Raw genomic sequence first — 86,918 nt, 5'->3', positions numbered from 1 at the left:
GTCCAGGGCGACGACCCGGGTCTCCCCCTCCCCGTAGACCTTGTTCAGGCCGGTGGCGCGGGCGGCCGCCAGGCCGGTACGGACGGCGGTTGCGGTCGACGTGGTCACGGGGGTGCTCCTCGGGGGTTCGCGGATTCGTACCTCCATGCTCCGCGACGTGATCATGGTTCGGCGTCGACCCCTCGAACGGTTGGCCCGACCACCGCTGGGCGTACGGGCGGTGCCGGACCCTCCTCCTGGGGTATGACGGGAACCCTGAGGACGGTGCGGTGGCCGGAATCACCGTGCTTCGTGGCCGAATCCCGAACTGTTCGTCAGATGGCAAGGAAACATGACAACTTCCCGGGCTGGGAACATGCGAAAGGGTGAGCCGGGCGACTAGTCTCAGGGGTGGTTCGCAGGACGCCCGGATGGTGGAACGCAGACACGGGCAGCTTAAAACTGCTTGGCCGCGAGGCCGTGCCGGTTCGAGTCCGGCTCCGGGCACCGCAACGACCCGCGGGGGCGCCTCCGGCGTCCCCGCCGGGAGTCGTTCACCGGATCCTCCTCGCGGCGTATCCCGGAATTTTTGCCAAGCCATTACCCTGGTACCTGGGCGGTGCAGTGCCGCCACGGAGGGAATGTGCACATGAGAAGCAGCAACCCGGTCTTCTCGCGGGAGGGTTCTTTCACCCGCGAGCCCGGTTACGCGGGGTTCGGTGGCACCGCGCAGGCCGGGGGCCAGCACGGCAACCCGTACGCGGGCACGCCCTACGCCCAGCCGCAGGGGCAGGGCCCGCTGACGGACGAGCAGCTCTACCAGATGTACAACGGGCCGTCGGCCGGCCCGGCGGCCACCGGGCGGATGACGCTCGACGACGTGGTCGCCCGCACGGCGATGACGCTGCTCACCCTGGTCGCCGCCGGTGCGGTGGCCTGGTTCACGCTGCCGTTCGAGAACTTCGGCTTCGCGATCGGCGCCAGCCTGGTGGCCATGGTCGTCGGCCTGGTGGTCTCGTTCAAGAACAGCGTCAGCCCGCCGCTGATCCTGACCTACGCGGCCCTCCAGGGCTTCGCCATGGGCGCCGTCTCGCACGCCTTCAACACCATGCTGAACGGCATCGTGATCCAGGCGGTGCTGGGCACGGCGGCGGTCTTCGCGGCGATGCTGTTCGCCTACAAGAGCGGCCGGATCCGGGTCACCGCGCGCTACCAGCGGATCGGCCTGGCGATCGCCCTGGGCTTCGTGCTGCTGATGCTGGTCAACGTCATCGCGATGGCCTTCGGCGCCGACATGGGCCTGCGCTCCGGCCCGCTGGGCATCGTGGTCGGCCTGATCGGCATCGGCCTGGGCGCCTTCTTCCTGTCGCTGGACTTCGCGTCGATCGAGGAGGCCATCGCCCAGGGCGCCCCGCAGCGCGAGTCCTGGCGGGCCGCCTTCGGGCTCACCCTGTCGCTGGTCTGGATCTACATGGAGATGCTGCGACTGATCGCGATCCTGCGCGGCGACGACTGACGCACCCCCGGTCCTCGCCACCCACTGCCGCCGGGCCCCGGAGCATTCTCTGCTCCGGGGCCCGGCGGCGTTCAGGCCTGTCTCCCGGGTTCCTGCCGGGGCCGCGACGCCGGGGCACGCACCTCGCCGCGTTGTCGTCAGTCGCCAATGCTCCGCAGTGGCTCCCTCCTCCGCCTTGCGATGCACGCACCCCAACGCCGCGACCTGATCCGACAAAACCCGGGAGACAGGCCTAGGCTCCTCCCCATGCATGACGTACAGCCCCTGGTCGTAGCCGTCGACGGACTGGCGGATCGTTTCCGCTCGCTGCCGCAGAGCAAGTTGCTGGGCGCCGTGCCCGGGCACGCCTCGCGGGCGGCGGCCGTGCTGGCGCTGGCCCGGCGGCTGGCCGCGCTGGCGCTGGCCGTGGAGGGCGGGCCGGAGCGGGAGTTCCCGGACGCCGGGGCCTTCGCGGCGGGGGACCAGCTGGCCGTCGCCGGGCACGACCTGGCGGCCGCGCTCGCGGCGCTGCCGGAGGGGGCCGTGGTGGCGCTGCCGGACGGGCCGGTGGCGGTGGACGAGCTGCTGGCCGGGGCGGTGGCCGCGGTGCGGGAGACGGCCTCGCTCTGCGGCTGAGCTGCCTGGCCCGCCAGGAGCCGGACACGCCGAAGGCCGCCCGGGTCGGTAACCCCGCGACCCGGGCGGCCTTCGGTCCTGCTGCGCGACTGAGGTCCGGTCAGATGCTGGCGACCACCCGGTCGGCGAGCACGTAGACGGCTTCCTCGTCGGTGGAGAAGGTCAGCGAGTAGGAGCCGGAGAACCGCGAGCCGCCGAGCAGTCGGACGTGCTCACCGGCACGGACCGCGTCGATCAGCCGGTAGGCGGCCTCCCGGTCGCCCGGGGCCACGCACAGCGTGGTGCCGTCGGCGAAGGCGTACACGTCCAGGGTGCCGAGCGGGCCCGGGCGGACGTCGGTCAGGGCGACGGCCTCCTCGGCGAGGGCGGCGAGCCGGGTGTCGGTCCACTCCCGGGAGGGCGCCTGGCTCGGTACGAAGTCGGGGTGGGAGGGGTGGCGGCGCGGGTCGGGGGCGGCGACCGGGGCCTCCTCCACGAGCGGCTCGGCGTCCAGCAGCCCGGCCTCCAGGCCGGTGGCCAGCAGGTCGGCCTCGCGGCGGGCGCGGGCGTCCTTGGTGGGCTCGCCGGCCGGGTGGCCGGGGCGCAGCGGGGTGCCGCCCTCGGTGCCCGGCTCGGCCGGGCCGGTGCCGCCCTCGGTGATCAGGTCCTCCAGCGCGGAGCGCAGCGCCTCGCCGAACTCCGGGTCCATCGTCCCGGCGTTGTCGGCGGCGTCCTGCGGGCCGGTGGGGCGGGGGAAGAACAGCGGCCACTCGTCGGTGCCGGCCAGTGCCTCGGTGAAGGGCGCCCCGGCGAAGGGGGAGTCGAACAGCGGGGCGTCCTCGGCCGCGCGGGCCTCCTGCTCGGCCCAGAAGGCCCGGGCCTCGGTGATCTCCCGCTCGCGGTCGGCGGCCAGGGCCTCGGCGACGGCCCGGCGTATCGCGGCCTCGTCCACCGGTGCGGGCCCGGTCTGGGCCGCCGCCTGTGCGTCCAGCCGCCGGGAGATGCCCCGGAGGCGCAGCAGCACGGCGGTCGACACGGTGATCAGGATCAGCAGCAGGGTGGTGTAGACGACGCTCACGGAACGTACTCCTAGCGAGGAGCGGAACGGGGTTACGTGTCCACACTGCCCCATCCGGGGCTGTTACCGCAGTGGCGAATGTCTAATTAGTCCGGGACTTTCGCTCTTGTCCCCAAATTGTTAGGTAACACCGTTCTACGCAGTGGAGTTGATCCGCTCCGCAGTGTCGATCCCGGGACCGGAAACGACCGCGAAGAGGGCCGGATCGACCTCTCGGTGTGATCCGGCCCTCAATTACCCACGGTCACTCCAAACGGGTGGTCCAGACCCTTCGGAGCACGGGGGGAGCGTCAGCTGAGGCGCTCGATGACCATCGCCATGCCCTGGCCGCCGCCGACGCACATGGTCTCCAGACCGAACTGCTTGTCGTGCCACTGCAGGGAGTTGATCAGCGTGGTGGTGATCCGGGCGCCGGTCATGCCGAAGGGGTGGCCGACGGCGATGGCGCCGCCGTTGACGTTCAGCTTGTCCAGGTCGACGCCGAGGTCGCGGTAGGACGGGATGACCTGGGCCGCGAAGGCCTCGTTGATCTCGACCAGGTCGATGTCGTCGATGGTCAGGCCGGCCCGTCGGAGCGCCTGCTTGGAGGCCTCGACCGGGCCGTAGCCCATGATCTCGGGGGAGAGGGCGCTGACGCCGGTGGAGACCACCCGGGCGAGCGGGGTGATGCCGAGCTCGCGGGCCTTGGTGTCGGACATGATGACCAGCGCGGCCGCGCCGTCGTTCAGCGGGCAGCAGTTGCCGGCGGTGACGGTGCCGTCGGGGCGGAAGACCGGCTTGAGGCCGGAGACGCCCTCCAGGGTGACTCCGGCGCGCGGGCCGTCGTCGGTGCTGACCACGGTGCCGTCCGGCAGGGTGACCGGGGTGATCTCGCGCTCCCAGAAGCCGGCCCTGATGGCGGCCTCGGCGAGGTTCTGCGAGCGGACGCCGAACTCGTCCTGGTCGGCGCGGGTGATGCCCTTGAGCGCGGCCAGGTTCTCCGCGGTCTGGCCCATCGCGATGTAGGCGTCCGGCACCAGGCCGTCCGCGCGCGGGTCGTGCCACTCGCCGCCGCCCTCCTCGGCGCGCTTCTTGGTGCGGGCCTGGGCGTCGTCGAAGAGCGGGTTCATGGTGCCCGGCATGCCGTCCGAGGTGCCGTTGACGCTGCGCGACACGGTCTCGACGCCGGCCGAGATGAAGACGTCGCCCTCGCCGGCCTTGATCGCGTGCAGTGCCATCCGCGTGGTCTGCAGGGAGGAGGAGCAGTAGCGGGTGATGGTGGCGCCGGGCAGGTAGTCCATGCCCATCTGCACGGCCACGATGCGGGCCAGGTTGTGGCCCTGCTCGCCGCCCGGGAGGCCGCAGCCGAGCATCAGGTCGTCGATCTCGCGCGGGTCGAGCTGCGGGACCTTGGCCAGGGCGGCCTGGATGACGTGGGCGGTCAGGTCGTCCGGGCGGACGTCCTTGAGGGAGCCCTTGAACGCCCGGCCGATCGGCGAACGGGTGGCGCTGACGATGACGGCTTCGGGCATTGCGGGCTCCTCGCTGGGTGACGGCGGACCTGGCGGTCCGGGAGGAAAGTTACCGCTTGGTAGCTCAGTCGTCACCGGCCCCGGCGTGTGAGCTGGCCGACGTGTTGCCGGGCACCGGGCCGGGCTCCGGGGCCGCGTCCGGGCCGACCCGCAGCCGGTGGCGCAGCAGGGCCCAGCGCCGGCCCGGGCCCCCCGGGTCCACGGCCGCGACCTCGGTGCCCGCCCGGTCGGCCGCGGCCGCGGCGGCCACCGCGACCGGCAGCACCGTCTCGCCCGGCAGCACCGTCTCGCCCGGCAGTGCCGCCCCGCCGGGGCGGGCGGTGCTCGGGCGCTCCTCCTCCGGCCACAGGTCCAGCGCGGCGCAGACCGAGGGCAGCACGGCCATCGCGGCGGTGGCGTAGCCCTGGGCCGAGGGGTGGTAGCGGTCGGCGGCGAACATCTCCGGGCGGGCGGCGAACTCCGGGCCGAGCAGCGAGCCCAGCGAGACGGTGCGCCCGCCCGCCTCCACCACCGCGATGGTCTGCGCGGCGGCCAGCTGGCGGCTCAGCCGCCGGGCCACCCAGCGCAGCGGCGGGCGTACCGGCTTGATCGTCCCGAGGTCCGGGCAGGTGCCCACCACCACCTCGCAGCCGTTGGCGCGCAGCGCGGCGACGGCCTCGCCGAGCTGGCGGACGGCGAGCTGGGCCGGGCTGTGCCGGGTCACGTCGTTGGCCCCGACGATGATCACGGCGACGTCCGGGCGGTGCCGCAGGGCCCGTTCCAGCTGGCCGGAGAGGTCGGCCGAGCGGCCGCCGGAGCGGGCCACGTTGACCAGCCGCACCGGGCGCTCGGCGACCGAGGCCAGACCGGCGGCCAGCAGCGCGCCCGGGGTCTCCCGGCCGCGGGCCACGCCCAGGCCGGCGCCGGTGGAGTCGCCGAGGACGGCCAGCACGAGCGGCGGGCGCGGCGGCGCGGCGCCGTCGGCGAAGGCCTCGCCGTAGACGCCGTCGGCCTTGGGCGGGACGGTCTCCAGGACGCCGATGGCCTGGACGGCGAGTTTGCTCTCGGTCAGCAGCAGGCCCACCAGGCCCACGCCGAGCAGTCCGAGCCCGCCCCCGCCGTACGCCGCCGCGGTGGCGATCCGACGGGCCACCCGGGCCCGCGAGTCCTGTGCCCCTGGCATCCGGTGCCCCCTTCGCGTCCTCGTGCCGCCCCCTCCGGGGACACGGCCATGCCTGCACAGCGCTCTTACCCGCGCGGAGGGCGGGAGTACCGGGGGCGCGGTCGGGGGTGGGCCATTGGGGGAGCGCGGCAGCGGTGGGGGGAGTGCGGGAAGGGAGGGCTGGGGCACGTGGCACGCCCTAGGCTTTGCAGTACCGAATGCACTCGCATGCCCATAGACCGGGAGGACCCCCGTGCGGTACCACAACTCGATCATCGACCTGGTCGGCAACACGCCACTGGTCAAGCTGAACAAGGTCACCGAGGGCATCACCGCGACAGTGCTGGCCAAGGTCGAGTACTTCAACCCCGGTGGCTCGGTGAAGGACCGCATCGCGATGCGCATGATCGAGGCCGCCGAGGCCTCGGGCGCCCTCAAGCCGGGCGGCACGATCGTGGAGCCGACCTCCGGCAACACGGGCGTCGGCCTGGCGATCGTGGCCCAGCAGAAGGGCTACAAGTGCATCTTCGTCTGTCCGGACAAGGTGTCCACCGACAAGATCAACACCCTGCGCGCGTACGGCGCCGAGGTCGTGGTCTGCCCGACCGCCGTCGCCCCGGAGCACCCGGACTCCTACTACAACGTCTCCGACCGCCTGGTCCGCGAGACCCCGAACGCCTGGAAGCCGGACCAGTACTCCAACCCGGACAACCCGGCCTCGCACTACCACTCCACCGGCCCGGAGCTGTGGGAGCAGACCGAGGGGAAGATCACCCACTTCGTGGCGGGCGTCGGCACCGGCGGCACCATCTCCGGCACCGGCAACTACCTCAAGGAGGCGTCCGGCGGCAAGGTCAAGGTCGTCGGCGCGGACCCGGAGGGCTCGGTCTACTCGGGCGGCACCGGCCGTCCGTACCTGGTCGAGGGCGTCGGTGAGGACTTCTGGCCGACCGCCTACGACCGCGGCGTCGCGGACGAGATCGTCGCCGTCTCCGACAAGGACTCGTTCCAGATGACCCGCCGCCTCGCCAAGGAGGAGGGCCTGCTGGTCGGCGGCTCCTGCGGGATGGCCGTGGTGGCCGCGCTGGAGGTCGCCAAGAAGCTCGGGCCGGACGACGTCGTCGTGGTGCTGCTGCCGGACGGCGGCCGCGGCTACCTGTCGAAGATCTTCAACGACGACTGGATGGCCGACTACGGCTTCCTGCCCTCGGCCACCGACGAGGCCCACATCAGCGAGGTGCTGGTCCGCAAGGAGGGCATCGAGCAGGGCGGCGTCCCGCAGTTCGTCCACATGCACCCGAACGAGACGGTCGCCGAGGCGGTCCGGGTGCTGCGCGAGTACGGCGTCTCGCAGATGCCGGTGGTCTCCCCGGGCGCCGGGCACCCGGACATCATGGCCGGCGAGGTGATCGGCTCCGTGGTGGAGAAGCTGCTGCTGGAGGGCATCTTCGCCAAGGAGATCGAGCTGACCGACACGCTGGACAAGGTGATGTCCAAGCCGCTGCCGGTGGTCGGCTCGGGCGAGACCGTCACCAACCTGATGACCGTGCTGGAGAAGGCCGACGCGGCGGTCGTGCTGGTGGAGGGCAAGCCGCAGGGCATCGTCACCCGCCAGGACCTGCTGGGCTACCTGACCACCCGCGGCGCGCACTGACGCCCGCTCACCCCGCCCCGCCCGCGGCCGGATCCGGAGGATTCGTCCACGCGCGAAGTGGTACACCGGCGTCACCTGCCCGCAGCACGTGGTTAACACGGCTCCGGCATCGTGGTGGTCAACGGCAAGACGCCGCGCGAGACGGCAGTGGTCCACCGGGAGCGGCTCCCCGGTGACCGCGGCCGGCTCCGGTCACGTCGGACGGTCCTGACCCGGCCGCCGTGTCCGCCCTCCCCGACCGTTGATTCGGAGGGAGGGGCCCCTCCGTGGGGGCGCCGTCGTCCCGACCCTGCCCGGCTCCGGCCGGTCGACAGGGTGCGGCGGCTCCCACGGGCGATCACCGCGCCGTCACGGCGCGGCTCCGCGGCTCCCGGGTGGGGGAGCCGGTCCGGAGCACGGCGGGGCCGGTCCTGTTCCGAGGGGCCGGCCCCTTCCGTGCACGCCGGGGGGCCCGTGGTCCCGTACGCTCGCTGGCATGACCAGCACTGAAACGACCGACGCCCCGCGCTACGTCAAGCTCAAGATCGAGCTCATCGCGGAGATCACCGACGAGGGCGCGCTCAAGGCCGCGGCCCTGCAGCAGGTCGCCGGGGACGAGTACCTCGACGACGAGGAGCGCGCCCAGTCCGTCGACGCCATCGAGGTGGACCCGTCGGGTTCGCTCGCCCACTTCATCGACCCGGTCGCGCTGCTCGGCGACGTCCCGGGCGTGGAGCTCGCCTCGGCGACCTGGGAGTCGGCGCAGACCGAGTTCGACCCCGAGAACGAGGAGTGGGACGAGTACTCCGTGGAGGAGTCCGCCGAGTAACGGCCGTTCGCGCCGTCACCACCCCTGAACACCCGGTCCGCCCCCGGCGGACCGGGTGTTTTGTCCATGCTCAGCGGGAAGTTGGGTCATCTCATACGATCGCTTACCCTTCGATGGTGGAACCGTGAGCGGCCGGATTGCGTTTCTGTATCCGTAATTGCCCGGGATGATCAGCAGGGAGACGCGACGTGACGGCACGGGACGGTCAGGGGCGGGTGGCCGGAGTCAACTGGAGCCGACGCGGAGTGCTCGCGGGCCTGATCGGCGCGCCGGTCCTGCTGCTCGCGGCCTGCAACGACAACAGCGGCGGCGGCGGTGGTGGCAACGGCGGCTCCGGCAACGGCGGCGGCACCCCGGGTTCCGGCGGCGGCAGCAGCGCGCCGAAGACCTCGACGGCCGTGATCACCGTCACCCCCGCGGACGGCACCACCGGCGCGAGTTTCAGCGAGCCGGTCAAGGTCACCGTCGCGGGCGGCACCCTGACCAACGTCAAGGTCACCGACTCCACCGGCAAGGAGCTGGCCGGCCAGCTCTCCAGCGACAACACCAGCTGGACCTCGGCCGCGGCCCCGGCCAGCGGTACCAAGTACGCCGTGACCGCCAGCGGCGTCGACAAGGACAAGCTGGAGGCGGACGCCAACGCCAGCTTCACCACGGCGACCCCGGCCAACACCTTCGTCGGCTACTTCACCCCCGAGGACGGCTCGACGGTCGGCGTCGGCATGCCGGTCTCGATCAACTTCAGCAAGCCGATCACGGACAAGAAGGCCGTCCAGTCGGCGATCACCGTGATAGCGGAGCCGGGCGTCGAGATCGTCGGGCACTGGTTCTCCAGCACCCGCCTCGACTTCCGGCCGCAGGAGTACTGGGCCAAGGGCACCAAGGTCACCCTCAAGCTCCGGCTCAAGGACGTCGAGGGCGCGAAGGGCGTCTACGGCACCCAGTCCAAGGACGTCGCCTTCACCATCGGCCGGGCCCAGACCAGCGTCGCCGACCTCGCCACCAAGAAGCTCACCGTCACCACGGACGGCCAGGTCAGCGCCGTCTACAAGATCTCCGGCGGCTCCTCCGAGCACACCACCTGGGGCGGCAAGATGGTGATCTCCGAGCAGTTCACCCAGACCCGGATGAACTCGCAGACCGTCAACCTGGGCAGCGAGTACGACATCGCCGACGTGCCGCACGCCCAGCGCCTCACCACCTCGGGCACCTTCATCCACGGCAACTACTGGTCGCCGTCGTCGATCTTCGGCGGGCAGAACACCAGCCACGGCTGCGTCGGCCTCCAGGACGCCAAGGGCGCCCAGGACAGCAGCACGGACGGCTTCAAGTTCTACAAGTCCTCGATGGTCGGCGACGTCGTCGAGGTCCGGAACTCGGGGGACAAGACCGTCGCCCCGGACAACGGCCTGAACGGCTGGAACCTCGGCTGGGCCGACTGGAAGGCCGGCAGCGCGGTCTGACCCGCCCCCGCCCGGACGTTCCCGCCCGGACGTTCCAGCTCAGCACCGCTGCTTCCGCCCGCCCCTCGGCCCGCCCGAGGCGGCGGGCGGCCGCGTTCACCGCTTCGCGTAGTCCGCGAAGCCCTGCCAGTCCACGATCACGCACGGCTCGTCGCCCAGGATCCAGGCGTCGTGGCCGGGCGGGCAGATCATGAAGTCGCCCGGGCCGTAGTCGGCCTGCTCGCCGTCGTCCATGACGATCCGCATCCGGCCGGAGACCACGTACCCCAGGTGCGCCGCCCGGCAGCTGTCCGTCCCCGCGATCGGCTTCACGTGCTTGGACCACTGCCACCCCGGCTGGAACACGGCCCGGCCGACCGGGCCGCCGTCCAGGTTGACCAGCCGCAGCTCCCCCGAGCCGTCCTCGAACGGGCGGACCTCCTCGGGAGCCTCGAAACTCATGCGGACCAGACCGGACATGGCGCACTCCTCTCACGAGGAACGGCCCGGCCGCCAACAGGTGGCCGGGCCGCCCTTGCTGGCCCTTCCAGTCTGCGCCCGCCCCGGGGAACGGTCACCTCGGGTAGCGGGCGCCGGGCCGGGGTGGCGGGCGCCCGGACGGCCCGACGCCGGGCGGTCAGCCCTGGGTGCGGGCCACCCCGATCGGGCAGGAGGCGCCGGTGCCGCCGAGACCGCAGTAGCCGTTGGGGTTCTTGGCGTCCGACAGGTACTGCTGGTGGTACGGCTCGGCCGGGTAGAACGGGCCGGCCTCGGCGATCTCGGTGGTGATCGGGCCGTGACCGAGCGCGGTCAGGGCGGGCTGGAAGGCGTCCCGGGTGGCGGCCGCGGCGGCGGCCTGGGCGGGGGAGTGGGTGTACAGCGCGGAGCGGTACTGGGTGCCCACGTCGTTGCCCTGGCGGTTGCCCTGGGTCGGGTCGTGGGCCTCCCAGAAGGCCTTCAACAGCCGCTCGTAGGACACCACCGCGGGGTCGAACACCACCCGGACCGCCTCGGTGTGCCCGGTCAGCCCGCTGCACACCTCCTCGTACGTCGGGTTCGGCGTGTGGCCGCCCTGGTAGCCGACCAGCGTCGTCCAGACGCCGGGCAGCCGCCAGAACGTGCGCTCGGCGCCCCAGAAGCAGCCCAGCCCGAAGTCGGCCACCTCCAGCCCCTGCGGGTACGGGCCGGTCAGCGGGTGGCCGAGGACGGTGTGCGGCTCGGTCAGGGCGAAGGCCGGGGCCGGGCGGCCGGGCAGCGCCTGGTCGGCGGGGACGAGCGAGGTCTTGTGGCGGTCGAACAGCACGGCCTGCTCCATCGGGGTAGGGAGGGTTGCCCAGGATTCAACGCACCGGACGGCCCGCGGATTCCGGCTCGGGCGGCTCCCGGGATCCGGTCCGGCGGATTCCGGGGATCCGGCCCGGCGGACTCCGGGGGTCCGGTCCGGGAGGTCCGGGCATTCCGGCAGGCGCACGGCGGTACGGCCGTTAGGCTCGGAGCCATGACCGAGCACCAGCTTCCCCAGGGCTTCGAGACCCTCGCCATCCACGCGGGTCAGGAAGCAGACCCCCAGACCGGGGCCGTCGTCACGCCGATCTACCAGGTGTCCACCTACAAGCAGGACGGGGTGGGCGGCCTGCGGGGCGGCTACGAGTACAGCCGCAGCGCCAACCCCACCCGCACCGCGCTGGAGGAGTGCCTCGCGGCCCTCGAAGGCGGCGCCCGCGGCCTCGCCTTCGCCTCCGGCCTGGCGGCCGAGGACACCCTGCTGCGCACCATCCTCAAGCCGGGCGACCACATCGTGATCCCCAACGACGCCTACGGCGGCACCTTCCGGCTGTTCGCCAAGGTGCTGACCCGCTGGGGCGTCGAGTTCTCCGTCGCCAACACCCAGAAGCTGGACGACGTCCGCGCCGCGCTGCGCCCCAACACCCGCGCGGTGTGGGTCGAGACCCCGTCCAACCCGCTGCTCGGCATCACCGACCTGGCCGGGCTGGCCGAGGTCGCGCACGGTGCCGGGGCGCTGCTGGTGGTCGACAACACCTTCGCCAGCCCGTACCTGCAGCAGCCGATCGCGCTCGGTGCGGACGCGGTCGTGCACTCCACCACCAAGTACATGGGCGGCCACTCGGACGTGGTCGGCGGTGCGCTGGTGCTCGCCGAGGCGGGCCTCGGCGAGGAGGTCGCGTACCACCAGAACGCGATGGGCGCCGTCTCCGGGCCGTTCGACGCCTGGCTGGTGCTGCGCGGCATCAAGACCCTGGGCGTCCGGATGGACCGGCACAGCTCCAACGCGGAGAAGGTCGCCGAGCTGCTGGCGGGCCACCCCAAGGTCAGCCAGGTGCTCTACCCGGGCCTGCCCGAGCACCCAGGCCACGACATCGCCGCCAAGCAGATGAAGGCCTTCGGCGGCATGGTCTCGTTCCGGGTCGCCGGCGGCGAGGAGGCGGCCGTCGAGGTCTGCAACCGCGCGCGGCTGTTCACCCTGGGCGAGTCGCTGGGCGGCGTGGAGTCGCTGATCGAGCACCCGGGTCGGATGACCCACGCCTCGGCGGCCGGTTCGCCGCTGGAGGTGCCGGCCGACCTGGTGCGCGTCTCGGTCGGCATCGAGTCGATCGACGACCTGCTGGCCGACCTCACCCAGGCGCTGGGCTAAGGGGGTCAGTGGCCCTGCTGGTCCGCCGTGTACGACTCCATCGCGAGGTTGAAGCGGGCCAGCAGGGCGCAGAACGCCTGTTGCTCCTCGGGCGGCCAGTCGGCCGTCAGGCGGCGGGTCAACTCGGCCCGGCCGTCCCGGACTTCGGCGAGTCGGCCGGTGCCGCAGGCGGTCAGCGCGAGCCGTACCGCGCGGCGGTCGGCCGGGTCCTGCACCCGGCCGACCAGCCCGGCCGCGACCAGCGGGGCGACCTGGCGGGTCACCGTGGAGGAGTCCACGCCGAGCGCGTCGGCCAGCGCCTTGACGTTGGCCGGCCCGTGCCGCTCCAGGCGGTCGAGCAGCAGGTAGGCGGCCCGGTCCAGCACGGCCACGCCGCCGCCGGAGGTCCGGACCTGTTCCATCCGGCGGGCGAACACCGCCAGCTGGTACTGGAGTTGGGTGTGGACGGGCTCGGTTCGGTCGGTGGCCTGGGGCGAGGTCGTCGTCATCGCGGCTCACGATCGTCATGCGGTGAGAGAAGCTCAGAAGCAGCAGCGTACGCGGGCGGAGCGGGCCCGGGAACAGGCCCGACGTCCCGGGTTGGCCCCTAGGCTGGGATCATGCACAACTGGCCGATCACCCTCGACGACGTCCGCGGCGCCCAGAAGATGCTCGCTGGGGTCGCCCGGGTGACCCCGATGGAGGGCAGCCGCCACCTCTCCGGGCTGATCGGCGCGCCGGTCCACCTCAAGTGCGAGAACCTCCAGCGCACCGGCTCCTTCAAGCTGCGCGGGGCGTACGTGCGGATCGCGGGGCTCTCGCCGGTGCAGCGGGCCGGCGGGGTGGTCGCGGCGAGCGCCGGGAACCACGCCCAGGGGGTGGCCCTGGCGGCCTCGCTGCTGGGGGTGCGCTCGACCGTGTTCATGCCGGTCGCGGCGCCGCTGCCGAAGGTCGCCGCCACCCGCGAGTACGGCGCCGAGGTCCGGCTGCACGGCGCCACCGTCGACGAGGCGCTGCAGGCCGCGCAGCGGTACGCGGAGGCGACCGGCGCGGTGTTCATCCACCCCTTCGACCACTGGGACGTGGTCACCGGCCAGGCGACCGTCGGCCTGGAGATCCTGGAGCAGTGCCCCGAGGTGCGCACCATCCTGGTCGGGGTGGGCGGCGGCGGGCTGCTGGCCGGGATCGCGGCGGCGGTCAAGCCGCTGCGGCCGGACGTCCGGGTGGTCGGGGTGCAGGCGGCGGCCGCGGCCGCGTACCCGCCCTCGCTGGCGGCCGGGCGGCCGGTCTCGCTGGAGCAGTTCGCCACGATGGCCGACGGGATCATGGTCGGGCGCCCCGGGGACATCCCGTTCGAGGTGGTCAACACCTTGGCGGACGGTATCCGCACGGTCTCCGAGGACGCGCTGTCCCGGGCCCTGCTGCTCGGCCTGGAGCGGCTCAAGCTGGTGGTCGAACCGGCCGGGGCGGCCCCGATCGCGGCGCTGCTGGAGCAGCCGGACTCGTTCGAGGGCCCGGTGGTGGCGGTGCTCTCCGGCGGCAACATCGACCCGCAGCTGATGCAGCGGGTGCTGCGGCACGGGCTGGCGGCGGCCGGGCGCTACCTGTCGCTGCGGGTGCGGCTGGCGGACAAGCCGGGCTCGCTGGCGGACCTGCTGGGGGTGCTGACCAGGGTGGACGCCAATGTGCTGGACGTCGCGCACGTCCGGATCGACCCCCGGCTGGGGCTCACCGAGGTCGAGGTGGACCTGCACCTGGAGACCAAGGGGCCGGAGCACTGCGCGCTGGTGGTGGGGGAGCTGCGGGACGCGGGGTACGTGGTCTCCGGCTGAGCCCCCGCGGGCGGTTCCCCGAATTCGCTTGACGCGATGTATCGCGAGTTGCCAGGATCGCGATACATCGCGTTCTGTGTCGGTGGCCGAGAACCGAGTCGCCCACGCGCCCGAACGGGGGGCAAAGTGGGACAGATCGCTACATTCGTCCGAGGAGATGAGGCAGGCCATGGCGCCAGCCATCCAAGCCGAGAACCTGGTGAAGACCTTCGGCGACGTACGAGCCCTGGACGGCGTCAGCCTCGACGTCCCCGAGGGCACGGTGCTCGGGCTGCTCGGCCCGAACGGCGCCGGGAAGACCACCACCGTGCGCGTCCTCACCACCCTGCTCCGTCCCGACTCCGGCCACGCGGTGGTCGCCGGGGTCGACGTCCTCAAGCACCCCAACAAGGTCCGCAGCCTGATCGGGCTGTCCGGCCAGTACGCGGCGGTCGACGAGTACCTGACCGGCTTCGAGAACCTCACCATGGTCGGCGAGCTCTACCAGATGAGCACCCGCAGCGCGAAGGCCCGCGCGCTGGAGCTGCTGGAGTGGTTCAACCTCACCGAGGCCAAGGACCGCACCGCCAAGACCTACTCCGGGGGCATGCGCCGCCGCCTCGACCTCGCCGCCGCGCTGGTCGTCCGGCCGCCGGTGATGTTCCTCGACGAGCCGACCACCGGGCTCGACCCGCGCAACCGGCTCGCGCTCTGGGAGGTCATCGAGACCCTGGTCGAGCAGGGCACCACGCTGCTGCTCACCACCCAGTACCTGGAGGAGGCCGACCGGCTCGCCCACGACATCGCGGTGGTCGACCACGGCCGGGTGATCGCCCGCGGCACCGCCGACCAGCTCAAGGCGCAGATCGGCGGCGAGCGGATCGAGGTCGTGGTGCACGACCCGGGCCTGGTCACGGACGCGGTCGCGGCCCTGTCCGGGTACGCGCTGGGCGAGCCCGCGGTGGAGAAGAACACCCGGCGGATCACCGTGCCGGTCAGCGGCGGCGCCCGGGTGCTCGCCGACGTGATCCGCGAACTGGACGGCCGGGGCATCGAGATCGACGACATCGGCCTGCGCCGCCCCACCCTGGACGACGTCTTCCTCACCCTCACCGGCCACATCGCCGAGTCGGCCGAGGAGGACGGCGGCGGTGCGAAGGGCCGCGGCCGGGGCGGTCGCGGCCGCGGCTCCTCGGGCGGCGGCGCGGGCGGCGCGGACGGTGCCGACGGCGGGGGCCAGGGGCCCGACGAGCAGCAGGCCGTCGCGGCCGGAACGGAGCGCTGAGATGAGCACCTCCACCGAGCACGCCATCGGCGCGGCCATGCCGACGCCCCGCCGGGGCCTGTCCGCGACCCTGCACGACTCCTGGGTGGTCGCCAAGCGCAACCTGCGCAGGATGTCCCGGATCCCCGAGATCGTGGTGTTCGGGCTCATGCAGCCGGTCATGTTCGTGCTGCTGTTCTCGTACGTCATGGGCGGGGCGATCAAGATCCCCGGGACGAACTCCAGCTCCCACACGTACATCCAGTTCCTGATGGCCGGCATCTTCGCCCAGACCGTCACCTTCGCCGTCGCCGGCGCCTCGGCCGGCATCGCGGAGGACATGACCAAGGGCCTGGTGGACCGCTTCCGCTCGCTGCCGATGGCCCGCTCCGCGGTGCTGGTCGGCCGCACCCTCGCGGACCTGTGCCAGACCGCCTTCACGCTCGTCGTGCTGGCGCTGGTCGCGCTGCTGGTCGGCTGGCGGATCCACGAGGGGGTGCTCAAGGCGCTCGGCGCCTTCGGGCTGCTGCTCCTGCTCGGCTACGCCTTCTCCTGGATCGGCGCGCTGATCGGCCTCTCGGTGCGCAGCCCCGAGGCGGCCACCTCGGCCGGGCTGATCTGGCTGTTCCCGCTGACCTTCATCTCCAACGCCTTCGTGCCGGTCAGCTCGATGCCGGGGTGGCTGCAGGGCGTCGCCTACTGGAACCCGTTCAGCGCGACCGTGCAGGCCTGCCGGGACCTCTTCGGCAACCAGGTCGGCCCGGTGGACAGCGCCTGGCCGATGCAGCACGCGGCGCTGGTGTCGGTGCTGTGGTCGGTGGTGATCACGGCGGTGTTCTCGTGGCTGTCGGTGCGCAAGTACCGCTCGGCGGCGGGCTGAGCGGCGCGGCCGCGGCTGCGCTTTCGGCCTACGGTCCGGCTCTGACGTCTTCTGCTTCCGTCGGCCGGAGATGCGTGAGGGCGGTTGCGGAGTCCCCTACGGACTCCGCAACCGCCCTCCGGCGGTGCTGCTCGGGGCCGGGTCAGCCGGCGTGCGGCACGACCTTGACGATCTTCACCATGGCGGGCTTGCCGTTCGGCAGCTCGTAGGTGGCCTCGTCACCGATCTTCTTGCCGTCGATCGCGCGGCCCAGCGGCGACTGCGGCGAGTAGACGTCGACGGCGTCGGCGCCCGCGACCTCGCGCGAGGCGAGCAGGAACTCCATCAGGTCGTCCTCGTCACCGTCGAACGCGACCGTGACGACCATGCCCGGGGCCACCACGCCGGAGTCGGCCGGGGCCTCGCCGACCTTGGCGCGCTCCAGCAGCTGGGTCAGCTGGCGGATGCGCAGCTCCTGCTTGCCCTGCTCCTCCTTCGCCGCGTGGTAGCCGGCGTTCTCCTTGAGGTCGCCCTCCTCGCGCGCCGCCTCGATCTTCTGGGCGATCTCGATGCGCCAGGGCCCGGTCAGGTGATCCAGCTCGGCCTTGAGCTGGTCGTAGCCGGCCTGAGTGAGCCAGGTCACGTTCTCGCTGGTCTGGGTCACGGGTGCTCCTCGTAGGTGCTGGGGCTGAGCTGAGGGTGTGAGTCGTCAGCAGGGTCGACGATGATATTGGTCGTAACTACAAAGCAACGCCCGCTCCCGTACCATCCGGTGCGGAAGGGGCGAAACCACGAGCCTAACAAGTCCTGCGGACAAGCGGGAGAGGCGTTGGCGCGGCATTGACGGTGGCGTTGCGCCACGGTGTACGGCAACCGGCTGCGGGACTTCCTACGGATGCCCGTTCCGGCGGGTGAGTATGCGTACCCACTGCGTTCCGGCCGCTTTCCCGCCACGGCCCCGCCACGTCCCCGCTACGTCCCCGCTGCTCCGCCGGGTGGACTCCGCGTGCCGCGCCGTTACTTCGCCGGGGTGCAGCCGAGCAGCTCGGCGGTGGTGCCGCGGGCGGTGGTGCGCAGGGTGACGGTGGCCTCGTAGCTGGACCCGGCCGCGGGGACCGGGAAGTCGGCCACCCCGACCACCCCGTGGTCGTCGCCCTGCGAACGGACCGTGCAGGTGCCGGCCGTCCCGTCGCTCTTGCGCACGCTGAGGTGCAGCTGCACCTCGGAGTCGGAGAGCACCTGGAAGGTCGGCACCGAGCCGTTGATCTTCGACTCGCGCAGCAGGTAGGAGCCGCCCAGCCAGGCGATCAGCCCCAGGCCGAGCACGCCGCAGACCGCGCCGACCACCTTGAGCCGACGGTCCGACTCGCCGTCGCCCCTCCGGCCGTAGCGCCCCTCGGGCAGCTGCGTCGCGGTGCTCTGTGCAGTCATCGGACTCCGTCCTCTCCTCGGGAGGAGCCGCGCGGGTGGTGCGGGGGAATGCGACGGACCTCCATTCCGTCACTATAGGAGGGGCACGCCCGCGGCCGGTCCGGCGGGGGCGGGGCCCGGCCGTGCCGGAGACCTGCCGCAGGCCGGCCCCGCGGCGACGTGGTCCCGAAGTGAGCGGTTCGTACGGTGGGCAGACCGGACTTCGCGGAACGCCCGACGATGTGGAAGGAACGCAAGGCGTTGACTGAGCAGTTGCGACTGATGGCGGTGCACGCCCACCCGGACGACGAGTCCAGCAAGGGCGCGGCCACCATGGCCATGTACGTCGAGCACGGTGTGGACGTGCTCGTGGCCACCTGCACGGGGGGCGAGCGCGGGTCGGTCCTCAACCCCAAGCTGCAGGGGGACCCGTACGTCGAGGAGAACATCCACGAGGTGCGCCGCAAGGAGATGGACGAGGCGCGGGCGATCCTCGGCGTCAAGCAGGCCTGGCTGGGCTTCGTGGACTCCGGCCTGCCGGAGGGCGACCCGCTGCCCCCGCTGCCCGAGGGCTGCTTCGCCCTGGAGGACGTCAAGGAGGCGGCCGAGCCGCTGGTCCGGCTGATCCGTGAGTTCAAGCCGCAGGTCATCACGACCTACGACGAGAACGGCGGCTACCCGCACCCGGACCACATCATGACCCACAAGATCACCATGCTGGCCTTCGACGCCGCCGGCGACCCGGACGCCTACCCCGAGGCCGGCGAGCCCTGGCAGCCGCTCAAGCTCTACTACAACCACGGCTTCCCGATGGGCCGCATCCGCGCCCTGCACCAGTACCTCACCGAGCACGGGCACGACTCCCCGTACGGCGAGTGGATCGCGGGCTGGGAGAAGAGCGGCCGCCAGGAGCGCGAGATCACCACCCGGGTGCGCTGCGACGACTGGTTCGAGACCCGCGACCGCGCGCTGATCGCCCACGCCACCCAGATCGACCCGGACGGCCCGTGGTTCCGCGTCCCGCTCGACGTCCAGCGCGAGGTCTGGCCCACCGAGGACTACGAGCTCGCCCGTACCCTGATCGACGTGGACCTCCCGGAGGACGACCTGTTCGCCGGACTGCGCACCCCCACCCTGGCGGCCGAGGCCGCCGACGCGCGCGACTGACCCACCCCCGACGGCCCGGCTCGGCGTGAGCCGGGCCACCATAGAGATATGAGCGCCCCCGTGAACCTCGTCCACCTCGCCGCTGACCTCGCCGTCGACGACGCCAAGGTCACCCCCGGTCTCCTCGGCTTCGTCGTCTTCGCCGCCCTCGGCGTGGCGACGTGGTTCCTGGCCAAGTCGATGAACCGCCAGTTCAAGAAGGTCAACTTCACGGAGGAGCCGGAAGCCCCCAAGGAGTAGCCCCTCCCGCCCGGGGCCCCACGGCCCCGGGCGAGGGCGCGACGCCCGCCGGCCCGGCCCCGGGGGAAGCCGGCCCGGCGGGGCGGCCTGACGCCTGCGGGGCCCGTCGTGCGGGAGGATGGGGGCCATGCCGAACCGTCTCGCGGACGCGACCTCGCCGTACCTGCTGCAGCACGCCGACAATCCGGTCGACTGGTGGCCCTGGGGGCCGGAGGCCTTCGCGGAGGCCGAGCGGCGGGGGGTGCCGGTGCTGCTCAGCGTCGGCTATGCGGCCTGTCACTGGTGTCATGTGATGGCGCACGAGAGCTTCGAGGACGCGGAGCTCGCCGGGTACCTGAACGAGCGGTTCGTCGCGGTCAAGGTGGACCGGGAGGAGCGGCCGGACGTCGACGCGGTGTACATGGAGGCCGTGCAGGCGGCGACCGGGCAGGGCGGGTGGCCGATGACGGTCTTCCTCACGCCGGGTAAGGAGCCGTTCTACTTCGGCACCTACTTCCCGCCCGCCCCGCGGCACGGGATGCCGTCCTTCCGGCAGGTGCTGGAGGGCGTGGACGCGGCCTGGCGGGACCGGCGGCAGGAGGTCGGCGAGGTCGCCGCGCGGATCCGGGCCGACCTCGCGGAGCGCGCCGCCGTCTACTCGGCCGGCGCCCACCACCCGCCGGCCGACGCCGACCTGCACCAGGCCCTGGTCACCCTCAGCCGGGAGTTCGACCAGGCCCGTGGCGGCTTCGGCGGGGCCCCCAAGTTCCCCCCGGCCATGGTGATCGAGTTCCTGCTCCGCCACCACGCCCGGACCGGCTCCGAGGCCGCCCTGGAGATGGCCGTCCGCACCGCCGAGGCGATGGCCCGCGGCGGCATCCACGACCAGCTCGGCGGCGGCTTCGCCCGCTACGCCGTGGACGCCGACTGGGTGGTGCCGCACTTCGAGAAGATGCTGTACGACAACGCCCTGCTGCTGCGCGCCTACCTGCACCTGTGGCGGGCCACCGGCTCCGCGCTCGCCCGCCGGGTCGCGCTGTCCACGGCCGACTTCCTGCTGCGCGAACTCCGCACGCCCGAAGGCGCGTTCGCGTCCGCGCTGGACGCCGACAGCCTCGACGAGGAGACCGGCGCCTCCGCCGAGGGCGCCTACTACGTGTGGGAGCCCGGCCAGTTGGTCGACCTGCTCGGCCCGGCCGACGCGGCCACCGCCGCCCGGCTGTTCACCGTCACCGCCGACGGCACCTTCGAACACGGCACATCCGTGCTCCAACTCCTCACCGACCCGGTGGACTTCGCCGAGTACGAGGAGATCCGGCAGCGGCTGCTCCAGGCCCGGGCGGCCCGGCCCGCACCCGCCCGCGACGACAAGGTGGTCGCCGCCTGGAACGGCCTCGCCATCGCCGCCCTCGCCGAGACCGGCGCCCTTCTGGAGCGCCCCGACCTCGTCGAGGCCGCCGAACGCGCCGCCGACCTGCTGCTCGCCGTCCACCTCACCCCCGACGGCCGGTTGCTGCGCACCTCCCGGGACGGCCGCCCCGGCACCAACGCCGGTGTCCTGGAGGACTACGCCGACACCGCCGAGGGTTTCCTCGCCCTCTACGCCGTCACCGGCGAGGCGGAATGGCTCCAACTGGCGGGCGGCCTGCTCGACACCGTGCTCAAGCACTTCACCGACGAGGACTCCGGCGCCCTCTACGACACCGCCGACGACGCCGAGGAACTCATCCGCCGCCCCCAGGACCCGACCGACAACGCCACCCCCTCCGGCTGGACCGCCGCCGCCGGCGCCCTCCTCGGCTACGCCGCGTACACCGGCTCCGAGCGGCACCGCACCGCCGCCGAACGCGCCCTCGGCATCGTCGGCGCCCTGGCCGCCCGGGCCCCCCGGTTCATCGGCTGGGGCCTCGCCGTCGCCGAGGCCCTGCTCGACGGGCCGCGCGAGGTCGCCGTCGTCGGCCCGGCCGACCACCCGGCCACCGCGGCGCTGCGCCGGGCCGCGCTGCTCGGGACGGCGCCCGGCGCCGTCGTCGCGGTCGGCGAGCCGGGCGAGGCCGCCGCCGAGGTGCCGCTGCTGGCGGACCGCCCGCTGGTCGGCGGCGCGCCCGCGGCGTACGTCTGCCGGCACTTCGCCTGCGAGGCGCCCACCACCGATCCGGCGGTGCTCGGCGAGCGGCTCGGCGTCGTCGTGGCCGTGGGCGAATAGTCGTGGGCGAATAACCGTTGGCGCACGGGCGTCGAGCGGGGTGAAGATGGTCCATGACCTGGACGCTCAGCACCTCGCTCGACGACTTCCGCCACCACGCGGGCGACTTCCTGGCCACCCGCCCGGCCGAGAACACCGTCCTGCTCACCGTCGCCCACCGGCTCGCCGGAGCCGGCCTCGACGCCTTCGGGGAGCGGCCGCCGGTCTTCGGCTGGTGGCGGGCCGGACCGGGCGGATCGGTCGAGGGCGCCTTCCTGCAGACCCCGCCGTTCGCCCCCCGGCTCTCCGCCATGCCCCCGGCCCTGGCCGCCGAGCTGGCGGTCCGCCTGGCCGAGGCCGGCCCCGGGTTCACCGAGGTCGCCGGAGTCGGCGGCGGGGCCGAGCCGGTCCGCGCCTTCGCCGAGGCCTGGACGGCCGCCACCGGCATCGACCACTCCGTCCGGGTCGAGGAGCGGCTCTACCGGCTCGGCCGGCTCACCGACCCGCCGCGCCCGCCCGCCGGCCGGCCCCGGCTCGCCGGACCGCCCGACCGGGAACTGGCGATCCGCTGGTACGAGGAGTTCCTGCGCGAAGTCGAGATCGCCCCCTCCGACGTGGCCCGGGCGGTGGACGACAAGCTGGCCTCCGGCAGCCTCCACCTCTGGGAGGACGCGGGCACCCCGGTCGCCCTGGCCGGCGCCAGCCCCGTGCTCGCCGGAATGTCCCGCATCGGCCCGGTCTACACCCCCGCCGACCGCCGCGGCCGCGGCTACGCCAGCGCCGTCACCGCGGCGGCCTCCGCCCACGCGCTCGGCCTGGGGGCGCAGGAGGTGCTGCTCTACACCGACCTCGCCAACCCGACCAGCAACTCCATCTACCAGCAGATCGGCTACCGGCCGGTGGAGGACTGCCTGGTGGTGGACTTCCGGACGCCGTAACGGAGTTGCGCGGAACGCGGCAAGGCGTCACGCGTCCCTGGTCAGGTGGACGCCGGCCACCCCGGCCACCTTCGTCTCGAAGGGGTCGTGGGACGCCGCCGCCGGTGGCGGCAGGTGGTCGGCGTTCCGGTGGTCGGTGTTCCGGTAGTCGTGCGCGCAGGTGATCAGATGGCCCCCGGCGGTCTTCATGTCGGTGGCGAGCCCGTCCAGCAAGGTCTTCCACGCACTGCCGCACCCCGTCAGCGCCGCCCCGCTCTGCCACCCGGCCAGGCTCCCGGCGGCCGTGGCGCTCGGCTCCGCGAGCTTCGCCGTCTCCTCGGGGACCTTCCCGGCGACCGTCAGCGCATTGCTCCCGGCAGCGGCCAACTCGCCTGGTTTGACGGTGAATCCCGGGTCCTGTCCCATGCGGTTTCCCCCTGACAGCCGCGTCGGTCGCGGACGCTATGGTAGCTGTGAGTGTCGTGGGGGACACAGGGCACACAGGGGGTGCGGGGATGGACATCGCAAGCCTGAGGAACGCCAGACCGGCGGACCTGTACACGGCCGCAGGGGCGTACGACACCTTGTGCAAGGCCATGGCGCAACACGCCACGGACTGGAAGAGCGGGACCGCCGACCGGGCCCACGGCTCCCAGTGGTCGGGGCCGGCGGCCGACGCCGCGATGCCGGTGCTCGACGGTTTCACCGGCAAGATGCGTGCGGCGGTGACGGAGCTCGGCCTGATCGGCAAGGAGATCCGTGACTGCGCCGATGCCATGACGCTGGCCCAGGGCAGGCTCACCACCGCACTGTCGGATGCGCAGGCGAAGGGCTTCACGGTCAGCGACACCGGTGCCGTGAGCTGGCCCGCGTCGACCAACCCGTACCAGGCGCCGGACTGGGAGGCCAAGCAGAAGACAGCCGCCGACGGGATCAGCAAGCAGATCGCCAAGGCGCTGGCCGACGCGGCGGAGGCCGACGACGCCCTGACCGCCGGGCTCAACAGGTTCGCCGGGCACGCCAAGGACAAGTCGGGCCTGGACGAGAAGACGGCCGGCGCCGATGCGTACATGGAACAGTTCGGCGATGCGTCCAACCCGGAGTGGCGGCGGAACATGCCGCTCAAGGGCGCGCCTGCCACCGAGGTCAACTCCTGGTGGAAGGGGCTCGGCCCGCAGGGCCAGCAGTGGTTCCTCAGCCACCACCCGGAGGTGCTCGGCAATCTGGACGGCATTCCGGCGGAGGTGCGGGACCAGGTGAACCGCAAGCACCTGGAGGCCCTGATGGGTCCCATCAGGGCCAAACTGAGGCTGAGGCAGCCACTGGACGCCGGCGACAAGGCGAACCTCGCCCTCTACGGTCCGATCGGCGAACGCCTCGCCGCGAGCCAGGGCGATCCGCCGATCTACCTGTTGGGTCTCGGTGACGAGGGGCAGGGCCGGGCGGTCCTCTCCTACGGGAATCCGGATACCGCCACCGACGTCTCCGTGTACGTGCCGGGGATCACCACCACGATGGCGAGCCTCGGGACCGGGAAGAACGACGGGACCAACGAGGCGGAGAACGGTCTCAACCTCTATCGCGCCGCGAGCGGCAAGGCCCCGGCCGGTCACTCCGTCGCCTCGGTGGTCTGGCTCGGTTACGACTCGCCGGGAATGGACCTCGGAGCCGCGTCGACCAAGGCAGGCAAGGACGGCGCCCCGGCGTACGCGAACTTCCTGAGCGGGGTGCGGGCGAGCCACGAGGGCACCCAGCCCCCGCACGTCACCGCGGTCGGGCACAGTTACGGGTCGTACCTGGTCGGTCAGGCGACCAGGCTCGCCACCCAGCCGGGGTCGCACTACGTGCCGCCGGACGACGTGGTCTTCATCGGCAGCCCGGGTGTCGGCGTGGACAAGGCCGCCGACCTCAGGATGCCCGCTGGTCACGTCTGGGTCGGTGCCGCCGACAACGACGTCGTGACGCACGCCCCGTCGAAGTTCAGCCTCGACCCGGACGAGCGCTGGTACGGCAGGGATCCGTCCAGCAAGCATTTCGGTGCGAACCGCTTCACCGTCGACGACTGGAGCCGTGGCAACCCCGTCGATGCGCACACCAAGTACCTGAACGGGCGGGGTGGGCCCTCGCTGGACAACATCGCGGCCGTCGTCACGGGCAGCGGGGGCGTCAAACTGCAGGGTCAACGCGGGTGAAGCGGCCGCGACGGATGCTGGGCTGTTCCGTGGCAGCGATGGTCGTCCTGGCCGTCGGGACGGGGCTGTTCTACAACGGGTACGGCCCGATGGCGCTGATGGACCGGGATTCCACCCGGAGCGCGAGTGAGACCAAGGGGCAGCTCGACGACACCCTGAGGGCTGCTTCGGACGCGATCAGTCCGGTGCTGAGCTACTTCGGCGGCGTGTACGTCGTCGAGCGTGCTCCGGATCACGCCGACGGCGAGCCGAGTCTGCGGTCCAGCGTCACGGCCTCGGTCTCCGTCCGGACCAGGGTGGCCCCGGCGAAGATTCAGGTACTGCTGGACCGGCTCGATCAGCTCTGGGGTGGGCATTGTCGATCCGGAGGATCCTCGGAAGCCGGGGCGAAGCGCTACACGGACCTGAACTGTTCCGGGCGCGGAGAAGCCCTGTTCACGCTGTCGGTGGTGAGTTCCACGACCGACTCGACCGTGCAAGTGCTCATGAGCGCAGAGGCGTCCGGAGTGCGCTACCAGCCCGCCGAAGGCTACGGCGAGTCCCCGGTCGGTCCTCGGCTGACCGGGCACGAGCCCGCCCCCGACGTCGACGACCCGTACTGGTCGCACTGACCTCGCCGCCTCACTCCCAGTCCCACCGGATGCCCAGGATGCACGGGCGGATCGCCGTGGCGACCAGGTGGACGCAGTGGTGGCCGTCGAGGGTCAACTCCTCCGTCTCGTACGGGGCTGCGCCGGGGGAGTGGAGGGCGATGCGGTGGCAGCGGACGGGGAGGGCGGCGGGGTGGAAGGTGATCTGGAGGACGTACTGGCCGGCGCCGGAGTTGAAGCCGCGGACGTACTCGCAGCTGGGGGTGGGGGAGGGGGCGTCGTCGAAGCCGTAGCCGAGGAGGTGGGTGTCGCCGGCGCGCAGGCGGCGGTCGAGGAGGAGTTCGGCGGCGAGGAGGTGGTGGGTCTGGTCGCGGCGGATGCGGCCGGGGCGGCAGTTCTCCTCGGCGCGGACGCCGACGAGGGCGGTGTCGCTGCCGGGGTCGCCCTGGTGGAGGGCGAGGTAGCGGTCGATGCCGTCGCGGTGGGCGCGCAGGGCGTGTTGGGAGTCGCGGCGGGTGAGTTGGCGGTCGGGGCCGACGCGGATGCGTTCGATGTGGGTGATGGTGTGCAGGCCGGTGTCGCGGGGGCCGGCGAGGACGGCGAGCAGGCCGTCGACGGCGGTGGGCGGGGAGATCAGGTCGCGGTAGGGGCGGACGGGGGGTCCGGCGGCCGCGGCGGTGCGGCGGGGGCCGAGGAGCCGGGTGAGGGAGTGCTCGGGGAGGTCGAGGACGTCTTCGAGGGCGGCGACGGCGCGTAGTGATTCGGGGCGTTCGGGCCGGCGGCGCCCCTGTTGCCAGTAACTGAGGCTGGTGAGGCCGACGTTGACGCCGCGCAGGGCGAGGTGGCGGCGGATGCGGTGCAGGGCGAGGCCGCGGGTGGCGATGGCGGTGCGCAGGGCGAGGTGGAACGGGCCGGTGCGCAGGGCGGCGGCGAGGTCGGCTGGGTCGCTTCGGTGGATGGCGGCCTCCTGGCGGGCGCGGACCGGGTTCCGGGTTTTGACCGTGAATATTCACATCCGGGCGGCGGTTTGTCACCGGTCCGGGCAGCTCGCGCCGGGGTTTCCCGGCTGCGGTTCACATCCGCGCGGGCCCGTTCACAGCGCGGTCGGGGCCGGTCCGGGGCCGTTGACCGGGCCCGGAGTGCGGCGCGATGCTCGGGGCGCGATCCGGACCGCGCCCCCCACAGCACCTCGCTCCACTCGTGCAAGGAGGCATTCCCCCATGCCAGTTCCACGGATACGGCTGCGCCGCGCGGTCTCGCTGCTGGCCCTGGGCGTGCTGGGCCCGGCGCTGACCGCCGCGGTGAGCACCCCGGCGTCGGCCACCCCCACGGCCGCCCCCGCCCCCGCCCCCGCCCCCGCCCTCCACCGGGCCGCGCACCAGGTCCGCCCGGCGGCGGCGCCCGGCAGCACGGCCGATCTGGCCGGCACGTTCAAGAAGCTCAACATCACCATGCAGCAGCAACAGCAGACCAACTGGTGCTGGGCGGCGAGCGGGAACACCATCGCCACCTGGTTCGGCTACAACTACAGCCAGAACCAGTTCTGCAACGCCGCGTTCGGCCGCTCGGTCGACTCCAGCTGCCCCAACAGCCAGGCCTCGCTGGCCGACGTGCAGAACGGGCTGGACTGGGTCGGCATCAACCCGGGTTCGTACGTCACCGGGTACCTGCGCTACACCACCGTGCAGTCCGAGGTGGACGCCAACCGTCCGATCGAGACGCGCATCCAGTGGAGCTCGGGCGGCGGGCACATGCACGTCCTGTACGGGTACGACACCGGCAACAACTGGGTCTACTGGGGCGACCCGTGGCCGTCCAACTACCGCTACAACTGGGCGGACTACTCGTACTACGTGAACAACAACACGTTCTCCTGGACCCACTCCCTGTACCGGATCGGCGCGTGAGGACGACCATGACCGAGCTCAGTACGGCCCGCCGGGCCGCCGTCACCGTCCTGCTCGCCGCCGGCCTCGCGCTGGCGCTCGCCCCGGCCGCGCAGGCCGACGCACCCGAGGCACCCGCAGCGGGCGCACCGGCACCCGGCGCACCCGTGCCGGTGCCCGCCGCCGACCTGGCCGGGGCCCGCAGCGCCGTCCAGGACCCGGCGGTGCTCGACAAGGTGGGCCACTTCTTCGCCCGCAAGGGCGTCCCGCCGACCCGACAACTGACCATCGGTGCCGCCGAGGAGGCGAAGGCGGCGAGCGACGCGGCGCCCCGCCTGGCCGGGGACACCGTGCCGGTCTACACCCTGGACGCCGGTTTCGTGTCCGGCACCCCGGGCGCACCGGTGGCGAAGGCCGAGTTCACGGCGAGCAAGGTGGTCGCGGCGGACGGGCAGAGCGCCTCGGTCTGGACGGTCCGCCAGGGCGACTCCTGGCGGGTCGTCAACATCGCCTCCGGCGGTGACGAGAGCGACTACGCGGCGAAGGCGGCCGGCAGCGGCGGCGGTACGGCCTTCCGGGAGCCGCAGGTCAACGCCTGGTACGTGCTGCGCGACGGCCGGGTGCTGCCGCTGGACGACGAGGCCCGGCGCTCGGTGGGCGCGGGCGGGGTGTCGCTGGCCGGGTACCAGCAGCTGGTGCACCAGCGGTACGGGGACAAGCTGCCCGGCTCGGCGTACGACCGGGAGGGCAAGGGCGGCGGCTACGAGGTGAACGCCGCGGGGGCGGCCGAGGCTGCCCCGGCCGGGGCGGACGGCGGCTCGGCGCTGCCGGCCGTGACGGCGGCCGCCGCGCTCGGCGCCACCGCGCTGGTGGGCGCCGGCGCGGTACTGCGGCGCAGGCGGGGCAACCGCTGAGACCGCGACGGGGCCCGGCTCTCCACCGAGCCGGGCCCCGTCACGTCACCGTGCGCTCACACCCCGGCGAAGCCGCTCTCCAGCAGCGCGAAGGTGCGGTCGACCAAGTCGGCGATGTCCTCCCGGCCGTCCTGCGCGGCCCACTGGAGCACGGCCTCGGCGGTGGCGGCGCCGATGGCGGCGGCCGTGACCCGCATCTCGTACGTGGGGTGCTCGGCGCCCGCCCGCCGGGTGAGGACGGAGAGGTACAGCTCGTGCGGGCTGTTGCCGGTCCGGAACAGTCCGGCGCGCAGCGCGGGGACCTCGGTGACCAGCCGCATCCGGGTCAGCAGTTCCTGGCGTTCGTGCTGGAGCAGGGCGCGGATCAGGCCGATGAGGGCCTCCCGGCAGGACCGCAGGAAGGGTTCGTCGGCCGGCCGGGCGAGCAGGGCGGCGATCATCGCCGGGTCGTACTCGTCGGTCAGGACGAGGTCCTCCTTGGTGGCGAAGTACCGGAAGAGGGTGGAGGGGGAGACCTCGGCGGCGGCGGCGATCTGCTCGACCGTGGTGTTCTCGTAGCCCTGCTCGGCGAACAGGCGGTAGGCCTCGCGGCGCACGGTCTGCCGGGTCTTCAACTTCTTCCGCTCGCGCAGCGACAGCGGCGCCTCCAGCAGTGCCTGGACCGGGTTGGTCGGGGCGTCCGGGAGGGCCGCGGTCGGCTGCTCGGTCTTCATGGCCCCGATTATCGGTGATCTCCGGCGGTGGCGGGTTCGGGCCGGTCGGCGGGGGTGTCCCGGGTGGGTTCCCCGGCCGGCATCCGGGCCGCGACCAGGACCGCCGAGAACGCCGCGACCAGCCCGGCGACCAGCAGGACCAGCCCCATCCCGTGCACGTACGCCACGTGTGCCGCGGCGGCGAGCGCCGGCCGCCCGCTCTCCCGGGCGACGGCGTCGGCGGCGACCACCGACGCCCCGGCCCGGCGCGCCGCCTCGGCGGGGAGCCCGCCGGTGTCCAGCGCGCCCCGGTAGGACCCGGCCAGCAGGCTGCCGAAGACGGCGATCCCGATCGCGCCGCCGACCTGCCGCAGGGTCTGGAGCAGTCCGGAGCCGACGCCGGCCCGGGCGGGCGGCAGGGTGATCAGGGCGGAGCCCTGGGCGGTGATCAGGGCCAGGCCCATGCCGAGGCCGAGGACGGTGAGCCAGGGCGCGGCCCGCCCGTACCCGTCGGCGCTGCCGGTGCGGCTGCCGAACAGCAGGGCGGCGGCGAGCAGGGCCAGGCCGAGGGTGATCACGGTGCGGGCGCCGAGCCGCGCCACCAGCCGTTCGCTGAGCCGGGCGGCGACGAGCAGGCCGAGCATCATGGGCATCAGCCGCAGTCCGGAGCCGAGGGCGTCGGTGCCGAGCACGCTCTGGAAGTAGAGCGGCAGGACGAAGAAGGCGCCGAACAGGACGAGCGAGATCAGGGTGGCGGCGACCGAGGACCAGCGGAAGGTCGGGTCGGCGAGCAGGGCGAGGTCGAGCATCGGATCGCTCCGGCGGCGGCTGCGCAGCACCAGGGCGGTGAGCAGCACCACCGAGCCGGTCAGGGTGGTGAGCACCAGGAGGTCGGCCCAGCCGCGGTCGGAGCCCTCGATGATGCCGTAGGTGAGCGCGCCGAGGCCGGTGGCGGCGAGGGCGGTCGCGGGCAGGTCGATCCGGGGTGCGGCGGGGTTGCGGGTCTCGGGCAGCAGCAGGAGGCAGGCGACCATGCCGATCACGGTGAGCGGGACGTTGACGGCGAAGACCGAGCCCCACCAGAAGTGCTGGAGCAGCAGGCCGCCGATCAGCGGCCCGAGCGGGGCGCCGCCGGCGATCGCGGCGGAGAGGATCGCGGTGGCCCGGCGGCGCTCGCCGGCCGGGAAGATCCCGGGGATGACCGCCAGCGACATCGGCATGACCAGGGCGGCGGCCAGGCCCATCGCGGCGCGGGCGGCGACCAGGGTGCCGGGCGAGTCGGTGAGCATGCCGACGGCGGAGGCGAGTCCGAACAGGGCGAGGCCGACGGTGAGCGTGCGGCGGCGGCCGATGCGGTCGCCGAGCAGGCCGGCCGGGAGCATCGCGGCGGCGAAGACCACGGTGTAGGCGTCGACGATCCACTGCTGCTGCCCGGTGGTGGCCTGCAACTGCGAGGCCAGGGTGGGCAGGGCGACGTTGAGGATCGTCATGTCGAAGCTGATCACCAGGACGCTCAGGGCGACGGCGACCAGGGCGAGCCAGCGGCGCGGATCGGCGGGCACGGCGACCTCCAGGGACTGCGGTTCGAGAAAGCTTCTGTCAAATGACAGTAACTATCAAAAGAGGCCGACCGTCAATTCAAAATTGGTGCGATGATCTGATCACTCTCCGTGGTGTGTCCTGGAAGTGCTGCTTCCGCACAAGGAATTGACGCAACGTTGATCTGTCGTTCGCCGCCCCGGGGCGGCTCCGGGTGACTGTCGGTAGATACCATGTGGCAATCGGTCAGTGCTGGCCGGACGCGTGCCGAGAGCGGAGAAGGGGTGGGGCGGCAGGAGCCGACCACGAGCCCGGCGCCGGGAAAGGGGAGCCGAAGTGGCCGACAGTGACGACAGGCAGGCGCGTGCCCAGGTGTGGGGCGGGGCCGTGGTGGTGGGTTCCGCGCTGGCCGTGGTCGCGGCCTACCTGATCAACGGGGCGCCCCTGGTGCTCGTGGTCGCCGGGATCGAGACGCTGCTGGTCATGGTGTACGTCGGCCGGCGCTGGCAGGCGACGCACCGGCGGCCGTCCCGGGCCGGGCACCGGCCGCGGCGCGGCATCCCGGACGCCGCGCACTGCGAGCGCTGCCGCCGGGCCCGGGAGGCGCTGGACGAGCGGCAGGCGCGCGGCCGGGTCGGAGCGGCGGCCGGGTCGGTGCTGCCGGAGTCCGCGGCGGCGGTGCGCCCCGGGCGGTCACGGTCGCAGGCACAGCAGGCGCGGGAGACGCAGCAGACGCAGCAGGCGAGGGAGGCGCAGCAGGTCCAAGAGGCGCAGCGGGCACGGTCGCAGCACGCGGTCGGCCCGGAGCCGGATCCGGAGCCGGAGCCGGGCGCCGCCGACCACCCGCCGTACCCGCGCCGCCCGCAGGCCCGCACCGGGTACGAGCGGCCCTGGACGGCCGAACGGGCGGCCACCCGGTCCACGGACCGGACGACCGCCCGTCGGGGTGCGCCGGGTTCAGCCGGCCGCGCTGTACGCCACCAGTGAGACGCCGACGTACTGGACGATGAAGGCTCCGAGGGTGAAGGCGTGGAACACCTCGTGGAAGCCGAACCAGCGCGGTGAGGGGTTGGGCCGCTTGAGCCCGTACACCACGCCGCCGATGCTGTAGAGCACCCCGCCGACGATCATCAGCACCAGGACGGCGACCCCGCCGGTGCGCAGGAAGTCCGGCAGGAAGAAGGCGGCGGCCCAGCCCAGCGCGATGTACACCGGGGTGTACAGCCAGCGCGGCGCGCCGACCCAGAACACCCGGAAGGCGATCCCGGCGAGCGCCCCGCCCCAGGCGACCCAGAGCAGTATCTGCTGGTCGGCGCCGTTGAGCAGCAGGATCGTGAACGGCGTGTAGGTGCCCGCGATGATCAGGAAGATGTTCGCGTGGTCCAGCCGCCGGAGCACGGCGTCCCCGCGCGGGCCCCAGTCGAAGCGGTGGTAGACCGCGCTGACGCCGAACAGCAGCCAGGCGCTGACCGAGTAGACCGCGCAGGCGATCTTGGCCGGTGTGGAGTCGGCCAGGCAGATCAGCACGATCCCGGCGGCGACGGTGGCGGGGAACATCCCGGCGTGCAGCCAGCCGCGCCACTTCGGCTTGTCCTCCCGGCGCTCGGCCGGGTCCTCCCCAGTGCTCTCCGCGAGCGCAGCAGCAGTCATGGGCAGCATGCTACCTGCTACCTACGGCACCGTAGGTTACTGACGCGTAAGGAAGTGGTGCTCATCACTCTTGGACGTTTTGGAGCAATCGGAGTGTGGCGCCGCACACTCCGGCCCGGACGTGAGGGGCGGGCTACTGGCCGGTAATCGTACTTACTGTAGTAAAAGATGCGTCAATTTCGCCGCAGTGCCGCGTTGGAGGCCAATAGCCGGGTCTACGCTGCAAGCACCCTCAGACCCCCGCTACGCCGTCTCCCCGCCGGGACGGCGTGAAACGGAGCGATCGTGTCGTACGAGATCTCTGCTCTCAGCGCATCCGCGCCCACCCGCCACAAGCAGCTGCTCGCTTGGGTGAGCGAGATCGCCGAGCTCACCCAGCCGGACCGCATCGAGTGGTGCGACGGTTCCGACGAGGAGTACCAGCGCCTCGCGGACCTGCTGGTGGCTCAGGGCACCTTCAAGAAGCTGAACGAGGAGAAGCGCCCCAACTCCTACTACGCCGCCTCGGACCCGTCCGACGTCGCGCGCGTGGAGGACCGCACCTTCATCTGTTCCGAGCAGGAGAAGGACGCCGGACCGACCAACCACTGGAAGGCCCCCGCCGAGATGCGCGAGGTCTTCCAGGGCGAGCAGGGACTGTTCCGCGGCGCGATGAAGGGCCGCACGATGTACGTCGTGCCCTTCTCGATGGGCCCGGTCGGCTCCCCGCTGGCCGCGTACGGCGTCGAGATCACCGACTCCGCCTACGTCGCGGTGTCGATGCGCGTGATGACCCGCATGGGCAAGGCCGTGCTGGAGCAGCTCGGCGAGGACGGGGACTTCGTCAAGGCCGTGCACACCGTCGGCGCCCCGCTCGCCGAGGGCGAGGCGGACGTGCCGTGGCCGTGCAACAGCACCAAGTACATCTCGCACTTCCCGGAGACCAGGGAGATCTGGTCCTTCGGTTCCGGCTACGGCGGCAACGCCCTGCTCGGCAAGAAGTGCTACGCGCTGCGCATCGCCTCGACCATGGCCCGTGACGAGGGCTGGCTGGCCGAGCACATGCTCATCCTCAAGCTCACCCCGCCGTCCGGTGAGGTCAAGTACGTCGCGGCCGCCTTCCCGTCGGCCTGCGGCAAGACCAACCTGGCCATGCTCCAGCCGACCATCCCGGGCTGGAAGGTCGAGACCATCGGCGACGACATCGCCTGGATGCGCTTCGGCGCCGACGGCCGCCTGTACGCCATCAACCCCGAGGCCGGCTTCTTCGGCGTCGCCCCCGGCACCGGCGTGGACACCAACGCCAACGCCATCGACACCCTCTGGGGCAACACCGTCTTCACCAACGTCGCCCTCACCGACGACGGCGACGTGTGGTGGGAGGGCCTCACCGAGGAGCCCCCGGCACACCTCACCGACTGGCGCGGCAACGACTGGACCCCCGAGTCCGGCACCCCCGCCGCCCACCCGAACGCCCGCTTCGCCGTCCCGGCCGCGCAGTGCCCGACCATCGCCCCCGAGTGGGAGGACCAGGCGGGCGTGCCGATCTCGGCGATCCTGTTCGGCGGCCGCCGGGCCACCGCCGTCCCGCTGGTCACCGAGTCCTTCGACTGGCAGCACGGCGTCTTCCTGGGCGCCAACATCGCCTCCGAGAAGACCGCCGCCGCCGAGGGCACCGTCGGCGAGCTGCGCCGCGACCCGTTCGCGATGCTGCCGTTCTGCGGCTACAACATGGGCGACTACTTCGCCCACTGGCTGGAGGTCGGCGCCCAGGCGGACGCCGCCAAGCTGCCGAAGATCTACTACGTCAACTGGTTCCGCAAGAACACCGAGGGCAAGTTCGTCTGGCCCGGCTACGGCGAGAACAGCCGCGTGCTCAAGTGGATCGTCGAGCGCCTGGAGGGCACCGCCGACGGCGTCGAGACCCCGATCGGCGTGCTGCCGAAGGTCGAGGGCTTCGACCTGGGCGACCTCAAGCTGTCCGAGGAGGACCTCGACCTGCTCTTCACCGTGGACGCCGACATCTGGCGCCAGGAGGCCGCGCTGGTGCCGGCCCACCTGGAGCTGTTCGGCGACCACACCCCGAAGGAGCTGTGGGACGAGTACCGGAGCCTGGTCGCGCGCCTCGGCTGAGCCTGAGCCTCAGCCGAGCGAGAGGTCGGCGCGCGGCACGAACCGCGCGCCGACCGAGTGGCAGGACGGCCGGAGTTCCGCCGGGTGGTCTTTCCCCGACCAAGGAGACCACCCGGGCCCGGGACTCCGGCCGTAGTGTTTTCCCGCGCGTGCTCCCCACGCGCGTTTCCCCGCCGGTAGGGCGGGTCACGGCGGGTCACGGCGGGTCAGGGCTGGGTGTAGCCGCTGAGGAAGTCGCCGATCCTGGTCACCGCGTCGGTGATCTCCTCCGGCCGCGGCAGCGTGACCAGCCGGAAGTGGTCCGGCTCGGGCCAGTTGAAGCCGGTGCCCTGGACCAGCAGGATCCGCTGGGAGCGCAGCAGGTCGAGCACCATCTGGGCGTCGTCCTTGATCTTGTAGACCTTCGGGTCCAGCCGGGGGAAGGCGTACAGCGCGCCCTTCGGCTTGACGCAGCTCACGCCCGGGATCTGGTTGAGCAGCTCGTACGCGGCGTCGCGGGAGGCGAGCAGCCGGCCGCCGGGCAGCAGCAGGTCCTTGATCGACTGCCGTCCGCCGAGCGCGGCGGCCACCGCGTGCTGGGCCGGCATGTTGGCGCACAGCCGCATCGAGGCGAGCACGGTCAGGCCCTCGATGTAGCTGCGGGCGCGCTGCCGGTCGCCGGAGAGCACCATCCAGCCGGAGCGGAAGCCCGCGACCCGGTAGGCCTTGGACAGTCCGTTGAAGGTGACGCAGAAGAGGTCCGGGGCCAGGGTGGCCAGCGGGACGTGCTCGGCGTCGTCGTAGAGGATCTTGTCGTAGATCTCGTCCGCGTAGACCACCAGCTGGTGCCGGCGGGCGATCTCGGCGATGCCCTCCAGCACCTCGCGCGGGTAGACCGCGCCGGTCGGGTTGTTCGGGTTGATCACCACGATGGCCCTGGTCCGGTCGGTGACCTTGGCCTCGATGTCGGCGAGGTCCGGGTACCACTCGGACTGCTCGTCGCAGCGGTAGTGCACCGCGGTGCCGCCGGCCAGCGAGACCGAGGCCGTCCACAGCGGGTAGTCCGGCGCGGGGACGAGCACCTCGTCGCCGTCGTCCAGCAGCGCGGTCATGGCGAGCTGGATCAGCTCGGAGACGCCGTTGCCGAGGAAGACGTCGTCGACCGAGAGGCCGTGCAGGCCGCGGTCCTCGTAGTGCATCACCACGGCGCGGCGGGCCGAGAGCAGGCCCTTGGAGTCGCCGTACCCGTGCGCGTTCGCGAGGTTGCGCAGGATGTCCTGGAGGATCTCCGGGGGCGCCTCGAAACCGAAGGTGGCCGGGTTGCCGGTGTTGAGCTTGAGGATGCGGTGGCCCTGTTCCTCCAGCCGCATCGCCTCGTCGAGCACCGGGCCGCGGATGTCGTAGCAGACGTTGGCGAGCTTGCTGGACTGGATGACCTGCATGCCTGCCTACTTTAGGGGCACGCCGGGGCCCGGCGCCGGGTGTCCGGGGAGACGGCTCGCCGGGCTCGGAAGGGCTTCCTTGGATCGCCAGGCGGGGGTGTCGAACGGCCTTCCAAACCGCTGCCCGAATGTCCGTAATGCTCGTGTATGCGAGGAACGCCGTCGATCTCTGCGGTGGATTCTTCGCCGGAACGAGACGGACGGCACACCGGCCGTCCGCCCCGGGCGGGAAGATGGGGCCGGTCGGTCGGTCGGCGGGGAGAAGCCGTCGGGGAGGGGCCGACCGGGAGAAGTCGACGGGGAAGCGGGGAGTGCCGGTGGTGACGGTCGTGGCCGGAGCGGTGCTGGTCGCTCTCCTGGTGGCTCCCGCGCTGCGCGCGCTGGTCGCCCGGTTCGCCGTGCCCGAGGGCGAACCCTGGTGCGAGGCCTGCCCGTTGTGCGGGCGCCCGGTGGGGCGGCTGCTGCCCCCGACCGGTCGCTGCCCGGGCTGCCGGGAGCGGCTGGGGGCCGGCCCGGGGGCGGTGGAGGCGGTCGCCGCGGCGGTCGCGGTCGCGGTCGCCTGCGCGGCGGACGGCCCGCAGGCGGCGGCGCTCGCCTGGGCGGGCGCGCTCGGGGTGGCGCTCGGCTTCACCGACGCCCGGGTGCGCCGGCTGCCGTACCGGCTGACCGGGCCGCTGCTGGCCGGGGTGGCCGTGCTGCTGGCGGTGGCGGCCCTGGCCGAGGGGCGCCCGGGGGTGCTGCTGCGCTGCCTGCTGGTCGCGCTGGCGGTCGGCGCGCTGCTCGAAGTGGCCGTCCAGATCGGCGCGTTGGGCCCCGGTGACTCGCCGCTCGGGCTCGCCCTGGGCGGGCTGCTGGGCTGGTACGGCTGGTGGGTCGCGATCGGCGGGCTGGCCGCCGCGGTGGTGCTCGCCGGCCTGTGGGGCACCCTGCGGGTCGCCGCCCTGCTGGTCCGCCGTCGCCCGTGGCGCGGGCTGGAGGTCCCGGTCGGCCCCTTCCTGCTGCTGGGCGCGCTCACCGCGGTGCTCGCGCGGTAGCGGAAGGGCCCGTCGTACCGGACCGGTACGACGGGCCCCTCCGTCGGCGCGCCGGCCCCACCCTCAAGGAGTGGCGCGCCGTAGGGAGTTGGGCCGAGTGCCTCAGGGCATCTTGTGGACGAACGGGCCGACCGTGTTGGAGAAGGCGTTGCCGTTGTTGGCGTCCCAGTTGGTGGACCAGGTCATCGCGCCCCGGATGGTGGGCCACTTGGCCGGCGGCACGAAGCTGCCGCAGTTGTTGCCGGTGGCCAGGCAGTTGAGCGCGTTGTTCACCACCGACGGGTCGACGTAGCCGCCGCCGGCCGCCTTGCCGGAGGCCGGGACGCCGATGCCGACCTGGTCGGGCCGCAGGCCGCCCTGGATGTGGGTGCAGACCTGCGAGGTGATGAAGTCGATCGTGCCCTGGTTGTAGACCTTGCCGTCGCAGCCGTTCATGCCGCCCGAGTTGTAGAACTGGGTGTTGACGACGGTCAGGATGTCCTTGGTGGCCAGCGCCAGCTGGAAGTAGGCGCCGGCGGTGCTGTACATCCCGATGGTCTCGGGGGCCATGGTCAGCACGAAGCCGGGGCCGACCTTGGCCTGCAGGGAGTGCAGCGCGGCGCCGAGCGGGCCGGCCTGGACGCCGTTCTCCAGGTCGACGTCGACGCCGTCGAAGCCGTAGTCCTTGATGATCGCGTAGGCGCTGTCGGCGAAGTTCGCCCCGGCGGTGGCGTCGCCGACGGTGATCGCGCCGTTCTGGCCGCCGATGGAGAGGACGACCTTCTTGCCGGCCGCCTGCTTGGCCTTGATGTCGGCGCGGAACTGGGCGTCGGTGTAGCCGCCGAGCGCCTTGGACAGGGCCGGGTCCAGGGTGAAGCTGATCGCGCCGGTCCGGGTCGGCACGGCGTCGGCGAAGGAGACCGCGATGATGTCGTACGCGCTCTGCACGTCGCCCAGGCGCTGCGGGGTCGAGCCGTTGTCGAAGTTCTGCCAGTAGCCGGTGACCGCGTGGGCCGGCAGGCCGGTGGCCGGCGGGGTGGTGCCGGTCGGGGTCGGGGTCGGGGTCGGCGTGGCCGTGGGGGTGGGCGTCGTGGTGGGGGTCTGGGTCGGCGTCGCGGTCGGGGTCGGGGTGGCCGTGGCGGTCGGGGTGGCGGTGGCCGTCGGCGTCGGGGTGGCCGTCGGGGACGGCGTGGAGGTGCCGCCCGGGCCGACCAGCGCGACGTCGTCGGCGAGGTAGGCGCTCTGCCCGTACCAGCCGTGCAGGTAGACGGTGACGCTGGTGGCGTTCGCCCCGGTGGTGAAGGTGCTGGTCAGCTGGTTCCAGCTGGTCTGGTTCGACCAGGTGGACGGGTCCGTCCCGCCGGTGCCGCGCGCACCGAGGTAGACGTACGGGCCCTGCACCCAGGCGCTCAGGGTGTAGCTGGTGTTGGGCAGCACGCTGATGGTCTGGGTGCACTCCGCGGTGTCGCCCGCGCCCGGGGCGGCCTGCAGCGCACCGGTGCCGGAGTGGACCGGCGCGGACACCGCGGCCGCGCCGCCGGTGCAGGACCAGCCGGCCAGTCCGCTCTCGAAGCCGCCGTTGGTGACCAGGTTGCCGTCCGCCGCGCTGGCGCCGCCGGCGAAGAGGGCGAGGCCGCCGCCGGCCAGGGCGAGGGCGGTGGCGCCGGCCGCGAGGGCCGGCAGGGGGCTGCGCCGGCGCCGGTGCGCGGGCTGCTGCGGGGTACGGGCCATGGGGTGACGCTCCTGGGGGAGGAGCGGCCGCCGCGGTGGGGGGCGCGGCGGCCGCGTGTGGGGGAGGGGAGGTCCGCGGGTGACTCCGGGGGCGGGATTGTTTCGTTCCGCCTCGGGTCAAAAGCTGGACTAGACCATTGCCGGTCGTCAAGGACGTGACAACCGGCTTACGGCTCCCTTAAGGAATCGGAGACCGTTCCGTGTCCACCCCGGGCACACCGCCCCGCAGGCCCTGACACACCCGTCGCGACAGACTTCGTACAGGACCGTGACCAGACCGCTACCTGCGGCTTTACCGCGTGCCTGCGCGCGGGAGTAGGCTGCGCCGGGGCGGTGACGCACCTGCCTGAACGAGTACGGAGGGGCCGGGAAACCATGGGTCTGCGCGATGTCGCCGAACGGACGCCGGGGCTGCGCACCCTGCTGGGCGGGATGTACGGGCTCTACGGCCGACGGGTCGAGGTCCACCTCGCGCGCACCCCGCACCACATCGGCGTGATCCTGGACGGCAACCGCCGCTGGGCCAAGGCCGCCGGCGGCTCCACCGCGTACGGCCACCAGCGCGGCGCCGACAAGATCAGCGAGTTCCTCGGCTGGTGCGACGAGACCCACGTCAAGGTCGTCACCCTGTGGATGCTCTCCACCGACAACCTGGACCGTCCCGCCGACGAGCTGGTCCCGCTGCTCGGCATCATCGAGGACGCCGTCACCGGCCTGGCCGCCGCCCGCCGCTGGCGGGTCAACCCGGTCGGCGCGCTGGACCTGCTCCCCCAGCACACCGCCGACGTGCTCAAGCGCGCCGCCGAGGAGACCGCCGGGATCGACGGCATCACCGTCAACGTCGCGGTCGGCTACGGCGGCCGGCACGAGATCGCCGACGCCGTCCGCTCGCTGCTCCAGGAGCACGCCGGGCGCGGCACCCCGATCGAGGAACTCGCCGAGATCCTGACCGTCGAGCACATCTCCGAGCACCTCTACACCGCCAACCAGCCCGACCCGGACCTGATCATCCGCACCTCGGGCGAGCAGCGGCTGTCCGGATTCCTGCTCTGGCAGAGCGCCCATAGCGAGTTCTACTTCTGCGAGGCGTACTGGCCGGCCTTCCGCAAGGTCGACTTCCTGCGCGCGCTGCGCGCCTTCGAGCAGCGGAACCGGCGGCTCGGCCTCTGATCAGGGCCCCTCGGCCGCGCCTCCGGGCGAAATGACCGCCGTAGGCCTGGCCTACCCGGGCCGCGCGCGAGGCCAAACGTTCACCGGCAATGATCCGTCAGTTCGCCGGGGGCGCGAATGCACCGCCCCCCGCCTGGGAATACTCCAGTCAGTCCGGTCCCGAGGCCACCGGGGCAGCGGGGGCCGGCTTGCCGCGGATGACGCAGGGTCATCCGCTCTGGAGGCCTAGTGGTCAGTTCGAAGAGCCGCCGGACACCAGACCGGCGCACGTACGTTCTCGACACCAGCGTGCTCCTGGCGGACCCGCTCGCCATGACCCGCTTCGAGGAGCACGAGGTCGTCCTCCCGGTGGTGGTCGTCACCGAGCTGGAGGCCAAGCGCCACCACCCCGAGCTGGGCTACTTCGCCCGCCAGGCGCTGCGCCTGCTCGACGACTACCGCATCCGCCACGGCCGGCTCGACGAGCCGATCCCGGTGGGCGAACTGGGCGGGACGATCCGGGTCGAGCTCAACCACTCGGACGTCTCGATACTGCCGGCCGGCTACCGGGCCGGCGGGGGCGAGGCGGACACCCGGATCCTGGCGGTCGCCCGCAACCTCCAGGCCGAGGGCTACGACGTCACCGTCGTCTCCAAGGACCTCCCGCTGCGGATCAAGGCCAGCTCGGTGGGCCTGCTCGCCGAGGAGTACCGGGCCGAGCTCGCGATCACCTCCGGCTGGACGGGCATGTCCGAGCTGCACGTCGGGGCCGAGCAGGTCGACGCGCTGTTCGCGGCCGGCCACGACGCCGCGGTGGACATCGACGGGGTCGAGGAGCTCCCGGTGCACACCGGGCTGGTGCTCACCTCGGAGCGCGGCCGGGCACTCGGCCGGGTCACCGGGGACGGGCGGGTCCGGCTGGTGCGCGGCGAGCGCGAGGCGTTCGGGCTGCGCGGGCGCAGCGCCGAACAGCGGGTGGCGCTGGACCTGCTGCTCGATCCGGACATCGGCATCGTGTCGATGGGCGGCCGGGCCGGGACGGGCAAGTCGGCGCTGGCGCTGTGCGCCGGGCTGGAGGCGGTGCTGGAGCGGAGGCAGCACCGCAAGGTGATGGTCTTCCGGCCGTTGTACGCGGTCGGCGGCCAGGAGCTCGGCTACCTGCCCGGCAGCGAGGCGGAGAAGATGGGCCCCTGGGCCCAGGCGGTCTTCGACACCCTCTCGGCGGTCACCACCCCCGACGTGATCGAGGAGGTCATCGGCCGCGGGATGCTGGAGGTGCTGCCGCTGACCCACATCCGGGGGCGTTCGCTGCACGACGCCTTCGTGATCGTGGACGAGGCCCAGTCGCTGGAGCGGAACGTCCTGCTGACGGTGCTGTCCCGGATCGGCCAGGGTTCGCGGGTGGTGCTCACCCACGACGTGGCGCAGCGGGACAACCTCCGGGTCGGCCGGTACGACGGCGTGGTCGCGGTGGTGGAGAAGTTGAAGGGGCATCCGCTCTTCGCGCACATCACGCTCACCCGCTCGGAGCGGTCGCCGATCGCGGCACTGGTCACGGAGATGCTGGAGGACATCAACCCGTGAACCACCCCTGAGCGGGACATAGTCGGACAATAGGTTCAACTTGTGGCGCGGGGTCCGCTCCTGACGGAGCGGGCCCCGCCCCTTTCATCACATCGAGTGCTTTCTGTCCGAAGAACTTCCCTACGGTGAATGTGACATGCGCCACGCAGGCGGGAATTGCGTCGACAGTGCCCGGTGCGGCATGGTGTGGGTTCTGTCAGGCCCCGCGTACGGCGCGGCAGGGCTTCCGCTCGTTGGAGGCTCGGCCCGGGAAGGTCCGCCAACTCCGGTCGGTGGACACACAATTGAAGACCGTTGAGCCGTACGCCGCCCGATTCCAACGCCCGGTCGCCTCATTCCGACCGGACGCCGGGCCAGTACCTCCCGTGACCAGAGCACCTGCGGAGGTCCGTGCCAAGGGGCATGTTGCGTCCGCACGGTCACGCGTGGGCGATGCTGGAAGGAATCCATGTGACTCGGATCTCGGTCCGGGGAGTTGCTGTGGCCTCTGCCACCGCGGTCACCGCTGTCGGTGCCGTCGTGGGTATGGCCTCGGGCAGCGAGGTCAAGGCTGCGCAGACGGTCGACGTCGCCGGCGCGACCCTGCTCGCCGAAGTCCCCTCTGGCTCCCAGGCACAGGCCGCAAGTGACAACATCGGCCAGCAGGCGACCGCCCAGCAGGCCTCCGCCGACGCCGCCGCCAAGGCTGCCGCCGAGCAGAAGGCCGCCGAGGAGGCCGCGCGCCAGAAGGCCGCCGCGGACGCCCAGGCGAAGGCCGACGCCCAGGCCAAGGCCGACGCGGACAAGGCCGCCAAGGCCGCCGCCGACCAGCGTGCCGCCGCCGACGCCGCCGCCAACCGCTCCAAGGCGCGGTCGGCGATGTCCGCGGTGGACAACAGCGCGCCCCCCGTCTCGGTCAGCCCCGGTTCCGTCCAGGACACGGCCCGGCAGATCGTCGGCAACGACGCCCAGTTCCAGTGCTTCAGCCAGATCGTGAAGCGCGAGAGCGGCTGGGACTACACCGCGACCAACAGCAGCTCCGGCGCCTACGGTCTGGTCCAGGCGCTGCCCGGCTCCAAGATGGCCTCGGCCGGTGCCGACTGGCGCACCAACCCGGCCACCCAGATCAAGTGGGGCCTCAGCTACATGAACAGCCGCTACGGCAGCCCCTGCGGTGCCTGGTCGTTCTGGCAGGCCCACAGCTGGTACTAGGAGGACCGCCGCCCCGGGCGGCGCCACTCCCCGCGGCCCCCGGCCGCTCGTCCTGTTCGACGAGCAGCCGGGGGCCGCGGCGTTCCCGGGCACGCCGTGCGCGGCGGCCGGGGAAGGGCGGGCCGCGCCGCCCGGGCTGCGCTGACCAAGGCGCCCACGGGCGGTGCGGTCCTGGTGCGGACGCGGGGCGCGGGGAGGGGTCCTGGTAGCTCCCCGCACCGGCCGGTCCGCCGGCGGTTGGCTCGATGGAAGCGATCCGGACGACCGGCTCCACGGCACCGGTCGGCCTGATGGGACGACTCGGCGTCCCGTTCGAAGTCCTCCCCCGTCGCGCCTGGGTGAAACCACCTGAAACCTGGCGTTTTGTCCGGCTTCGTGAAGTGAAGTGGTCGAAGCCGAACCCCACGGCGGGCGGACTCGCCCCGCCCCCGCCGGGTAGCGTCATCCCTGACGGCCGTGGTGCGACCCACGGCGTTACCGCCGGGCTCGGCGGGTCCGGCAGGGAAGCGGTGGTAGCGAGGATGGCGCGGGGCGGAAAGGCCTTCAAGGCCGTGGCCAAGGGCATGGCCGTGGTGGCGAGCGCGGCCGCCGTGATCGAACGGCGCCGGCGCGCCGCGATGGCGGCCGATCCGCACGAACTCCCCGTACCGGCCCTCGCCGAGGCGCCCGGCCCCGTCCCGGTGCCGCGCACCGACCCCGCGCCGACGGCCGCGCCGCTCGCCGCCCGGGTGGCGCCCGAGGCCGAGGCCGGGGCCGTCGCGGAGGCTGCCGCCGAGGCCCCCGCTCCCGCGACCACGCCCGCGGCGGCCGCGCCCGCCGCGCCGACCGCACCCCCCGCGCACACCGGACTCGGCCGCGAGTACCACCCCGGCCGGCCCGCCACCCCCGCCGAGGCGGTGCCGTGGGGACTGCGGGTCGCCGCCGAGTCGACCTGGCGGCTGCTGCTGCTCGGCGCCGCGCTCTACGTCCTCTTCTACGTCGTCGACATGCTGCGGCTGGTCGCCTTCTCGGTGCTGGCCTCGCTGCTGATCACCGCGCTGCTGGAGCCCTCGGTGTCCTGGCTGCGCCGGCGCGGGGTGCCGCGCTCGCTCGCGGCCGGCGGGGTCTTCCTCAGCGGTCTGGCCGGGATCGGGCTGGTCGGCTGGTTCGTGGTCTGGCAGGTGTCCACCAACCTGCCCGACGTCACCAACCAGGTGAAGACCGGCGTCAACCAGCTCCGGGACTGGATGATCACCGGCCCGCTGCACCTGACCCAGCAGCAGATCACCGACTTCGCCAACCAGATCACCAAGGCCATCACCACCAACACCGACCAGCTCACCTCGGCCTCGATCACCGGCGCGCAGATCGCCGTCGAGATCCTGACCGCGCTGCTGATGACCTTCTTCACCACCTTCTTCTTCCTCTACGACGGCTCCAGGATCTGGAACTGGGCGCTGCGCGGCCTGCCCCGGCAGTCCCGCTTCGCGATGGCCGGAGCCGGGCCCAAGGCCTGGACCACGCTCACCGCGTACGTGCGCGGCACCGTCTGCGTGGCCTTCATCGACGCGCTCTGCATCGGCATCGGCGTCGACCTGCTGGGCGTGCCGCTGGCCATGCCGCTGGCCGTGATCATCTTCCTGGGCGCCTTCGTCCCGCTGGTCGGCGCCCTCGTCACCGGCACCGTCGCCGTCCTGATCGCCCTGGTCACCCAGGGGCCGTGGACGGCGCTGATGGTGCTGGTCGTCCTGATCGCGGTGATGCAGGTGGAGAGCCACATCCTCCAGCCGCTCATCCTCGGCCGCGCCGTCCGGGTCCACCCGCTCGGCGTGGTCCTCGGCGTCGCGGCCGGCGGCATCATCGGCGGCATCGGCGGCGCGGTCGTGGCCGTCCCGCTGATCGCCGTCACCAACACCGTGGTCGGCCACCTGCGCCGCCGCAACGAGGCCGGCCAGGCCGTCTTCACCGCCCTCGAAGCCGCCCGCGAGGCCGCCGAACGCACGGCCGCCACCCGGCCGGCGGCGACTCAGCCGGCCGCCGACTGACCGAGGGCGGACAGGACGGCGGTGCCGACCGCCACGGCCGCCAGCCCCAGCACCGCGCCGGTCGCGATCCCGGCCTCCCGCGCGGCCCAGTGCCACCGGCCCGGCGCACCGTGCCGCAGCGCCCTGCGGGTCAGCACGGCCCCGAGCACCGGACCGCTCCAGGGCAGCCCCACCACCCACAGCAGTCCGTAGTACCCGTGCCAGGGCGGGTCCTCGGCGGCGAACGCCGTCCAGACCACCGCGACGAGGCAGACCACTGCCCAGAGGACGGTGACCAGGACCGTCCAGCAGCCCCCGCCGGACCGTGGCTCCAGTGGGGCGCCGGGGCGGGGGTCAGTCATGACGTCCGGCCGCCGGGGTGATCCGGCTGCCGTGGCCGCTGACGATCCGACCGATGTTGTCGACCGAGGTGCGGTCGTCGCCGGGGCCGTCGTCCCAGTAGGACGAGTGCGCGGTGAAGTCGGGGGACCCGCCGTCCACGGCGAAGCGGTGGGCGCCGAAGTCGACGCTCGCCGGATCCCTGGTGAACCAGCCCAGGTGCGAGATGTGGTCCCAGGAGGCGGCGCCGACGTAGGTGTGGTCGGCCCCGACGGAGAACTCGGAGGCGTGGAAGGCGTCGGTGCCGGGGCTGCCGACCAGGATGACGTCGTCGGCCGCGATCCCGGCCGGTTTCCGTGCGGCGAGGCCGACCAGCAGCGAACCGAAGCTGTGGCCCTCGGCCGTGACGTGGGCCGGAGCGCCCTGGTGGGTGACGCGCTGCCCCTCGAGGAACCTGCGGTAGGCGTCGACGCCGCCCTGCGCGCGGCTCAGGTCGCCGGCCTCCGGGAAGCTGAGCGGCGCGTCGTACCCCAGCCAGGCGATGGACGCGGTGCTGCGGGTCGGGTCGGCGCGCTGGGCCGCGTCGTACACGGCTTTCGCCCGGTCCGCGTCGCCGCCGCCGATGCGTTGCAGCGTGGTGTCCAGACCGCCGACCAGGGAGGTGACGTCCTGGGCCGTGTCGGGGTTCCCGAAGGAGATGATGCCGCGCCCCTGCCCCTCCCCGCTGATGCCGAGCAGGAAGACCGGCGGTTCCGTTCCGTCGGTCCGGCGCAGCCGCTCGGCGATCCTGCGGTACCCGGCCAGCCTCAGGTCGTCGTTCGGATCGGACGACCGGCCACCCCGCTCGTACTCGGCGATCAGTCTCGGCAGCAGGATCCGGTTGGCCTGGTTCCTGGCGACCGCGGGGACGCCGTCGCGGTTGCCGACCAGGTCCGGGTGTTCGTGGACGAGCCACTGCTGCTTGTCGGGGGGCAGCGCATTCCACCAGGCATTGACCTCGGTGGGCGGTGCGTCGTCCTTGGGGACGCTGCCGAGCAGCAGGCCGTCCGGGGCGAGGGTGGGGTCGAGCCGGTCGCTGAGGGCGGCGCCCGAGTCGAGGCCCGTGCCGTCCTGGGCGCGCTCGACGTAGTGCTGGAGCCGGGTGGCGATGGCCTGATCGACGGCTTCGGCCTCGGTCAGGGCAGTCGAGATGCGGGCGGCGAGTGCTGTGGCGACGCGCTCGCAGCTCTTCCGGTACTCGGGGTCGTGCTGGTCGGCGTAGCTGCCGGGCGGCCAGGAGACCGTGCCACGGGCGTCGACGGACAGTCCGGCCGTCTGTGCGTCGGTCAGTGCCGTGCGGAGCGCGGACTGGGCGAGGGCCAGTGCGTCGGCGCCGGCGCGGATGCTCCTGCCGATCTGCCCGATCTCGCTGTGGGCGGCTTTCAGCTCGCCGGTGCTGCGGCGCAGCGCCGGCCGGGCCGCGTCGGCGCAGGGGCCGGCCCAGTCGGCGGCCGCGATGCGGCCGTCGACGCCGTCGCGCCACTTGTCCACGTGCTGCCCGAAGGCGCCGTGCAGCTTGTCGTAGGCATCGGCCGCCGCGTACAGGTGACTCAGGTCGGTGTCGCGCAGTGTGGCGAGGTCCATGCGGTCGCCCCTAACCGAAGTGCAGGACGAAGTTGTGCTTCTGCCGTGCGGTCGGGCCCACCGGGACGGTACGGGTGTCCGGGCCGAAGGCCGTGCTGATCTGCTGGTCGGTGCTGCCGTAGCCGAGGCCCGCCTCGATCAGGCCGCGGCCCTGCCGGCCCATCGTGGCGTGCAGGTCGGTCAGCAGGGTGTTCCAGGCGTTGGCGCAGGTGCCGAGTGCGGTGCCGCACCGGAGGCCGGCCAGTCCGGAGGCGGACTGGTTCGAGGCCTCGAGCAGGACCTTGAGCTCGCCGGGGATCTGCTCGGCCGTTTCGACGCCGGTGCCACCGGCCTGCTGGAGTTCGTCCGGGTTGGCGCGGAAGCCCCCGCCGTTCTCCGGATGGTCGGACATCGCGGCTCCCCCTCGACCGAATGTCGTGCACGGATCGCCTTGCACTGTAGCCGAGTTGGGCCCGCCGGGCGCCGGAAACGCCGAGGGGCCCCTCCGTGCGGAGGGGCCCCTCGGGTGGTGCGGGTGGTTCAGGCGTTGACGGCGGCGAGGGCGGCCTCGGAGTCGAGGACGCCGGCCACGGCCTGGAGGACGGCGGCGATCTTCATCGAGGCCTGGATGACCTCACGGTCGACGCCGGCCTTGCGCAGCACGGCCTCGTGGGAGTCGAGGCACTGGCCGCAGCCGTTGATGGCGGAGACGGCGAAGCACCAGAGTTCGAAGTCGATCTTCTCGACGCCCGGGGTGCCGATGATGTTCATCCGCAGACCGGCCCGCATCGTGCTGTACTCCTTGTCGGAGAGCAGGTGCAGCGTCCGGTAGTAGACGTTGTTCATCCCCATGATCGCGGCCGCGCCCTTGGCGGCGGTGTACGCCTCCGGGGAGAGGTTGGCCTTGGCCTCGGGCTCCAGCTCGCGCAGCACGGCGGGGCTGCGGGTGGCCATCGCGCAGGACAGCACGGTGCCCCAGAGCTGCTGGGCGGGGAGGTCGGAGTTGCCGATGACCGAGCCCAGGTTGAGCTTGAGGTCCTTGGCGTAGTCCGGAAGGGCGGCCTTCAGGTCGTCGAGGGCCATGGGTCAGCCCGCCAGGAGGGCCTGGGCGTCGAGGGTGTCCTCGCCCTTGGTCCAGTTGCACGGGCACAGCTCGTCGGTCTGCAGGGCGTCCAGCACCCGCAGGACCTCCTTGGGGTTACGGCCGACGGAGCCGGCGGTGACCATGACGAACTGGATCTCGTTGTTCGGGTCGACGATGAACACGGCGCGCTGGGCGGTGCCGTCCTCGCCCTCGACGCCGCAGGCGCGCATCAGCTCGTGCTTGATGTCGGCCAGCATCGGGAAGGGCAGGTCGCGCAGGTCCTTGTGGTCCTTGCGCCAGGCGTGGTGCACGAACTCGGAGTCGCCGGAGACGCCGAGGATCTGGGCGTCACGGTCGGCGAACTCGTCGTTCAGCTTGCCGAACGCGGCGATCTCGGTCGGGCAGACGAAGGTGAAGTCCATCGGCCAGAAGAAGACGATCTTCCACTTGCCCTCGTAGGTCTTGTGGTCGATGTCGGCGAAGGCGCTCGCGGCATCCAGGTCGACACAGGCCTTGAGGTCGAACTCGGGGAACTTGTCGCCGATCGTGAGCACGTTCGCTTCTCCTGGGATGAGACTGCGGGGAGTTTTGTCCGGATTCCGGACAGGACCCACGATTCCACATCGTGGACTGATCAGAGAAATAGCTACACTTGATGTGTCTGATCGGAGATTGCTATCAGTACTGAACCACCCCCCTCCCGGCCCGCCCGCCGCAGGGCCGCCGCCGCCAAACCCGAGGCGGCTGTGGGGAGCGCCACAGTCCGCAGCCCGCGCACGCCGACGGTCGCCCAGCTCAAGGCCTTCGTCGCGGTGGCGGAGCACCGGCACTTCCGGGAGGCCGCCGCCGCCACCGGGACGAGTCAGCCGGCCCTGTCCGGGGCGGTCGCGGCGCTGGAGGAGTCGCTGGGCGCGCAGCTGGTCGAGCGTACGACGCGCAAGGTGATCGTCACTCCCCTGGGGGAGCGTGTGCACGGGCACGCGCGCCGGGTGCTCGCCTCCTTGCAGGCCCTCACCGAGGAGGTCGACGCCGCCCGCCGTCCGTTCACCGGACCGCTGCACCTCGGGGTGATCCCGACCGTCGCCCCGTACCTGCTGCCCACCGTGCTGCGGCTGGTCCGCGACCGCTTCCCGGAGCTGGAGCTGCACGTCCACGAGGAGCGCACCCCCTCGCTGCTGGAGGGCCTGGCCGCCGGGCGGCTGGACGTCCTGCTGCTCGCGCTCCCGGCCGGCGGCTCCTCGCCGACCCGGGAGATCCCGCTGTTCGACGAGGACTTCGTCCTGGTCACCCCGCCCGGGCATCCGCTCGCCGGGCGGGTCGACGTGCCGCGCGACGTGCTGCTCGACCTGGACGTGCTGCTGCTGGAGGAGGGCCACTGCCTGCGCGACCAGGCCCTCGACATCTGCCGCGAGGTCGGTGCCGACCCGGCCGGCTCCACCACTCGCGCGGCGGGCCTGTCCACCCTGGTCCAACTCGTCGCCGGGGGGCTCGGGGTGACGCTGCTGCCGGCCACCGCGCTGGACGTCGAGGCCGGTCGCACCGACCGGCTGGCCGCCGTACGGTTCGCCGCCCCGGCGCCCGGCCGCCGGATCGGGCTGGCCACCCGGCCGGGGTCGGCCCGCAGCGCCGAGTACGAGCGCTTCGGTGCGGCGCTGCGCGAGGTGCTGGCCGAGCTGCCGGTCCGGATCGTCGACGCGCCCTGAGGCGTCGGTGCGCCGCCGGTGCGCCCTGAGGCGTCAGCGCACAGCCGGTGCGCCGAGGCAGAGGCCGACCGTGGTCGTCACCAGCAGGTCCAGCGCCTCCAGGGTCTCCGGGGCGGGCGGCTCGCCGGGCAGGCTCCGGATCAGGTGGCGGGCCGTCAGGCCGTCGAAGCCGATGAGGAAGTGGGCGGCGATCCGGTCGGCGGGCAGCGCCAGGGTCAGCCCGTGGGCGGCGGCGAGGGCGGCGAGCATCTCGGTGGCGGTGCACTCCATGGCGTGCTGGAGGCCGAGCATGATCTCCCGGACGTCCGGGTCGCGCATCGCCAGCGTCTCGAACTCGCTGAGCAGGACGCAGCGCCCGTCCTCGCCGGTGGCGGCCTCCCAGAGGGCGTGGACCAGGCTGCGGACCTGGTCGCCGAACGGTCCGTCACCGGGTGAGGCGGCGCGCACCTGGTCGATGAACTGGGCGGCGACCTCCTCGACGACGGCCCGGTAGAGGTCCTTCTTGGTGCCGAAGGTGTAGTGCACCGTCGCCTGTGCCACGCCCAGCTCCGCCGCGATCGCGCGGGTGCTGCCGGCGGAGACCCCTTCCCGGGTCATCAGGTCGATCGCGGCCCGGACCAGCTGCGGTCGGCGTTCGGAGGCGGGGACATGAGCCATCCAGTCAGGGTAGCGCCATGGGCGGGCAACTGTGTCGGACAACCGTGTCGGTCGATTGGGTCGATCAACTTTGTCACCCGACAAACTTGGGTCTACCGTGGGAGGGGTCGCCCGGGCACCCGCCGGGCGCCCGTCCGTCCGCCGACCGCACCGCGAGGGGTCAGACCTTGGCCACGTACCTGTACCGACTGGGCCGTTACTGCTTCCGGAGAAGGCGCGCCGTGCTGGCCGTCTGGGTCGCGCTGCTGATCGCCGTGGGCGGGGCCGCAGGCGCCCTCGCGGGCAGCACCAGCGACGAGTTCAAGGTCCCCGGCACCGAGGCCCAGGCCACCCTGGACCGGATCAAGGACACCTTCCCCGAGCAGGGCCACGGCTCCGCCCAGGTGGTCTTCGCCGCCCCGGCGCCCGGCGGCATGGCCTCGCCCGAGGCGGGCAGGGCGGTCGGCGAGGCCGTCACCCGGATCGCCCACGTCCCCGGCGTGGCCGCGGTGCCCGACCCGTACGCCACCGGCGCGGTCTCCCCGGACGGCAGGGTCGCGATCGCGCTGGTCTCCTTCGACCACAAGCTCGCCGAGGTCACCGACCAGCAGCGGGACGCCGTCCGGGCCGCCGCCGAGCCCGCCCGCGCGGCCGGGCTGGAGGTGGCCTTCGGCGGCGACGCGTACAACAGGTTCGCCCAGATCGAGGGCGGCTCCGAGGCGGTCGGCCTGGTGGTGGCCGGGCTGGTGCTGGTGATCACCCTCGGCACCCTGGTCGCGGCCGGGCTGCCGCTGCTGACCGCGCTGGTCGGCGTCGCCGTCGCGATGGCCGGGCTGCTGGCGCTGACCGGCTCGTTCGAGATCATCACCACCGCGCCGGTGCTGGCCCTGATGGTCGGCCTCGCGGTCGGCATCGACTACGCCCTCTTCATCCTGTTCCGCCACCGCCGCCACCTGGCCGAGGGCCTGGAGCCCGAGGAGTCCGCGGCCCGGGCCACCGCGACCGCCGGCAGCGCCGTCGTCTTCGCCGGGCTGACCGTGGTCGTGGCGCTCGCCGGACTGGCCGTGGCCGGCGTCCCGTTCCTGACGGTGATGGGCCTGGCCGCCTCCGGCGCCGTCGTGGTGGCCGTCCTGGTCGCGATCACCCTGCTGCCCGCGGTGCTCGGCTTCACCGGCCGCGCGATCGACCGGCTGCCGGTCTGGAAGCGGGCGCTCACCACCCACGGCAAGGTCACCCTCGGCGAGCGCTGGGCCCGCTTCGTGGTCCGCCGCCCGCTGCCCGTGCTGCTGGTCGGCCTGGCCGGACTGGGCGCCATGGCGGTGCCCGCCGCGAGCCTGGACCTCGGCCTGCCGGGCGGCGGCTCACAGGCCGTCGGAACGGACGCCCGCAAGGCGTACGACCTGGTCGGCGACGGCTTCGGCCCGGGCTTCAACGCGCCGCTGGTGGTGGTCGTCGACGCCCACGGCGCACCGCGCCCCGAGCAGGCCGTCCAGGAGGTGGCGGGCCGGCTCCAGGGCTTGAAGGGCGTGCAGACCCTGCTGCCCCCGAAGGTCGACACGGGCAGCGGCACCGCCCTGGTGCCGGTGATCCCGAGGACCAGCCCGGACCACCAGGACACCCGGGCACTGGTCAACGAGATCCGCGACCAGCGCGACGGCATCCGGGCCGCGACCGGCGCGAGCATCGCCGTCACCGGCACCACCGCCGCCAACATCGACGTCTCCACCAAGCTCGGCCAGGCCCTGCCGCCGTTCGTCGCGGTGATCGTCGGCATCGCCTTGGTGCTGCTGGCGCTGGCCTTCCGCTCGGTGCTGGTGCCGCTCAAGGCGGTGCTGGGCTTCCTGCTCAGCATCCTGGCCTCGCTCGGCGCGGTGGTGGCGGTCTACCAGTGGGGCTGGCTGGACGGCCTGATCGACGTGCCCAAGGTCGGCCCGGTGGTCAGCTTCGTGCCGATCCTGCTGATCGGCGTGCTGTTCGGGCTGGCGATGGACTACGAGCTGTTCCTGGTCTCCGGGATGAAGGAGCAGTACGTCCACGGCAACGCGCCGCGCGAGGCGGTCGTCGGCGGCGTGAAGGGCGGCGCCCGGGTGGTGACGGCGGCCGCGCTGATCATGGTCTCGGTGTTCGGGGCCTTCGTGTTCGGGCACGACCCGATCGTCCAGCCGATCGGCTTCGCCCTCGCGGTGGGCGTGCTGGTGGACGCCTTCGTGGTGCGGATGGCCCTGGTGCCGGCGGCGATGGCGCTGTTCGGCAAGGCGGCCTGGTGGTTCCCGAAGCGACTGGAGAAGGTCGTGCCGAAGGTCGACATGGAGGGCGAGCAGCTGATCGCCCGGCTGGAGGGGGAGCGCCGGTCGGCGAAGGAGCCCGCGGGGGTCTGACGGCCCGGCGGTGCCCGGCGGGATCCGACGTCCCGCCGGGCACCGTCACGTCCCGCCGGTCATCGTCACGTCGCGGCGGCACCGTCACGTCCCGGCGGGCACCGTCACGTCGCGGCGGGCAGCCGCTGCTCGAACCAGACCACCTTGCCGGTGCCCAGCCGGGTGGCGCCCCAGCGGTCCGCGCACCGGGCCACTATCTGGAGCCCGCGCCCGCGTTCGTCCTCCGGACCGGTACGGCGCGGCCGCGGCAGCAGCGGGCTGTCGTCGCCGACCTCGCAGCGCAGCCGGGTGGTGCGCACCAGGCTCAGGGTGACCGGGCGGGTCGCGTGCTGGACGGCGTTGGTCACCAGCTCGCTGACCATCAGCTCGGTCGCCTCGCTCAGCTCGTCCAGCCCCCAGCGGCGCAGCGTGTGCGCGGCCAGCCGGCGGGCCCGGCCCGGCGTCTCGTTGCGCGGTTGCAGGTACCAGTGGGCGACGTCCCCGGCCGGGATGCCGTCGAAGCAGGCGCCCAGCAGGGCGATGTCGTCGCCGCGGTCCCCGGGCGGCAGGATCCGCAGCGCCTCCTGGCACAGCTGCTCGGGGGACTGCCAGCGGGCGGCCGCGATCCGTGCGCGGAGCACCTCCAGGCCGTCGCTGAGCGGGCGGGTGCGGGTCTCCACCAGGCCGTCGGTGAACAGCAGCAGCGCCGATCCGGGCGGCGCGGGCAGCTCGACCGAGTTGAAGTCCACCCCGCCGACCCCGATCGGCGCCCCGGAGTCCAGCTCCACCAACTCGGCCGTGCCGTCCGGGCGGACCAGCACCGGCGGGACGTGCCCGGCGTTGGCCAGCACGACCCGGTTGGCGATCGGGTCGTACACCGCGTACACGCAGGTGGCCAGGTGCTGTTCGCGGCCGAGCCGCTGGGCCTGTTCGTCCAGGTGGTAGAGCACCTCGTGCGGCGGCAGGTCGAGGGCGGCCAAGGTCTGTGCGCTGGTGCGGAGTTGGCCCATGATGGCGGCCGAGGTGAGCGAGTGGCCCATCACGTCGCCGACGATCAGGGCGACCCGGTTGCCGGGCAGCGGGACCGCGTCGTACCAGTCGCCGCCGACCTGGGCGCCGCGCTCGCCGGGCAGGTAGCGCTGGGCGAGCCGGACGCCGTGCGACTGCGGCAACCGCAACGGCAGCATGCTGCGCTGGAGTTCGTTGGCTATCTCCCACTCGCGGGCGTACCGCAGCGCGGTGTCCACCGCCAGCCCCGCCTGGGTCGCCAGGTGCGCGGCGGTCGCGGTGTCCGCCGCGTCGAAGGCCGGCCGGCCGGTGCGTTCAGGGGGCCGGCGGATCAGCACCAGCAGACCGAGGACGGCCTTGCGGCCGCGCAGCGGCAGGGCCACCACCGAGGTGCCGGCCGCCAGCCGGGCCAGCCCGCGGGGGCCGTACACCTCGCGCAGCAGCGCCTCGGTGCGCTCGGCGGCGGGCGTGCCCAGGACGGCCGACTCGGCGGGGCGGCGGCTCAGCAGGATGTGCGCCAGCGCGCCGCCCCGGGTGACCGGGGTGGCCGGGCCGGTGTCCGCGGTCGAGCGGGAGCCGAAGCGCGAGCGGTGCCGGTCGTCCGCGCCGCTCTTGCGGCCGCGGCGGCCGATCCGGGTGCCGGTGCTGTGGTGGATCCGCAGCTCCTCGGGGAAGCCGGGCTCGCGCTCCACGTTGGGCAGCGGGTCGCGCAGGTGGACGACGGCGGCGTCGGCGAGGGTCGGGACCAGCACCCGGCCGATGTTGCGCAGGGTCGCGGCCAGGTCGAGGGCGCTGTTGATCCGCCGGGTCGCCGCGTCGAGGTAGGCGAGGCGGTCCGCCAGCCCGTCCGCCGCCCCGGTGCGGTCCGGCCGCGCCGTCGGAGGCTTCGCCGGGGCCACGGCCCTGACCGGTTCGTCCGGCCGGGCCGGGATCCGGACGCGCTGACCCGGGACGGCGGGCGGCTGCTCCGCCTCGGTCTTGAGCTGGTCGCGCACGGCTGCCTGTCCTGGATTCGGTGTGGTCGGGAGGTCTGGACGGTGAGCTGTTCTGGTCCTCTGGTCGGTCAGCCGACGCGTCGACAGCACAGGAACAGCTGTTCCTCCGGCGGCAGCGTGGTACTGGCCGGCGCGTACGGATGCCCCGAGCACTCCTCGACGACGAAACCGGCCGCGACCAGAACCCGCTCCAGATCCTCCCTCAGATACCCACTGATCCGCAGCTCTCTGCCAAGGAACGGAAGCGGAACGTGATCCAGGTCCGCCTCGACCATACCGAGCACCAGCAGTCCGCCCGGCCGCAGGAGTTCGCGCAGCCGGCCGAGCACGGTCGGGATCTCGTCCTGCGGCAGCAGGATCAGTGAGAAGAACGCGGTGACGGCGGCGAAGGTGCCGCGGCCCGCCGACCCCAGCGCGGGCACGCCCCACACCCGGTCGGCGCGCTCGGTGGCCAGATCGTACAGGTCGATGCGGTGGAACTCGGCCGGGTGCGCTCCCTCGATCCGAGCCCGGCGGGCCAGCGTCAGCATCACGTCCGAGAGGTCTATCCCGGTCACCCGCAGCCCGCCGGCGGTCAGCTGGCCCACGGTCGGCTCGCCGGTGCCGCAGCCCACGTCCAGCACCCGGGCGCCGGGTTCCAGCTCCGCGAGCAGCCGCCGCCCGCACTCCAGCTGGCCGTCCTTGGCGGGGAAGGCCTCGCCGTACCCGGCACCGATGGTGTCGAAGGCGACCGCCTGCAGGGCCCGGGCCGCCCGGCGTCGCCGCACGTCGGGGCCGTCCGGGCCGCCCGGCCCGTCGTCGCCGGCGTCCTCGCCGACCGGGAACGCGTCGGATATCTGTCCGGTCGTCACGTTGAGAGGCACCCTTCCACCCGTGGCCTCCGGTCGGCTCCTCCGCAGCCTCCTGGGCCGCTGCCGGTGGCGGTACGTCACGCTCCCCGCATCACACAGACGGCCTGCACCCCGACACGTTGCCGGCAGACACTCGTGTGCGTACTGGCATCTGAGAATATGCGTGATCACTGCGCCATGGGGTCCCTTTCCGGCCAACTCGTCATGCTTGGGCCGATGTGGGACGGGTCCGCGGAAGCACGGGGGTGCGGGCCGGGTGGTGCGACCGGCCCCGCACGCCGCACAGCGCGCCGGGGCGGACGCCACTGACCTGCGGTTTCACCGATCCGCAGGCTGACAATCGGACGTTTATCGAACGTCAATCGGCGAGGTGCACAGTAGGGACCAGCGCCGGGGAAGCGTTGAGGGCGCTCCCGCAGCCGGGGGGCTGCGGGAGCGCCGACGCGCGGATCGGGGGAGGTGCTCCGCGGGGGAGCGGAGGCCTCACGGCGCGGGGGGAGAAGAGAAGGGCTCGGTGTGCTGTCGGGAGATGAGGTCCGCCACGGGGGAGGCCTCCGGCACACCGAGCCGCGTGAAGATCGCGTGCGCCTCCTGCAGACAGGCGAGCCCGCGGGCCGGCTGGGCGAGGGCGAGCAGGGCCTCGCCGAGCGCGGCGTTGGCCAGGCCCTGACAGTAGGCGGAGTCCAGCTCCTGGGCGATCGCGAGGGAGCCACCGGCGGCCTCGGCGGCCTCGGTGTGCTGGTCCGCGACGAGCAGGGCTGACGCCAGGCGGGCCAGGGTGTAGCCCTCCCAGAGCGCGTTGCGCTGGGACTGGTAGAGCTGGTGGGCCTCCCGCAGGTGCGGGACGGCCTCGGCGCCGGGGAGGACCACGCCGAGCTGGTAGAGGGTCTGGGCGAGCAGCGGGTCGTTCTTCGACTCCCGTGCCGCGGACACACCCTCACCGGCGGACTTGATCGCGGTCTCGGTCATCCCGAGCCGGTGCTGGGCCCGGGCCATGTTGCTGACGATCCGCGCCTCCGCCTTCGGGGCGCCGACGGCCTGGCTGGTCGTCCTGGCCTGCTCCAGGAACGGCAGGGCCTCGGCCGGACGGTTGCCCACGCTCAGGATCACGCCCAGCATGTTGGCGGTGGCCAGGAGCAGGACGGTCGGGACCTCGGGCGCCTGGTGGTCGAGGCTCCGCCGGAACGACTGCTCGGCCCCCTGGAAATCGCTGGTGGCGGACTGCAGGGTGCCCAGGGCGAGGTGCACCCGGGCGAGGACGGCACGGTCGTTGCGGAGCTCCGCCTCGTGGCGGACGGTCTCCAGGATCTGTCGGCCCTGTGGGCCGTGGGTCGGGTCCGGGCCGAGGCCGTACATCAGGATCAGCAGGTCGATCGCCGCGTGCTGCAAGGCGATGGGCCCGTTCGCCGCCGCTGCCATGGCATTGAGCAGCACGGCGCCCTCGGTCCGCAGCCAGTCCTGTGCGGAGCCGCTGTTCGGCAGGCCGATCCCCGGAGAGGTGGGCGTGGTCAGCAGCTCCGGCTCCGTGTCGTCGGGTTCGATGGCCCGGGCGGCGTTGCGGACGGTCGGGATCAGCAGGTCGAGCAGCCGCAGTACCGCCTGCTCCTGCTCCCTGGTGTCCCCGATCCGCTCGTTCTTCCGCTGGGCGTAGAGCCGGAGCAGGTCGTGGTAGCGGTAGCGGCCGGGAGCGAAGCACTCCAGCATGTTCGCTTCGACGAGGGCTTCGGCGAGGTCCTCGGCGGTGTACTCGTCCACGCCGAGCAGCGCCGCGGCGGCCGCCAGTGGGATGTCGGGCGAGTCGATCAGGGCGAGGAGCCGAAAGGCGCGGGCCTCGTCCACGGACAGCTGTCCGTAGCCGAGCCCGATGGTGGTCTCCACGGCGAGGTTGCCGAGCTGGAGTTCGTCGAGTCGTCGTCGCTGGTCGGCTAACCGAGTGGCCAGGTCGGAGACGCTCCAGCGCGGCCGACTGGCCAGCCGGGCGGCGGCGATGCGGACGGCCAGCGGCAGGAAGCCGCAGGCGGTGACCACCTTCATGGCGGCCTCGGGCTCGGCGGCGACCCGGTGTTCGCCGACGATGGCCGAGAAGAGCGCGAGCGCCTCGCCGGGCGTCAGCTCCTCCACGTCGAACAGCTGGGCGCCCGGGATTCCGGCCAGCCGGGAGCGGCTGGTCGCGAGCACCGCGCAGCCGGAGACTCCGGGGATGAGCGGCCGGATCTGCTCGGCGTCGCGCGCGTTGTCGAGCAGGATCAGCATCCGCCGGCTGGCGAGCAGCGAGCGGTAGAGCGCGGCGCGCTGTTCGAGGGCGTCGGGGCTCTCGGTGACGCCGAGTGCGTGCAGGAAGTCGCCGAGGACGACCACCGGATCGGCGGGCGAGGCGCCGGCCCCGCGCAGGTCGACGTAGAGCTGCCCGTCCGGGAACTCGGTGCGGACCCGATGGGCGACGTGGACGGCGAGGGTGGTCTTCCCGACACCGCCGATCCCGGCCAGCGAGGTCACCACCACGGCCTGGCCGGTGGCGTTCATCAGGACCGTCGAGAGGTCGCCCACCAGCTTCGAGCGGCCGCTGAAGTCCGAGACGTCGGCCGGGAGTTGAGCCGGAGCCGGAGGTGCGGCCAGGCCGTCCTCGCGGGCGACGGAGAGCGGAACCGCCGGCAGGGTGAGTGTCGGGTCGGCGGCGAGGATGCGGTTGTGCATCGACGACAGGCCGACGCCCGGTTCGACGCCGAGTTCCTCGATCAGCAGCTTGCGGGTGTCGGTGTAGACGCCGAGCGCCTCGGCCTGCCGGCCGCAGCGGTAGAGCGCCAGCATCAGCAGCTCGCGCAGCCGTTCGCGCAGCGGGTGCTCGGCCGTCAGGTTGTTGAGCTCGACGACGATCTCGGCGTGCAGGCCGATGTCGAGGGCGGCGGCGCACAGTTCCTCGGCGGCGGCCGCCTGGCGTTCGGCCAGCCGGAGCCGCTGGGCGTCGGCGTACGGACCGGGGATTCCGGTCAGCGGACGGCCGCTGAACAGGTCCAGCGCCTGGGCCAGCAGTCGGTGGGCCTCGCGCTTGTCGCCCGAGGTACGGGCGGTCGCGGCCTCGGCGGAGAGCCGCTCGAAGACCGAGAGGTCGAGGGCCTCGCCCGGGATGCGCAGGGCGTACCCGTCGGCGACGGAGACCAGCAGTTCGGCGGGGCGGCGCACCTCCCGCTGCGGCTCGATGACGGAGCGCAGGCGCGAGACGTACGTGCGGAGCGCGGCCACGGCCTGGGTCGGGGGCCGGTCGCCCCAGAGGGCGTCGACCAGGTCCTGCGTCGTGACCGGGCGTCCGGAGTGCAGCAGGAGGGTCGTGAGGACGGCCTGCTGCTGGGGGGAGCCGAGGGAGAGGGGTTTGCCGTCGAGCCAGGCCTGGACCGGACCGAGGACTTGGAAGCGCAGCGCAGGTGCCTGCGGCGTCTCCCGAAACTCCATGAAGTCCCCCGATGGCCTGTCGTGTTGATTCCGTGAAAGGGCGCTCGGCGGTCCGCCGCGGTGGCTCAGCTTAGGCGGACGCCCGACTCTGCCGGACGGCACCGCAAGTCGCGCGGTGTTTATCGGACATTTAATCAACCCTACGATACTGTCCCCGCGCCCGCGCCACGGAGGTCGGGCAGGACACATTTGATGACCGAAAGGCGGCCACTCAATGGCCAACGACCAGAGCGCTGCCCAGGCGCCGGCGACGCCCGCGAACGGGACGACGACCGAGGCCCCGGCCACTGCTGTGGAGGCGGGCAAGGCCGTCGAGGGTGCTGTGACCGCGTCCTCGAACGGAGGCGCGTACACCGCACCGACCGACGCCGACAAGACCGCGTTCGAGAACGGACCGTTCGGTGACGAGGGCGAGTACGTGACGGAGCCCGCTCCGCAGACCACCGGCGACCCGGGCAAGCCGCGCGAGCCGCTGAACATCGTGGGTGGCCACCCGTAAGCGGCCCTCGCCCGGTGCCCCCGCGTCCCCGTTCGGGCGCGGGGGCACTTCTGGTTCTGTGCGTGCCAATTCGTGTGCGGGTCCATCGGGTGGCCGATTCCCGCCCTCGATGCACGCATGGTGACCGCCGTTATCCGTAACGTGCCCGGCGGCGGGCCCCGGGCGTTCCGGAATTCCGGATTCACCGGGGGGATTACCCGGGTCCGAATGCCGTGGTTTGCGTGGATTTTGCCGCAATTACCGGGGCTGATCGCATTCAGCCGAATCGCGGGGCTCGGGGGCGGGTGAGACGTGGTTCGGTTCGGCCGTCCATTCGCGGCCGCCGTGCTCGGGGCGCAGGTAGTGCTCGCCGCCGATGGTTCCCATGTAGATACCGGTGCGTCCGGTCCTCCGGTCGAGGACGAGGTCACCCACCTGTGGCCGGTAGGCCTTGGCGTTGCGCTGTCGGGTGCTCACCTCACCGCTCCTTCGCTCTGTCGCGACTGGCCAGCATCTCTAGAGAAGCTAATATCTCTAGAGATGTCAACGGTCGTATCTCCTTACCGGCGGCCGCGGGCGCGCCTAGGATTGTCCGAGGGAGAGGGAGCGCGATGACCGGCAGCAGTGGCGACAAACAGCCCAAGTACCAGCGGATCGCCGACTCCCTCAAGGCTGCCATCGACGGCGGCCGCTACGGCGCGGGGGACCGGCTGCCCGGCGAGAACGACCTGATGGACGAGTACGGCGTGGCCCGGATGACGGCCCGTCAGGCGCTCGGCGTGCTGCAGAGCGAGGGCATCGCGGAGGCCCGCAAGGGGTCCGGGGTGTTCGTCCGGGACTTCCGGCCGCTGCGCCGGCGCGGCATCCAGCGGCTGGCGCAGGGGCAGTGGGGCTCCGGCCGGTCGATATGGTCCGCGGACATCGACAACCGCAGCCTGGTGGTCGACCAGGTCTCGGTCACCGAGCAGGGCGCGCCCGAGCACGTGGCCCGGGTGCTCGGGGTGGAGCCGGGCGTCCCGATGTGCGTGCGCCACCGCCGCTTCGTCCTGGACGGCAAGCCGGTGCTGCTCTCCACCTCCTACCTGCCGGCCGTCCTGGTCGCCGGCACCGCGATCACCCGCGAGGACACCGGCCCCGGCGGCACCTACGCCCGGCTGGCCGAGATCGGCGCCAAGCCCGTGCACTTCCGCGAGGAGGTCCGCTCCCGGATGCCCGCCGCCGAGGAGGCCGCCCGCCTCGAACTCTCCGCCGGCACCCCGGTGATCCTGATCTGCCGCACCGCCTTCGCGGACGAGGGCCAGGTCGTCGAACTCAACGAGATGATCCTCGACGCCGCCTCCTACGTCCTGGAGTACGACTTCGACGCCTGAGCCCCGCCGGAGGCGAGCCGGGACGGCTTCTGCTACTGGTAGTGGTAGCGGGCCTTGAGGATCTTCACTTCCTTCTCGTCGGCGCGGTACACCAGGCGGTGTTCGTCGTCGATCCGGCGTGACCAGTAGCCCGCCAGATCGCCCTTCAACGGTTCGGGTTTGCCGATTCCGGCGAAGGGGTCGCGCTGGATCTCACCGACCAGGCGGGCGATCCGCTGAGCCATCTTCCGGTTCGAACCGAGCCGGAAGAGGAAGTCCTCCCAGGCGTCCGGGTCGAAGTGGACACTCCTCACACCTCACCTGCCAGAGCTTCCAGTTCCTCCGGCGTCCTGGTGAGGTCGGATGCGCCGCTCCTGTCGCGGGCGACTGCCGCCATGAGCCGCTGGGCGTTGGCGGGGGAACGCAGAAGGTAGATCGTCTCCTGCCAGGCGTCGTAGTCCTCGGCGGACATGAGGACCGCGTCCCCGCTCTTGGAGGTGATTCTTATCGGGGCGTGGTCGTCGTTGACCTTCTTGATCAGCGGGAACAGTTGGGTGCGCGCCTCGCTCGCACTGATCGCCATGGTCAAGCCTCCGAGCTCGTACCGGAAAGTGGTACTGCCATGGTACGAGGTTTCCGTACCACCGGCCAAAGCATTGTGACCATGCGGAACCGCCCCGGGCGCGAGGGCGGCCGGGGCGGTTCGGGGGTGTGCGGGGGTGTTCCGCCGGGGGTTACTCCTTGGAGCGGATCCGCAGGTTGGTGATCAGCGGGCCCTCGGTGGTCTCGCGGAAGAAGTCGTTGCCCTTGTCGTCGACGACGATGAAGGCCGGGAAGTCCTCGACCTCGATGCGCCAGACGGCCTCCATGCCGAGCTCGGCGTACTCCAGCACCTCGACCTTCTTGATGCAGTCCTGGGCGAGGCGGGCGGCCGGGCCGCCGATGGAGCCGAGGTAGAAGCCGCCGTGGGCGGCGCAGGCGTCGGTGACCTGCTTGCTGCGGTTGCCCTTGGCGAGCATGACCATGGAGCCGCCGGCGGCCTGGAACTGGTCGACGTAGGAGTCCATCCGGCCGGCCGTGGTGGGGCCGAAGGAGCCGGAGGCGTAGCCCTCGGGGGTCTTGGCCGGGCCGGCGTAGTAGACCGGGTGGTCCTGGAGGTACTTGGGCATGCCCTCGCCGGCGTCCAGGCGCTCCTTGATCTTGGCGTGGGCGATGTCGCGGGCGACGACGAGCGTGCCGGTGAGCGAGAGCCGGGTCTTGACCGGGTACTTCGACAGCTCGGCGCGGATCGCGGGCATCGGCTGGTCGAGGTCGATGCGCACCACGTCGTCGTCGAGGTGCTCGTCGGTGGTGTCCGGCAGGTACTTCGCCGGGTCGGTCTCCAGCTGCTCCAGGAAGACGCCCTCGGCGGTGATCTTGCCGAGCGCCTGGCGGTCGGCGGAGCAGGAGACGGCCATCGCGACGGGCAGCGAGGCGCCGTGGCGGGGGAGGCGGACCACGCGGACGTCGTGGCAGAAGTACTTGCCGCCGAACTGGGCGCCGATGCCGATCTTCTGGGTCAGCTCGGTGACCTTGGCCTCCAGCTCCAGGTCGCGGAAGCCGTGCCCGGTCCTGGCGTTGCCCTCGGTCGGCAGGTTGTCCAGGTAGTGCGCCGAGGCGTACTTGGCGGTCTTGAGCGCGAACTCGGCGCTGGTGCCGCCGATCACGATGGCCAGGTGGTACGGCGGGCAGGCGGCGGTGCCGAGGGAGCGGATCTTCTGCTCCAGGAACGAGAGCATGCTGGCCTCGTTCAGGATGGCCTTGGTCTCCTGGTACAGGTACGACTTGTTGGCCGAGCCGCCGCCCTTGGCCATGAAGAGGAACTTGTACGCGTCGCCGTCGGTGGCGTACAGCTCGATCTGGGCCGGCAGGTTGTTGCCGGTGTTCCTCTCGTCCCACATGGTCACCGGGGCCATCTGGGAGTAGCGCAGGTTGAGCTTGGTGTACGCGTCGTACACGCCGCGCGCGATGGCGGACTCGTCGGCGCCGGGGGTGAGCACGTGCTGGCCGCGCTTGCCCATGACGATGGCGGTGCCGGTGTCCTGGCACATCGGCAGGATGCCGCCGGCCGAGATGTTGACGTTCTTGAGCAGGTCGAGCGCGACGAAGCGGTCGTTCGGGCTGGCCTCCGGGTCGTCCAGGATGCGGCGCAGCTGGGCGAGGTGGGCGGGGCGCAGGTAGTGCGAGATGTCGTGCATCGCCTCGGCGGTGAGCAGGCGCAGCGCCTCGGGCTCGACCTGGAGGAAGGTGCGGCCGCCGGCCTCGAAGGTGGAGACACCCTCGGAGGTGAGCTTGCGGTACGGGGTCGGGTCAGCGCCCAGGGGGAGCAGGTCGCTGTACTCGAAGTCTGGCGTGGGAGCCATCGGGGCGGTCCTTAGGGGTCCAGTGGTCCGGCTGCGTCGGCGAAGCACCATCCAGGGTAGGACCCGGCCGCGGGACGCATGCGGACAGGTCAGCCTTGCGTGACGGGGCTCACTCGGCCAGGAGTGCGAGCGACTAGGCTTGGCCCGTGAACAACACGCCGGACAACACGCCGGAGAACTCGCCGTCGCAGGACGTTCCGGGGCAGCCGCCGGTGTCGGCGCCCGTTCCCCTGACCAAGCCCGAACCCGAGTCGCGGCCCGCCGCGGTGCCCGCCCCGGTGGCCGCAGCGGTGCCCGCCCCGGCGGCCGCCCCGCGGACGTCGCACGCCCCGGTGGCGGACGCGGACATGCGGGTCTCGGACGCCGACCGCGAGCGGATCGCGGAGCTGCTGCGGGACGCCTACGCCGAGGGGCGGCTGGACGCGGAGGAGCACGCCGAGCGGATCGGGGCCGCGTACGCCGCCAAGACCTTCGGCGACCTGGTCCCGCTGACCAGGGACCTGCCCGCGCACCGTTCGGTGTCCTTCGACAAGCCGCCGCTGGGCGCCGAGGCACCGGCCCCCGCGCCCGCCAGGCCGCTGCCGCCGGCGCGGCACGAGGCGCCGTCGGTGGTGGCGATCTTCGGCGGTGCCTCCCGCAAGGGCCGCTGGCGGGTGGGCTCGCACCTGACGGCCTTCACCGCGTTCGGCGGGGTGGAGATCGACCTCACCGACGCCGTCTTCGAGTCCCCCGAGGTGGAGATCACGGTGACGGCGGTCTTCGGCGGGGTCGACATCCGGGTGCCGGAGAACGTGACCCTGCTCGGTTCCGGGGTGGGCATCTTCGGCGGTTTCGACGTCCGGGAGCAGACCGCGGCGGACCCGTACGCTCCGGTCGTGCGGGTCAAGGGCCTTGCCCTGTTCGGCGGTTGCGAGGCCAAGCCGCGCCGGGGCAAGAAGATCAAGGAGTGGGTGCGCAAGCAACTCGGGACGGAATAGCCCGAATCGACCTGCCGAGTGCCCGGTCGGGGATCAACTCCCGGTCGGGCACTCGGCGTTGTGCCCGGTGCACTCCGTAGTCGATTGCGTGCAGTGTGCATGAATCGCGGCCGGACGGGGTAGTTCCTTCCGCACATCGCTTCTTGTACGGCTGTGCACCGGAGGCGGCCCAGCGGCCGCCCCGGGCGTTGGACAGCGGGGGCTCGCAGCCGGGCAGGGGAGCGAGGTTCCCCGTGTCCGAGAGCCTCGTCAGGAGTACGGCCGTGCTGCATCCGATCGAGTCCCGCACCACCTCGCCAGTCGCCGCCGCCCAGTTGCTGGAGCGCCGTCCGGCCGTCCCTCCGCAGCCGCAGCCCCCGAGCGGTACGGCGGGTCAGGCCGCGGGTGAGGACAATCCGTGGCACACCGGTGCGGCCTGTCGGCGGGACGAGGTGGGGCTGTTCTTCGCGCCCTCGAAGGAGCCGACGGCGGCCCGGCTGTCGCGGGAGGAGCAGGCCAAGCAGGTGTGCGCTCGCTGCCCGGTGCTGCTGGAGTGTCGCGAGCACGCCCTCGCCCAGCCGGAGCCGTACGGGGTCTGGGGCGGGCTGACGGCCGCCGAGCGGCGGGTGGTGCTGGCCCGGCGCCGCCGCCGGGACGCGGAGCTGCGCGAGGCGGCCCGGGTGGCCACGGCCGGGCGCCGGATAGCGGGTTGACGGCGGGCCGAAGACCCGCGGCCGCGGTCGCCGCGCGACCGCCGCGGCGACGAGCGGGACCGGTACGCCGCGCGGCCCCGGCGGAGGGGGGATCCCGCCGGGGCCGCGCGTTCGGACAACCGCTTCCGGGCCGGGTCAGTTGGCCCGGTCGAAGTCGATCGCGCTGTAGGCCCGCAGCTTCGACAGCTTGTGGACCGAGTTGATCTCGCGGATGGTGCCGCTCTTGGAGCGCATCACCAGCGAGCTGGTGGTGGCGGTCTCCGAGCGGTAGTGCACGCCGCGCAGCAGCTCGCCGTCGGTGATGCCGGTGGCGACGAAGAACACGTTCTCGCCGCTGACCAGGTCGTTGGTGGTGAGCACCCGGTCCAGGTCGTGCCCGGCGTCGAGGGCCTTCTGCCGCTCGGCCGCGTCCTTGGGCCAGAGCCGGCCCTGGATGACGCCGCCCATGCACTTCATCGCGCAGGCCGCGATGATGCCCTCGGGGGTGCCGCCGACGCCCAGCAGCAGGTCCACGCCGGTGCCCTCGCGGGCGGTCATGATGGCGCCGGCCACGTCGCCGTCGGTGATGAACTTGATCCGGGCGCCCGCCTCGCGGATCTCCCGGACCAGGCCGTCGTGGCGCGGACGGTCGAGCACCATCACGGTGACGTCCTCGACGGCGCTGCCCTTGGCCTTGGCGACCCGGCGGATGTTGACGGCCGCCGGGGCGGTGATGTCGACGTAGTCGGCGGCCTCGGGGCCGCAGACCAGCTTGTCCATGTAGAACACGGCGCTGGGGTCGAACATGGTGCCGCGGTCGGCGACGGCCAGCACGGCGACGGCGTTGGCCATGCCCTTGGCGGTCAGCGTGGTGCCGTCCACCGGGTCGACCGCGACGTCGCACTCGGCGCCGGTGCCGTCGCCGACCCGCTCGCCGTTGTAGAGCATCGGGGCTTCGTCCTTCTCGCCCTCGCCGATGACGACGACGCCGTTCATCGAGACGGTCGAGACGAGGGTGCGCATGGCCTTCACGGCGGCGCCGTCGGCCCCGTTCTTGTCGCCACGGCCGACCCACCGGCCGGCGGCCATCGCGGCCGCCTCGGTGACCCGGACGAGTTCGAGCGCGAGGTTCCGGTCCGGAGCCTCGGGCGCGACCTCCAGGGCACTGGGAAGGTGGTGCGGGTACTGCGTGGTCATCGTCGTTACCTCTCTGTACGCGACGGCCAGTGAGCGCCCGACTACTGCCAGGTCGAACGCCGTGGTGAGGGTAGTGCGATCGTATCTGCCCACGAGATGACTGTCTGTGGCGCGGGTCGCCACCCCGGGCGGAAGGCCCCGGTTCGTCCCGGTTCACCCGTACGTGCACACCCCGGGTGGCCGGGCCGGTGTGTGGATGAGTCACCATGGGTGGGTGGCTGCAGAGAGCAAGGGCATGAGGGGTCGGCAGACCGTACGGGACATGGTCCTGTCGATGCTGGCGGTCGGTTTCGTCGTCTGGATCGGTTACCTGTTCCTCCCGCACGACGCGAACGGCGATCCGGTGCACGTGGTCGCCTACAAGGTCGAGGCGGCCTCGGCGAAGCGCGCCGCGCCGTACCCGCTGCTGTCCCCGGAGGGGCTGTCCGACAAGTGGCGGGCCACCTCGGTCAGCTACACGCCGGCCGCCATCAACAACGGCAAGGGCAACGCCTGGCACCTGGGCTTCGTGACGCCCTCCGGCCAGTACGCGGCGGTCGAGCAGGCCGACGTCCCGCGCGAGAAGCTGCTCGCCGACAAGGTCGCGGGCGCCCAGCCGGACGGCACCGCGGACGCCGCCGGGCGCACCTGGGACCGGGTGCAGGGCGACAAGGCCCGCGCGCTGGCCGTCCAGACCGGTTCGGCCACCACCATGATCACCGGCACCGCCTCCTACGAGGAGATGGCCGATCTGGCCCAGGCGCTCAAGTAGCGCGGGGCCCTGCCCGGGCGCGCAGGCCCCCGGCGCCCCTCGGGCACGCGGAAGGGCCCGCACCGGTACGAACCGGTGCGGGCCCTTCGCCGTCGCGGGGTGCGATCAGACCGTGGTGACGACCTGGTCGTACTCCAGGCGCGGGGAGCGCGGGAACCAGGCCTCGTCGCCCGGCTTGCCGATGTTGACCACGGCCAGCACCGAGTGCTCGCCGTCGCCGAAGAACTCCTTGTTGAGGCCCTCGGCGTCGAAGCCGGTCATCGGGCCGGCGGCCAGGCCGGCGGCGCGCACGCCGATGATGAAGTACGCGGCCTGCAGGGCGCCGTTCAGCGCGGCGGAGCGCTCACGGGTGGCGCGCTCGGAGAAGAACACGTCCTTGGCCTGCGGGAAGTGCGGGAACTGGGTCGGCAGCTCCTCGTGGAACTCGTTGTCCGCGGCCAGGATGGCGACCAGCGGGGCGGTGGAGGTCTTGGCCTTGTTGCCGTCCGCCAGGTGCTGGACGAGGCGCTCGCGGCCCTCGGCGGAGCGGACCAGGACGACGCGCAGCGGCTGCTGGTTGAAGGCGGTCGGGCCGAACTTGACCAGGTCGTAGATGGCCTGGACCTGCTCCTCGGTGACCGGCTCGTCGGTGAAGGTGTTCGCGGTGCGGGCCTCGCGGAACAGCAGGTCCTGAGCGGCGGCGTCGAGTACCAGGGCGTCGGTGGTCATGCTTCTGCACCTCATGCGGGAGGGGGGTTCGTCGGTGTGACCGGCGGAGCCGATCAGTTCCTCCAACATAGGTGAAGATTCAACGATTCCCCAAGCCCTTGTGAGCTGCCTCACAGAGCGGGCCGCACTGCGCCCGGGCTCTGCGCCCGGGCTCGTGCGCCCGGGCTCTGCGCCTGGGCTCGTGCGCCCGGGCCGTGCGCCTGGGCTCGGTCACTCCCCGGCCGGGCCCGCGCCCTCCTCGGCGGCCAGCGCGGCGTCCAGTCGGGCCCGGGCGCCGTCCAGCCAGCGCTGGCAGACCTTCGCCAGCTGCTCGCCACGCTCCCACAGGGCCAGCGACTCCTCAAGGGAGGTGCCGCCGTTCTCCAGCTGCCGGACCACGTCCAGCAGCGCGTCCCGGGCGTGCTCGTAGCCCAGCGCGTCGTCCGGGGTCGGCGCCGCCGCGTCCTGCTGCTCCTGCTGCTCTGCCATGCGTGCCAGCGTAGGGGCTGGCGCCGACAGGGGCGGGTTCCACCGGTCGAAACCCGGGTGCGGCCGCGCGACCGGCGGCGCTAGCCTCCGCCGCATGATCGAAGTCCGCCCCGCCGCCCCCGCCGACGCGCCCGAGCTGGTCCGGCTGCGCAACCTGATGCTGCAGGCGATGCCCGGCATGGCCGCCTCGGCCGGCCCCGCCCCCTGGCAGGCCGCCGCCGAGCGGATGCTGCGCGAGCGGCTGGCCGCCCCGGCCGAGCGGTCGACCATGTCCGCCTTCGTGGTCGACGACCCGGAGCGCCCCGGCCGGCTCGCCGCCTGCGCCGTCGGCACCCTGGAGCACCGCCTGCCCTCGCCCGGCAACCCGGACGGCCTGTTCGGCTCCGTCTTCAACATCTGCACCGACCCCGACCGGCGGCTGCGCGGCTACGCCCGGGCCTGCACCGAGGCGTTGCTGGACTGGTTCGACGGCCGCCGGGTCGGCCGGATCGACCTGCACGCCAGTAGCGGCGGCGAGTCGCTCTACCGCAGCCTGGGCTTCGCCGAGTACTCGACGGCGCTGTCCCGGCAGCGCTCCTACTGAGGCTCCGCCCGAGGGCCCGCCGGGGGCTCCGCCGCCCCGGGCGCCACGGTGACGTCGAAGCCGCCGCCCGCGACCCGGGCGTGCAGCCCCTCCCCGGCCGCGAGCCGCGCCGGGTCCGTCACCACCGTGCCGTCGGCCCGCTGGAGCACCGCGTAGCCGCGTTCCAGGGTGGCCGCCGGGGAGAGCGCGACCACCCGGGCCAGGGTGTGCCCGAGGTCGCTCTGGGCGTGGTCCAGCCGGTGCCGCAGGGTGCGCCGGGCCCGCTCCACCAGGCCGTCCACCTCCTGGCCGCGCCCGTCCAGCATCCGGTGCGGGGCGGCCAGCGCCGGGCGGCTGCGCAGCCCGTCCAGCCCGTGCTGCTCGCGTTCGACCCGGGCCTGCACGTGCCGGCGGGCCCGGTCGCGCAGCTGGCGGACCTTGGCCAGCTCCTCGCCGACGTCCGGAACCACCCTTTTGGCGGCATCGGTCGGGGTGGAGGCGCGCAGGTCGGCGACGAAGTCCAGCAGGGGCTGGTCCGGCTCGTGCCCGATCGCGCTCACCACCGGCGTACGGGCGGCCGCGACCAGCCGCACCAGCCCCTCGTCCGAGAAGGGCAGAAGGTCCTCCACGCTGCCGCCGCCCCGGGCCACGATGATCACGTCCACCTCGGGGTGCTCGTCCAGCTCCCGCACCGCCGCGCTCACCCGCTCCACCGCGCTGACCCCCTGCACCGGGACGTTGCGCACCTCGAAGCGCACCGCCGGCCAGCGCCGCCGGGCGTTCTCCAGCACGTCCCGCTCGGCCGCCGAGCCGCGCCCGGTGACCAGCCCGACGCACTGCGGCAGGAATGGCAGCCGCCGCTTGCGCTCCGCCGCGAACAGGCCCTCCCCGGCCAGCCGCCGCTTGAGCTGCTCCAGCCGGGCCAGCAGTTCGCCCAGGCCCACCGGGCGGATCTCCGAGGCCCGCAGCGACAGCTGCCCGCGCGCCGCGTACCACTCCGGCCTGGCGTGCACGACGACCCGCGAGCCCTCCTGCACCACGTCCGCGACCTGCTCGAACACCGAGCGGAAGCAGGTCACCGTGAGGGAGACGTCGGCCTGCGGGTCGCGCAGGGTCAGGAACACCACGCCCGCGCCGGGGCGGCGGCTGAGCTGGGTGATCTGCCCCTCGACCCACACCGCGCCGAGCCGGTCGATCCAGCCGCCGATCAGCGCGGAGACCTTGCCGACCGGGAGCGGGGCTTCGGGGGAGCTGGGGTTGGCCATGCGTACGAGGCTAGCGGCGTCCGCCGACACCGTCCCCGGCAACGCCCGCCGGCGTCGTCCCCGGCAGTGCCGGCCGGCACCGTTCCGCACGGCGCCCGCCGGCGCCGTCGCTAGCGGTGCCCGCCGGTGCCGTGCGCCGTGCTGCCCTGCACACCGAGCACCACCAGGCCGGCCGCCAGCCAGACCAGCCCGACCAGCTGTGCCGTGGTCGAGGCCTCGTAGACCACCGCGCCGATCACCGCGATCCCCAGCAGCGGGACGACCAGGTGCCGGAGCCGGTCGGGCGAGCCGTGCCGGACGGTGTACCAGCCGATCACCGAGGCGTGCAGCAGCGCGAAGGCGGTCAGCGCGCCCACGTTCACCACCGAGGTCAGCTGGTCCAGCCCGTCGTCCCGCTCGGCCGCCCAGACCGCCGCCGCCATGGTGACCACCGCGGCCGCCAGCAGCGCCCGGCGGGGCACCGCGCTGCCCGGGTCGACCGAGCCGAGCACCCGCGGCAGCCGTCCCTCCCGGCCCATCGCGAAGACCAGCCGGCCGGCCGCCGCCTGCCCGGCGAGCGCGGCGAAGGCCGCGCCGATCGCCTTGCTGGCGGCCACCAGCAGGTGCAGCCAGTGGCCGATGCCGCCCTCCACGGTGTCGTAGAAGGCGGAGCCCTGGGAGGCCGGGTCGGCGGCCAGCTGCTGCGGGGTGGTGGGCTCCAGCACGGCCGCCAGGTAGGTCTGGGCGACGAACAGCAGCCCGGCCAGCGCCAGGCACCACAGCACCGCCCGGGCCACCGCGGCGGAGGCGCCGACCGCCTCCTCGACGAAGGTCGCGATCGCGTCGAAGCCCAGGTAGGAGAGCACCGCGACGGACACCGCGGAGACCACCGCGGTGAGCGAGAAGCCCCCGACGGCGGTGAACGGCGTGTCCCAGCCGCGCCGCGCGCCGTCCCGCACCAGCACCACCACGGCCGCGACCACGAACACCGCCAGCACCGCGATCTCCAGGGCGAGCACCGCGAAGCCGACCGCGGCCGCCGTCCGCACCCCGACCAGGTTGAGCGCGGTGGTCACCAGCACCGCGGCCGCCGTCCACACCCAGCGCGAGACCCCGGGCACCAGCGAGTTCAGCGCGATCCCGGAGAACAGGTAGGCCACCGCGGGGATCAGCAGGTAGTCCAGCATCGCCATCCACCCGGCGATGAACCCCGGCCCCTCGCCCAGCCCGGCCCGCGCGTAGGCGAACACCGAGCCGGTCTGCGGCACCGCGCGGACCATCTGGGCGTACGAGAAGGCGGTGAAGCCCATCGCGACCGTCGCCGCCAGGTAGACGGCCGCCACGGCGCCGTGGCTCCGGGCGTCCAGCACGCCGAAGACGCCGACCGGGGCCATCGGGGCGATGAACAGCAGCCCGTAGACCATCAGATCGCGGACGCCCAGGGTGCGGCGCAGGCCGCTCGGCGTCGGCTGCTCGTTCACAGCGCTCATGGAGACCAGGCTTGAGCAACTTCCGACCCTTTGCGACCGGAAGGCGTCCGGGCCGGCGTCCGGGGCGGCGGTGCGGCCCGCCCCGGGCGGTGGGGCTCCCGGTCGCCCGTACGATGGGGGCATGTCCAACACCGCGCAGCGCCGTGTCCTGCTCGCCGCCCCCCGGGGCTACTGCGCGGGTGTCGACCGCGCCGTGATCGCCGTGGAGAAGGCCCTGGAGCAGTACGGGGCGCCCATCTACGTCCGCAAGCAGATCGTCCACAACAAGTACGTGGTGCAGACCCTGGAGAAGAAGGGCGCGATCTTCGTCGACGAGACGGAGGAGGTGCCCGAGGGCTCGATCGTCGTGTTCTCCGCGCACGGCGTCGCCCCGTCCGTCCACGACGAGGCGCGGGCCGGCAAGCTCGCCACCGTCGACGCCACCTGCCCGCTGGTCACCAAGGTGCACAAGGAGGCCGTGCGCTTCGCCGACGAGGGCTACGACATCCTGCTGGTGGGCCACGAGGGCCACGAGGAGGTCGTCGGCACCATGGGCGAGGCCCCGGACCGGATCCACCTGGTGGACGGTGCCGAGGACGTCGCCAACGTCCAGGTGCGGGACGAGTCCAAGATCGTCTGGCTCTCCCAGACCACGCTCTCGGTGGACGAGACCATGGCCACCGTCGGCGAGTTGAAGAAGCGCTTCCCGGCGCTGGTCAGCCCGCCCAGCGACGACATCTGCTACGCGACCCAGAACCGCCAGGTCGCGGTCAAGCAGCTGGCCCCGGAGACCGACCTGCTGATCGTGGTCGGCTCCAAGAACTCCTCCAACTCGGTCCGCCTGGTCGAGGTCGGCCTGGAGTACGGCGCCAAGGCCGCCCACCTGGTCGACTTCGCCGAGGAGATCCAGGAGTCCTGGCTGGAGGGCGTCACCACGGTCGGCCTGACCAGCGGCGCCTCGGTGCCGGAGATCCTGGTCGACGGCGTGCTGGAGTTCCTGGCCGCGCGCGGCTACGACACGGTGGAGACGGTCAAGACCGCCGAGGAGCACCTGACCTTCTCGCTGCCCAAGGAACTGCGCCGCGACCTGCGCGCCGAGGCGGCCGGCAAGCTGTAGGGCCCGTCCTCGAACCCTGGACCCGCCACGACGGACCCGGTGCCCCGCTGCGGGCACCGGGTCCGTCGCGCTGTGCGGGCCCGTCGATTGCGGTGCGCCCCCGTCCGGGCTCTCGTAGCTTTGTGCACAGGCTGTGGACAAGCCGGTCGACGGCCGGACGGCGGAAGGCGGAACGATGACGGCGGTATTCGGCGTGGACATCGGCGGCTCGGGCATCAAGGGCGCCCCGGTCGACCTCGCCCGGGGAGCACTCACCCAGGAACGGCACAAGGTGCTCACCCCGCAGCCGTCCGAGCCCGGGGCCGTGGTCGCCGCCGTCCGCGAGGTGGTCCAGCACTTCGACCACCAGGGGCCGGTCGGGCTGACCTTCCCCGGGGTGGTGGTCGGCGGCCGCACCCGGACTGCGGCCAACGTGGACAAGGGCTGGATCGGCCTGGACGCGGAGGGCCTCTTCCGCGACGCGCTGGGCATGCCCGCGACCGTGCTCAACGACGCGGACGCGGCCGGTCTCGCCGAGACCGAGCACGGCGCCGGGCGCGGCGAGTCGGGCGTGGTCCTGGTGCTCACCTTCGGCACCGGCATCGGCAGCGCGCTCTTCGTGGACGGCACCCTGGTGCCCAACACCGAACTGGGCCACCTGGAGCTGCGCGGCAAGGACGCCGAGCGCCGCGCCTCCTCGGCCGCCAGGGAGCGGCACGACCTGACCTGGGAGCAGTGGGCCGGGCGGGTCGACGAGTACCTGGACCTGGTGGAGATGCTGTTCTCCCCGCAACTGATCGTGATCGGCGGCGGGGTGAGCCGCAAGCACGAGAAGTTCCTGCCGCTGCTGAGGGACCGCGGGGCGCGGGTGGTGCCGGCGGAGCTGCGCAACGACGCGGGCATCGTCGGGGCCGCCATGGCGGCGGCCCGGGCGGCGGGCTAGGGCACGGCCCTCGGCGCCCGCGCGCCGGGCCGTCAGCGGGAGCGGTGGAAGCGGCGCTGGGCGACGAAGCGGGCGAGCACGATCAGCGCGGCCAGCCCGGTGCCGGAGAACAGCCAGCCGGCCCGCAGCGCCAGCCCGGTCGCCAGCGCCACCACCTGGGCGGTGACGCCGGAGGAGCTGACCGGGGCGAGCGCCAGCAGTGCCACGGCGAAGGCGATCGGCCCGCTGATCGGGGCGGCCAGCAGGTCGGCGTAGCGGACCCGGACGGCCAGCTGGAAGCAGACCACCAGGTAGCCGAGGCCGAACAGCCAGCCGAGGTCCTCGAAGAGCAGCCGGTCCAGGCCGGCCACCGCCAGCGTGGCCAGCACCGCGAGCACGCCGGTGCCGATCGCGGTCAGCCGGGTCGGCCGGCCGGTCCGGCGCCGTCCGTACACGCGCAGCCGGCGCTTCGGGGCGGGGCGCGCGGCGGGCCGGTCGGCCACCGGGCGCAGCCGGGACGGGGGAGCCGCGGGGGCTCGGGCGCTCTCGGGTGCCCGGCCGGGACCGGGGACGGCGGCCGGGGCCGCGCCGGTCGGCGGACGGCGTCTGGGCCCTGGCGGCTGGGTACGGATGCTCTGCTCCACCCGCCCAACGTACGGTCCGATCATCGCCACACTGTGTAATGGACCGTTCAGGTCTTGTTCCGTGTCCCCGGATGGCGTACTCCTGTGATCGTCACTCAAGGGGCTGACCTGCTCGGCCGAGTCGACACATCGTGATCATCCGATGACCGTACGGGGGACCGCCGCATGACCGCCGACTTCACCTTCGAACGCCTCGACCACGTCCAGCTCGACATCCCGGCCGGCGCCGAGGACGAGTGCCGCGCCTTCTGGTCCGGCGTGCTCGGGATGACCGAGCTCCCGAAGCCCCCGGTGCTGGCGGCGCGCGGCGGCTGCTGGTTCCGCGGCGGCGGGGTCGAGGTGCACCTCGGCGTCACCCCGGACTTCCGCCCGGCCCGCAAGGGGCACCCCGGCATCCTGGTGACCTCGCTGGACGCCCTGGCCGAGCGGCTCGCCGCGCACGGCCACGAGGTCACCTGGGACGACCACCACCCCGGCCACCGCCGCTTCTACTCCGCCGACGGGCTGGGCAACCGGCTGGAGTTCCTGGAGCCGCTGCCCGCGCCGACCGAGGCGTGAGCCCCGGCAGGTGCTGCCCGTAGACTTGGGGGTCGGCCCGTACGGTGCCGACCCAACTCCTCCAAGCCCACGGGACTGCGCTTCATGTCGCTCACGATCGGAATCGTCGGCCTGCCGAACGTCGGCAAGTCGACCCTGTTCAACGCCCTGACCAAGAACGACGTGCTGGCGGCCAACTACCCGTTCGCCACCATCGAGCCGAACGTCGGCGTCGTCGGCGTCCCGGACGCGCGGCTGGCCAAGCTCGCCGAGATCTTCGGCTCGCAGCGCATCCTCCCGGCCACCGTCGACTTCGTCGACATCGCCGGCATCGTGCGCGGCGCCAGCGAGGGCGAGGGCCTGGGCAACAAGTTCCTCGCCAACATCCGTGAGTCGGACGCGATCTGCCAGGTCGTGCGCGCGTTCACCGACCCGGACGTGGTGCACGTGGACGGCAAGGTGTCGCCCAAGGACGACATCGAGACCATCCACACCGAGCTGATCCTGGCCGACCTCCAGACCATCGAGAAGGTCCTGCCGCGGCTCCAGAAGGAGGCGCGCCTCAAGAAGGACACCGCCCCCGTGCTGGCCGCCGCCGAGGCCGCCCAGGCGGTCCTGGAGACCGGCAAGACCCTCTTCGAGGCCGGCTTCGATACCGCCCCGATCCGCGAGCTGCACCTGCTGACCGCCAAGCCCTTCCTCTACGTCTTCAACGTGGACGAGGACGAGCTGGCCGACGAGGACTTCAAGAACGCCCAGCGCGCCCTGGTCTCCCCGGCCGAGGCGATCTTCCTCAGCGCCAAGATCGAGTCCGAGCTGATCGAGCTCGACGACGCCGAGGCCCTCGAACTCCTCCAGTCCATGGGCCAGGAGGAGCCCGGCCTCGCCACCCTCGCCCGCGTCGGCTTCGACACCCTCGGCCTGCAGACCTACCTCACGGCCGGCCCGAAGGAGACCCGCGCCTGGACCATCAAGAAGGGCGCCACCGCCCCCGAGGCCGCCGGAGTCATCCACACCGACTTCCAGAAGGGCTTCATCAAGGCCGAGGTGATCTCCTTCGACGACCTGGTCGAGACCGGCTCCATCGCCGAGGCCCGCTCCAAGGGCAAGGCCCGCATCGAGGGCAAGGAATACATCATGCAGGACGGCGACGTCGTGGAGTTCCGCTTCAACGTCTAGTCGATCTGCGGAAAGGCCGCCTGACCTGCGACGGAGTGGGTTGGGCGGCCTTTCGGTCCGCAGGGAGTCCGCAACCCTGCCGCCTCGGGCCAACGCAACCGGCGTCGACTATGCCGCTTCGGCGTCCGGGAGGTTGCCTCGGTCCGCGCTGCCGTTGGCACCGTACGCACGGTCGACGGCGGCCCTGGTCCGCTCCTCGGAGTCGGGCCAGAGGTGGGTGTAGATGTTCAGCGTCATCGCGGCGTTGGTGTGCCCGAGCCGCTCGGAAACGGTCTTCACCGACTCGCCGTGCTTGATCAGCAGGCTCGCGTAGTGGTGCCGGAGTGCGTGCGGGCCGGTGCCCTTCGGTATGCCGGCCCGCTGGCAGGCGGGCCGCCACGAGCCGTCCATGAAGTGGGTATAGACGACCGGGCCGCCTGCGGGAGCGGTGAAGAGCCAGCCCTCGGGGTCGGCGACCGGGAAGTCCCGCAGGTGCGCCGTCATGGCCTGGACGGCCATCTTGGGGAGGGGCACTGTTCGGTACGAGCGCGTGGTCTTCGGCGGGCCGACGTAGACGCCGTGCTTGGCCGTCTGCTGGATCTGCTGCTCCCCGGTGACGGTGGCGTGCAGCAGGTCGACGTGCCGGAGCTGGAGCCCGAAGAGCTCGCCCGGCCGAAGTCCCGTGGCGGCGCCCAGCAGGACCAGACCCCGGTAGCGGGCCGGGATTTCCGCAGACAGGCGACGGACCTGCTCCACAGGCAGGGGCACGACCCGCTTGCGGGGGACAGCCGGGAGCTTGGCGCCTTCGCAGGGGTTGTGCGGGATCATGCGGTCGCGGACCGCCGCACGGAAGACCGCGTTGACCGTGTTGAAGACGGTACGAGTGGTGCTGGCGGCGAGGCCGTGGGTGGTCGTCAGGTCGGTGACCCACTTCTGGATGTCGCCCGGCTTGATGGCGCCGAGCGCCCGCTTCTCCCAGGCCGGGTAGACGTAGCAACGCAGGTGCTGGGCTACGGCCTTGGCGGTTGAGGGCCGGTGGGGCTGACGGGTGCGCCACTCCTCGGCGTACTCCTTGAAGGGCTTCTTGGCGGACCTGGGGTCGACGTACTGGCCCGTGACCAGGCTGGCCGTGACCTCGTCGAGCCAGCGCTGGGCGTCGATCTTCCGGTCGAAGTGCCGGGCGTGCTCCTTGCCGTCCAGGTCCCGGTACCGGGCCCGCCACTTGCCGTTCGGTCGCTTCTGGATGTTCGCCAAGTCGGCTCTCCTCTGTGTCAGTAGTAGCCGCCCGTCTCGATGTGCTCGGTCAGGGCGCGGGCATCGCGTTCCTCGCCCATGAGGCGGAGACACTGTTCGTGGATGCCCTTGGAGCTGTTGGGGTGGGCTGCGATGTAGTCGGCGGTGGCGACGACCGCGCGATGCAGGCGGTCCTGCGCTTCGCGGGTCTCATAGAACGCCTCGACCGCCTCCTGGACGATCCGTCTTCCCTCGATGTCGACGCCCTCCAGTGGGGGCGACATCAGCTCCTCCAGCGGCAGCTCGAAGACGCGGGCGAAGCCGAGGGCTTCGTCCAGGGTGATCTTGCGACGGGGGGTGCCGTTCTCGATGCGCCAAACCGCGGTCTGGTTCATCGGGACGCCAACCCTGGTCATGCGGGCCGCCAGTTCGGTGGTGCTCCACCCTCTGACCTCGCGTTCCAGCGCGATGCGCGCTGCCGCGTTGCCTTCGCTGAACAGCAGCGGGGCCTCGCCCCCGCTGGTCTCCCTGGACATGCCGCCTCCATCGCGTCTCGCTGCTATCCCGATTGAACCATGGTCTTTCCCGTTTGACTCGGCCGAGATCGCGCAGTACATCTGTGCACACCGGAAAGATACCTAGTCGAAAGGGAAAGCGCCTCGATGGACCGCTACCTCACCACCGCTGAAGTTGCCCACCGCTACCGAACCGCCGAGAGCACCGTGCGCTACTGGCGCCACACCGGCTACGGCCCGCGTGGGGTGAAGGTCGGGCGGCGCGTTCTGTACCTGGAGTCCGAACTCGCCCGCTTCGACCAGGAACTGCACGAGCGGAGCGATGGATGGGTGCTGGGCGCGTGACACGCCGCTCGAATCCCGCAGCCAACTGGAGGCCCCCGGCGCGCCAACGCCGAGGGCCCGATGAACACCCCTACGCCTACAAGCTGTTCGAGCCGGTGGAGCAGGGCCTGCCAGCCCGCAGGCTCCACCAGAGGAGTGCACGTTGAACCCTACGTCTCCCCAGTCCAATGACGCACCCCTGAATGCGTCGTGGCCGCCTGTCGCGATACCGGGCCAGCCGGATCGACGGCACGAGGCCGAGGTGTCTACAGCCTGTGGACAGCTGGCAGAGGCGGCACCGGCTGAGCCTGCCATCCCGAACGGGATCGACCTGATGCCGGACACCGAGGCGACGGAGGGCGCCCAACTGCTGGCGCAGCTGAAGGCCCGGATCGGCCGGTTCGTGATCCTGCCCTCCGAGGAAGCGCTGAATGCCACCACGCTGTGGGTGGCGGCGACGCACCTGCAGAAGTCGTGGCAGCACGCCCCGCGTCTGGCGGTGGTCGGTCCGGCGAAGCGGTGCGGCAAGTCACGGCTGCTGGATGTGCTCACCGAGACCGTCCATCAGGCGCTCCTGACGGTGAACTCGTCTCCGGCTGCCGTGTTCCGCTCGATCACCGAGGAGCCGCCGACCCTGCTGGTGGACGAGGCGGACACGATCTTCGGCAGTCCGAAGGTGGCGGAGAAGAACGAGGAGATGCGGGGCCTGCTCAACGCTGGGCATCAGCGAGACCGGTACGTGCTGCGGGTCGTCGGCAACGATCACACCCCGCGTAGGTTCCACACCTTCGCGATGGCGGCCATCGCCGGGATCGGCGACCTGCCGGACACGATCATGGACCGGTCGATCGTGATCCGGATGCGGCGGCGTGCCGAGGGCGAGGCGGTCTCACCGTACCGTTCTGAGCGTGACAGGCCCGGATTTCACGAGATCCGGGACCGGATCGCCCAGTGGACCGTGCCGCTCGCCGACCGGGCCCTGCGTCTGGAGCCGGAAATGCCCGTGGAGGACCGAGCCGCCGACACCTGGGAACCCCTGGTGATCGTTGCCGACCTGGCGGGTGGCCCCTGGCCCAGGCTCGCCCGACAGGCGTGCAAGCGCATGGTCGACGCCGAGGTCCAGACGGAGGAGGACAACCCTGGTGGGGCCAAGATCCTCGCCGACATCCGGCGGACGTTCCACGCGGCTGGCGACCCGGACAGCATCACCACCGACCAGCTGTTGCTTGCCCTCAACGGCGACCATGAGGCGCCGTGGGCGGAGTGGGGCCGAGGCGGCCTGACCCCGCGTGGTCTCGGATCGATGCTGCGCGAGTTCGGCATCTCCTCCGGCAACGTCCGCATCGGCGATGGCACTCAGCGCAAGGGTTACATGCGGCACAAGTTCACCGACGCCTGGCGGCGGTACTGCCCTGCGGTCTACCCGATCACTCTGGCCAGCAGCGTGAGCTGAACGTCTCGCCCCGGCTGCCGTCCGTGCCGTCCCTGCCGTATCAACGCAGGTCGCGCCCCACGAGGCCAAGACGGCAAGCCGAACAGGACGGCCATCGGTCCGCCGCCGCACGGACCCGAGTGCGAGCGGCGGGCCGGGCTCGGGACGGGAAGCACACCCGTCTCGTGCCGTCCCAGCCGTCCCTGCCGTACAAGCGCAGGTCAAAGGCCCTTCTGTCGGGACGGTTCACCGTCCCAAGACGAAAGAGCTCCCGTACCGGATTCCGCCGGCCGGGCCACGCCCGCCCCTTGCCGTACCGCCCTGACCTGCGGATGCAACGGCAAGACGGCTAAGACGGAATTCCCGCGAACACCCCTCCGTCGCAAGGACACGCCCCGCATGCCCACTACTCAGCCGGCCACCCACCCGACCGGCTCCGGCACCCTCGCCCGCACCACGATCACCCTCGTGATGACGATCACCGCCGGCCTCGCCTTTGCCTTCTCCTTCGGCAACGTCTGGGCCCTCGCCCTGCGCCTCGGCGTCCCGGACCCGGTTGCCCCGCTGATCGCCCCTATGGTCGACCTGTCTGTGCTCGGCCTCCTGGTCGCCCTGCACCACCTCTCCGCGACCGGCACGGATACTGCCCAACTGCGCTCCGCCACCAGCCTGATGCACTTCTGCGGTCTGCTCACCCTTGCCCTCAACACCGCTGAGCCGCTCCTCGCCGGGCACTACGGGCGAGCGACCCTCGACGCCGTTGCGCCTCTGCTCCTCCTCGGATGGGGAGTTGTCGGCCCAGCCCTCCTTCGCCAGCTCCACACCCCACCTGCCTCCGCTACGGGGGTGGGCACGGCCGTGCATGCCCAGCTCGAGCTGGGCAATCCTTCCTCCGATAGTGGGGGCGACATTGATCCGAATCGCGTGCAGGCTCTTGAATCGGCGACAGAATCCGAAGAGGCCCAGCCGCCCACCAGCCCCAGCCGAGCCCTATCCGCGAGTCAGGAGCTCGCCGGTCCTCGCAAACGCACAGGCCGCAAGCCAGCGGCCAGCATGGACGAACTGCTTGAGGTGGTTGGGCCCGCCGTCGCCGAGTGGGGCGCTACTCACGCAGTGATCAAGGGCGCAGTGCGCGGCGCTGGCCTATCGATCAGCAGCGATCGGGCCAGCAAACTGCTGGAGCTAGTGAAGAGCGAGCAGGCCGACAAGCCCGAGGTGGTTCAGGCGCACGCCGTCGTCGCCTGACTGTGCCTCGATGTACCGCTCGCCCGGTTCCGAATCCGGAACCGGGCGAGCGGCATCTGGCGCCACAGACCGGGTCGTTCCGGAATTCCACATGTCGGTGCCAAGACTTCCGGAAATGGCCCCGGCAGAGCAAGTTGTGAGGTAGCGCTGCTTACCCGCGTTCACCCTGAAGGGAGCAAGTTGTGGGGTAAGGAGTCCTTACCCCGCCTCCGCCCCGAACGGGACGGCGGCAACCCGGTCGGTGGCAGGCCCAGGGGTGCCCGTCACCGACCGGGGAGTCGGCCCAGGGGTGCCGGAATGTCAGCGCGGGAATGGTGCAGAAGAAGGTCATACCCGCAGCGCGATGCCTCGGTGGGCCGCGAAGGTGTCGAAGCGGTCGAGCTGGAGAAGGGCGTCCACCGCGTCAGCGGTGTGGCCTGATGGGTTTCGGAAGAGCACCCCGCCGTCCTGATGCCCTGTGACGAGCACCAGGTGTCCGCCGCGTGCGGGTGCCGGGCGGTCGGGGCGGCGGATCTCCTTGTGGACGGATGCCATGACGAGGTGGCCGTGGTTGAGTTCGGCGAGGAGCCGGTCCGGGGTGAGGTCGGTGATGATCTCCGTCTTGAGGCCGTGGCTGGCGAGGGCGTACTCGGTAAACGGCTGGTAGTAGAGGCCGCCGACACTCCCGTCGTCCTGCTCGACGTAGCCGCCGTGGGCGAGGCAGCCGTCCAGGAGGTCGAACAGGGTGGGCGCGTGTCCGTCGCGGGCGAACAGGGCCATCCGCAGGCAGGCCATGCCGCAGAGGCGGGTCGACCAGTAGGCGTAGGCGTCCCGGTCGGGGGCGCCGCTGGAGGCCCAGTTGTCGTCGTCGCCGGGCGGGTGCCCCTCGTAGGCGATGGCGTTGATCAGGGCCGGGGTGGCGTACTGGGTGATCAGCGGGATCGGGTGGCGCTTGGGGTAGTCAGGCAAGGGCCGGCTCCTTCCGGGGTGGCCACGAGTCGGTGGAAGGCGTCCAGGTCGACCGAGCCACCGGAGAGGATCACGCCCACGGGGCCGGGCCGCGGGTCGAGGTCGGCCAGGGCCGCGAGTGCGACGGCTCCGGAGGGTTCGGTCACCACCTTGAGGTGTTGGAACGCCCAGCCCATAGCCTGCACGATCTGGGCGTCCGGCACAGTGATGACGGCGTCGAGCAGGACCTTGTTGATTTCCCAGGGCAGGGCGGCTGGCGTGGTGTGGCGGAGTCCGTCCGCGATGGTGTCGGGTACGGCGGGCAGCTCCGCGATCCGCTCGGCGCGGAGGGAGGCGGCGGTGTCGGCCGCGGTCTCGGGTTCGACGCCGATCACCTTGATGCGCGGGTTGATGTGCTTGGCTGCGACGGCGGTGCCGGCGGCGAGGCCGCCACCGCCCACGGGGACCAGGATCGTGGTCAACACCGGGGCCTGCCAGAGCAGCTCCAGCGCGACAGTGCCCGCTCCGGCCATCACCGTCAGAGCGTCGGCGGACGGCACGACAGCGAGGCCTTGGTCCACGGCCAGCCGGGAGACGATGGCATCGCGGTCGCCGCGCTGTCGGTGGTAGGTGACGATCTCGGCGCCGAGAGAACGGGCACCGTCCACCTTGTCCTGGGGAGCGTCGTGCGGGACGACGACGGTGACCGGGGCGGACAGCAGCTGGCCCGCGAGGGCGAGCGCCTGGGCGTGGTTGCCGGACGAGGCGCCGATCACCCCGCGGCGGCGCTCGCGCGGGCTCAGGGCTGCCAGGGCGTTGTAGGCGCCGCGGAACTTGAACGAGCCGGTGCGCTGGAGGGCTTCGGCCTTGCAGACCACAGCCCGCCCGGCGATCTCGTCCAGCGCCGGGTGGGAGAGCACCGGGGTGGAGGCGGCGACACCGCGCAGACGGCGCTGGGCGTCGTAGATGTCGTCCGCCGACAGTGGCAGTTCGGCGGCGTTCACGGGCGGTACCCGTCGGTGTGGACGGTGGCGAGGATGGTCGCGATGAGGCGGTCGTAGCTGATTCCGGCAGCGGCGGCCATGGTGGCGAGGTTGCCGTGCGTGGAGAGGCCGGGCAGCGTGTTGATCTCCAGCCAGTGGACCTCGCCGACCGGGGTGACGAGGAAGTCCGATCGCGAGTAGCCCGAGCAGTTCAGCAGCTGGTGGGCACGGACGGCGGCGTGGGAGATGGTGGCGAGGGCGGCGCCCGGGAGTTGGGCGGGGCAGCGGTAGCGGTGGCCGGCCGGGTTGCGCTTGGCCTTGTAGTCGTAGAACTCCGCGGTGGTCGGGAGGGTCTCCAGCGGCGGGAGCGTGACCGGAGCGCCGTCCTGCTCCAGCACGCCGCAGGTGACGGCGGTGCCCTCCTTGAACGGTTCGATGAACCACTCGCCGCCCCGGGTGTCGTGGGTGAGGGTGGTGGTGAGCGAGTTCAGGTCGCGGAAGACACGCATGCCGATGGAGCCGCCTTCGGAGGTCGGCTTGAGGATGACGGGCAGGCCGAACTCGTCGGCGCAGGTCCGAGCGACCTCCTGGGCGTCCTCCGTGCCGCGCAGCGGGAGGTGCGGGAGGACGGTGACGCCGCCGGCGAGGACCAGAATCTTGGCCGTGGGCTTGTGCATCGCGACCGCGCTGGCCAGGACCCCGGAGCCGGTGTACGGGACGCCGAAGCTGTCGAGGAGGCCCTGCAGTTTGCCGTCCTCGGCCCACTGGCCGGCGATGGCGAGGAAGGCGACGTCGGCCTCGCGGACGCGGTCGGCGAAGTCCTTGTCGGTGGGGTCGAGGACGAAGTGCGGCAGGCCTTGGCGGACCAGCGACTCGCGCACGGCCTCGCCGGAGATCAGCGAGCGGTCGCGTTCGCCGGAGCGGCCACCAGTGACGAGGGCGATACGACGTTCAGCTGCAGACATGCTCATCTTCCTTTTGTCACAGTCTGGTTCGGAATGCGCGGGATGGCGGGCGCGATGTTGGGGAGCCGCTAGCGTCGAGGGCAGGCCGCCCTGAGGACGGGCGGGTGCGTCGATGGATCGGAGCCACCGTGGTCCCCATGACCCTGCAAGAGATCGCCGAGGCTGTCGGGGGCGCTCTGCACGACGTCTCCGATCCGGGCGCCGTGGTGGACCGGCCCGGGGTCATCGACTCGCGCCTGGTAGAGCCCGGGGCGCTGTTCATCGCGCTGCTGGGCGAGCACACGGACGGGCACCGGTTCGCCGAGGCCGCTGTCTGCGCCGGGGCGACGGGCGTGCTGGCGGCCCGACCGGTGGGGGTGCCGGCGATCGTGGTGCCGGACGTCCAGGACGCGATGGGCGCCCTGGCCCGCGCGGTGCTGGACCGGCTCAACGCACCGACGGTGATCGGGCTGACCGGTTCGGCCGGGAAGACCAGCACCAAGGACCTGCTGGCCCAGGTGCTGGAGAGTATGGACACCACGGTGGCCACGCCGCTGTCGTACAACGGCGAGATCGGCCTGCCGCTGACCGTCTTCCGGACGGACGAGAGCACCCGCCTGCTGGTGCTGGAGATGGGCTCGCGCGGCGCCGGGCACATCAAGTACCTGACGGGGATCGTCCCGCCGAAGGTCGGCCTGGTGCTGAACGTCGGTACCGCGCACGTGGGCGAGTTCGGTGGTGGGAAGGAGTCGATCGCGGTCGCGAAGGGCGAACTCGTCGAGGCCCTGCCTGTCGACGGGCTGGCCGTGTTGAATGCCGACGACCCGTACGTCATGTCGATGGCGCCGCGTACGGTCGCGCCGGTCCTGACCTTCGGGGTGCAGGCTGGGGACGTGCGGGCCGTCGATGTCGAGCTGGATGCCGCGGGTCGGCCGTCGTTCACCCTTACGTACCGGGGCCAGAGCGCCCCCGTGAAGCTGGCGCTGCACGGCGCCCACCACGTGTCCAACGCGACGGCCGCCGCCGCGGTGGCGATCGGCCTGGGCGCGAGCGTGCAGCAGGCGGCAGATGCGCTGACCGGTGCCCGGCAGCTGACGCCGGGCCGGATGGACGTCACCGAGCGGCCGGACGGCGTGACGGTGATCAACGACGCGTTCAACGCAAACCCCGATTCGATGGCCGTGGCCTTGTCCGCGCTCACCGCCATGGCCGGCGGCGGACGCAGGACAGTGGCGGTGCTGGGCGAGATGCGGGAGCTGGGCGAGGAGTCCGACGCCCACCACGCGGAGCTGGGCCGCATGGTGGCCCGGAACGGTGTCACGGACCTGATCGCGGTCGGCGGCGCGGAGGCCGCCCAGGTGCACGCGAGCGCGGTCGACGGCGGAGTGACGGCGACGCTGGTCCCGGACCGCGACGCCGCCCTCGGCCTGCTGTTGGCCTACCTCAGGCCTGGAGATGTGGTGCTGGTGAAGGGCTCCCACAGCGTCGGGCTGGAGGACACCGCGATGCGGCTCGCCAAGCCCGACGCTGCACGCTGACTACGCGGCCGGGACCGCCACCGGGGTCTCGGCCAGCCGCAGCAGGACCGCCCGTCCAACGCGGCCGGCAGTCCCGGTGCCCATCGTCACCACCAGGTCGCCGGGCCCGACCAGCTCGGCGACCACGTCCGCGACGTCGCGCCCGTCGCTTGCGCTGTGGGCCCGGCCGCCGCGGGCGACGACCTGCGCGGCCATCGGTGCGGTGCTGATCCCGGTGAGCGGGGACTCGACCGAAGCGTGCACGTCCAGTAGGACGACCTCGTCGGCCGCCGCGAGTCGGCGGCCCATCTCCTCGCCGAGGGCGGCGGTGCGGGTCCAGCCGGTGGGCTCGAACACCGCGATCACCCGGCCCTCGGTGAGCATCCGGGCGGTGGCCAGATCGGCGGTGATCTCGCTCGGGTGGTGGGCGTAGGAGTCCAGCACCGTGACCCCGGCGTGGGTGCCGGTGGTGGTGAGCCTGCGCTTGATGCCCTGGAACGCGCTGATACCAACCACGAGGTTGGCGGGCTCGGCGCCGAGCACACGGCCGGCGGCGAACGCGGCAGCGGCGTTCAGCGCGTTGTGCCGCCCCGGGACGGCCACGGTGAACTCGTGCCACGACCCGTCCGTGTCCTGGACGGTGACGTGGCTGGCGGTCCCGTCCCACAGCACGCGCAACACCCGCACGTCGGCGTCCTTGGCCTCGCCGACCGTGAGGACCCGCGGGCCGGGCGCTGCCTGGAGGCGCTCGGTCAGCAGCCGGGCTCCCAGGTCGTCCGAGGAGACAACCAGGACGGAGCTGTTGCGGGCCAGGCGCTCGAAGACGTCCAGGACGTCGTTCAGGTCGACGTACTGCTCGGGGTGGTCGTCGTCCACGTTCAGGACGACGGCGACCTGCGGGTGGTAGCGGCCGGCGGTGCGGTCGCTCTCGTCCGCCTCGGCGACCAGGAGGCCGCCGAGGCCCTTGTGGGCGTTGAGGCGGCCGACGGGGGTGCCACCGATGGCGTACGAGGGGTCGAGGTGGACCAGGGCGGAGCTGAGAATGCCGGTGGTCATGGTCTTGCCGTGCGTGCCCGCCACGGCGACGGACTGCTCGGCGGTGGCGATCATGCGGGCCAGCACGTCCGAGCGGTGCACCACCGGGATGCCGGCCCGCCGGGCGGCGGCGACCTCGGGGTTGCTCGGGGTCACCGCGCTGGACCACACGAGGACGGTGGCGTCGGCGGGCAGGTTGCTGGCGGTGTGGCCGATGGCGATGGCGGCGCCCGCGTCCTCCAGCTCGCGCAGGGCGGCAGTGTCGCTCGTGTCGGAGCCGGACACCCGGCTACCGCTCTCCAGCAGGAGGCGGGCGACGGCCGACATGCCGGCGCCGCCGATACCCACGAAGTGCGGGCGGGTGAGGTCGATGGGGCCGTCGTGGACGGGGACGATCACGTTCCTGGTTTCCATGCTGTGCGCTCCAGTTCGGAGTCCAGCCCGTGATGGGCGATGGGTGGAAGGGCACTACGCGTAGGTGCCGCCGTCCGGCGCCGAGTTGGCCGCCGGGTGAGCACCGAGTCGGGCCGAGTCGAAGTCGTCGTGCACGATGACGCCGAGCAGAGCGATCACCACGGCGTTGCCAACCGCCCACAGGGCACTGAGGAAGGCACCGACCGGATCGCGATGCCGACCTCGACGGCTGGACGGAGAATCGTGCATGGCTAACTCCTCACGGCAGATGGAGGGATGGGGTCTGCCACTGGCCGGGCGCTTGAAGTGCGTGCCCGATGGGGTAATGACAGCCGGAGACAGGACCGTGACGGGATGGTGAGCTAAGGTCACTCACGGTTCATTCATCACTCACTGGGGGCGGAGCGGATGGAGACAAGGGCCGACCACGACGCGGTCGACCAGGCCATGGAGGCGTTCGCCGCCGAAGTCGCCCACTGGCGCGAGGTGCGCGGACTCTCCAAGCGCGGGCTGGCCGGGAAGATGGGCTTCGACCCCTCGTACGTCAGCCACATGGAGTCCGGCCGCCACAAGCCGACCGAGGAGTTCGCCCGCCTCGCCGACGAGACCCTCAACGCCGGGAAGGCCATCTGGCGGCGCTGGCTCGACTACGACGCCGCCCGCTCCCGCAGCCGCACCCCGACCTCGCCGCCGGCGCCCCGTCGTTCCGAGCAGCCGTACGCCTCCGGGGCCGCGATCGTGGTCGAACACGATGAAGCCGCACTCCAATTCGACGGCTCCATCTACCGGTTGACCATGCGCCGCCGCCTACGGAACACCGGCGCCGAGCCCATTACCCGCTACCTCATCCGCATCGCCGTCGACCGCTACCCCGGCGAACCCGAGCGATCCAACGCCCACTACCGTGAGCACCCACTGACCTGGGGCGAACTGGCTCTCACCGCTTCATGTCAGGGCGAGGACATGCGATGGCAGGCCAAGCACGACCGCGACGCCTTCAAGGAGGTCTGGCTCCTGTTCGACAACGAGCACGGCCGCTTCCCGCTCTATCCGGGCGAGGCCACCTGGATCGAGTACGCCTACAGCGTCGGCGCCGACAAGTGGGGCCACTGGTTCCAGCGCGCCGTCCGCCTGCCCACCGAACACCTCGCCGTACGCCTCGACTTCCCCGCCGCCCTCGACCCAGTGGTTTGGGGCACCGAGACCTCCATGACCGCCGAGGCCGCGCCGCTTCGCACCGCCGTCAGCCGCCACGACGAGGGCGAGCGTCGGCACTTCGCCTGGGCCACCGACGACCCTCCGCTGCACGCCCGCTTCCGCCTCGAATGGCGCTTCCGCGCCACCGCCAACAACCAGCAACACACCAAGGAGACCAGGTGATCGAGGTGCGGCCCAGCCAGCAGATGCAGTCCCTCGGCGTCATCCAACAGGGCACCCCCATCCTCAACCGCCCCGCTGAGCCCTTCGACCTCCCGGCCGAACGCGCCGCCGCCCAGGCCGTCATCGACGAACTCTTCGCCGCCGTCGACCGGATCGGCCGCGTTCACTCCTTCGCCAAGGGCATGGGCCTCGCCGCCCCACAGATCGGCATCCCCCGCGCCGCCGCGCTCGTTCTGCCCTCGACCGTCGGCGCCGAACCGATCATCCTGCTCAACCCGAAGATCACCGCAGTCTCCGACGAGACCGACGAACAGTACGAGGGCTGCCTCAGCTTCTTCGACGTCCGCGGGATGGTCCCCCGCCCCCTCCGCATGGACGTCACCGCCACCACCCTCGACGGCACCATCATCACGGTCACCTACGAGTTCGGCCTCGCCCGCCTCATCGCCCACGAGATCGA

General features: G+C 72.4%; 83 protein-coding genes and 1 tRNA gene (1 of these 84 only partly in view). 43 read left to right on the top strand and 41 right to left on the bottom strand.

The window, feature by feature from the left end:
- Positions 1–404 precede the first annotated feature (404 nt).
- The 3 genes from ACFY2K_RS22570 (at position 405) to ACFY2K_RS22560 (ending at position 2,110) form a co-directional block, all read left to right on the top strand.
- A tRNA-Leu gene (locus ACFY2K_RS22570) sits at positions 405–486 on the top strand.
- Between the two features lie 142 nt (positions 487–628).
- Positions 629–1,495 (top strand): Bax inhibitor-1/YccA family protein, encoded by an 867-nt coding sequence (locus ACFY2K_RS22565; RefSeq protein WP_375884525.1) that lies wholly within the window; start codon positions 629–631, stop codon positions 1,493–1,495.
- Positions 1,496–1,741: 246 nt separating this feature from the next.
- Positions 1,742–2,110, top strand: coding sequence for a hypothetical protein (locus ACFY2K_RS22560; RefSeq protein ID WP_380528092.1), 369 nt, complete (start codon positions 1,742–1,744; stop codon positions 2,108–2,110).
- 100 nt (positions 2,111–2,210) lie between these two features.
- Here the strand turns inward: ACFY2K_RS22560 and ACFY2K_RS22555 are convergent, their stop codons facing one another.
- The 3 genes from ACFY2K_RS22555 to ACFY2K_RS22545 all read right to left on the bottom strand — a co-directional run bounded on the left by ACFY2K_RS22555 (position 2,211) and on the right by ACFY2K_RS22545 (position 5,840).
- Positions 2,211–3,167, bottom strand: coding sequence for a hypothetical protein (locus ACFY2K_RS22555; RefSeq protein WP_375884529.1), 957 nt, complete (start codon positions 3,165–3,167; stop codon positions 2,211–2,213).
- 290 nt (positions 3,168–3,457) lie between these two features.
- The gene (locus tag ACFY2K_RS22550) at positions 3,458–4,678 is read right to left on the bottom strand and encodes an acetyl-CoA C-acetyltransferase (RefSeq protein ID WP_380528095.1); all 1,221 of its coding nucleotides are present in this window, start codon (positions 4,676–4,678) and stop codon (positions 3,458–3,460) included.
- A gap of 64 nt (positions 4,679–4,742) precedes the next feature.
- On the bottom strand, positions 4,743–5,840 hold the full coding sequence (locus tag ACFY2K_RS22545) for an SGNH/GDSL hydrolase family protein (RefSeq protein ID WP_380528098.1): 1,098 nt from the start codon (positions 5,838–5,840) through the stop codon (positions 4,743–4,745).
- A gap of 232 nt (positions 5,841–6,072) precedes the next feature.
- On the opposite strand from ACFY2K_RS22545, the gene ACFY2K_RS22540 reads away from it, so the two are divergent.
- The 3 genes from ACFY2K_RS22540 (at position 6,073) to ACFY2K_RS22530 (ending at position 9,744) form a co-directional block, all read left to right on the top strand.
- Positions 6,073–7,473 (top strand): cystathionine beta-synthase, encoded by a 1,401-nt coding sequence (locus tag ACFY2K_RS22540; RefSeq protein WP_375884535.1) that lies wholly within the window; start codon positions 6,073–6,075, stop codon positions 7,471–7,473.
- A gap of 475 nt (positions 7,474–7,948) precedes the next feature.
- Positions 7,949–8,281 (top strand): hypothetical protein, encoded by a 333-nt coding sequence (locus ACFY2K_RS22535; RefSeq protein WP_375884538.1) that lies wholly within the window; start codon positions 7,949–7,951, stop codon positions 8,279–8,281.
- Positions 8,282–8,469: 188 nt separating this feature from the next.
- Complete coding sequence (locus ACFY2K_RS22530) at positions 8,470–9,744, top strand: Ig-like domain-containing protein (RefSeq protein WP_380528103.1); 1,275 nt, start codon at positions 8,470–8,472, stop codon at positions 9,742–9,744.
- Between the two features lie 96 nt (positions 9,745–9,840).
- Here ACFY2K_RS22530 and ACFY2K_RS22525 read toward each other — a convergent pair whose 3' ends face one another.
- Positions 9,841–10,203 (bottom strand): cupin domain-containing protein, encoded by a 363-nt coding sequence (locus ACFY2K_RS22525; RefSeq protein WP_375884543.1) that lies wholly within the window; start codon positions 10,201–10,203, stop codon positions 9,841–9,843.
- A 157-nt stretch (positions 10,204–10,360) separates the two neighbouring features.
- Positions 10,361–11,038, bottom strand: coding sequence for a peptide-methionine (S)-S-oxide reductase MsrA (gene msrA, locus ACFY2K_RS22520; protein WP_375884546.1), 678 nt, complete (start codon positions 11,036–11,038; stop codon positions 10,361–10,363).
- Between the two features lie 183 nt (positions 11,039–11,221).
- On the opposite strand from msrA, the gene ACFY2K_RS22515 reads away from it, so the two are divergent.
- A complete protein-coding gene (locus ACFY2K_RS22515) occupies positions 11,222–12,376 on the top strand; it encodes a cystathionine gamma-synthase (RefSeq protein WP_375884549.1) in 1,155 nt (384 codons plus the stop codon).
- Positions 12,377–12,381: 5 nt separating this feature from the next.
- On the opposite strand, the gene ACFY2K_RS22510 is transcribed toward ACFY2K_RS22515, so the two are convergent.
- The gene (locus ACFY2K_RS22510) at positions 12,382–12,864 is read right to left on the bottom strand and encodes a MarR family winged helix-turn-helix transcriptional regulator (RefSeq protein WP_380407231.1); all 483 of its coding nucleotides are present in this window, start codon (positions 12,862–12,864) and stop codon (positions 12,382–12,384) included.
- 111 nt (positions 12,865–12,975) lie between these two features.
- Between ACFY2K_RS22510 and ilvA the strand changes: the two genes are divergently transcribed.
- The 3 genes from ilvA (at position 12,976) to ACFY2K_RS22495 (ending at position 16,310) form a co-directional block, all read left to right on the top strand.
- A complete protein-coding gene (gene ilvA / locus ACFY2K_RS22505) occupies positions 12,976–14,187 on the top strand; it encodes a threonine ammonia-lyase (protein ID WP_380589732.1) in 1,212 nt (403 codons plus the stop codon).
- Positions 14,188–14,356: 169 nt separating this feature from the next.
- On the top strand, positions 14,357–15,451 hold the full coding sequence (locus tag ACFY2K_RS22500; protein WP_380528112.1) for an ATP-binding cassette domain-containing protein: 1,095 nt from the start codon (positions 14,357–14,359) through the stop codon (positions 15,449–15,451).
- Between the two features lies 1 nt (position 15,452).
- Positions 15,453–16,310 carry an ABC transporter permease gene (locus ACFY2K_RS22495; protein WP_375884559.1) on the top strand — a complete coding sequence of 286 codons (858 nt, stop codon included), beginning with the start codon at positions 15,453–15,455 and terminating at the stop codon, positions 16,308–16,310.
- A gap of 142 nt (positions 16,311–16,452) precedes the next feature.
- On the opposite strand, the gene greA is transcribed toward ACFY2K_RS22495, so the two are convergent.
- Positions 16,453–16,953 (bottom strand): transcription elongation factor GreA, encoded by a 501-nt coding sequence (greA, locus tag ACFY2K_RS22490; protein ID WP_375884562.1) that lies wholly within the window; start codon positions 16,951–16,953, stop codon positions 16,453–16,455.
- Positions 16,954–17,306: 353 nt separating this feature from the next.
- A complete protein-coding gene (locus ACFY2K_RS22485; RefSeq protein ID WP_375884564.1) occupies positions 17,307–17,720 on the bottom strand; it encodes a DUF4307 domain-containing protein in 414 nt (137 codons plus the stop codon).
- A 240-nt stretch (positions 17,721–17,960) separates the two neighbouring features.
- Between ACFY2K_RS22485 and mca the strand changes: the two genes are divergently transcribed.
- The 4 genes from mca to ACFY2K_RS22465 all read left to right on the top strand — a co-directional run bounded on the left by mca (position 17,961) and on the right by ACFY2K_RS22465 (position 22,208).
- Complete coding sequence (gene mca, locus ACFY2K_RS22480) at positions 17,961–18,866, top strand: mycothiol conjugate amidase Mca (protein ID WP_375884567.1); 906 nt, start codon at positions 17,961–17,963, stop codon at positions 18,864–18,866.
- Positions 18,867–18,914: 48 nt separating this feature from the next.
- On the top strand, positions 18,915–19,106 hold the full coding sequence (locus tag ACFY2K_RS22475; RefSeq protein ID WP_375884569.1) for a hypothetical protein: 192 nt from the start codon (positions 18,915–18,917) through the stop codon (positions 19,104–19,106).
- 127 nt (positions 19,107–19,233) lie between these two features.
- The gene (locus ACFY2K_RS22470) at positions 19,234–21,291 is read left to right on the top strand and encodes a thioredoxin domain-containing protein (protein WP_387713471.1); all 2,058 of its coding nucleotides are present in this window, start codon (positions 19,234–19,236) and stop codon (positions 21,289–21,291) included.
- 53 nt (positions 21,292–21,344) lie between these two features.
- Positions 21,345–22,208 carry a GNAT family N-acetyltransferase gene (locus ACFY2K_RS22465; protein ID WP_387713468.1) on the top strand — a complete coding sequence of 288 codons (864 nt, stop codon included), beginning with the start codon at positions 21,345–21,347 and terminating at the stop codon, positions 22,206–22,208.
- Positions 22,209–22,235: 27 nt separating this feature from the next.
- Here ACFY2K_RS22465 and ACFY2K_RS22460 read toward each other — a convergent pair whose 3' ends face one another.
- Complete coding sequence (locus ACFY2K_RS22460) at positions 22,236–22,613, bottom strand: hypothetical protein (protein ID WP_380529361.1); 378 nt, start codon at positions 22,611–22,613, stop codon at positions 22,236–22,238.
- An 89-nt stretch (positions 22,614–22,702) separates the two neighbouring features.
- Between ACFY2K_RS22460 and ACFY2K_RS22455 the strand changes: the two genes are divergently transcribed.
- A complete protein-coding gene (locus tag ACFY2K_RS22455; RefSeq protein ID WP_387713465.1) occupies positions 22,703–24,379 on the top strand; it encodes an alpha/beta hydrolase in 1,677 nt (558 codons plus the stop codon).
- A 38-nt stretch (positions 24,380–24,417) separates the two neighbouring features.
- Positions 24,418–24,990 (top strand): hypothetical protein, encoded by a 573-nt coding sequence (locus tag ACFY2K_RS22450; RefSeq protein ID WP_387713463.1) that lies wholly within the window; start codon positions 24,418–24,420, stop codon positions 24,988–24,990.
- Positions 24,991–25,000: 10 nt separating this feature from the next.
- Here the strand turns inward: ACFY2K_RS22450 and ACFY2K_RS22445 are convergent, their stop codons facing one another.
- Complete coding sequence (locus ACFY2K_RS22445; protein ID WP_375884874.1) at positions 25,001–25,927, bottom strand: hypothetical protein; 927 nt, start codon at positions 25,925–25,927, stop codon at positions 25,001–25,003.
- 262 nt (positions 25,928–26,189) lie between these two features.
- Between ACFY2K_RS22445 and ACFY2K_RS22440 the strand changes: the two genes are divergently transcribed.
- Together ACFY2K_RS22440 and ACFY2K_RS22435 are read left to right on the top strand one after the other, a co-directional pair.
- Positions 26,190–26,876: a papain-like cysteine protease family protein gene (locus tag ACFY2K_RS22440; protein ID WP_387713460.1), complete on the top strand. Its 687-nt coding sequence runs from the start codon at positions 26,190–26,192 to the stop codon at positions 26,874–26,876.
- An 8-nt stretch (positions 26,877–26,884) separates the two neighbouring features.
- Entirely contained in the window at positions 26,885–27,769 is an 885-nt protein-coding gene (locus tag ACFY2K_RS22435) for a hypothetical protein (protein ID WP_380589686.1), read from the top strand.
- A gap of 56 nt (positions 27,770–27,825) precedes the next feature.
- Here the strand turns inward: ACFY2K_RS22435 and ACFY2K_RS22430 are convergent, their stop codons facing one another.
- Entirely contained in the window at positions 27,826–28,482 is a 657-nt protein-coding gene (locus tag ACFY2K_RS22430; RefSeq protein ID WP_380644359.1) for a TetR/AcrR family transcriptional regulator, read from the bottom strand.
- Positions 28,483–28,490: 8 nt separating this feature from the next.
- Positions 28,491–30,023, bottom strand: coding sequence for an MFS transporter (locus ACFY2K_RS22425; RefSeq protein ID WP_387713456.1), 1,533 nt, complete (start codon positions 30,021–30,023; stop codon positions 28,491–28,493).
- Positions 30,024–30,336: 313 nt separating this feature from the next.
- On the opposite strand from ACFY2K_RS22425, the gene ACFY2K_RS22420 reads away from it, so the two are divergent.
- A complete protein-coding gene (locus tag ACFY2K_RS22420; RefSeq protein ID WP_387713453.1) occupies positions 30,337–30,987 on the top strand; it encodes a hypothetical protein in 651 nt (216 codons plus the stop codon).
- On the opposite strand, the gene ACFY2K_RS22415 is transcribed toward ACFY2K_RS22420, so the two are convergent.
- On the bottom strand, positions 30,958–31,650 hold the full coding sequence (locus ACFY2K_RS22415) for a hemolysin III family protein (protein WP_375884593.1): 693 nt from the start codon (positions 31,648–31,650) through the stop codon (positions 30,958–30,960). The two genes, ACFY2K_RS22420 and ACFY2K_RS22415, sit on opposite strands and share 30 nt — an antisense overlap.
- Positions 31,651–31,935: 285 nt before the next feature.
- Here ACFY2K_RS22415 and ACFY2K_RS22410 point away from each other — a divergent pair, with 285 nt between their 5' ends.
- Positions 31,936–33,762 (top strand): phosphoenolpyruvate carboxykinase (GTP), encoded by a 1,827-nt coding sequence (locus ACFY2K_RS22410; protein WP_375884595.1) that lies wholly within the window; start codon positions 31,936–31,938, stop codon positions 33,760–33,762.
- Between the two features lie 206 nt (positions 33,763–33,968).
- On the opposite strand, the gene ACFY2K_RS22405 is transcribed toward ACFY2K_RS22410, so the two are convergent.
- The gene (locus ACFY2K_RS22405; RefSeq protein WP_375884597.1) at positions 33,969–35,183 is read right to left on the bottom strand and encodes a pyridoxal phosphate-dependent aminotransferase; all 1,215 of its coding nucleotides are present in this window, start codon (positions 35,181–35,183) and stop codon (positions 33,969–33,971) included.
- Between the two features lie 317 nt (positions 35,184–35,500).
- Here ACFY2K_RS22405 and ACFY2K_RS22400 point away from each other — a divergent pair, with 317 nt between their 5' ends.
- Positions 35,501–36,217, top strand: coding sequence for a prepilin peptidase (locus ACFY2K_RS22400; RefSeq protein ID WP_387713448.1), 717 nt, complete (start codon positions 35,501–35,503; stop codon positions 36,215–36,217).
- A gap of 102 nt (positions 36,218–36,319) precedes the next feature.
- Here the strand turns inward: ACFY2K_RS22400 and ACFY2K_RS22395 are convergent, their stop codons facing one another.
- Entirely contained in the window at positions 36,320–37,927 is a 1,608-nt protein-coding gene (locus tag ACFY2K_RS22395; protein WP_387713445.1) for a chitinase, read from the bottom strand.
- A gap of 375 nt (positions 37,928–38,302) precedes the next feature.
- On the opposite strand from ACFY2K_RS22395, the gene ACFY2K_RS22390 reads away from it, so the two are divergent.
- The 4 genes from ACFY2K_RS22390 (at position 38,303) to ACFY2K_RS22375 (ending at position 43,875) form a co-directional block, all read left to right on the top strand.
- Positions 38,303–39,097 carry an isoprenyl transferase gene (locus ACFY2K_RS22390; RefSeq protein WP_375884604.1) on the top strand — a complete coding sequence of 265 codons (795 nt, stop codon included), beginning with the start codon at positions 38,303–38,305 and terminating at the stop codon, positions 39,095–39,097.
- A 228-nt stretch (positions 39,098–39,325) separates the two neighbouring features.
- Positions 39,326–40,660 carry a PhoH family protein gene (locus ACFY2K_RS22385; protein WP_375884607.1) on the top strand — a complete coding sequence of 445 codons (1,335 nt, stop codon included), beginning with the start codon at positions 39,326–39,328 and terminating at the stop codon, positions 40,658–40,660.
- A gap of 450 nt (positions 40,661–41,110) precedes the next feature.
- Positions 41,111–41,851, top strand: a complete 741-nt coding sequence (locus tag ACFY2K_RS22380) for a transglycosylase SLT domain-containing protein (RefSeq protein WP_380529380.1) — start codon at positions 41,111–41,113, stop codon at positions 41,849–41,851.
- Between the two features lie 521 nt (positions 41,852–42,372).
- Entirely contained in the window at positions 42,373–43,875 is a 1,503-nt protein-coding gene (locus ACFY2K_RS22375) for an AI-2E family transporter (RefSeq protein ID WP_380527823.1), read from the top strand.
- On the opposite strand, the gene ACFY2K_RS22370 is transcribed toward ACFY2K_RS22375, so the two are convergent.
- The 5 genes from ACFY2K_RS22370 to ACFY2K_RS22350 form a co-directional block, all read right to left on the bottom strand.
- Positions 43,857–44,216: a hypothetical protein gene (locus tag ACFY2K_RS22370; protein WP_380527825.1), complete on the bottom strand. Its 360-nt coding sequence runs from the start codon at positions 44,214–44,216 to the stop codon at positions 43,857–43,859. The two genes, ACFY2K_RS22375 and ACFY2K_RS22370, sit on opposite strands and share 19 nt — an antisense overlap.
- Complete coding sequence (locus tag ACFY2K_RS22365) at positions 44,209–45,816, bottom strand: alpha/beta hydrolase (protein ID WP_380527826.1); 1,608 nt, start codon at positions 45,814–45,816, stop codon at positions 44,209–44,211. Before ACFY2K_RS22365 ends, ACFY2K_RS22370 begins: the two co-directional genes overlap by 8 nt.
- Positions 45,817–45,826: 10 nt before the next feature.
- Complete coding sequence (locus tag ACFY2K_RS22360) at positions 45,827–46,207, bottom strand: hypothetical protein (protein WP_380527828.1); 381 nt, start codon at positions 46,205–46,207, stop codon at positions 45,827–45,829.
- A 128-nt stretch (positions 46,208–46,335) separates the two neighbouring features.
- The gene (locus ACFY2K_RS22355) at positions 46,336–46,878 is read right to left on the bottom strand and encodes an alkyl hydroperoxide reductase (RefSeq protein ID WP_375884619.1); all 543 of its coding nucleotides are present in this window, start codon (positions 46,876–46,878) and stop codon (positions 46,336–46,338) included.
- A gap of 3 nt (positions 46,879–46,881) precedes the next feature.
- On the bottom strand, positions 46,882–47,433 hold the full coding sequence (locus tag ACFY2K_RS22350) for a peroxiredoxin (RefSeq protein WP_375884621.1): 552 nt from the start codon (positions 47,431–47,433) through the stop codon (positions 46,882–46,884).
- Between the two features lie 192 nt (positions 47,434–47,625).
- On the opposite strand from ACFY2K_RS22350, the gene ACFY2K_RS22345 reads away from it, so the two are divergent.
- Positions 47,626–48,582 carry a LysR substrate-binding domain-containing protein gene (locus tag ACFY2K_RS22345; RefSeq protein ID WP_375884623.1) on the top strand — a complete coding sequence of 319 codons (957 nt, stop codon included), beginning with the start codon at positions 47,626–47,628 and terminating at the stop codon, positions 48,580–48,582.
- Between the two features lie 33 nt (positions 48,583–48,615).
- Here the strand turns inward: ACFY2K_RS22345 and ACFY2K_RS22340 are convergent, their stop codons facing one another.
- Positions 48,616–49,239 (bottom strand): TetR/AcrR family transcriptional regulator, encoded by a 624-nt coding sequence (locus ACFY2K_RS22340; protein ID WP_387713437.1) that lies wholly within the window; start codon positions 49,237–49,239, stop codon positions 48,616–48,618.
- 167 nt (positions 49,240–49,406) lie between these two features.
- Here ACFY2K_RS22340 and ACFY2K_RS22335 point away from each other — a divergent pair, with 167 nt between their 5' ends.
- Positions 49,407–51,596, top strand: a complete 2,190-nt coding sequence (locus tag ACFY2K_RS22335) for an MMPL family transporter (protein ID WP_387713435.1) — start codon at positions 49,407–49,409, stop codon at positions 51,594–51,596.
- Between the two features lie 104 nt (positions 51,597–51,700).
- On the opposite strand, the gene ACFY2K_RS22330 is transcribed toward ACFY2K_RS22335, so the two are convergent.
- From ACFY2K_RS22330 to ACFY2K_RS22320, 3 genes are all read right to left on the bottom strand, one after another.
- Positions 51,701–53,578, bottom strand: a complete 1,878-nt coding sequence (locus ACFY2K_RS22330) for a SpoIIE family protein phosphatase (protein WP_375884632.1) — start codon at positions 53,576–53,578, stop codon at positions 51,701–51,703.
- Positions 53,579–53,646: 68 nt separating this feature from the next.
- Complete coding sequence (locus ACFY2K_RS22325; RefSeq protein WP_380527863.1) at positions 53,647–54,345, bottom strand: class I SAM-dependent methyltransferase; 699 nt, start codon at positions 54,343–54,345, stop codon at positions 53,647–53,649.
- Between the two features lie 567 nt (positions 54,346–54,912).
- The gene (locus ACFY2K_RS22320) at positions 54,913–57,876 is read right to left on the bottom strand and encodes a BTAD domain-containing putative transcriptional regulator (RefSeq protein WP_380527833.1); all 2,964 of its coding nucleotides are present in this window, start codon (positions 57,874–57,876) and stop codon (positions 54,913–54,915) included.
- Between the two features lie 214 nt (positions 57,877–58,090).
- On the opposite strand from ACFY2K_RS22320, the gene ACFY2K_RS22315 reads away from it, so the two are divergent.
- Complete coding sequence (locus ACFY2K_RS22315; RefSeq protein ID WP_380527835.1) at positions 58,091–58,375, top strand: hypothetical protein; 285 nt, start codon at positions 58,091–58,093, stop codon at positions 58,373–58,375.
- Between the two features lie 237 nt (positions 58,376–58,612).
- Here the strand turns inward: ACFY2K_RS22315 and ACFY2K_RS22310 are convergent, their stop codons facing one another.
- Positions 58,613–58,831, bottom strand: a complete 219-nt coding sequence (locus tag ACFY2K_RS22310; RefSeq protein WP_375884638.1) for a hypothetical protein — start codon at positions 58,829–58,831, stop codon at positions 58,613–58,615.
- 134 nt (positions 58,832–58,965) lie between these two features.
- On the opposite strand from ACFY2K_RS22310, the gene ACFY2K_RS22305 reads away from it, so the two are divergent.
- The gene (locus ACFY2K_RS22305; protein WP_387713431.1) at positions 58,966–59,724 is read left to right on the top strand and encodes a GntR family transcriptional regulator; all 759 of its coding nucleotides are present in this window, start codon (positions 58,966–58,968) and stop codon (positions 59,722–59,724) included.
- A 32-nt stretch (positions 59,725–59,756) separates the two neighbouring features.
- On the opposite strand, the gene ACFY2K_RS22300 is transcribed toward ACFY2K_RS22305, so the two are convergent.
- From ACFY2K_RS22300 to ACFY2K_RS22290, 3 genes are all read right to left on the bottom strand, one after another.
- Positions 59,757–60,017 carry a Txe/YoeB family addiction module toxin gene (locus tag ACFY2K_RS22300; RefSeq protein ID WP_380527837.1) on the bottom strand — a complete coding sequence of 87 codons (261 nt, stop codon included), beginning with the start codon at positions 60,015–60,017 and terminating at the stop codon, positions 59,757–59,759.
- On the bottom strand, positions 60,014–60,286 hold the full coding sequence (locus tag ACFY2K_RS22295) for a type II toxin-antitoxin system Phd/YefM family antitoxin (RefSeq protein ID WP_380527840.1): 273 nt from the start codon (positions 60,284–60,286) through the stop codon (positions 60,014–60,016). Before ACFY2K_RS22295 ends, ACFY2K_RS22300 begins: the two co-directional genes overlap by 4 nt.
- A gap of 151 nt (positions 60,287–60,437) precedes the next feature.
- Positions 60,438–62,105 (bottom strand): fumarate hydratase, encoded by a 1,668-nt coding sequence (locus tag ACFY2K_RS22290; protein WP_387713427.1) that lies wholly within the window; start codon positions 62,103–62,105, stop codon positions 60,438–60,440.
- Positions 62,106–62,251: 146 nt separating this feature from the next.
- On the opposite strand from ACFY2K_RS22290, the gene ACFY2K_RS22285 reads away from it, so the two are divergent.
- Both ACFY2K_RS22285 and ACFY2K_RS22280 read left to right on the top strand, forming a co-directional pair.
- Positions 62,252–63,082, top strand: coding sequence for a DUF1707 domain-containing protein (locus ACFY2K_RS22285; RefSeq protein WP_375884646.1), 831 nt, complete (start codon positions 62,252–62,254; stop codon positions 63,080–63,082).
- Positions 63,083–63,396: 314 nt separating this feature from the next.
- Positions 63,397–63,774, top strand: a complete 378-nt coding sequence (locus tag ACFY2K_RS22280; protein WP_375884878.1) for a WhiB family transcriptional regulator — start codon at positions 63,397–63,399, stop codon at positions 63,772–63,774.
- 135 nt (positions 63,775–63,909) lie between these two features.
- On the opposite strand, the gene glpX is transcribed toward ACFY2K_RS22280, so the two are convergent.
- Positions 63,910–64,950, bottom strand: a complete 1,041-nt coding sequence (glpX, locus tag ACFY2K_RS22275; RefSeq protein WP_375884648.1) for a class II fructose-bisphosphatase — start codon at positions 64,948–64,950, stop codon at positions 63,910–63,912.
- Between the two features lie 214 nt (positions 64,951–65,164).
- On the opposite strand from glpX, the gene ACFY2K_RS22270 reads away from it, so the two are divergent.
- Complete coding sequence (locus tag ACFY2K_RS22270) at positions 65,165–65,701, top strand: DUF4245 domain-containing protein (protein ID WP_387713423.1); 537 nt, start codon at positions 65,165–65,167, stop codon at positions 65,699–65,701.
- A gap of 105 nt (positions 65,702–65,806) precedes the next feature.
- Here ACFY2K_RS22270 and ACFY2K_RS22265 read toward each other — a convergent pair whose 3' ends face one another.
- Positions 65,807–66,409 (bottom strand): malonic semialdehyde reductase, encoded by a 603-nt coding sequence (locus ACFY2K_RS22265; RefSeq protein ID WP_375884653.1) that lies wholly within the window; start codon positions 66,407–66,409, stop codon positions 65,807–65,809.
- 210 nt (positions 66,410–66,619) lie between these two features.
- The gene (locus ACFY2K_RS22260) at positions 66,620–66,877 is read right to left on the bottom strand and encodes an exodeoxyribonuclease VII small subunit (protein WP_360230956.1); all 258 of its coding nucleotides are present in this window, start codon (positions 66,875–66,877) and stop codon (positions 66,620–66,622) included.
- Between the two features lie 94 nt (positions 66,878–66,971).
- On the opposite strand from ACFY2K_RS22260, the gene ACFY2K_RS22255 reads away from it, so the two are divergent.
- Positions 66,972–67,460, top strand: a complete 489-nt coding sequence (locus tag ACFY2K_RS22255) for a GNAT family N-acetyltransferase (RefSeq protein WP_375884659.1) — start codon at positions 66,972–66,974, stop codon at positions 67,458–67,460.
- Here the strand turns inward: ACFY2K_RS22255 and xseA are convergent.
- Together xseA and ACFY2K_RS22245 are read right to left on the bottom strand one after the other, a co-directional pair.
- Entirely contained in the window at positions 67,454–68,704 is a 1,251-nt protein-coding gene (gene xseA / locus ACFY2K_RS22250; RefSeq protein ID WP_375884662.1) for an exodeoxyribonuclease VII large subunit, read from the bottom strand. The genes ACFY2K_RS22255 and xseA overlap by 7 nt on opposite strands.
- Positions 68,705–68,814: 110 nt before the next feature.
- Positions 68,815–70,173, bottom strand: a complete 1,359-nt coding sequence (locus tag ACFY2K_RS22245; RefSeq protein ID WP_380527848.1) for an APC family permease — start codon at positions 70,171–70,173, stop codon at positions 68,815–68,817.
- Between the two features lie 121 nt (positions 70,174–70,294).
- On the opposite strand from ACFY2K_RS22245, the gene ACFY2K_RS22240 reads away from it, so the two are divergent.
- Entirely contained in the window at positions 70,295–71,269 is a 975-nt protein-coding gene (locus ACFY2K_RS22240) for a 4-hydroxy-3-methylbut-2-enyl diphosphate reductase (RefSeq protein WP_375884668.1), read from the top strand.
- Between the two features lie 175 nt (positions 71,270–71,444).
- Positions 71,445–72,191: a polyphosphate--glucose phosphotransferase gene (ppgK, locus tag ACFY2K_RS22235; RefSeq protein ID WP_375884671.1), complete on the top strand. Its 747-nt coding sequence runs from the start codon at positions 71,445–71,447 to the stop codon at positions 72,189–72,191.
- A 32-nt stretch (positions 72,192–72,223) separates the two neighbouring features.
- Here the strand turns inward: ppgK and ACFY2K_RS22230 are convergent, their stop codons facing one another.
- The gene (locus ACFY2K_RS22230) at positions 72,224–72,814 is read right to left on the bottom strand and encodes a DUF6542 domain-containing protein (protein WP_375884673.1); all 591 of its coding nucleotides are present in this window, start codon (positions 72,812–72,814) and stop codon (positions 72,224–72,226) included.
- 165 nt (positions 72,815–72,979) lie between these two features.
- Between ACFY2K_RS22230 and ACFY2K_RS22225 the strand changes: the two genes are divergently transcribed.
- Together ACFY2K_RS22225 and ychF are read left to right on the top strand one after the other, a co-directional pair.
- Entirely contained in the window at positions 72,980–73,372 is a 393-nt protein-coding gene (locus ACFY2K_RS22225) for a VOC family protein (protein ID WP_380401859.1), read from the top strand.
- A gap of 84 nt (positions 73,373–73,456) precedes the next feature.
- The gene (gene ychF / locus ACFY2K_RS22220) at positions 73,457–74,530 is read left to right on the top strand and encodes a redox-regulated ATPase YchF (RefSeq protein ID WP_387713416.1); all 1,074 of its coding nucleotides are present in this window, start codon (positions 73,457–73,459) and stop codon (positions 74,528–74,530) included.
- Positions 74,531–74,638: 108 nt separating this feature from the next.
- On the opposite strand, the gene ACFY2K_RS22215 is transcribed toward ychF, so the two are convergent.
- Both ACFY2K_RS22215 and ACFY2K_RS22210 read right to left on the bottom strand, forming a co-directional pair.
- Complete coding sequence (locus ACFY2K_RS22215; RefSeq protein WP_387713413.1) at positions 74,639–75,763, bottom strand: tyrosine-type recombinase/integrase; 1,125 nt, start codon at positions 75,761–75,763, stop codon at positions 74,639–74,641.
- 17 nt (positions 75,764–75,780) lie between these two features.
- Complete coding sequence (locus ACFY2K_RS22210) at positions 75,781–76,278, bottom strand: helix-turn-helix transcriptional regulator (RefSeq protein ID WP_387713411.1); 498 nt, start codon at positions 76,276–76,278, stop codon at positions 75,781–75,783.
- Between the two features lie 126 nt (positions 76,279–76,404).
- Here ACFY2K_RS22210 and ACFY2K_RS22205 point away from each other — a divergent pair, with 126 nt between their 5' ends.
- The 3 genes from ACFY2K_RS22205 (at position 76,405) to ACFY2K_RS22195 (ending at position 79,258) form a co-directional block, all read left to right on the top strand.
- A complete protein-coding gene (locus ACFY2K_RS22205) occupies positions 76,405–76,602 on the top strand; it encodes a helix-turn-helix transcriptional regulator (protein ID WP_387713408.1) in 198 nt (65 codons plus the stop codon).
- 142 nt (positions 76,603–76,744) lie between these two features.
- Positions 76,745–78,034 carry a DUF3631 domain-containing protein gene (locus tag ACFY2K_RS22200; protein WP_387713405.1) on the top strand — a complete coding sequence of 430 codons (1,290 nt, stop codon included), beginning with the start codon at positions 76,745–76,747 and terminating at the stop codon, positions 78,032–78,034.
- 378 nt (positions 78,035–78,412) lie between these two features.
- Positions 78,413–79,258 carry a DUF2637 domain-containing protein gene (locus ACFY2K_RS22195; protein ID WP_387713402.1) on the top strand — a complete coding sequence of 282 codons (846 nt, stop codon included), beginning with the start codon at positions 78,413–78,415 and terminating at the stop codon, positions 79,256–79,258.
- 327 nt (positions 79,259–79,585) lie between these two features.
- Here ACFY2K_RS22195 and ACFY2K_RS22190 read toward each other — a convergent pair whose 3' ends face one another.
- The 3 genes from ACFY2K_RS22190 to ACFY2K_RS22180 are packed head-to-tail and all read right to left on the bottom strand — an operon-like array spanning position 79,586 to position 82,133.
- On the bottom strand, positions 79,586–80,206 hold the full coding sequence (locus ACFY2K_RS22190; RefSeq protein ID WP_387713399.1) for a C39 family peptidase: 621 nt from the start codon (positions 80,204–80,206) through the stop codon (positions 79,586–79,588).
- Entirely contained in the window at positions 80,170–81,189 is a 1,020-nt protein-coding gene (locus ACFY2K_RS22185; RefSeq protein ID WP_387713396.1) for a threonine/serine dehydratase, read from the bottom strand. The genes ACFY2K_RS22190 and ACFY2K_RS22185 overlap by 37 nt, the downstream gene beginning before the upstream one ends.
- The gene (locus ACFY2K_RS22180) at positions 81,186–82,133 is read right to left on the bottom strand and encodes a D-alanine--D-alanine ligase (protein WP_387713393.1); all 948 of its coding nucleotides are present in this window, start codon (positions 82,131–82,133) and stop codon (positions 81,186–81,188) included. The genes ACFY2K_RS22185 and ACFY2K_RS22180 overlap by 4 nt, the downstream gene beginning before the upstream one ends.
- Before the next feature lie 128 nt (positions 82,134–82,261).
- On the opposite strand from ACFY2K_RS22180, the gene murF reads away from it, so the two are divergent.
- Complete coding sequence (murF, locus tag ACFY2K_RS22175; RefSeq protein WP_387713485.1) at positions 82,262–83,650, top strand: UDP-N-acetylmuramoyl-tripeptide--D-alanyl-D-alanine ligase; 1,389 nt, start codon at positions 82,262–82,264, stop codon at positions 83,648–83,650.
- Here murF and murC read toward each other — a convergent pair whose 3' ends face one another.
- Complete coding sequence (murC, locus tag ACFY2K_RS22170; protein WP_387713391.1) at positions 83,651–85,078, bottom strand: UDP-N-acetylmuramate--L-alanine ligase; 1,428 nt, start codon at positions 85,076–85,078, stop codon at positions 83,651–83,653. It abuts the gene before it with no gap.
- A 54-nt stretch (positions 85,079–85,132) separates the two neighbouring features.
- Complete coding sequence (locus ACFY2K_RS22165; RefSeq protein ID WP_387713388.1) at positions 85,133–85,327, bottom strand: hypothetical protein; 195 nt, start codon at positions 85,325–85,327, stop codon at positions 85,133–85,135.
- Positions 85,328–85,486: 159 nt separating this feature from the next.
- Here ACFY2K_RS22165 and ACFY2K_RS22160 point away from each other — a divergent pair, with 159 nt between their 5' ends.
- Together ACFY2K_RS22160 and ACFY2K_RS22155 are read left to right on the top strand one after the other, a co-directional pair.
- Positions 85,487–86,458, top strand: a complete 972-nt coding sequence (locus ACFY2K_RS22160) for a helix-turn-helix domain-containing protein (RefSeq protein WP_387713385.1) — start codon at positions 85,487–85,489, stop codon at positions 86,456–86,458.
- Positions 86,455–86,918 carry the 5' portion of a peptide deformylase gene (locus ACFY2K_RS22155; protein ID WP_387713382.1) on the top strand. 100 nt of this gene lie beyond the right edge of the window, so 464 of the gene's 564 nt are visible here — the first part of the coding sequence; its start codon is at positions 86,455–86,457; its stop codon lies beyond the right edge, outside the window. The genes ACFY2K_RS22160 and ACFY2K_RS22155 overlap by 4 nt, the downstream gene beginning before the upstream one ends.

Source organism: Kitasatospora sp. NPDC001309 (genome assembly GCF_042896295.1).
GTDB lineage: Bacteria > Actinomycetota > Actinomycetes > Streptomycetales > Streptomycetaceae > Kitasatospora.
This window is presented reverse-complemented; position numbering and strand designations above follow the sequence as displayed.

Bases quoted from the DNA above. Each gene is read 5' to 3' on its own strand.
- ACFY2K_RS22565 (WP_375884525.1), top strand. From the start codon at position 629: ATGAGAAGCAGCAACCCGGTCTTCTCGCGGGAGGGTTCTTTCACCCGC.
- ACFY2K_RS22560 (WP_380528092.1), top strand. From the start codon at position 1,742: ATGCATGACGTACAGCCCCTGGTCGTAGCCGTCGACGGACTGGCGGAT.
- ACFY2K_RS22550 (WP_380528095.1), bottom strand. From the start codon at position 4,678: ATGCCCGAAGCCGTCATCGTCAGCGCCACCCGTTCGCCGATCGGCCGG.
- ACFY2K_RS22545 (WP_380528098.1), bottom strand. From the start codon at position 5,840: ATGCCAGGGGCACAGGACTCGCGGGCCCGGGTGGCCCGTCGGATCGCC.
- ACFY2K_RS22535 (WP_375884538.1), top strand. From the start codon at position 7,949: ATGACCAGCACTGAAACGACCGACGCCCCGCGCTACGTCAAGCTCAAG.
- ACFY2K_RS22525 (WP_375884543.1), bottom strand. From the start codon at position 10,203: ATGTCCGGTCTGGTCCGCATGAGTTTCGAGGCTCCCGAGGAGGTCCGC.
- msrA (WP_375884546.1), bottom strand. From the start codon at position 11,038: ATGGAGCAGGCCGTGCTGTTCGACCGCCACAAGACCTCGCTCGTCCCC.
- ACFY2K_RS22515 (WP_375884549.1), top strand. From the start codon at position 11,222: ATGACCGAGCACCAGCTTCCCCAGGGCTTCGAGACCCTCGCCATCCAC.
- ACFY2K_RS22510 (WP_380407231.1), bottom strand. From the start codon at position 12,864: ATGACGACGACCTCGCCCCAGGCCACCGACCGAACCGAGCCCGTCCAC.
- ilvA (WP_380589732.1), top strand. From the start codon at position 12,976: ATGCACAACTGGCCGATCACCCTCGACGACGTCCGCGGCGCCCAGAAG.
- ACFY2K_RS22500 (WP_380528112.1), top strand. From the start codon at position 14,357: ATGGCGCCAGCCATCCAAGCCGAGAACCTGGTGAAGACCTTCGGCGAC.
- ACFY2K_RS22495 (WP_375884559.1), top strand. From the start codon at position 15,453: ATGAGCACCTCCACCGAGCACGCCATCGGCGCGGCCATGCCGACGCCC.
- ACFY2K_RS22485 (WP_375884564.1), bottom strand. From the start codon at position 17,720: ATGACTGCACAGAGCACCGCGACGCAGCTGCCCGAGGGGCGCTACGGC.
- ACFY2K_RS22475 (WP_375884569.1), top strand. From the start codon at position 18,915: ATGAGCGCCCCCGTGAACCTCGTCCACCTCGCCGCTGACCTCGCCGTC.
- ACFY2K_RS22470 (WP_387713471.1), top strand. From the start codon at position 19,234: ATGCCGAACCGTCTCGCGGACGCGACCTCGCCGTACCTGCTGCAGCAC.
- ACFY2K_RS22465 (WP_387713468.1), top strand. From the start codon at position 21,345: ATGACCTGGACGCTCAGCACCTCGCTCGACGACTTCCGCCACCACGCG.
- ACFY2K_RS22460 (WP_380529361.1), bottom strand. From the start codon at position 22,613: ATGGGACAGGACCCGGGATTCACCGTCAAACCAGGCGAGTTGGCCGCT.
- ACFY2K_RS22455 (WP_387713465.1), top strand. From the start codon at position 22,703: ATGGACATCGCAAGCCTGAGGAACGCCAGACCGGCGGACCTGTACACG.
- ACFY2K_RS22450 (WP_387713463.1), top strand. From the start codon at position 24,418: ATGGTCGTCCTGGCCGTCGGGACGGGGCTGTTCTACAACGGGTACGGC.
- ACFY2K_RS22440 (WP_387713460.1), top strand. From the start codon at position 26,190: ATGCCAGTTCCACGGATACGGCTGCGCCGCGCGGTCTCGCTGCTGGCC.
- ACFY2K_RS22435 (WP_380589686.1), top strand. From the start codon at position 26,885: ATGACCGAGCTCAGTACGGCCCGCCGGGCCGCCGTCACCGTCCTGCTC.
- ACFY2K_RS22430 (WP_380644359.1), bottom strand. From the start codon at position 28,482: ATGAAGACCGAGCAGCCGACCGCGGCCCTCCCGGACGCCCCGACCAAC.
- ACFY2K_RS22415 (WP_375884593.1), bottom strand. From the start codon at position 31,650: ATGACTGCTGCTGCGCTCGCGGAGAGCACTGGGGAGGACCCGGCCGAG.
- ACFY2K_RS22405 (WP_375884597.1), bottom strand. From the start codon at position 35,183: ATGCAGGTCATCCAGTCCAGCAAGCTCGCCAACGTCTGCTACGACATC.
- ACFY2K_RS22395 (WP_387713445.1), bottom strand. From the start codon at position 37,927: ATGGCCCGTACCCCGCAGCAGCCCGCGCACCGGCGCCGGCGCAGCCCC.
- ACFY2K_RS22390 (WP_375884604.1), top strand. From the start codon at position 38,303: ATGGGTCTGCGCGATGTCGCCGAACGGACGCCGGGGCTGCGCACCCTG.
- ACFY2K_RS22375 (WP_380527823.1), top strand. From the start codon at position 42,373: ATGGCGCGGGGCGGAAAGGCCTTCAAGGCCGTGGCCAAGGGCATGGCC.
- ACFY2K_RS22370 (WP_380527825.1), bottom strand. From the start codon at position 44,216: ATGACTGACCCCCGCCCCGGCGCCCCACTGGAGCCACGGTCCGGCGGG.
- ACFY2K_RS22365 (WP_380527826.1), bottom strand. From the start codon at position 45,816: ATGGACCTCGCCACACTGCGCGACACCGACCTGAGTCACCTGTACGCG.
- ACFY2K_RS22360 (WP_380527828.1), bottom strand. From the start codon at position 46,207: ATGTCCGACCATCCGGAGAACGGCGGGGGCTTCCGCGCCAACCCGGAC.
- ACFY2K_RS22355 (WP_375884619.1), bottom strand. From the start codon at position 46,878: ATGGCCCTCGACGACCTGAAGGCCGCCCTTCCGGACTACGCCAAGGAC.
- ACFY2K_RS22340 (WP_387713437.1), bottom strand. From the start codon at position 49,239: ATGGCTCATGTCCCCGCCTCCGAACGCCGACCGCAGCTGGTCCGGGCC.
- ACFY2K_RS22320 (WP_380527833.1), bottom strand. From the start codon at position 57,876: ATGGAGTTTCGGGAGACGCCGCAGGCACCTGCGCTGCGCTTCCAAGTC.
- ACFY2K_RS22315 (WP_380527835.1), top strand. From the start codon at position 58,091: ATGGCCAACGACCAGAGCGCTGCCCAGGCGCCGGCGACGCCCGCGAAC.
- ACFY2K_RS22305 (WP_387713431.1), top strand. From the start codon at position 58,966: ATGACCGGCAGCAGTGGCGACAAACAGCCCAAGTACCAGCGGATCGCC.
- ACFY2K_RS22295 (WP_380527840.1), bottom strand. From the start codon at position 60,286: ATGGCGATCAGTGCGAGCGAGGCGCGCACCCAACTGTTCCCGCTGATC.
- ACFY2K_RS22290 (WP_387713427.1), bottom strand. From the start codon at position 62,105: ATGGCTCCCACGCCAGACTTCGAGTACAGCGACCTGCTCCCCCTGGGC.
- glpX (WP_375884648.1), bottom strand. From the start codon at position 64,950: ATGACCACGCAGTACCCGCACCACCTTCCCAGTGCCCTGGAGGTCGCG.
- ACFY2K_RS22265 (WP_375884653.1), bottom strand. From the start codon at position 66,409: ATGACCACCGACGCCCTGGTACTCGACGCCGCCGCTCAGGACCTGCTG.
- ACFY2K_RS22260 (WP_360230956.1), bottom strand. From the start codon at position 66,877: ATGGCAGAGCAGCAGGAGCAGCAGGACGCGGCGGCGCCGACCCCGGAC.
- ACFY2K_RS22255 (WP_375884659.1), top strand. From the start codon at position 66,972: ATGATCGAAGTCCGCCCCGCCGCCCCCGCCGACGCGCCCGAGCTGGTC.
- xseA (WP_375884662.1), bottom strand. From the start codon at position 68,704: ATGGCCAACCCCAGCTCCCCCGAAGCCCCGCTCCCGGTCGGCAAGGTC.
- ACFY2K_RS22245 (WP_380527848.1), bottom strand. From the start codon at position 70,173: ATGAGCGCTGTGAACGAGCAGCCGACGCCGAGCGGCCTGCGCCGCACC.
- ACFY2K_RS22240 (WP_375884668.1), top strand. From the start codon at position 70,295: ATGTCCAACACCGCGCAGCGCCGTGTCCTGCTCGCCGCCCCCCGGGGC.
- ppgK (WP_375884671.1), top strand. From the start codon at position 71,445: ATGACGGCGGTATTCGGCGTGGACATCGGCGGCTCGGGCATCAAGGGC.
- ACFY2K_RS22225 (WP_380401859.1), top strand. From the start codon at position 72,980: ATGACCGCCGACTTCACCTTCGAACGCCTCGACCACGTCCAGCTCGAC.
- ychF (WP_387713416.1), top strand. From the start codon at position 73,457: ATGTCGCTCACGATCGGAATCGTCGGCCTGCCGAACGTCGGCAAGTCG.
- ACFY2K_RS22210 (WP_387713411.1), bottom strand. From the start codon at position 76,278: ATGTCCAGGGAGACCAGCGGGGGCGAGGCCCCGCTGCTGTTCAGCGAA.
- ACFY2K_RS22205 (WP_387713408.1), top strand. From the start codon at position 76,405: ATGGACCGCTACCTCACCACCGCTGAAGTTGCCCACCGCTACCGAACC.
- ACFY2K_RS22195 (WP_387713402.1), top strand. From the start codon at position 78,413: ATGCCCACTACTCAGCCGGCCACCCACCCGACCGGCTCCGGCACCCTC.
- ACFY2K_RS22180 (WP_387713393.1), bottom strand. From the start codon at position 82,133: ATGTCTGCAGCTGAACGTCGTATCGCCCTCGTCACTGGTGGCCGCTCC.
- murC (WP_387713391.1), bottom strand. From the start codon at position 85,078: ATGGAAACCAGGAACGTGATCGTCCCCGTCCACGACGGCCCCATCGAC.
- ACFY2K_RS22165 (WP_387713388.1), bottom strand. From the start codon at position 85,327: ATGCACGATTCTCCGTCCAGCCGTCGAGGTCGGCATCGCGATCCGGTC.
- ACFY2K_RS22160 (WP_387713385.1), top strand. From the start codon at position 85,487: ATGGAGACAAGGGCCGACCACGACGCGGTCGACCAGGCCATGGAGGCG.